Annotated in this window: 117 protein-coding genes, 3 tRNA genes and 1 riboswitch (1 of these 121 running past the window's edge); of the genes, 73 read left to right on the top strand and 47 right to left on the bottom strand. The window is 60.3% G+C overall.

The genetic code is table 11. From position 1 onward, the window contains the following. The 4 genes from BSG20_RS35455 to BSG20_RS02450 all read left to right on the top strand — a co-directional run. A protein-coding gene (locus BSG20_RS35455; RefSeq protein ID WP_143147459.1) for a hypothetical protein crosses the window boundary here: on the top strand, window positions 1-137 show its 3' portion. 55 nt of this gene lie to the left of the window's left edge; only the last 137 of its 192 coding nucleotides appear in the window; the start codon falls outside the window, past its left edge; the stop codon is at window positions 135-137. 160 nt (window positions 138-297) lie between these two features. Next, the gene (locus tag BSG20_RS02460) at window positions 298-2,298 is read left to right on the top strand and encodes a methyl-accepting chemotaxis protein (protein ID WP_177309800.1); all 2,001 of its coding nucleotides are present in this window, start codon (window positions 298-300) and stop codon (window positions 2,296-2,298) included. 154 nt (window positions 2,299-2,452) lie between these two features. After that, the gene (locus BSG20_RS02455; RefSeq protein WP_072371381.1) at window positions 2,453-3,976 is read left to right on the top strand and encodes an ATP-binding protein; all 1,524 of its coding nucleotides are present in this window, start codon (window positions 2,453-2,455) and stop codon (window positions 3,974-3,976) included. A gap of 123 nt (window positions 3,977-4,099) precedes the next feature. Further along, window positions 4,100-4,176, top strand: a tRNA-Arg gene (locus tag BSG20_RS02450). Window positions 4,177-4,658: 482 nt separating this feature from the next. Here the strand turns inward: BSG20_RS02450 and BSG20_RS02440 are convergent. The 3 genes from BSG20_RS02440 to BSG20_RS02430 all read right to left on the bottom strand — a co-directional run bounded on the left by BSG20_RS02440 (window position 4,659) and on the right by BSG20_RS02430 (window position 7,381). Next, entirely contained in the window at window positions 4,659-5,852 is a 1,194-nt protein-coding gene (locus BSG20_RS02440; RefSeq protein WP_072371959.1) for a M14 family metallopeptidase, read from the bottom strand. 295 nt (window positions 5,853-6,147) lie between these two features. After that, a complete protein-coding gene (locus BSG20_RS02435; protein WP_024316738.1) occupies window positions 6,148-6,618 on the bottom strand; it encodes an aminoacyl-tRNA deacylase in 471 nt (156 codons plus the stop codon). A gap of 190 nt (window positions 6,619-6,808) precedes the next feature. Beyond that, on the bottom strand, window positions 6,809-7,381 hold the full coding sequence (locus tag BSG20_RS02430; protein ID WP_072371957.1) for a cysteine hydrolase family protein: 573 nt from the start codon (window positions 7,379-7,381) through the stop codon (window positions 6,809-6,811). Window positions 7,382-7,498: 117 nt separating this feature from the next. Here BSG20_RS02430 and BSG20_RS02425 point away from each other — a divergent pair, with 117 nt between their 5' ends. From BSG20_RS02425 to BSG20_RS02410, 4 genes are all read left to right on the top strand, one after another. Further along, window positions 7,499-8,488, top strand: coding sequence for a GlxA family transcriptional regulator (locus tag BSG20_RS02425; protein ID WP_072371378.1), 990 nt, complete (start codon window positions 7,499-7,501; stop codon window positions 8,486-8,488). Between the two features lie 115 nt (window positions 8,489-8,603). Continuing rightward, the gene (locus BSG20_RS02420; protein ID WP_072371375.1) at window positions 8,604-8,927 is read left to right on the top strand and encodes a hypothetical protein; all 324 of its coding nucleotides are present in this window, start codon (window positions 8,604-8,606) and stop codon (window positions 8,925-8,927) included. A gap of 203 nt (window positions 8,928-9,130) precedes the next feature. After that, window positions 9,131-9,502 (top strand): surface protein, encoded by a 372-nt coding sequence (locus BSG20_RS02415; protein WP_072371372.1) that lies wholly within the window; start codon window positions 9,131-9,133, stop codon window positions 9,500-9,502. A 750-nt stretch (window positions 9,503-10,252) separates the two neighbouring features. Beyond that, window positions 10,253-11,290: a 4-hydroxyproline epimerase gene (locus tag BSG20_RS02410; RefSeq protein ID WP_072371369.1), complete on the top strand. Its 1,038-nt coding sequence runs from the start codon at window positions 10,253-10,255 to the stop codon at window positions 11,288-11,290. A 3-nt stretch (window positions 11,291-11,293) separates the two neighbouring features. Here BSG20_RS02410 and BSG20_RS02405 read toward each other — a convergent pair whose 3' ends face one another. Further along, window positions 11,294-11,776: an RbsD/FucU family protein gene (locus tag BSG20_RS02405; RefSeq protein ID WP_072371955.1), complete on the bottom strand. Its 483-nt coding sequence runs from the start codon at window positions 11,774-11,776 to the stop codon at window positions 11,294-11,296. Then, on the bottom strand, window positions 11,760-13,007 hold the full coding sequence (locus tag BSG20_RS02400; protein ID WP_024316731.1) for an ROK family transcriptional regulator: 1,248 nt from the start codon (window positions 13,005-13,007) through the stop codon (window positions 11,760-11,762). Before BSG20_RS02400 ends, BSG20_RS02405 begins: the two co-directional genes overlap by 17 nt. Window positions 13,008-13,237: 230 nt before the next feature. Here BSG20_RS02400 and BSG20_RS02395 point away from each other — a divergent pair, with 230 nt between their 5' ends. From BSG20_RS02395 to BSG20_RS02360, 8 genes are all read left to right on the top strand, one after another. After that, window positions 13,238-14,263 carry a sugar ABC transporter substrate-binding protein gene (locus BSG20_RS02395; protein ID WP_072371366.1) on the top strand — a complete coding sequence of 342 codons (1,026 nt, stop codon included), beginning with the start codon at window positions 13,238-13,240 and terminating at the stop codon, window positions 14,261-14,263. A gap of 153 nt (window positions 14,264-14,416) precedes the next feature. Further along, complete coding sequence (locus BSG20_RS02390; RefSeq protein ID WP_072371363.1) at window positions 14,417-15,481, top strand: ABC transporter permease; 1,065 nt, start codon at window positions 14,417-14,419, stop codon at window positions 15,479-15,481. Between the two features lies 1 nt (window position 15,482). Continuing rightward, complete coding sequence (locus BSG20_RS02385) at window positions 15,483-16,265, top strand: ATP-binding cassette domain-containing protein (protein WP_072371360.1); 783 nt, start codon at window positions 15,483-15,485, stop codon at window positions 16,263-16,265. Further along, on the top strand, window positions 16,262-16,888 hold the full coding sequence (locus tag BSG20_RS02380) for a nucleoside triphosphate hydrolase (protein ID WP_072371358.1): 627 nt from the start codon (window positions 16,262-16,264) through the stop codon (window positions 16,886-16,888). Before BSG20_RS02385 ends, BSG20_RS02380 begins: the two co-directional genes overlap by 4 nt. Window positions 16,889-17,003: 115 nt before the next feature. Then, window positions 17,004-17,351 (top strand): DUF805 domain-containing protein, encoded by a 348-nt coding sequence (locus BSG20_RS02375; RefSeq protein ID WP_072371355.1) that lies wholly within the window; start codon window positions 17,004-17,006, stop codon window positions 17,349-17,351. Window positions 17,352-17,442: 91 nt separating this feature from the next. Then, window positions 17,443-18,483, top strand: a complete 1,041-nt coding sequence (gene pyrC / locus BSG20_RS02370) for a dihydroorotase (RefSeq protein WP_072371352.1) — start codon at window positions 17,443-17,445, stop codon at window positions 18,481-18,483. A 185-nt stretch (window positions 18,484-18,668) separates the two neighbouring features. Then, window positions 18,669-19,847, top strand: a complete 1,179-nt coding sequence (locus tag BSG20_RS02365; protein WP_072371349.1) for a GGDEF domain-containing protein — start codon at window positions 18,669-18,671, stop codon at window positions 19,845-19,847. 189 nt (window positions 19,848-20,036) lie between these two features. Beyond that, window positions 20,037-20,573 (top strand): glyoxalase superfamily protein, encoded by a 537-nt coding sequence (locus tag BSG20_RS02360; protein ID WP_072371346.1) that lies wholly within the window; start codon window positions 20,037-20,039, stop codon window positions 20,571-20,573. A 36-nt stretch (window positions 20,574-20,609) separates the two neighbouring features. Here BSG20_RS02360 and BSG20_RS02355 read toward each other — a convergent pair whose 3' ends face one another. Both BSG20_RS02355 and BSG20_RS02350 read right to left on the bottom strand, forming a co-directional pair. Beyond that, window positions 20,610-21,092: an anthrone oxygenase family protein gene (locus BSG20_RS02355; RefSeq protein WP_072371343.1), complete on the bottom strand. Its 483-nt coding sequence runs from the start codon at window positions 21,090-21,092 to the stop codon at window positions 20,610-20,612. A gap of 2 nt (window positions 21,093-21,094) precedes the next feature. After that, the gene (locus tag BSG20_RS02350) at window positions 21,095-21,919 is read right to left on the bottom strand and encodes an NmrA family NAD(P)-binding protein (protein ID WP_072371340.1); all 825 of its coding nucleotides are present in this window, start codon (window positions 21,917-21,919) and stop codon (window positions 21,095-21,097) included. Window positions 21,920-22,016: 97 nt separating this feature from the next. On the opposite strand from BSG20_RS02350, the gene BSG20_RS02345 reads away from it, so the two are divergent. Continuing rightward, window positions 22,017-22,667, top strand: a complete 651-nt coding sequence (locus BSG20_RS02345; protein WP_072371337.1) for a TetR/AcrR family transcriptional regulator — start codon at window positions 22,017-22,019, stop codon at window positions 22,665-22,667. 52 nt (window positions 22,668-22,719) lie between these two features. Here BSG20_RS02345 and BSG20_RS02340 read toward each other — a convergent pair whose 3' ends face one another. Beyond that, entirely contained in the window at window positions 22,720-23,991 is a 1,272-nt protein-coding gene (locus tag BSG20_RS02340; protein WP_072371334.1) for an MgtC/SapB family protein, read from the bottom strand. Window positions 23,992-24,229: 238 nt separating this feature from the next. Between BSG20_RS02340 and BSG20_RS02335 the strand changes: the two genes are divergently transcribed. Next, complete coding sequence (locus tag BSG20_RS02335; protein WP_072371332.1) at window positions 24,230-24,919, top strand: orotate phosphoribosyltransferase; 690 nt, start codon at window positions 24,230-24,232, stop codon at window positions 24,917-24,919. Between the two features lie 90 nt (window positions 24,920-25,009). Beyond that, on the top strand, window positions 25,010-25,936 hold the full coding sequence (locus BSG20_RS02330) for a carbohydrate kinase family protein (protein ID WP_072371330.1): 927 nt from the start codon (window positions 25,010-25,012) through the stop codon (window positions 25,934-25,936). Window positions 25,937-25,942: 6 nt separating this feature from the next. Here the strand turns inward: BSG20_RS02330 and BSG20_RS02325 are convergent, their stop codons facing one another. Beyond that, window positions 25,943-26,743, bottom strand: coding sequence for an alpha/beta fold hydrolase (locus BSG20_RS02325; protein ID WP_072371327.1), 801 nt, complete (start codon window positions 26,741-26,743; stop codon window positions 25,943-25,945). A 260-nt stretch (window positions 26,744-27,003) separates the two neighbouring features. Here BSG20_RS02325 and BSG20_RS02320 point away from each other — a divergent pair, with 260 nt between their 5' ends. After that, on the top strand, window positions 27,004-27,288 hold the full coding sequence (locus BSG20_RS02320) for a BON domain-containing protein (protein ID WP_072371324.1): 285 nt from the start codon (window positions 27,004-27,006) through the stop codon (window positions 27,286-27,288). Window positions 27,289-27,470: 182 nt separating this feature from the next. Here BSG20_RS02320 and pgi read toward each other — a convergent pair whose 3' ends face one another. Both pgi and BSG20_RS02310 read right to left on the bottom strand, forming a co-directional pair. Further along, on the bottom strand, window positions 27,471-29,096 hold the full coding sequence (gene pgi / locus BSG20_RS02315) for a glucose-6-phosphate isomerase (RefSeq protein WP_072371321.1): 1,626 nt from the start codon (window positions 29,094-29,096) through the stop codon (window positions 27,471-27,473). 138 nt (window positions 29,097-29,234) lie between these two features. After that, window positions 29,235-30,935 carry a long-chain fatty acid--CoA ligase gene (locus BSG20_RS02310; protein ID WP_072371318.1) on the bottom strand — a complete coding sequence of 567 codons (1,701 nt, stop codon included), beginning with the start codon at window positions 30,933-30,935 and terminating at the stop codon, window positions 29,235-29,237. 241 nt (window positions 30,936-31,176) lie between these two features. Here BSG20_RS02310 and BSG20_RS02305 point away from each other — a divergent pair, with 241 nt between their 5' ends. Then, entirely contained in the window at window positions 31,177-31,569 is a 393-nt protein-coding gene (locus BSG20_RS02305; protein ID WP_072371315.1) for a PRC-barrel domain-containing protein, read from the top strand. Window positions 31,570-31,686: 117 nt separating this feature from the next. Here BSG20_RS02305 and BSG20_RS02300 read toward each other — a convergent pair whose 3' ends face one another. From BSG20_RS02300 to osmF, 6 genes are all read right to left on the bottom strand, one after another. Further along, entirely contained in the window at window positions 31,687-34,137 is a 2,451-nt protein-coding gene (locus BSG20_RS02300) for a glycoside hydrolase family 2 protein (protein ID WP_072371312.1), read from the bottom strand. 9 nt (window positions 34,138-34,146) lie between these two features. Further along, complete coding sequence (locus BSG20_RS02295) at window positions 34,147-34,542, bottom strand: VOC family protein (protein WP_072371310.1); 396 nt, start codon at window positions 34,540-34,542, stop codon at window positions 34,147-34,149. Between the two features lie 47 nt (window positions 34,543-34,589). Next, the gene (locus BSG20_RS02290) at window positions 34,590-35,339 is read right to left on the bottom strand and encodes an ABC transporter permease (protein WP_072371307.1); all 750 of its coding nucleotides are present in this window, start codon (window positions 35,337-35,339) and stop codon (window positions 34,590-34,592) included. Then, a complete protein-coding gene (locus BSG20_RS02285; protein WP_072371304.1) occupies window positions 35,336-36,280 on the bottom strand; it encodes an ABC transporter ATP-binding protein in 945 nt (314 codons plus the stop codon). The genes BSG20_RS02290 and BSG20_RS02285 overlap by 4 nt, the downstream gene beginning before the upstream one ends. After that, entirely contained in the window at window positions 36,277-37,443 is a 1,167-nt protein-coding gene (locus BSG20_RS02280; RefSeq protein ID WP_072371301.1) for an ABC transporter permease, read from the bottom strand. Before BSG20_RS02280 ends, BSG20_RS02285 begins: the two co-directional genes overlap by 4 nt. A 68-nt stretch (window positions 37,444-37,511) precedes the next feature. Then, the gene (gene osmF / locus BSG20_RS02275) at window positions 37,512-38,420 is read right to left on the bottom strand and encodes a glycine betaine ABC transporter substrate-binding protein OsmF (RefSeq protein WP_072371298.1); all 909 of its coding nucleotides are present in this window, start codon (window positions 38,418-38,420) and stop codon (window positions 37,512-37,514) included. A 420-nt stretch (window positions 38,421-38,840) separates the two neighbouring features. Between osmF and BSG20_RS02265 the strand changes: the two genes are divergently transcribed. Both BSG20_RS02265 and BSG20_RS02260 read left to right on the top strand, forming a co-directional pair. Next, window positions 38,841-40,034 carry a LysR family transcriptional regulator gene (locus tag BSG20_RS02265; protein WP_072371295.1) on the top strand — a complete coding sequence of 398 codons (1,194 nt, stop codon included), beginning with the start codon at window positions 38,841-38,843 and terminating at the stop codon, window positions 40,032-40,034. Window positions 40,035-40,064: 30 nt separating this feature from the next. Continuing rightward, window positions 40,065-40,787: a copper homeostasis protein CutC gene (locus BSG20_RS02260; RefSeq protein WP_072371293.1), complete on the top strand. Its 723-nt coding sequence runs from the start codon at window positions 40,065-40,067 to the stop codon at window positions 40,785-40,787. Here BSG20_RS02260 and BSG20_RS02255 read toward each other — a convergent pair. The 7 genes from BSG20_RS02255 to BSG20_RS02225 form a co-directional block, all read right to left on the bottom strand. Then, window positions 40,784-41,803: a zinc-binding alcohol dehydrogenase family protein gene (locus BSG20_RS02255; protein WP_072371291.1), complete on the bottom strand. Its 1,020-nt coding sequence runs from the start codon at window positions 41,801-41,803 to the stop codon at window positions 40,784-40,786. The two genes, BSG20_RS02260 and BSG20_RS02255, sit on opposite strands and share 4 nt — an antisense overlap. A 66-nt stretch (window positions 41,804-41,869) precedes the next feature. Beyond that, a complete protein-coding gene (locus tag BSG20_RS02250) occupies window positions 41,870-42,844 on the bottom strand; it encodes an ABC transporter permease (RefSeq protein WP_072371289.1) in 975 nt (324 codons plus the stop codon). 24 nt (window positions 42,845-42,868) lie between these two features. Next, window positions 42,869-44,419: a sugar ABC transporter ATP-binding protein gene (locus BSG20_RS02245; protein WP_072371288.1), complete on the bottom strand. Its 1,551-nt coding sequence runs from the start codon at window positions 44,417-44,419 to the stop codon at window positions 42,869-42,871. A gap of 124 nt (window positions 44,420-44,543) precedes the next feature. After that, the gene (locus tag BSG20_RS02240) at window positions 44,544-45,530 is read right to left on the bottom strand and encodes an ABC transporter substrate-binding protein (RefSeq protein ID WP_072371286.1); all 987 of its coding nucleotides are present in this window, start codon (window positions 45,528-45,530) and stop codon (window positions 44,544-44,546) included. 206 nt (window positions 45,531-45,736) lie between these two features. Further along, window positions 45,737-46,183 (bottom strand): RbsD/FucU family protein, encoded by a 447-nt coding sequence (locus BSG20_RS02235; protein WP_072371285.1) that lies wholly within the window; start codon window positions 46,181-46,183, stop codon window positions 45,737-45,739. A 9-nt stretch (window positions 46,184-46,192) separates the two neighbouring features. Next, a complete protein-coding gene (locus BSG20_RS02230; protein WP_072371284.1) occupies window positions 46,193-47,212 on the bottom strand; it encodes an aldo/keto reductase in 1,020 nt (339 codons plus the stop codon). A gap of 34 nt (window positions 47,213-47,246) precedes the next feature. Next, window positions 47,247-48,749 (bottom strand): UxaA family hydrolase, encoded by a 1,503-nt coding sequence (locus BSG20_RS02225; protein ID WP_072371954.1) that lies wholly within the window; start codon window positions 48,747-48,749, stop codon window positions 47,247-47,249. Between the two features lie 237 nt (window positions 48,750-48,986). Between BSG20_RS02225 and BSG20_RS02220 the strand changes: the two genes are divergently transcribed. Then, window positions 48,987-49,898 carry a GntR family transcriptional regulator gene (locus BSG20_RS02220; RefSeq protein WP_072371282.1) on the top strand — a complete coding sequence of 304 codons (912 nt, stop codon included), beginning with the start codon at window positions 48,987-48,989 and terminating at the stop codon, window positions 49,896-49,898. Window positions 49,899-49,921: 23 nt separating this feature from the next. Here the strand turns inward: BSG20_RS02220 and BSG20_RS02215 are convergent, their stop codons facing one another. From BSG20_RS02215 to BSG20_RS02205, 3 genes are all read right to left on the bottom strand, one after another. Continuing rightward, window positions 49,922-50,140, bottom strand: a complete 219-nt coding sequence (locus BSG20_RS02215; protein WP_072371280.1) for a hypothetical protein — start codon at window positions 50,138-50,140, stop codon at window positions 49,922-49,924. Window positions 50,141-50,374: 234 nt separating this feature from the next. Beyond that, window positions 50,375-50,581 carry a hypothetical protein gene (locus BSG20_RS38600; RefSeq protein WP_072371278.1) on the bottom strand — a complete coding sequence of 69 codons (207 nt, stop codon included), beginning with the start codon at window positions 50,579-50,581 and terminating at the stop codon, window positions 50,375-50,377. Next, window positions 50,582-52,075 (bottom strand): MDR family MFS transporter, encoded by a 1,494-nt coding sequence (locus BSG20_RS02205; RefSeq protein WP_072371276.1) that lies wholly within the window; start codon window positions 52,073-52,075, stop codon window positions 50,582-50,584. It lies immediately after the preceding gene. Window positions 52,076-53,098: 1,023 nt separating this feature from the next. Here BSG20_RS02205 and BSG20_RS02200 point away from each other — a divergent pair. After that, window positions 53,099-54,223: a helix-turn-helix transcriptional regulator gene (locus BSG20_RS02200; RefSeq protein ID WP_072371274.1), complete on the top strand. Its 1,125-nt coding sequence runs from the start codon at window positions 53,099-53,101 to the stop codon at window positions 54,221-54,223. An 8-nt stretch (window positions 54,224-54,231) separates the two neighbouring features. On the opposite strand, the gene BSG20_RS02195 is transcribed toward BSG20_RS02200, so the two are convergent. The 5 genes from BSG20_RS02195 to BSG20_RS02175 form a co-directional block, all read right to left on the bottom strand. Continuing rightward, a complete protein-coding gene (locus BSG20_RS02195; protein ID WP_072371272.1) occupies window positions 54,232-55,548 on the bottom strand; it encodes a hypothetical protein in 1,317 nt (438 codons plus the stop codon). Window positions 55,549-55,682: 134 nt separating this feature from the next. Further along, a complete protein-coding gene (gene csgH / locus BSG20_RS02190) occupies window positions 55,683-55,988 on the bottom strand; it encodes a curli-like amyloid fiber formation chaperone CsgH (RefSeq protein ID WP_072371271.1) in 306 nt (101 codons plus the stop codon). Window positions 55,989-56,048: 60 nt separating this feature from the next. Continuing rightward, entirely contained in the window at window positions 56,049-56,411 is a 363-nt protein-coding gene (locus tag BSG20_RS02185; RefSeq protein ID WP_072371269.1) for a hypothetical protein, read from the bottom strand. A 282-nt stretch (window positions 56,412-56,693) separates the two neighbouring features. Then, window positions 56,694-56,769 (bottom strand) — tRNA-Thr (locus tag BSG20_RS02180). Window positions 56,770-56,898: 129 nt separating this feature from the next. After that, a complete protein-coding gene (locus tag BSG20_RS02175; RefSeq protein WP_072371267.1) occupies window positions 56,899-57,858 on the bottom strand; it encodes an NAD(P)H-dependent flavin oxidoreductase in 960 nt (319 codons plus the stop codon). 254 nt (window positions 57,859-58,112) lie between these two features. Here BSG20_RS02175 and BSG20_RS02170 point away from each other — a divergent pair, with 254 nt between their 5' ends. Then, window positions 58,113-59,300 carry a hypothetical protein gene (locus tag BSG20_RS02170; RefSeq protein WP_072371265.1) on the top strand — a complete coding sequence of 396 codons (1,188 nt, stop codon included), beginning with the start codon at window positions 58,113-58,115 and terminating at the stop codon, window positions 59,298-59,300. A 1-nt stretch (window position 59,301) separates the two neighbouring features. Here the strand turns inward: BSG20_RS02170 and ppk2 are convergent, their stop codons facing one another. Beyond that, entirely contained in the window at window positions 59,302-60,183 is an 882-nt protein-coding gene (gene ppk2 / locus BSG20_RS02165) for a polyphosphate kinase 2 (protein ID WP_072371263.1), read from the bottom strand. Between the two features lie 236 nt (window positions 60,184-60,419). On the opposite strand from ppk2, the gene phoR reads away from it, so the two are divergent. The 7 genes from phoR (at window position 60,420) to phoB (ending at window position 68,134) form a co-directional block, all read left to right on the top strand. Beyond that, window positions 60,420-61,643 carry a phosphate regulon sensor histidine kinase PhoR gene (phoR, locus tag BSG20_RS02160; protein WP_072371952.1) on the top strand — a complete coding sequence of 408 codons (1,224 nt, stop codon included), beginning with the start codon at window positions 60,420-60,422 and terminating at the stop codon, window positions 61,641-61,643. 199 nt (window positions 61,644-61,842) lie between these two features. After that, window positions 61,843-62,877, top strand: coding sequence for a substrate-binding domain-containing protein (locus BSG20_RS02155; protein ID WP_072371261.1), 1,035 nt, complete (start codon window positions 61,843-61,845; stop codon window positions 62,875-62,877). Window positions 62,878-63,026: 149 nt separating this feature from the next. Beyond that, complete coding sequence (gene pstC / locus BSG20_RS02150) at window positions 63,027-64,508, top strand: phosphate ABC transporter permease subunit PstC (protein ID WP_093041012.1); 1,482 nt, start codon at window positions 63,027-63,029, stop codon at window positions 64,506-64,508. Further along, window positions 64,505-65,827: a phosphate ABC transporter permease PstA gene (gene pstA / locus BSG20_RS02145; protein ID WP_072371259.1), complete on the top strand. Its 1,323-nt coding sequence runs from the start codon at window positions 64,505-64,507 to the stop codon at window positions 65,825-65,827. The genes pstC and pstA overlap by 4 nt, the downstream gene beginning before the upstream one ends. Before the next feature lie 14 nt (window positions 65,828-65,841). Further along, window positions 65,842-66,657, top strand: a complete 816-nt coding sequence (gene pstB, locus BSG20_RS02140) for a phosphate ABC transporter ATP-binding protein PstB (protein ID WP_024318299.1) — start codon at window positions 65,842-65,844, stop codon at window positions 66,655-66,657. A gap of 43 nt (window positions 66,658-66,700) precedes the next feature. Next, complete coding sequence (gene phoU / locus BSG20_RS02135; protein ID WP_007796220.1) at window positions 66,701-67,414, top strand: phosphate signaling complex protein PhoU; 714 nt, start codon at window positions 66,701-66,703, stop codon at window positions 67,412-67,414. A gap of 36 nt (window positions 67,415-67,450) precedes the next feature. Then, window positions 67,451-68,134 carry a phosphate regulon transcriptional regulator PhoB gene (gene phoB / locus BSG20_RS02130; protein ID WP_007529789.1) on the top strand — a complete coding sequence of 228 codons (684 nt, stop codon included), beginning with the start codon at window positions 67,451-67,453 and terminating at the stop codon, window positions 68,132-68,134. A gap of 91 nt (window positions 68,135-68,225) precedes the next feature. On the opposite strand, the gene BSG20_RS02125 is transcribed toward phoB, so the two are convergent. Further along, on the bottom strand, window positions 68,226-68,759 hold the full coding sequence (locus BSG20_RS02125) for a GcrA family cell cycle regulator (protein ID WP_072371257.1): 534 nt from the start codon (window positions 68,757-68,759) through the stop codon (window positions 68,226-68,228). A gap of 427 nt (window positions 68,760-69,186) precedes the next feature. On the opposite strand from BSG20_RS02125, the gene BSG20_RS02120 reads away from it, so the two are divergent. From BSG20_RS02120 to BSG20_RS02110, 3 genes are all read left to right on the top strand, one after another. Beyond that, entirely contained in the window at window positions 69,187-70,383 is a 1,197-nt protein-coding gene (locus BSG20_RS02120) for an aspartate aminotransferase family protein (protein ID WP_072371256.1), read from the top strand. Window positions 70,384-70,425: 42 nt separating this feature from the next. Next, window positions 70,426-71,343 carry an ornithine carbamoyltransferase gene (argF, locus tag BSG20_RS02115; protein WP_072371254.1) on the top strand — a complete coding sequence of 306 codons (918 nt, stop codon included), beginning with the start codon at window positions 70,426-70,428 and terminating at the stop codon, window positions 71,341-71,343. 92 nt (window positions 71,344-71,435) lie between these two features. Beyond that, window positions 71,436-72,431, top strand: coding sequence for an Hsp33 family molecular chaperone (locus BSG20_RS02110; RefSeq protein WP_072371252.1), 996 nt, complete (start codon window positions 71,436-71,438; stop codon window positions 72,429-72,431). Here BSG20_RS02110 and apaG read toward each other — a convergent pair whose 3' ends face one another. Together apaG and BSG20_RS02100 are read right to left on the bottom strand one after the other, a co-directional pair. Beyond that, window positions 72,432-72,824: a Co2+/Mg2+ efflux protein ApaG gene (apaG, locus tag BSG20_RS02105; RefSeq protein WP_072371251.1), complete on the bottom strand. Its 393-nt coding sequence runs from the start codon at window positions 72,822-72,824 to the stop codon at window positions 72,432-72,434. 198 nt (window positions 72,825-73,022) lie between these two features. Then, window positions 73,023-74,207: an O-succinylhomoserine sulfhydrylase gene (locus tag BSG20_RS02100; RefSeq protein ID WP_072371249.1), complete on the bottom strand. Its 1,185-nt coding sequence runs from the start codon at window positions 74,205-74,207 to the stop codon at window positions 73,023-73,025. Between the two features lie 44 nt (window positions 74,208-74,251). After that, a riboswitch (SAM riboswitch) is annotated at window positions 74,252-74,330 on the bottom strand. Window positions 74,331-74,402: 72 nt separating this feature from the next. Here BSG20_RS02100 and BSG20_RS02095 point away from each other — a divergent pair. Both BSG20_RS02095 and BSG20_RS02090 read left to right on the top strand, forming a co-directional pair. Next, window positions 74,403-75,497 (top strand): 2'-deoxycytidine 5'-triphosphate deaminase, encoded by a 1,095-nt coding sequence (locus BSG20_RS02095; RefSeq protein ID WP_072371247.1) that lies wholly within the window; start codon window positions 74,403-74,405, stop codon window positions 75,495-75,497. Between the two features lie 483 nt (window positions 75,498-75,980). After that, a tRNA-Gly gene (locus tag BSG20_RS02090) sits at window positions 75,981-76,054 on the top strand. Window positions 76,055-76,119: 65 nt separating this feature from the next. Here BSG20_RS02090 and BSG20_RS02085 read toward each other — a convergent pair. Beyond that, window positions 76,120-77,181, bottom strand: a complete 1,062-nt coding sequence (locus tag BSG20_RS02085) for a tyrosine-type recombinase/integrase (RefSeq protein WP_072371245.1) — start codon at window positions 77,179-77,181, stop codon at window positions 76,120-76,122. Continuing rightward, the gene (locus tag BSG20_RS35450) at window positions 77,162-77,368 is read right to left on the bottom strand and encodes a hypothetical protein (RefSeq protein WP_143147458.1); all 207 of its coding nucleotides are present in this window, start codon (window positions 77,366-77,368) and stop codon (window positions 77,162-77,164) included. Before BSG20_RS35450 ends, BSG20_RS02085 begins: the two co-directional genes overlap by 20 nt. A 131-nt stretch (window positions 77,369-77,499) precedes the next feature. Here BSG20_RS35450 and BSG20_RS02080 point away from each other — a divergent pair, with 131 nt between their 5' ends. Continuing rightward, a complete protein-coding gene (locus tag BSG20_RS02080; protein ID WP_143147457.1) occupies window positions 77,500-77,925 on the top strand; it encodes a hypothetical protein in 426 nt (141 codons plus the stop codon). A 46-nt stretch (window positions 77,926-77,971) separates the two neighbouring features. Here the strand turns inward: BSG20_RS02080 and BSG20_RS02075 are convergent, their stop codons facing one another. The 8 genes from BSG20_RS02075 to BSG20_RS02045 form a co-directional block, all read right to left on the bottom strand. Then, complete coding sequence (locus BSG20_RS02075) at window positions 77,972-78,412, bottom strand: hypothetical protein (protein ID WP_072371240.1); 441 nt, start codon at window positions 78,410-78,412, stop codon at window positions 77,972-77,974. Next, a complete protein-coding gene (locus BSG20_RS02070; RefSeq protein WP_072371237.1) occupies window positions 78,409-78,936 on the bottom strand; it encodes a hypothetical protein in 528 nt (175 codons plus the stop codon). Before BSG20_RS02070 ends, BSG20_RS02075 begins: the two co-directional genes overlap by 4 nt. Continuing rightward, entirely contained in the window at window positions 78,926-79,135 is a 210-nt protein-coding gene (locus BSG20_RS02065) for a hypothetical protein (RefSeq protein WP_072371234.1), read from the bottom strand. The genes BSG20_RS02070 and BSG20_RS02065 overlap by 11 nt, the downstream gene beginning before the upstream one ends. After that, window positions 79,125-79,460, bottom strand: a complete 336-nt coding sequence (locus BSG20_RS02060; RefSeq protein ID WP_072371231.1) for a hypothetical protein — start codon at window positions 79,458-79,460, stop codon at window positions 79,125-79,127. Before BSG20_RS02060 ends, BSG20_RS02065 begins: the two co-directional genes overlap by 11 nt. Beyond that, on the bottom strand, window positions 79,460-79,642 hold the full coding sequence (locus tag BSG20_RS02055; RefSeq protein ID WP_072371228.1) for a hypothetical protein: 183 nt from the start codon (window positions 79,640-79,642) through the stop codon (window positions 79,460-79,462). The genes BSG20_RS02060 and BSG20_RS02055 overlap by 1 nt, the downstream gene beginning before the upstream one ends. Continuing rightward, window positions 79,639-79,812: a hypothetical protein gene (locus tag BSG20_RS36270; protein ID WP_167371540.1), complete on the bottom strand. Its 174-nt coding sequence runs from the start codon at window positions 79,810-79,812 to the stop codon at window positions 79,639-79,641. Before BSG20_RS36270 ends, BSG20_RS02055 begins: the two co-directional genes overlap by 4 nt. 71 nt (window positions 79,813-79,883) lie before the next feature. Then, the gene (locus tag BSG20_RS02050) at window positions 79,884-80,081 is read right to left on the bottom strand and encodes a hypothetical protein (protein ID WP_072371225.1); all 198 of its coding nucleotides are present in this window, start codon (window positions 80,079-80,081) and stop codon (window positions 79,884-79,886) included. A gap of 264 nt (window positions 80,082-80,345) precedes the next feature. Then, complete coding sequence (locus BSG20_RS02045; protein ID WP_083539865.1) at window positions 80,346-81,032, bottom strand: XRE family transcriptional regulator; 687 nt, start codon at window positions 81,030-81,032, stop codon at window positions 80,346-80,348. 97 nt (window positions 81,033-81,129) lie between these two features. Here BSG20_RS02045 and BSG20_RS02040 point away from each other — a divergent pair, with 97 nt between their 5' ends. The 32 genes from BSG20_RS02040 (at window position 81,130) to BSG20_RS01885 (ending at window position 110,000) form a co-directional block, all read left to right on the top strand. Beyond that, entirely contained in the window at window positions 81,130-81,381 is a 252-nt protein-coding gene (locus tag BSG20_RS02040; protein WP_072371219.1) for a hypothetical protein, read from the top strand. A 226-nt stretch (window positions 81,382-81,607) separates the two neighbouring features. Then, window positions 81,608-82,093 carry a hypothetical protein gene (locus BSG20_RS02035; RefSeq protein ID WP_072371216.1) on the top strand — a complete coding sequence of 162 codons (486 nt, stop codon included), beginning with the start codon at window positions 81,608-81,610 and terminating at the stop codon, window positions 82,091-82,093. After that, window positions 82,090-82,323 (top strand): hypothetical protein, encoded by a 234-nt coding sequence (locus tag BSG20_RS02030; RefSeq protein WP_072371213.1) that lies wholly within the window; start codon window positions 82,090-82,092, stop codon window positions 82,321-82,323. The genes BSG20_RS02035 and BSG20_RS02030 overlap by 4 nt, the downstream gene beginning before the upstream one ends. Then, entirely contained in the window at window positions 82,323-83,735 is a 1,413-nt protein-coding gene (locus BSG20_RS02025; RefSeq protein ID WP_244541259.1) for a TRM11 family methyltransferase, read from the top strand. Before BSG20_RS02030 ends, BSG20_RS02025 begins: the two co-directional genes overlap by 1 nt. Continuing rightward, window positions 83,732-84,031: a hypothetical protein gene (locus tag BSG20_RS02020; RefSeq protein ID WP_072371210.1), complete on the top strand. Its 300-nt coding sequence runs from the start codon at window positions 83,732-83,734 to the stop codon at window positions 84,029-84,031. The genes BSG20_RS02025 and BSG20_RS02020 overlap by 4 nt, the downstream gene beginning before the upstream one ends. Beyond that, complete coding sequence (locus BSG20_RS02015; protein WP_072371207.1) at window positions 84,028-84,690, top strand: hypothetical protein; 663 nt, start codon at window positions 84,028-84,030, stop codon at window positions 84,688-84,690. The genes BSG20_RS02020 and BSG20_RS02015 overlap by 4 nt, the downstream gene beginning before the upstream one ends. Continuing rightward, on the top strand, window positions 84,687-85,964 hold the full coding sequence (locus tag BSG20_RS02010; protein WP_072371204.1) for a helix-turn-helix domain-containing protein: 1,278 nt from the start codon (window positions 84,687-84,689) through the stop codon (window positions 85,962-85,964). The genes BSG20_RS02015 and BSG20_RS02010 overlap by 4 nt, the downstream gene beginning before the upstream one ends. A 7-nt stretch (window positions 85,965-85,971) precedes the next feature. Beyond that, complete coding sequence (gene nusG / locus BSG20_RS02005; RefSeq protein ID WP_167371539.1) at window positions 85,972-86,616, top strand: transcription termination/antitermination protein NusG; 645 nt, start codon at window positions 85,972-85,974, stop codon at window positions 86,614-86,616. A 113-nt stretch (window positions 86,617-86,729) separates the two neighbouring features. Further along, the gene (locus BSG20_RS02000; protein WP_072371201.1) at window positions 86,730-87,617 is read left to right on the top strand and encodes a hypothetical protein; all 888 of its coding nucleotides are present in this window, start codon (window positions 86,730-86,732) and stop codon (window positions 87,615-87,617) included. Window positions 87,618-87,773: 156 nt separating this feature from the next. Then, window positions 87,774-88,430, top strand: a complete 657-nt coding sequence (locus BSG20_RS01995; protein ID WP_072371197.1) for a DUF1441 family protein — start codon at window positions 87,774-87,776, stop codon at window positions 88,428-88,430. Then, window positions 88,423-90,534 carry a terminase gpA endonuclease subunit gene (locus BSG20_RS01990; protein ID WP_072371194.1) on the top strand — a complete coding sequence of 704 codons (2,112 nt, stop codon included), beginning with the start codon at window positions 88,423-88,425 and terminating at the stop codon, window positions 90,532-90,534. Before BSG20_RS01995 ends, BSG20_RS01990 begins: the two co-directional genes overlap by 8 nt. Further along, a complete protein-coding gene (locus tag BSG20_RS01985) occupies window positions 90,535-90,759 on the top strand; it encodes a DUF6148 family protein (protein WP_072371191.1) in 225 nt (74 codons plus the stop codon). Beyond that, the gene (locus BSG20_RS01980; RefSeq protein WP_083539861.1) at window positions 90,756-92,327 is read left to right on the top strand and encodes a phage portal protein; all 1,572 of its coding nucleotides are present in this window, start codon (window positions 90,756-90,758) and stop codon (window positions 92,325-92,327) included. Before BSG20_RS01985 ends, BSG20_RS01980 begins: the two co-directional genes overlap by 4 nt. A gap of 1 nt (window position 92,328) precedes the next feature. After that, a complete protein-coding gene (locus BSG20_RS01975; RefSeq protein ID WP_072371189.1) occupies window positions 92,329-93,690 on the top strand; it encodes a S49 family peptidase in 1,362 nt (453 codons plus the stop codon). Window positions 93,691-93,756: 66 nt separating this feature from the next. Continuing rightward, window positions 93,757-94,320: a hypothetical protein gene (locus tag BSG20_RS01970; RefSeq protein ID WP_208610987.1), complete on the top strand. Its 564-nt coding sequence runs from the start codon at window positions 93,757-93,759 to the stop codon at window positions 94,318-94,320. 77 nt (window positions 94,321-94,397) lie between these two features. Next, window positions 94,398-95,330 (top strand): Mu-like prophage major head subunit gpT family protein, encoded by a 933-nt coding sequence (locus BSG20_RS01965; RefSeq protein WP_072371186.1) that lies wholly within the window; start codon window positions 94,398-94,400, stop codon window positions 95,328-95,330. A 72-nt stretch (window positions 95,331-95,402) separates the two neighbouring features. After that, window positions 95,403-95,894, top strand: a complete 492-nt coding sequence (locus tag BSG20_RS01960) for a hypothetical protein (RefSeq protein ID WP_072371184.1) — start codon at window positions 95,403-95,405, stop codon at window positions 95,892-95,894. After that, complete coding sequence (locus BSG20_RS01955; protein WP_072371182.1) at window positions 95,894-96,229, top strand: head-tail joining protein; 336 nt, start codon at window positions 95,894-95,896, stop codon at window positions 96,227-96,229. The genes BSG20_RS01960 and BSG20_RS01955 overlap by 1 nt, the downstream gene beginning before the upstream one ends. Then, window positions 96,229-96,672, top strand: coding sequence for a hypothetical protein (locus BSG20_RS01950; RefSeq protein WP_072371180.1), 444 nt, complete (start codon window positions 96,229-96,231; stop codon window positions 96,670-96,672). The genes BSG20_RS01955 and BSG20_RS01950 overlap by 1 nt, the downstream gene beginning before the upstream one ends. A gap of 11 nt (window positions 96,673-96,683) precedes the next feature. Continuing rightward, a complete protein-coding gene (locus tag BSG20_RS01945) occupies window positions 96,684-97,079 on the top strand; it encodes a phage tail tube protein (protein WP_072371177.1) in 396 nt (131 codons plus the stop codon). After that, the gene (locus tag BSG20_RS01940) at window positions 97,076-97,447 is read left to right on the top strand and encodes a hypothetical protein (RefSeq protein WP_072371174.1); all 372 of its coding nucleotides are present in this window, start codon (window positions 97,076-97,078) and stop codon (window positions 97,445-97,447) included. Before BSG20_RS01945 ends, BSG20_RS01940 begins: the two co-directional genes overlap by 4 nt. Before the next feature lie 144 nt (window positions 97,448-97,591). Continuing rightward, window positions 97,592-99,406, top strand: a complete 1,815-nt coding sequence (locus BSG20_RS01935) for a phage tail length tape measure family protein (protein ID WP_143147456.1) — start codon at window positions 97,592-97,594, stop codon at window positions 99,404-99,406. After that, a complete protein-coding gene (locus tag BSG20_RS01930) occupies window positions 99,407-100,060 on the top strand; it encodes a hypothetical protein (RefSeq protein ID WP_072371168.1) in 654 nt (217 codons plus the stop codon). Then, window positions 100,057-100,683, top strand: coding sequence for a hypothetical protein (locus tag BSG20_RS01925; RefSeq protein WP_072371165.1), 627 nt, complete (start codon window positions 100,057-100,059; stop codon window positions 100,681-100,683). The genes BSG20_RS01930 and BSG20_RS01925 overlap by 4 nt, the downstream gene beginning before the upstream one ends. Next, window positions 100,680-101,108 carry a DUF6950 family protein gene (locus BSG20_RS01920; protein ID WP_072371938.1) on the top strand — a complete coding sequence of 143 codons (429 nt, stop codon included), beginning with the start codon at window positions 100,680-100,682 and terminating at the stop codon, window positions 101,106-101,108. Before BSG20_RS01925 ends, BSG20_RS01920 begins: the two co-directional genes overlap by 4 nt. Further along, on the top strand, window positions 101,108-103,654 hold the full coding sequence (locus BSG20_RS01915; RefSeq protein ID WP_072371162.1) for a phage tail protein: 2,547 nt from the start codon (window positions 101,108-101,110) through the stop codon (window positions 103,652-103,654). The genes BSG20_RS01920 and BSG20_RS01915 overlap by 1 nt, the downstream gene beginning before the upstream one ends. After that, window positions 103,654-105,186 (top strand): hypothetical protein, encoded by a 1,533-nt coding sequence (locus BSG20_RS01910; protein ID WP_072371159.1) that lies wholly within the window; start codon window positions 103,654-103,656, stop codon window positions 105,184-105,186. Before BSG20_RS01915 ends, BSG20_RS01910 begins: the two co-directional genes overlap by 1 nt. A 13-nt stretch (window positions 105,187-105,199) precedes the next feature. Further along, window positions 105,200-107,683: a LamG domain-containing protein gene (locus BSG20_RS01905; RefSeq protein WP_072371156.1), complete on the top strand. Its 2,484-nt coding sequence runs from the start codon at window positions 105,200-105,202 to the stop codon at window positions 107,681-107,683. A 13-nt stretch (window positions 107,684-107,696) separates the two neighbouring features. Then, window positions 107,697-108,128 (top strand): hypothetical protein, encoded by a 432-nt coding sequence (locus BSG20_RS01900; protein WP_244541258.1) that lies wholly within the window; start codon window positions 107,697-107,699, stop codon window positions 108,126-108,128. 129 nt (window positions 108,129-108,257) lie between these two features. Further along, the gene (locus tag BSG20_RS01895) at window positions 108,258-109,223 is read left to right on the top strand and encodes a peptidoglycan-binding protein (RefSeq protein ID WP_072371153.1); all 966 of its coding nucleotides are present in this window, start codon (window positions 108,258-108,260) and stop codon (window positions 109,221-109,223) included. 40 nt (window positions 109,224-109,263) lie between these two features. Further along, the gene (locus BSG20_RS01890) at window positions 109,264-109,506 is read left to right on the top strand and encodes a hypothetical protein (RefSeq protein WP_083539859.1); all 243 of its coding nucleotides are present in this window, start codon (window positions 109,264-109,266) and stop codon (window positions 109,504-109,506) included. Window positions 109,507-109,649: 143 nt separating this feature from the next. Then, complete coding sequence (locus BSG20_RS01885; protein WP_072371147.1) at window positions 109,650-110,000, top strand: DUF1515 family protein; 351 nt, start codon at window positions 109,650-109,652, stop codon at window positions 109,998-110,000. 394 nt (window positions 110,001-110,394) lie between these two features. Here the strand turns inward: BSG20_RS01885 and BSG20_RS01880 are convergent, their stop codons facing one another. Beyond that, complete coding sequence (locus tag BSG20_RS01880; protein ID WP_072371144.1) at window positions 110,395-110,655, bottom strand: hypothetical protein; 261 nt, start codon at window positions 110,653-110,655, stop codon at window positions 110,395-110,397. A gap of 247 nt (window positions 110,656-110,902) precedes the next feature. Between BSG20_RS01880 and BSG20_RS35445 the strand changes: the two genes are divergently transcribed. Together BSG20_RS35445 and BSG20_RS01870 are read left to right on the top strand one after the other, a co-directional pair. Continuing rightward, a complete protein-coding gene (locus BSG20_RS35445) occupies window positions 110,903-111,139 on the top strand; it encodes a hypothetical protein (protein WP_072371141.1) in 237 nt (78 codons plus the stop codon). Between the two features lie 241 nt (window positions 111,140-111,380). Beyond that, on the top strand, window positions 111,381-111,647 hold a 267-nt coding region (locus tag BSG20_RS01870; protein WP_143147455.1), incomplete at its 3' end, for a transposase.

Below are 111,647 nucleotides of genomic sequence, written 5' to 3'. Positions count from 1 at the left end.
CCGGAATTTCCGAATTCGCGGCTGCGATACAAGATTTAGCGAGGCTCATTAATGTTTGTGATGACGTGTTAACGCGCCGCGTGCGTAATATTTTTTCTTCGATCGCAACCGCTGCGCGCATTCTTGCGGCACTCTAGCGTTTCCGGCGCAAAAAAAGAAGCGGTGACGACTAAGTACAGGTAATTTTTTGTAGTGATGCGGCCAAGCATCCGAAAGCTGACGTTAATTTATTTCGGCCAAATTTAACTATCGGCCGGAATGCTTTCCCGGCTTGTGATTAGTCTTGGGGGGCTTCCTTTGAAAATTCGAGGTAAGATCAATCTGCTTGTCTCCGCCATGTGCGGCGTCGCACTGCTGATCGGGGCAACGGCACTTTGGGCCGTGCATCAATACGATGAGAATCTGTCGGCATACGGAGATGCGTCCGATCGCGCTTATGCCGGTGAGCGCCTTAACCGCTTCGTGACGGCAACAGTGATGGAGGCGCGCGGAATCTATAACGCGCAGTCGACAAAGGAGGCCGCAAACTTTGCCAAGGGACTGCTGGCCGACCTCGACCAGATCGACAAGGTCATTGTTTCCTGGGCTCCGCTCGTTCCGGAAAGCCAGAAAGATACCTTCGTGAAAATGACCGAACGCGCGAAGGAATTCCGGACATTCCGCGCCGAAACAGCGCGTCTCGGCACTGAAGTGAGCCCCCAGGCTGCGAACGAGCAGGGTAACAACGACGCCAACCGCGCCAACCGCAAGGCTTTCCAGGCGGAGATCGATGCGATTGTCGCCACTGACAAGGCGACGCTGGACGCCGTCAATGCGCAGGTCGAAAGCTCGCGCACCTCCGTTTTGTGGCTGGTGGTTGCGATCACCGGCGTTGGCATCATGGCCGGCGTCGGCATGGGCTTCTACATCGGCACCATCCAGCTCAGCCGCCCGGTCAAGAAGGTCACGGACGCGATCAAGGAAGTCGCCGATGGCAACTTTGACGCTGAAGTGCCTTTCGCCGGCCGCCAGGATGAAATCGGCGAAATGGCTGCTGCCGTTGCCGTCTTCAAGGAAAATGGGCTCGCAGTACGCCGCATGAATGCGCAGGAAGCCGCCATGCGCGCCAAGAGCGACGATCTGCAGTCCAGCATGTCCGTTGTCGTTGCATCGGCAGCTGCGGGTGATTTCAGCCGCCGCATCGAAAAGGACTATGGCGACGACAACCTCAATCAGTTCGCCAGCAACATCAACCATCTCCTCTCCAGCATCGATGCCGGCGTCGGCGAAACGCGCCGCGTGATTGCAAGCCTGGCGGAAGGCGACCTCACGCAGACGATGCGCGGCAGCTTCCAGGGCGCCTTCGCCGAACTGCAGCAGAACGTCAACAGTACCTTCGCGACGCTGCAGACGACCATGCGCGAAGTGCGCGAGACGGCAGAAGGTTTCCACGGCAACACCAACGAGTTGCGTTCAGCAAGCGACGATCTCTCCAAGCGCACCGAGCAGCAGGCCGCTGCTCTCGAGCAGACCTCGGCCGCCCTCGATGAGATCACGGCGGTGGTCAACAATTCGACCGAGCGCGCTCAGGAAGCCAGCGTCATGGTATCCGAGGCCAAGGACGACGCCGGCAAGTCTGGCGTGGTTGTCCGCAATGCCGTCGACGCCATGGGCCGGATCGAGCAGGCCTCGCGCGAAATCAGCCAGATCATCAACGTCATTGATGAGATTGCCTTCCAAACGAACCTGCTTGCTCTCAATGCCGGTGTCGAGGCCGCGCGTGCCGGCGAGGCAGGCAAGGGCTTCGCCGTCGTCGCCCAAGAGGTTCGCGAACTCGCACAGCGCTCGGCAACGGCCGCCAAGGACATCAAGGGCCTGATCACCAAGTCCGGCGACGAGGTCCAGGTCGGCGTCAAGCTGGTGCAGGCGACCGGCGAGGCGCTGTCCCAGATCGAACGACGTGTCAACGCGATCAACGACCACATTCACTCGATCGCGACCGCCGCGAAGGAGCAGTCGACCGGCCTTAAGGAGGTCAACACGGCGGTCAACCAGATGGACCAGGTGACGCAGCAGAACGCCGCCATGGTCGAGGAGACTTCGGCTGCAACGCACAAGCTCTCCGGCGAAGCCGACGGCCTCGTCCGTCTCATCTCACGCTTCAAGGTCTCGAACGTGGCGGCTGCGGCCCCGGTTGCCGTTGCCCGCCATCAGGAACATCGTCCCGTCGCCTCTCCGGCCCGTCGTGCCATGGGCACCGTCGCCCGGGCGTTCAGCGGCAATGCCGCCGTCGCCGAGCAGAATTGGGAAGAGTTCTGATCCTTCTTCATCTTTTCGATCGATTGGAATCGCCGCCCTCGGGCGGCGTTTCCTTTTGTCGCAAATGGCTTTGCTCGCAAAGATTTGAAAGCGGACCGTCATGGTCTAATATAGAAGGCGCAATGGGCGCCCGGCGCCGAGCGGACGAAAGACGATGCAAGCCCACGATCAAGGCGACAATCTTCCCCCAGGCGGTGCTGCCGGGACCGAGGCCGACAAGGCGGAACAGCGGCCGTCCGGGAAGTTCGGCGGGCTTACCGGCAAGCTGCTGTGGCTGACGGTTGTCTGCATCATGCTCGCCGAGGTGCTGATCTTCTTTCCCTCGGTGGCCGCTATGCGCCTGCGATGGCTGGACGAGAGGTTGAACGCCGCGGCTGCGGCTGCGATCGTCATCGACGGACTGCAGCCGGTGGAGCTACCGCGCGCGTTGCAGAAGGAGACGCTGGAGGCGACCGGCACCAAGGCGATCGTGCTGCGCAAAGAGGGCACCTCGCGTCTGCTGGCAACGACCGACATGCCGACCTCCGTCGACGAGCAATACGACCTGACCAATGTTCCGGCCCTGACGGCGATCAGCGATGCGCTCGATACGCTGATCTTCGGCGGCAACCGCATGATCCGCGTTTATGGCCCGGTGCAGGACACCAACACCGGCGTCGAAGTGGTGATGAAGGACAAGCACCTTCGCAATGCGATGCTTGTTTACTCCCGCAACGTTTTTCTGTTGTCGATTTTGATTTCGCTGTTCACCGCGACACTGGTGTTCTTCGCGATCAACCGCATTCTAATCCGGCCGATTCGCAAGCTGACCGGCAGCATGCAGCAATTCTCCTCCGATCCGGAAAATCCGCAGAACGTCTTTGTCGGTGATGGCGGGCGCGATGAACTCGCGGTCGCCGGCCGACACCTGACCTCGATGCAGATGGAACTGCAAAAGACGTTGAAGCAGCAGAAGAACCTGGCAGCGCTCGGTCTTGCTGTCTCGAAGATCAATCACGACATGCGCAACATCCTGGCCTCGGCACAGTTGATGTCGGACCGTCTCGTGGATGTCGATGATCCGATGGTGAAGGCCTTTGCGCCAAAACTGTTGCGCACTATCGACCGCGCCGTCGGTTATACGACCGAGGTGTTGTCCTATGGTCAGGCAAGCGAAGCCGCGCCTCGCCGGCGCCGCATTCGGCTTTTTGACCTGACCCAGGACGTGAAGGACATGCTGGCGATCGATGCTCAGAGCGGCATTGAGTTCATTGAACAGATGGGGCCTGAGCTCGAGGTCGATGCAGACAGCGAGCAATTGTTCCGCGTCATCCACAATCTCTGTCGCAACGCCGTGCAGGCGCTGAATGGGCAGGGTGCGATACGCGGGCCAGATGGCGGCAAGCGTATCACGGTTTCGGCCCAGCGCGTCGGCAGCGTCGTCAGCATCATCGTCGACGACACCGGCCCCGGCATGCCGCAGAAGGCCAGACAGAATCTCTTCGCTGCCTTCCGCGGCTCAGCCCGCTCTGGCGGCACGGGCCTCGGGCTGGCGATCGCCCGCGAACTGGTGCTGGCCCACGGCGGCACGATCGCGCTTGTGGAAAAGCCCTCGGTCGGAACGCAGTTTCGCATCGAGATTCCGGACCGCCCGGTATCCCTTGACGATTACCGCAGCCGCGCGCTCCAGGAAAAGTGATGCATTTCTGCCCATTTCGGCTCTGCACCACCAAAGTCGCGATTTTTTCAGAAAGCCTATTGCAATCCCCCAAAGGACCCTTTAGAGAACCGCCCACGCAAGCGGTTCGGCCGCTTCCGGCACGCACCCGTAGCTCAGCTGGATAGAGCACCAGACTACGAATCTGGGGGTCAGGAGTTCGAATCTCTTCGGGTGCGCCATTTTCTCTATAGCTACTGTGGGTGGCAAATAAGAGCCGGTATGAGGCACTCATAGTGACGCTCATGCCTTCATGGACCACAGTCCTCAAGAAATAATCCAGTCATCGTGACGTTTGGCACTCTTGCGCTCTTCTGGTGTCTGTCAGCGCCTGAGTGGCAATCTCCGCGTCTTGACCCATCACTTTCTCGGCGACCCGGGGTCGATGTCTGCGACAATCCAGCGGGCATGCTAAAGGATGATCTAGCTCGCGGACCATGCAGCCTTGACTGCATCGAACGCCCTGCAATGGGCGGCATGTACTGGGAAATTCATTCTGCCGAAAACGTATAGAAACTGGACGCAGCGATGAGACTGCGTGCCGCTGATGGCGCTGCGCGTGGCGCATATCATAGAGCGCCAGCAATAAGATATTGGTTTCCAGTTTCATCCTCTGCAGTGCGCCGTTTCATGTCATTCCAGACGAAGAATCGCTCATACGGGGTCACTCGGGATAGGACTCAACGCCCTCCGGCGCCGCCTTGTGGAAGAGGATGAATACCAGGGGGTTGCCGGGCTCGGACATTGCATCGCTGCGCTGGCCCGTTATCTCTCCGGCCACGCCGCTCGTATATTCCGCGACCACTTCGCCGAAGCTATTGCGCTGGATGGCCACCTTCTGTCCGGGTTCGACCTTGTCGTTGAGCTTGACCAAATGCTCGACGATCCCGCCATGGGTTGCCAGGATCGGGAACGCACTGTTGCCGACGAAGACATTCACGTCCTTGCCTGTCCTGCCCATCGGCCCGGCAACGATGCCGTGATGCTTGAGGACGTTCATCGTACCTTCCACGAACAGCGAGATCATCTCGATGTCCAGAACGCGAGCAGCGCCAATCTCCGGCGTAAAGGACGGTATGCCCGCGTCCATAAACGCGTTGTGCAAGACACCGGGATAGACATGGTTGTCGAAGATCTGGCCGACGGGATAGAGCTCCACCATTGCCTTGACCTCGGGCACATCCATGCCGCCAATATTAAATGCGGTGACTTCGAATCCGGTTGTTCCGGTGTGGAAGTCGATCGCGAAGTCGGCGTTCGGCCGCAGCAGCCGGTTGAACAGCAGCCCGGCGTGTCGGCTGGGCGCGGCGGCACCGTTCTCGTTCCCGGGCCATTCCCGATTCATATCGATCAGATCTGGGCCTCTGCCCTGATTGGGCCACCTGCGCTGCATGCTTTCAATGGCCGGGCGTGCCACGTCGGTCACCGCCATGACCGTGCCCGACATCTGCGCCGGATCGAGCTGGTTCATCACGGTCTGGACCGTGTGAATGTTACTCATTTCGTCGCCATGCACACCACTGGTCAGGACGCCGCGCTTACCCGGCCTTACCCCCTTGGCGACCGTGACAGACACATACCAGTGCTGACCCGTGGGCATCTGCGCACCCTGAAAATACAAAAAGTGCTTCTGCCCCGGCTCCAGGTCGTTGACGTCGAGCGTGCTGACGACTTTTTTCCCCTGGATAACATCGCCGGTATAGGCCGTTCCTGATGCTGGATGGCCAGCGGGTGTCGCTGCGTCCTGGGCATCCGCAGCACCAGCGTTGACGGCGAGGGCAGCCGACGCGCCGACCGTGGCAATGGATGCAATCAACAGATCGCGGCGATCGATGCCTTTCTTGGATTTGTCCGACATGATGGAGGCCCTTTGTGATTTGAAAAGCTGCGTTAGAACAACGGCATGCACATCGGTCGCGAAAATCCCGCGCGACTTCAAACTAGGGTATGCTGCTGACCTGGCAAGGTTGCGTAATTTCTGCGATGCTATGCCGGGGCTGGATCTTGCGGTGTCGTTCGGCAAGATCCGGAGATAGCGCGAAGTAGGCCTGCCGCTTCAAAATCGACAGCGATAACAATTATATACGAGTTCGCAGTTTCATCTCGTCCGGCCGTTATCGAGTCCAGCGTCGGTAGCCCCTGGAAACACAACATCACGGCCGGTGACTGAAGCGGGCGATTTGCGCATTCTTCATGAGGTTGCGAAAGTTGGGTCCGCTGACATGCACCAGCGTCGTGTGGTCGCCGCCTTCGAAATAGACATCGCTGGCGTTGCCGAGGCTTTCGTCGAGGATGACAGGCACGTTGTAGGCCGATCCGATCGGCGGAACTGCGCCAATGTCGCAATCGGCGAAAAGTGAGCTGACCTCATCTTCCGAGGCGAGGCCGAGACGCTTGTTCATCAGATCCTGCAAAGTACTGAGCTCGATCCGGTGTGTGCTCGGAACAACGGCCAGGACGTATCCCATTTCATGATGTACAACGACGGACTTAGCCAGCCGGCTGCCCGGAACATGGGCGGCTTGTGCCGATTGGCTGGTTGTCGCTGTGCGATGATGAGGGACGGTGTCGTAGGCGATACCTTCACCGTCGATATAATCCTGAAGTTTCCTTGCGATAGTCATCTTGGGCACCCCTTTATATTGCGCGGGGAGGCATAGAAGGCATTCTCCTCTCATCGCCTGTGAAGTCAACGGCGAATGGCCGCAGATGCCTGCGGCGGGTTCCCTTGGCCGATGATCGCACGGGGCAAGGGCCGTCACCTGGTCACCCCAGTGCTCCGCATGCAGTTGACCCGCGTCAGTTATCGCGGGCTTAAGCCGAGGCTCTCAGCTCGCCGCGCATGGCCAGCGCCTCGTTCGTCGAGAGTACAGAGGCGTAGGCAAAGGCGAGCCCCGCCATGAATGCCGCATGCGCCTGAGCGGCAGGGACCAGTGTGCCGTTGAATTCGAGGTCGCGCGTTGCGCAGGCATCATGGATGACGGTTACCCGATAGCCGAAATCGCTGGCCGCCCGCGTCACGGCATCGATGCACATGTGGCTCATGCTGCCGACAACCGTGACATCCTCGATGCCATTGCGGTCGAGTGTCGCCTTCAGATCCGTTTCACGGAACGAGTTGACATGGTTCTTGACAATGACCGTCTCGCCAGGCCGGTTCAGCACTTTCGGGTGGATCTGCGCGCCCGTTGAACCGGCCAGGAAAAAGGCGGCATTCTCGCCCACGGATTCATGTCTGATGTGGATGACAAGTTCGCCTGCATCGCGGGCTGCCGCGATGATCCGGGCAGCATTGTCGGCGGCTGTTTCGGCGCCGCTCAACGGCCACTTGCCGTTCGGAAAATAATCGTTCTGAATGTCGACGACGATGAGGGCTCGCTTGTGCATGTCCTTGTATCCTTTCATTCCTCCGGGGACGATCCCCGTCCGTTGATGGACAAACTATGTCTGAAGCGGCATGGTGTGGATTGGCGAAATTGACATTATCAAGGTCAAAACTGACAAATGAGCCAGACCGGCCTGCCGGCCGAGATCGGCATCCTGCTTTATCCGAACGTCCAGCTCGCAGCCGTCTACGGCCTGACCGATCTCTTCAACCTGGCCAATCGGTTCGCAACGGCCCGGCAATCGTCGGGAAGCCCCGTCCTGCGTGTAAGTCATTGGCGAGGGGAGGAAGTCTCGGCGGCTGTCGAGCGCGTATTCGATACCGCGCCGGGTACCCCGCCAGGATCGCCGACCGTACTCATCCTGCCTCCAAGCTTCGGCGAGCCGATGACATCGGAGGAAGCCGCTCCGTTGGCGCGTTGGCTTTGTGAGCGGCATGCGGAGGGAACGACGCTTAGTTCCGTCTGCATCGGCGCCTTCCTGCTTGCCGAAACGGGTCTCCTGGCGCACCGCATGGCGACGACCCACTGGGCCTGTGCGGAATTGCTGGCGCAACGTTTTCCTGAGGTGCGGGTCGACACCGACAAGCTCATCATCGATGACGGCGATGTCATAACGGCCGGCGGCCTGATGGCCTGGACCGATCTCGGCCTCAAACTCGTCGACAGATTGTTGGGATCGACCATCATGCTTGAGACCGCGCGTTACCTTCTCGCCGATCCGCCGGGCAGGCAACAGCGCTGCTACAGCAGTTTCTCGCCGCGCCTGCACCATGGCGACGAGCAGATCCTCAAGGTGCAGCACTGGCTGCATGCGAGCGGCGCGCGCGAGGTGACGCTTGCGGCGATGGCGGAGCGCGCCCGCCTGGAGGAGCGCACTTTCCTGCGTCGTTTCCGCAAGGCGACCGGCCTTCGACCGACTGAATATTGCCAGCACCTGCGGGTCGCAAAGGCGCGCGAAATGCTGGAGTTCTCGAACCGCACGGTTGAGCAGACAGCCGTTGCAGCCGGTTACGAGGACACGGGGGCTTTTCGGAAGGTGTTCCAGAAGATCACCGGGCTGTCGCCGGGAGATTACCGCAGCCGCTTCGGATTGAGCGGGCGAACATAGTCTGAGGTCCGGCACCAGGGCCGGCTGGCTAGCTTGGCGCAATATTGCGAAGCGATGGTGAGGTCGGCGCTGCGCGCGTGCAGCGATTCATGGCGCATGGCCGGCCGGAGGGAATATGCTGAGGAGTATGGTGCAAGCGTTGGCGTGGTGCGCGGTTGTTGCGGCGCTTGCCGGCTGCGTCGATGCCAATGCGCCGACCCTGGTGCCCGTCGCCGCGCCCTTTGACCCACCGCTCAACCTGCCGGGCATCGCGCATCACATCTGCACCGCCGATGGCAATTTCATGTACCGCGAGGCGAAGAAGCAATACGAACTGCGCGCCGGCATGACTGGCTATCCGATCGATCCGACCGAGGAGGAAGCGAACGCGACCGCTGCCGCACACCGGCAGTATGTCACATGCCTGTCGAGCCAGGGATACCGCAACTACGAAAGATAGGTTCAGCTCGGTGAGTTTACCTTCGAGGGGCACTGGATCGCTCGATGCGCCATCTGCGTGGAGTACGCAGCTGCGTGCGACCCAGGACCTGCACATCACGCGCAGTCGCTGTCGATCACGAGAGCAGGAGGCTGCGTGTGATCGCGGAACTTTACTACGACAGAACGCATTTTTCTCAGGTAAATCCGAAAGGAGGGTTTATCATGAAAATGTCCAGATTCGCTTCCGCCCTGTCGGCTGGAACTCTTCTCGCGCTGGCATCAATCACTCCCGTTCAGGCGGCACCTGTGCAGCAGGTTCCTCTCCCAAGCGCCTCGAATGTGGAAATGGTGCAATACACTCAGCAGCGGGCAGGCTATCTGAACGGCTATCGTGGCTCGCGCACTGAGCGTGCCGGCACCCGCCGCGGTCCGGATGGCTATTGGTATCCGCTGGCAGCCTTCGGTGTCGAGGGCGGCACCACAGGTTCGATCGGCAATCAGCCGGTGCGGCCGATGCAACGGCAAACCTACTGCCAAAACTCGTTCGGCGGCACCAATGGCGATGGCAGCATGCCATGCGATAACGGCTATTGATTGCGTTGTGCCAAAGGGAAGGCGGGACGATCTCCCGCCTCTCCCATCATCGATTTCCTTCAATTTTCGGTGATATTTTTCGCGGCGGCATGGGCGCGCCGCAGCCCGGGCACCATCTGATGGACTGTGAGCGCCCCCTGAGCAGACTTGGCCTGCTTCGCCTAAGAAATTGACTAACTGATCAAAAATGCCGCAAAAAGAGGCTGCATGGTCAGTAGAGCTATGCGTAAATTGCATTGCTGCATTGCGGTAATTTCCCTATACCTGATCGAAACAATGGGCTATCTATTATCTCGAAGGCAGCGCACTCCTCCTCCCAGCGCTCCTTCATCGGACTGACAACACTCCTCCTCCCAGTTGTCAGTCAGGATCAAGAGCCCGGTGCACCTCCTCCCGCGCCGGGCTCTTTTCTATTTCAGCCCCCATAAATCCGCTTTGTCGGTGAAGCTCCGACGCTTGCTGCGAGCCGATCTGCTGAGGTCTTCCGCAGACTGCCCGGATGCCGCGAGGCATGGCGGCGTCGGGGCGTTTGTGCTCCCGTCAAAAATTCCCGTAGGCAATCGCCAGCGATCTGATATATCAGGCTCAAATCGAGCTGTATCGACAATCGACGCCGGAAACGGCAGACAAGAACAGGATGAAGCACGTCGGCAAAATGACCGCGCGGTGCTGTCGGAGGCCTCGATACATCGCCGGACAGATTTCGCGTTGATGGCGCCATCACGCGGCACGCTTGAGAGGAGTTGACTGATGAGATGGAAGCGCACGATCCAGCTTCTGGACGTTCACGCCGAGGGTGAAATTGGCAAGGTGGCGATCGGCGGTGTGCCGAAGATTCCCGGCAATACGGTCGCCGAGCAGCTGAACTGGCTGAACACCGATCCGAAGGGCCAGGAACTGCGCCGCTTCCTCTGCCTCGAGCCGCGCGGCGCGCCGATCGGCTCTGTCAATCTGCTGCTGCCGCCGAAGCATCCGGATGCCGACGCGGCCTTCATCATCCTGCAGCCGGACCAGGCGCATGCAAGCTCGGGCTCGAACTCGATCTGCGTCACCACCGCATTGCTGGAATCCGGTATCGTCGAGATGAAGGAGCCGGAAACCGTCATCACGCTGGAGACGGCCGCCGGCCTCGTCAAGGCGACGGCATCCTGCCGCGACGGGCGCTGCGAGAAGGTGAAGCTCACCATGGTCCCGTCTTTCGTGCACGAGCTGGATGTGGAGGTCGACACACCGCACTGGGGCAAGATTAAGGTCGATCTCTGCTACGGCGGGATCTTCTACGCGCTGGTCGATGTGGGGCAGATCAACCTGACAATCGAGAAGGGCAATGCCGCTGCCCTGGTGCAGGCAGGCATGGTGTTGAAGGAGCTGATCAATCGCAGCATCGAGGTTGTCCATCCGGAAATCCCCGCAATCTCTGGCGTTGCCTATGTCATGTTCCGCGACCTCGAGGCGGACGGTACCGTTCGTACATGCACCACCATGTGGCCGGGCCGCGCCGATCGTTCGCCTTGCGGCACCGGCAACTCTGCCAATCTCGCGGCGCGGCATGCGCGCGGCAAGGCAAAGGTCGGCGATGTCTTCAAGTCGCGCTCGATCATCGGCTCGGAGTTCGAAGTTGGACTGTTGGCGGAAACCGTGGTCGCCGGTCGTCCCGCGATCGTTCCCACCATCACAGGCCGTGGTTTCACCTTCGGCCTTTCGCAGGTCGCGCTCGATCCCTTCGATCCGCATCCGGGCGGCTTTGCCCTGACAGACGTGTGGGGGCCATTGGCCGGCGAGATCTAACGCTTAGTAGGTGAACGGGTCGACCTCTGCCTTCTCGACGGCATGATCGGCCGCCTGCTCTGGGTAGATGACGCCCTTGCGCAGAATGATATTGGCATAAAGCCGGGGTTCGCTGGTCTGGATCACGGCATGAGCGGCCCGCACACGATTGTAAAAATCAGCACCGACGAGGGGCACGACCTGCCGATGCGGCTCGTGGCGAGTACAGCAGTCGATCATTTCCTCATGAACCGGGTCGAGCTTGTCGCGCTCGGCCTTGACGGTTGACCGGAAGATCGCGTCCGGGACGAAGTCGTCAATCGGCAGGACGCTCAGAACGGCATCGAGAACGGGCACGATGCCGTGGCCATCGAGGCGGATTAATCGGCGGGCATGTTCGACGCCGGGATAATTGCCGTCGACGATGGCGATCTCGTCACCATGCCCCATGGCACGCAGCGTCGAAAGCAATTCCGGGCTCAGAAGCGGGTTAAGTCCCTTCAGCATTTTCGACCTCCTTGAATAGAACGTTCTGGTCGGTGAGATAGCGCGCGAAGATCGGCAGGCTGGCGCCACCGATGGCGCGTGCATGGGCGCCGACCGCGCCTTCGATGATGTCGGGCATGACGACGCCCTGAAGATCGAGCATGGCTGCCTCGTGGATCGTTGCCTGCACAATCCGTTCTCGCACCCATCCGGGAAAGCCGCCGTCAATCACGGCAGCACTGAAGTCAATGATCGAGGCGGCTGCGACGATTGCCTGCGCGAGCGCTCGAGCCGTGTCCTGGATCCACATCTCCAGAGGTTCGCCGAAGTCGATCCAGTCGTCGGCTGAATACCAGAGCGGCTGCGGGTCGAGGCCGCGCTCGCGCAGCATGTTTTCCAGAACAAAGATTGACGCGACTTCGAGCAATTGCAGCGTTTCGCCGTTCTTGCCGCGGACGGGGAGCGGGCCGATGGCACCGGCGGTACCCGTGCGCCCGGAAAAGATAGCGGAATTGAGGACAATGCCGCCGCCGATGAAGGAGCCGATGAAGAAATAGACGAAATCGGGATAGGAAGGGCCGATACCGAACACGAGTTCTGCGCCGCAGGCACTTGTCGCGTCGTTCTGTAGGTAGACGGGGTAGGGCACGCGGGCAGCAATCTCGGCGTGGAGATCGAAATCGCGCCACACATCCATCGCGCCCTTGGGCGAACCCACTTCCTCTTCCCAGTTCCAAAGCTCGAAAGGTGCTGCAATGCCGATGCCGGCAATGCGGCTACGCTGCTTCTCGTCGAGCCGGCTTTCAAGTTCGCGGATGCCTGATGTGATGAAATCCAGGAAAACGTCGGGCAGCGGATAGGCATAGGTCTGGTGAAGCTGCAGGCGGATCTTGCCCAGGAAATCCATCAGCACCAGGTCCGCGCTGCGTCGGCCCATCTTCACGCCGAACGAGTAAACCGCGTCGGGATTGAGTCGCATCGGGATAGACGGTTGGCCAACCCGGCCACGCACCGGCTCTCCGCGCGAGAGCAGCCCTTCCTTCTCCAATGCGCGCATGATGACGGAGACCGTCTGCGCCGAAAGCCCGGTTCGGCGGGCGATATCGGCCTTCGACTGGGAGCTGTAGAGGCGCACCAGCGACAGCACAAGCCGCTCGTTATAGGCGCGCACCCTGATCTGGTTCGCGCCTCCTGCCGGACTCAAAATAGGCAGTTGAGCCGGCGTATGTACCGGACCGTCCAAAGACGACATTGGCCATCCTCCCGTCTCGGGGCCTATGCCCTATTTTCATCAAGCATGCCATATCGAATTAATAATTCAATTGGATTTATTTATTGACAAGGCAATTTCTTTCGCTCTTAATTGCCATCGTCAACGGCGCGGAACGGCTTGGAGGAGGCCGCCGGCGAGACTGCAGCGTTTCTCGCGCCTGTCAATCCGGCACCGCCAAGGGGTGGGCCGGCTAATCTCGGGAGGACTAAATGAAGAAATCAGTGCTTTCTGCCGCGCTTGGCGCGCTCGCCCTCGGTGTCGCCTTTTCGGCGCCGGCAATGGCCGCGGATGTTTCCGCCTGCCTCATCACCAAGACCGACACCAATCCCTTTTTCGTCAAGATGAAGGAAGGCGCGACGGCCAAGGCCAAGGAACTGGGTGTGACGCTCAAGTCCTACGCCGGCAAGATCGACGGTGACAGCGAAAGCCAGGTTGCCGCGATCGAAAGCTGCATTGCCGACGGCGCGAAGGGCATCCTGATCACAGCGTCGGACACGAAGGGCATCGTCCCCTCGGTCAAGAAGGCCCGCGATGCAGGTCTCCTGGTGATCGCCCTCGACACGCCGCTCGATCCGGCTGACGCTGCCGACGCAACCTTCGCAACCGATAACCTGCTCGCCGGCAAGCTGATCGGCCAATGGGCCAAGGAAACGCTCGGCGACAAGGCAAAGGATGCCAAGGTTGCCTTCCTCGACCTGACGCCGTCGCAGCCGACCGTCGACGTTCTGCGTGACCAGGGCTTCATGATGGGCTTCGGCATCGACACCAAGGACCCGAACAAGATCGGCGACGAGGACGATGCGCGCATCGTCGGTCATGACGTGACGAACGGCAACGAAGAAGGCGGCCGCAAGGCGATGGAGAACCTTCTGCAGAAGGATCCGAGCATCAACGTCATTCACACGATCAACGAGCCGGCCGCCGTCGGCGCTTACCAGGCCCTCAAGGCTGTCGGAATGGAAAAGAACGTTCTGATCGTCTCGGTTGACGGCGGTTGCCCAGGCGTCAAGTCCGTCAAGGAAGGCGTCATCGGCGCCACCTCCCAGCAGTATCCGCTGCTGATGGCTTCGCTCGGTATCGAGGCGATCAAGAAGTTCGCCGACAGCGGCGAAAAGCCGAAGCCGACCGAAGGCAAGTCCTTCTTCGATACGGGTGTTTCGCTCGTCACCGACAAGCCGGTCTCTGGCCTTGAGTCGATCGACACCAAGGTCGGCACCGACAAGTGCTGGGGCTAAGTCTCACGATATGAATCTAGCGCCGGCCGGGGCTTGATCCTCGGCCGGTTTCGACCGACCATAGCTGCTGTCTCAGGAACCGGCGAACAAAGACCGGTGTCATATGGGGCACGGCTTCCGCGCGCGGTTTGGCGCGAAAGCGGAGGAGGAACAATGACCGGAGCACAGGACTTCGAACGGGTGCTTGACGGCAGCGACAAGAATGTCGCGTCGTTCGAACATCAAGCCGTACCATTTGTGAAGCGTGCGCAGCATTTTCTGCACTCGACGCCGGCCGCCGTGCCGCTGATTGTGCTGGTGCTGGCGATCATCATCTTCGGCATTGCGCTCGGCGGGCGGTTCTTCTCGTCCTACACGCTGACGCTCATCCTGCAGCAGATCGCCATCGTCGGTATTCTCGGCGCCGCGCAGACGCTGGTCATCCTGACCGCGGGCATCGATCTGTCGATCGGCGTCATCATGGTTATATCAGCTGTCATCATGGGCAATTGCGCCATCACCTATGGCATCCCGACGCCGATCGCCGTGCTTGCCGGCATGCTTGTCGGCGGTCTCTGCGGCCTCCTCAACGGTTTCCTCGTTGCTTACATGAAGCTGCCGCCGTTCATCGTCACGCTCGGCACGTGGAACATCGTGATGGCCACGAACTTCATCTACTCGGCCAACGAGACGATCCGCGACACCGACGTCGACGCGCAGGCGCCGCTGTTGCACTTCTTCGCGCTCAGCTTCAGGCTCGGCAATGCGGTGTTGACGCTTGGCGTTATTGCCATGGTCTTGCTGGTGCTCGTGCTCTGGTACATCCTCAATCACACCGCCTGGGGCCGCCACGTCTATGCCGTCGGCGACGATCCGGAAGCGGCAAAGCTCTCTGGCATCCAGACCAAAAGCGTCCTGCTCACGGTCTACGCCGTCTCCGGCGTCATCGCCGCCTTCGCGGCCTGGGTATCGATTGGCCGCAACGGCTCCATCTCGCCGTCGTCTGCTGTCACCGACTATAATCTTCAGGCCATCACCGCGACTGTGATCGGCGGCATCTCGCTCTTTGGCGGTCGCGGCTCGATCCTCGGCACCCTATTCGGCGCGATGATCGTCGGCGTGGTGTCGATGGGTCTCAACATGCTCGGCGCGGATCCGCAGTGGAAGGTGCTGCTCACCGGCGTACTCATCATCGCCGCCGTCGCAATCGACCAGTGGATCAGAAAGGTGTCGGTGTAACATGGCAAATGAACCCATTCTTTCGGCTCGCGGCCTCGTCAAGCGCTATGGACGCGTCACCGCGCTCGACAACGCCGACTTCGACCTCTACCCCGGCGAAATCCTTGCGGTGATCGGCGACAACGGTGCCGGCAAGTCGTCGCTGATCAAGGCGATCTCAGGCGCGGTCACCCCCGATGAGGGCGCGATCACGCTGGAGGGAAAGCAGGTCCACTTCAAGTCTCCGATGGAGGCGCGCGAAGCGGGCATCGAGACGGTCTATCAGAACCTCGCGCTTTCCCCGGCGCTGTCGATTGCCGACAACATGTTCCTTGGTCGCGAGATCAGGAAGCCGGGCGTGCTCGGCAAATGGTTCCGCATGCTCGACCGTCCGGCGATGGAAAAGCGGGCCCGCGACAAGCTCACCGAACTCGGCCTGATGACCATCCAAAACATCAACCAGGCCGTCGAAACGCTTTCGGGCGGCCAGCGCCAGGGCGTGGCGGTGGCGCGTGCCGCTGCCTTCGGCTCCAAGGTCGTCATCATGGACGAGCCGACGGCTGCGCTCGGCGTCAAGGAAAGCCGCAAGGTCCTGGAACTGATCCTCGACGTGCGGTCGCGCGGCCTGCCGATCGTGCTGATCTCACACAACATGCCGCATGTTTTCGAGGTCGCCGACCGCATCCATATTCATCGGCTTGGCCGCCGTCTGACGGTGATCAATCCGAAGGAATACACGATGTCCGATGCCGTGGCCTTCATGACCGGCGCCAAGTCCGTACCGACCGAGCCGGTCGCCGCATGAGCATCACCATCGAAGACATCGCCGGCGAGGTCATCGGCCGCGCCGGCGACACCAAGCGTTTCCTGATCGCCATTGCCGGTCCGCCCGGCGCCGGCAAATCCACCATGGCGGACAATCTCGCCGAGGCGCTGAGAGCGAAGGGCCAAACCGCGGAAGTCCTGCCGATGGATGGCTTCCATATGGACAATGCCATCCTCATCGAACGCGGCCTGCTGGCCCGCAAGGGTATTCCGGAAACTTTCGATGTCCGCGGCTTTCTCGATATTATCCGGGCCGTGCGTCCGGCCGACCAGGAAGTATTGATCCCTGTCTTCGACCGGTCCCGCGAGATTGCCATCGCCTCGGCGCGCGTCGTCTCGCCGGAGCATCGCTTTATCATCGTCGAGGGAAACTACCTGCTTTTCAGCCAGGGCAAGTGGGCCGAACTCGAAGACATCTTCGACTACTCGGTCATGCTGGCGCCGCCGATCGAGGTGCTCGAGGAACGGCTATGGGCGCGCTGGCGCGGCTACAAGCTGAGTGAGGAAGAAGCAAACGCCAAGGTCTACGGCAATGATCTGCCCAATGGCCGGCTAATTCTCGGCAATCGCCGCCGCGCGGATGTGACGCTCGACATGGCCTGATCAGCCCGCCTTCGGGCTGAGCGCAGGACTTGCGGCTCCCGGTGGAATCGTTGCAGGTTCACCTTCATGCAACTTTTGCTCTAAAGCAAACGTGTGCGGTATGGAGGGAGAGCGCATGAGCTTTACGGAAGCCGTCTTGTCAGTCTTCTCGAAATACGCCGTCTTTAGCGGCCGCGCCGGCCGACCGGAATTCTGGTGGTTTGCACTCTTCAACGTCATCGCCTCCCTGATCCTGGCCGTCCTCGACAAGTTCCTCTTCGGCTACGAAATACTTGGCGCCATCTACGGCCTTGCCGTGCTGCTTCCCGGCCTCGGCGTGGCAGTGCGCCGCCTCCACGATATCGGCCGTTCTGGTTGGTGGCTTCTGGTCGGCATCATTCCGCTGGTGGGCTGGATCGTCCTACTCGTCTGGTATCTCAGCCGCGGCACGCCCGGCTCCAACGAATACGGCGCGCCTGCCTGAAAAACCGCCGGCAAAATGTTTGCCATGCAGCGCGTCGGGGTGATAATGCGCAGGGCTGAACCTTATAGGCCAGCCCGCGGAGTTTCAGCGCATGCAATCGATCACCATCCGTCGCCCCGATGATTGGCACCTGCACCTGCGTGACGGGGCCATGTTGGAGGGCGTGATCGGCGATACAAGCCGCGACTTCGCCCGCGCGATCATCATGCCGAACCTGGTGCCGCCGGTGGTTACAACGGCCGATGCGGAGGCCTATCGCGGCCGCATCATGGCGGCGCTGCCGAAGGGCGACAAGTTCCAGCCGCTGCTGACGCTCTACCTGACGGAGCATACGAATCCCGATGACGTCGAGGCGGGCAAGACGAGCGGGCTGATCACGGCGGTCAAGCTCTACCCGGCCGGCGCCACCACCAACTCCCACGGCGGCGTGCGCGATATCGAAAAGGCGATGCCGGTGCTGGAGCGTATGGCAAAGATCGGCCTGCCGCTTTGCGTCCATGGCGAGGTGACTGCGCCAGAGGTCGACATTTTCGACCGCGAGGCCGTCTTCATCGAAACCGTGCTCGATCCGCTCCGCAAGCGTCTGCCTGAACTCAAGGTCACGATGGAGCACGTCACCACCAAGGACGGCATCGACTACATCAAGTCCGCGAAGAGCAATCTCGCAGGCTCGATCACGACGCACCATCTGATCATCAATCGCAACGCCATCCTCGTTGGCGGCATCCGCCCGCACTACTACTGCCTGCCGGTCGCCAAGCGCGAGAACCACCGCCTCGCCCTGCGTGCCGCCGCAACGAGCGGCGATCCGCGCTTCTTTCTCGGCACGGATTCAGCCCCGCACGTCGACCCATTGAAGGAATGCGCCTGCGGCTGCGCCGGCATCTACACCTCGATCAATACGATGAGCTGCCTTGCGCATGTCTTCGAACAGGAAAATGGCCTCGACAGGCTCGAGGCCTTCGCATCGCTGAACGGACCTGCTTGGTATGGCCTGCCGGTCAACGAAGAAAGAATAACGCTGTTCAAGCGCGACGAACCCGTCAGGTTTCCGGCGAAAGTCGAAACCGGCGCCGGCCTCGTTACCGTTTTCGATCCAATGTTCCCGCTTTACTGGGACGTTGATCGCTAAGGATCGTCTGCCATTCACGCAATTTTTACTCGCCTCTTCTTCGAGGGCGGCGCAGCTATGCTATTCGCGCAATGATACTGATTTAAATGCATGATTTTTTAACGAAATAAGTAAGACATTCGTCATAGCAAACCCGTAGGCTTCGCACGAATGAGGGACGCGGCAGCCGTCGCGATTTTTGAAGCATGACGCTTGATTACAATTCCCTTTTGATGGCGCTTGCAGTCTCGGCCACGTGCCTTGCCGTGACGCTGCTGGGCAGCTGGTTTGCGCGCCGCTCCGAGACTTTCCTATTGAGCTGCACGCTGGGGCTCGTCCTTATCGTCAGCGGCATCGTTGCCTATGGTCTGTATGTCGACAATCCGGTTGTGGCGTTTGCCGTTGTCTCGTTCGTACTTTTCCATGCGGGCTTTCCAATCGTCTGGGGGGCCGGCTATCAGTTCCGTGCCGGCAGGCTGCCGCGTGTTGCCGTCGTCGCCTGCGCCCTCGCGGCAATGCTCGTTTCCATACCGCCGCTGCTGATCGGTTATGACGGGCTCGCATTTATCGCCGACAACGCGGCGATCGCTGCCATGCTCGTTTCTACCGCCTATCAGTATTGGCGGGCGCGGTCAGAGGCGCCGGCGCCTCTGACCGGAATTACCGCCCTGTATTGCCTGACGGCGATCTCCTTCGTCCTGTGTGCCGCCGTCCTGATCGCCGATGGAAAAATGGTGCTGGGCGTTGCTCCGAGCAATTGGGCCGAGGATCTCAGCCTTGCAATCTGTATCGCCAGCATGACCGGCATCGGCGCCCTGTCGCTGGCGCTTCACCAGTGGCGGCTCGCCGCACGGCACCGCTTGGATGCCATGACGGATCCGCTGACCGGGCTCGTGAACCGTCGCGCGCTTTTCGATCGCTACGGACAGGGGCTGATGGGACCGGCCACCGCGGTGCTGATCTTCGATCTCGACCACTTCAAGTCCATCAACGACACCTTCGGGCATGCTGGAGGCGACCGTGTGCTGAAGGTTTTCGCCGCCGAGCTCGCGGCGAACTGCCGAACCGGCGATACCGCCGCGCGCCTTGGCGGCGAGGAGTTTGCGCTGGTTCTCAAAGAGATCATGCCGGGCCGCGCCGAAATGGTGGCCGAGCGCATTCGCAAGGCCTTTGCCGGCCGCGAGATCTACCTCGACGACGAAACCCTCGCATGCACGGTCAGTGTCGGTGTCGCGCCGGGGCGCTCCACACCGATGGATTTCGACGCCATGCTGAGTGCGGCCGACAAGGCGCTCTACGCGGCCAAGCGCGCGGGCCGGAACCGGATAGAACTCGCAAGCCATCTCCATGCCGTGCCGGCGGGTGCGGCTCGCACCTGCTCTTGATCGAAAACCTCAGCTCGCCTATCGTCGCCGTCGGCCGGATGCGGCCAGCCGCCCCGCGGCGCGAAAGCGCGATGGTGAATGCATCCAGATACATCCTTCACATCCCTTGCCGTTTGGTGATTGATGGCGAACGGGTCAGCAGACGCGGGCACTGATCATCCTGTTTGCCGCCAACGGAAAGAATGAACTATGCGCGATTTTCGTGACGCCAAGCTGATGGCGAAAGCTCTGCGGCAGGCTCTGGCTGCCCGCGACATAGACTTCACCCATAGCGAAACCCTGGAGATCGTTGCCCGCCAGTTCGGGTTCGACCAGTGGAATATCCTCTCGGCCAAGCTTGAACGGCAGGAAGCGGCAACGCCCGCGATTGCCATTCAGCCGCCGATCCCGATTTTCCGCATCTTCGACGTCGCCAAAGCGAAGGAGTTCTATTGCGGCTTTCTCGGCTTCGCGCTGGATTGGGAGCACCGCTTCGGCGATGACTTCCCACTCTATTGCCAGGTGTCGAGAAGCGGCATGATCCTGCATCTCAGCGAACATTCCGGCGATGCCAGCCCCGGCGCTCGCGCCTTCGTGCCCGTCACGGGCGTTCGTGCCTTGCAGTCCGAGCTCGCGGCCAAGCAATATCGCTACATGAAGCCCGGCCTGCAGGAGGCGCCTTGGGGCCTCGAAATGGAGGTCATCGACCCCTTCAATAACCGGCTCACCTTCTGCGAACGGATGTGATGCCGTCAGGCGGGAGGTATCCCCTCCCGCCTTATTTCACACGAGCATCAAGGCGCGCACGAAGGCGATTGAGGCGAGCAGCGAGGCGATCGTCCTCACATGGTTCCACCATGTCCAATCCTTGAGATAGGCCGTCCAGAGCGCGGTGGCCTCGGCGCCGCTGCCGCTGACTTTCACCAGCGCGTCGTTCATCGGCACGTTGAAGACGATCGTCGAGAGGAACGATGCAAACACGTAAAGCACTGCTCCGGCCAGCATCCAGACGCTGAGGCCACCGCGCCAGTTGAAGAATGCGAAGGCAGCGATCACGAGGCACAGGATCACGGTCGGCACGAAAAGCAGCATGAAGGGCGAGCGCACGATCGTGACATTGATGGAGTTCATCGCCGCTATGCCTTGCTCGGTGGGAATGCGGGCGAACGACGTCATGATAAAGGTCGAGAAGGCAAAGAAGATGCCAGCAACAAGGCCGCTGCCGATCGCAGCGGCCGCCAAAGCGATACTGAGTACAAGCGTCATTATCATACCCTCCATGTTCCATTGGCAGCAGCTTCGCGTGCATAGTCGCCGAAATCCTTGGCGGGGCGGCCGAGAATTTCTGCGATCCCATTCGCAACCCCCGAATTTCTGCCATCAAGCACCTGCGTGAAGAGCTCTTCGAGCAGGTCGATCATGCCTTTCGGCAGCCCGGCGGCAGCAAGTCCCTCTTTGAACTCTGCCATCGATATCTGCCGATAGGTGATATCCCTGCCGCATGCTTCAGCGATCTCGGCGACCGCTTCGCAAAAGCTCAGCGCGCGCGGGCCGGTCAGTTCGTAGGTCTTGTCAACATGGCTGGCATCGGTCAACGCCGCAACGGCCGCATCGGCGATGTCGTCGGTATGGATGAACGGCTCCTTCACAACACCTGTGGGAAGAGCCAGTTCGCCTGCAGCGACCTGCTCGGCAAAGGCGCCTTCGCTGAAATTCTGGCAGAACCATGATGCCCGCAGGAGGGTGTAGCCGATCCCGGACGCCTTGAGCGCTTCCTCGGCACGTTGCGCGCCGTCCTCGCCGCGGCCCGATAACAGGACGATATGGGTGAGACCGCAGTCGATGGCCGTGCGGGCGAGCGCACCGATCGCATCAGCGGCCCAGGCGACGGCAAGGTCGGGCTGGAAGCTCACATAGGCGCTCTTTGCGCCGGTAAGCGTTGCTGCCCAGTCCGCCCGCTTCTCCCAATCGAATGGGCGAGCACTGGAGCGCGAGGCAACGCGGAAGCCAAGACCTCTCTTCGCCAGCCGGTCTGCGATGCGGCCGCCTGTCTTGCCTTTGCCGCCGATGAGGATGATTTCGGAATTCTGCATGGGACCACTCCTCTGATTGAAATACGAGAAAGTCTCTCATTTGCAAAATGAGATAAACTCTCTTATTTTGCTCGTCAAGAGAAAAACGGAGGATGGAATGGGCGAAGAGGTTGCCGTCAGGCGTAGAAGGCAGCTGGAACCGACCGGCCAGCCGCGCCGGATTCCGCAGCAGAAACGCGGCCGGGAGCGCTTCGAGAAGATCCTGTCGGTGGCGCTGGAGCTGATCGAGAAGAATGGCAGCGATGCGCTGAAAATGAGCGAGATCGTTGAAAAGGCTGAGCTATCCTTCGGTGCGCTCTACCAGTATTTCCCGGACAAAAGCTCGATCATCCGCACGCTTGCCGAACGCTTCAACGAGCAGGGCAGGGCTTGCGTCAAGGCCGAGCTTGCAACGGTCACGGATGCCGCAACGCTACGGCAGGCGCTTTGCAACATTGCCGACCAATATTACGACTTCTTCCGTCAGGAGCCCGTGATGCGTGACATATGGGTCGCCACCCAGGCCGATCGGCTGCTGCAGGAGATCGATGCCGAGGACATGGAGTTTCACGCTCAGGCGTTGTTTTCCGTTCTCGCAAAGCTGGAGCCGGAGCGAGGCAAGGGTGAGCTGCTAGCCATCGCCAGGCTGACTATGCAGCTTCTTGCAGCGGCCGTTCGTTACGCGATTTCGCTGGATGATGTGGACGGACGGGCCGCGATTGCGCTTTATCAGCGGATGCTGCCCACCGCTATCGCCCGGCTGTCGTAGTCGCTACAGCGATTCATTTCCTTGTGAATTTGGTCGCGTTGGCACAATCGGCTCAGGCCGACAGAAAGCTGCGCATCGCAAAATAGCCGACGGCTCCGAGCACGACTGCCGCCGCCGATGCCTCACCAAGTGCCATCGCGTACTCCCGCCGCCCCGCGGTGAAGGCAAGCACCACCTTCGTCACCGTATTGACCGCGACGGCGATCAGGATGACATCGGCTGCCGTCGTCACGTCGATCGTCGAGCCGACGAGGCGTGCGGTGGAAAGCGTGATGGCATCGACGTCGACGAGGCCGGAGATCGCCGCCACGACGAAGAGCGCGGATGGCCCGACATAGTCGATCGTCATCTTCGAGACGAGGCTGATGAGGCCGAGCAGCAACGCAAAGGAGATGACGGTCCTGAGCTCGAAGGGGTTTTTTACATCGATCTCCGGTGCCTCAGTCGCCGTCTTGGAACGCCACACCGAAAACAGGCCTGCCGCCAGGAAACCGATGATCGCCGGGACGAGCGCGGCAGCGAGCGGCATCAGCATGGCGAAGGAGAGCGCGCTGGCGATGACGAGAACACGCGCGAAGGAGAGGGCGCCGGCAATGCCTGCCCCGGCTGCAAGGTGTCGTGCGCCCTCGGGCGCTTCCGCCGAATAGCGGGCGAAGGAAAGTGTCAAGGCGGTCGACGAGACAAGTCCGCCCGCAGCCCCCGCCAGCAGAACGCCACGGCCCGTGCCCATCAATCGAATCGCGGCATAGCCGGCGAAGGACAAAGCTGCGATGGTGATCGTCAGCAGCCAGAGCGAGTGGGGGTTGAGCGCGCCCCAGGGATCGAGCGCCTCGTCTGGCAGCAGTGGCAGCGCGATCACGGTCATTGCAAGCAGCATAAGGGCAGAGCGGAGTTCAACCCAGGTCAACCCTCTAAGAAAGCCATGCAGGCTGTGGCGGGCTGCAAGAATTGCCGTCGTTGCGACGCCGCCGGCGGCCGCAGTGACGATGTCGCCGACAGCAGCCAGAACGCCGAGCCCGAACACCACAAGGGCGGCCACGACCGATGTGATGCTGTAGTCTTCGTTCTCCTTCGTCTCCTGCCACTTGCCGGCAATGTAGACGAGACCCAGAAGCACAGCGATTGTCGCCGGCAGAAAGGGACCGGTCATGGACTGAAGTGTTCCGGCTATTCCGCCGAGAAAGCCGGTCAGGCCGAAAGTGCGGATACCAGCCGTCCTGCCTCCCGCGCGAATATCACGCTCCTGCCAACCTCGCTCGACGCCGACGAGCAGGCCGATGGCAAGTGCGACGCCGAGGCGCTGGAAAACTTCGATATGGTCCATCGCATGACGATATCGCCGCCGCGCGGGTGCGCAAGCGCAAATATCTGAAAGAATTGATGCATTGCAGACCTGCGTGCCGCGAACATGGCTTTCGTCAGCGTTTCTTGAGCGGGCGCACTCTATCTTCCTCGATCATCAAGGCGTTTTTGCCGTCATTGTCGGCATGGAACCACTCGCCGTTCTGGAAACTTGCCGCACTTGCTGCTATTGGCCCATAAATTTGACAAAGGAGAGAGCGATGATCCAGACGACATTCACCGACCGCGCAGTCATGGCGCAACTCGTGGCGAAGATGCTCTGGGAGATCAAGGCGGTCCACTTCAACGCGGCGCAGCCCTACAAGTTCGCCTCCGGTATGGCGAGCCCCGTCTACATCGATTGCCGCAAGCTGCTGTCCTTCCCGCGCGTCCGCTCGACCGTCATGGATTTTGCCGCGAGCGTCGTGTTGCGCGAGGCCGGTTTCGAGCAGTTCGATTGCGTGGCCGGCGGCGAGACAGCAGGCATTCCCTTTGCCGCATTGCTCGCCGATCGCCTCAGCCTGCCGATGATCTATGTCCGCAAGCAGCCGAAGGGTCACGGCCGCAACGCGCAGATTGAAGGCAATATGCCGGAAGGCTCGCGCGTGCTCGTCATCGAGGACCTGACGACCGCCGGCGGCAGCATGTTCAAGTTCATCGATGCCGTTCGCGCTGCCGGCGGCGTGGTCGATCACGGCATAGCGCTCTTTTACTACGGCATTTTCGACGAAGGTGCGCTGCGCTTTGCCGATGGCAAGGTGAAGCTGCACTACATCGCGACTTGGCGCGATGTGCTGGCGGTCGCAAAAGCTCTAAGGCTGTTCGACGAGAAGACGTTGAGCGAAGTGGAAGCCTTCCTTGATGCGCCGCTTGCCTGGTCGGGACGCAACGGGGGCATTTCATCACTTTGAATGAAGAATTGCGTCGCGGCGCTTTGCTTTTGCCACGAAATTATCTAATCGATTTGAGTATCGACGGATCGTAATGCATGGGAGGCCGGAATGATTTTGTGCTGTGGCGAAGCGCTGATTGACATGTTGCCGCGCGAGACGACTCTCGGCGAGAAGGGCTTTGCCCCTTATGCCGGCGGTGCAATCTTCAACACGGCGATCGCGCTCGGCCGCCTCGGAATTCCGACGGCTTTCTTCACCGGCCTCGCTGATGACATGATGGGCGAGATTCTGCGCGATACACTGAAGGCGAGCAACGTCGATTTCGGCCTCTGCGCCATCACGCCGCGCCCGTCCACCGTCGCTTTCGTCAAGCTGGTCAACGGCCAGGCTACCTACGCCTTTTACGACGAAGGTACGGCCGGCCGCATGATCACCACCGACGATCTGCCTGTCCTCGGCGACGATTGCGAAGCGCTGCATTTCGGCGCGATCAGCCTCATCCCGAGCCCTTGCGGCGAAACCTACGAGGCGCTGCTCGACCGCGAATGCGATAAGCGCGTCATTTCGCTGGACCCAAACATTCGCCCGGGCTTCATCAAGAACAAGGAAGCCCACATGGCGCGTATAAAGCGCATGGCGTCCAAGTCGGATATCCTGAAGTTCTCAGATGAGGATCTGGATTGGTTTGGCCTCGAAGGCAGCCACGACGATCTGGCCGCCTACTGGCTGCACCAGGGCGCCAAGCTCGTCGTCGTCACCAAGGGTGCTGAAGGCGCTTCCGGTTACACCAAGGAGCGCAAGGTCACGGTGCCGAGCCAGCGCGTCACCGTCGTCGATACGGTCGGCGCGGGCGACACCTTCGATGCCGGCGTACTTGCTTCTCTGAAGATCGACGATCTGCTGACCAAGGCGAAGGTCGCCTCGCTCAGCGAGAAAGCCTTGCGCAACGCCCTCTCGCTCGGCGCGAAGGCCGCTGCCGTTACGGTCTCGCGCGCCGGCGCCAATCCTCCTTGGGCGAAAGAAATCGGCCTCTGAGACAGGCTATAGCCGGTCGAGAAAGCTGAGCACTTCGCGGTTGAAGTGCTCGGGCCGCTGCAGCGGCGCGAAATGGCTTACGTCTGGAATAAGGATCAGTTCGGCATCGGGAATGTTGCGCGCAAGATAGTCGGCGTGCTCACGCTTGATGAATTCGTCATTCTCTCCGAGAACGACCGCCACCGGCACCTTGATGCCGGCAAGGTCAGCAGCCGTGTAGTTCGGCTCGGTCTGCATCATCTGCGACACATCCGTCACGAAGCTATCGAAGGCGTCGGGTGTGGCCGACAGTGCCTGATAGTCTTTCCTGTGGCGGCTGAAGCAACGATCGATGACCGGCGTCGGCCGGAACTCCAGCGTGCCGCTGGGATCCATGTTGCAGGCAAAGAAGAAGACACCGCAGACACGGTCCGGCCGCCTGTCGGCAAGTATCAGCGCCGTGCAGGCGCCGTCGCTCCAGCCGACGAGGGCGGTCCTTGCGAGGTCCAAATGGTCCATGACGGCGAGCACGTCTTCGGCCATCTGAGCATAGTGGAACGGCCGGTCGTCGCGCGTGCTGCGGCCGTGTCCGCGGCTGTCGATGACGACCGCCTGCCGGCCCGAAGCGACCAATGCCGGCACCTGATAACCCCAGTTCCCGGCATTGCCGAGCCCGCCATGCAGCAGCATGACGGCGGGGCCGGAACCGTAGGTCGCATACCAGATACGAGCCCCGTCGTTCTCGACGAAGCCTTCATCCTCGGGTTTCGCTAACGGCGCTGCGCCATGTGCGTCGAAATCTACAAGTTCGTCGTCCGTCACGTGCATTCAAACCTCTCCTGAAGCGTATACTAAGAACGCGTTGTGAGGTCGAATTTCGACATTGCCCATTAAAATATTGGTCGCAATTATCGGCGCTGCTGCTTTTGGGCTGAGCAGCCTCCTGATCTCCGGCATTAGCCCGCCCCCAACCGAAGAGATTCTATCCCCGCATTAGGCTGTGGCCAGGAAGACACTCGGGCATGTCATACTTAATAGACTGCTAATATGCATATCTGTAGCTTCGACGTTTAACATTGGAGGAGAAAATGATTCTACGGTTGGACGGTCAAGGCTGGTCACTCGGCAGCGTCGAAGCGGGACATTGCTCGGCGGCAACCAAGGCTGCCGTCAAATGTGCGCTGGAGGTGGCATCGGAGTTCGATAGCACGCAGATCGTTGTTTCAATGCTTGGCGACGTCGTCGTGCTTGAAGGGTCCGTCCGATGTCGCGGCGATGACGAACTTGCGGTGGATGTTGCCGCTTCAATCGTCGGGTGGGAACATATTCACAATCGGCTGATATGCCGCGGCTTCCCGAAGCGGCCGAGCTAGAAGGCGGTCGAGACTGCGTTCGTTGCTTCGGCCTCGAGGCCGATAGCTGTCGGGGCCGTTGTGGGCGCGAAGCGGCAGGCGCCTCTTCCATAGCCACGATCGAGGTTGGCCGCAGCGGCTCTCATGCGCAGAAAAGTTGCTCCCGCTGCGCGAGCCGCGGGAGCACTTGATTTCGGTCGCGGTTACTTGGTGAGCTTCGCCAGCGCGGCAACGAGCCCCTGCGTCGAGGAATCGTGGCCCGAAGCGCTTTCCTTACCTTCCACGACGGGCAGCAGGCCGGTCGCCAGTTCCTTGCCGAGCTCGACGCCCCATTGGTCGAAAGAGTTGATGCGGAAGAGCACGCCTTCAACAAAGACGCGGTGTTCGTAAAGAGCGATCAGGCGGCCAAGCGCATAGGGCGTCAGCTTGTCGTAAACGAAGGTGATCGACGGACGGTTGCCTGTGAAGACGCGGTGCGGCGCGATGAAGTCCGCCTTCTTGTCGTCCATGCCCTTGTCGGTCAGCTGCTTCTTCGCTTCCTCGAAGGTGCGGCCCTTCATAAGCGCCTCGGACTGGGCGAGCACATTTGCCATCAGAAGCTGGTGCTGGTGGCGCAGATTTGGCTCGAAAGCGTTTGCCGCGATCATGAACTCGGCCGGGATGACGCTCGTGCCCTGGTGGATCAGCTGGTAGAAGGCGTGCTGGCCGTTGGTGCCTGGCTCGCCCCAGACGACCGGGCCGGAATTGCCCTCGACCGACGTACCGTCGACCGTCACGCCCTTGCCGTTCGATTCCATGTCGAGCTGCTGCAGGTAAGCCGGGAAGCGCGACAGGCGCTGGTCGTAGGGCAGGATCGCGCGGGTCGGATAGCCGAGCACATTGCGATGATAGAAGCCGATGAGACCGAGCAGCATGGGCAGGTTCTTGGCAATCGGCGCCTGACGGAAGTGATTGTCGACAGCATGCGCGCCGTCGAGGAACTTGCCGAAATTTTCAGGCCCGACAGCGATCATCAGCGGCAGGCCGATCGCCGACCAGATCGAGTAGCGGCCGCCGACCCAATCCCAGAAGCCGAAGACGCGTTCGCTTCCGATGCCGAAGGCGGCGACCTTGTCGAGTGCCGTCGAAACCGCAGCGAAATGATGCTGGATGGCCGCCTCGCCGAGCGCGTCGGCAATGAACTTGCGCGCCGTCTGCGCGTTCGTCATCGTTTCCACGGTCGTGAAAGTCTTGGAGGCGACGATGAAAAGCGTCGTTTCAGGCTGAACGAGCTTCAGCGTGTCGGCGATATGGGCGCCGTCGATGTTGGAAACGAAGTGCGCGCGGGGGCCATCATGGAAAGGCGCCAGCGCCAGCGTCGCCATGACGGGGCCGAGGTCGGAGCCGCCGATGCCAATGTTGATGACGTCGGTGATCGCCTTGCCGGTCGCCCCCTTCAGGCTGCCCGAACGGATGCCGTCTGCAAACTTGCCCATGGCGGCAAGCACGGCATTGACGTCAGGCATGACATCCTTGCCATCGACGATAACAGGCGTATTGGAGCGGTTGCGCAGCGCGGTGTGCAGGACGGCGCGGCTTTCCGTGAAGTTGATCGCCTTGCCGGAGAACATCTCGTCGCGCTTGGCTTCGACGCCGCCCGTTTCGGCGAGCTTGACCAGCAGGGCCAGGATATCATCGTTCACGGCCGTCTTGGAATAGTCCATCAGCAGGTCGTCGAGTGACACGCTGAAGCGCGAGAAACGCTGCGGGTCGGCGACGAAGGCGGCGCGCAGATCCGTTGCCTTGGAGGCGGTCGCCGTGCTCTTCAATTGTTCGACGATGGCATTCATGGGAGGCTCCTTTGCAGGGCGAGAGGGTCGCGGAAACTATTCGCTTTGTAGGGCGCAAATCAAGTTCGGCGACCTGTCGAAGCGCAAAAAAGCCACCCGCGGCGGCGGATGGCCCGTAATTTCACGCAACCGTCAAAATCAGCCGCGCAGATCCTTGCGCAGGATCTTGCCGACCGGCGTCTTCGGCAGTTCGGTGCGGAATTCCACGAAGCGCGGCCGCTTGTAGTTGGTGAGGTTTGCTGCGCAATGGGCCTTCACGTCCGCCTCCGTCAATGCCGGATCCTTGCGCACCACGAAGAGCTTGACCGCCTCGCCGGAATGGCCGTCGGCAATGCCGACGGCTGCCGCCTCGAGAATGCCTGGATGCATTGCCGCCACTTCCTCGATCTCGTTCGGATAGACGTTGAAGCCCGACACGAGGATCATGTCCTTCTTGCGGTCGACGATCTTGGTGTAGCCGCGCGCATCCATGAAGCCCATGTCGCCGGTGCGGAAATAGCCGTCCGGCGTCATCACCCGCGCCGTCTCCTCCGGCTTGTTCCAGTAGCCGGCCATCACCTGCGGACCGCGGATGCAGATCTCTCCTATGTCGCCAAGCGGCAGCGAGTTGCCGTCCTCGTCGCGAATATCAAGTTCGGTGGACGGGATCGGCAGCCCGATCGAGCCGGTGAACTCCGCCGAATCGAAGCGGTTTGCCGTTGCCACCGGCGATGTCTCAGAAAGACCATAGCCTTCGGTAATATGCGAGCCGGTGATCTTCAGCCAGCGCTCTGCAACCGGCCGCTGTACCGCCATACCGCCGCCAAGCGACATCACCATGGAGGAGAAATCGACCTTGGCGAAATCGGCATTGTTCATCAGCGCGTTGAAGAGCGTATTGAGGCCGGGGAATATGTGGACCTTGACCTTGCCGAACTCCTTGACGAGCGCCGGAATATCGCGCGGGTTGGCGACGAGGATGTTGTGGGCGCCGAGCGACATGCCCATCAGCGAATTCACCGTCAGCGCGAAGATATGGTAGAGCGGTAACGCGCAGAGGAAATTCAGCACCTCCGGGCGCGGCTTTCCGTCAAAGGCCGATTGCAGCCAGAGTTCGAGCTGCAGCTTGTTGGACAGCAGATTCTTGTGCGTGAGCACCGCGCCCTTGGCGATGCCCGTCGTGCCACCGGTGTATTGCAGGAAGGCGATATCGTCACCCTTGAGGCTTGCGGGCTTCAGGGCCTTACTCGCGCCTTCGCCCAGCACCTGCTTGAAGGTCTTATGCTGCGGGATGGACCAGGAGGGAACGAGCTTCTTCACCTTGCGCACGAGCAGATTGACGATCAGACCCTTGGCGCCCAGCATTTCGCCGAGTGAGGTGACGACGACATGGCGCACGTCGGTCTTGACCAGCACCTGCTCCACCGTGCGCGCGAAATTCTCCAGCACGAAGATCGCCTTGGCGCCGGAGTCCCGCAACTGATGTTCGAGTTCGCGCGGTGTGTAGAGCGGATTGACGTTCACCGCGACAAAGCCGGCGCGCAGGATGCCGTAGACGGCGACGGGGTTCTGCAGCACGTTCGGCATCATGACGGCGACACGGTCGCCTTTCTCGAGGCCGAGGCCCTGAAGCCATGCCGCGATCTTGCGCGTTTGGTGTTCGAGCTCGCCGTAGGTCAGCGTCTTGCCCATGCTGGAGAAGGCGGTGCGATTGGCATAGCGCGCGCAGGATTTCTCAAGCAGTTCCGCCAATGATTCGTATTCGAGCGGGGGAAGCTCCGCCGGCACGCTGTCAGGATAGGTGGCAAGCCAGGGTTTTTCGGGCTTCGCACCGCCTGGATGGACGGAAATGCTGTTCATCGTGTCTCTCTCCCTCTGGCTGCCGGCCGGTCCCACCGGCAAGCCGATTGGACGATCCTCCATCTTCCAACACGGCAGCTTATGTCATCGCCTGAATGGTTCAAGCTGAGATTAGAGTTACACTAACCTTGACGTAAACGTCAATATTGTCGTGTCGATGATGAGGTTCATTAAATCGGGAACCTTGAGTTCAGGGCGACGTTGTCAAACCATGGACCACGAAACAAGAAGGAGGTGCACGATGCTGCACCAGGACGCCGACAATACCCGCCGTGACCCGAATGTGAAGGATACGCCGACGCTGATTGCCAGCGACCGCGTGGAAGGCACCCGCGTATATGGCGCCGACGGCAAGCATATCGGCTCGATTGAACGATTGATCCTCGGCAAGCAGGATGGCCGCGTTGCCTACGCCGTGCTCGAGTTCGGCGGCTTCATGGGCATCGGCCACGATCACTATCCGCTGCCGTGGGAAAAGCTGACTTACGATACCCAGCTTGACGGCTACCGCATCGACCTGACCAAGGAGCAGATCGAAGGCGCGCCGAGCTATGCGGATGATGACGACACCTGGTACAACGATAATGGCCGCCGCGTTTATGACTACTATGGCGTGCCGCCCTACTGGATGTAACGTCGTCCGCATATGCGCGGTCGTTGATCGCGCGGACATGCGCTGCGCCACAAGAGTTCTTTGGACGCAGAGCGCAGTAAAACGACTTGGATGGGCCCCGTCGCAGACGGGGCCTTTTCAGTTTGCGTTGACGAGATCGTTGGCCGACCGCAGTACGGTGCCGATGGTGATATCGCCCGCCGACAGCGGTTTTGCTGTCTGCAGCTGGAATAGGTGGCTTTCGCCGGGCAGCAGCGTCACCAGCATTGAATCGACGACAGCGGTCGGGTCGAGACGATCCGCCATCAGGCAGAGATCCTTCAGGAACGTTTCGGCCGTTACCTTCACCGCATAGCCATCCACGCTGGGGCTCATCTCGACCGAGAGCTTCGCCTGCGGAAGCTTGAGGTCGACATCCTCCACGAAATAATGGAACGCGCGCCGGTCGAGCATCTGCACGACGATGACCTCGCTGTCGGCCGTGCCCGGCGTTGCGATATCAGCCGGTAGCGGAAATTCCTTTGCCTCGAAGCGGTCGCAGAGCAGCCGCCAGAACTCGAATTCGGCAAGCACCGTTCCGTCCAGCAGCAGGCGATTGCCTGATATCTTCGCCCGCCAGAACAGCGTCCGCTCGTTAACGGCTACGGCCGCCAGTCCGCCGGCGTGTGGCTGGATCGTGAGGAGCCGCGGGTCGAAAGCCTGCTGCATGGCGTACCAGAGCGGCTTGCGGCGTCCGGCCGAATCGAGTGCCGCCCAGGAGGTCACCGGCCAGCAATCATTGAACTGCCAGACGACGGCGCCCTTGCAGACGGCGCGGTGCGAGCGCATGTGCTCGATCGCGAAACGGATAGCGCGCGCCTGGTTGAGTTGCGTGGCGAAGTGCCAGTCATCCATGGTCTGTGGGACCGGAAGATGCCCGGCAAGGCCGCGCATCAGCTTGTCGTTGCCCTGGGTCGCCTTCTGATGGTGGAAGACGCCATTCGAGGTCGGCGTGAGCGGCGCGTCATGCACGCTTTCCTCGATCGTCGCCCAGTTTGGCGGCGCCTGCCAGCCGAACTCCGAGCAGAAGCGCGGTATGTAGTTGCGATAAACCTCGTAGCCGACATCGTTCCACACGTCCCAGATGTGCTTGCACCCATGTTCGTCGGCATTGGGCTCGATCTCCATCGTGCCGGAAAAGGGGCTGCCGGGATAGTACGGCCGATCGGGGTCGAGCTCTGCGCAAAGCTTCGGCAGAATGCCGAGATAGTAGCCGAGCCCCCAGCTCTCGCCCTCCTTGATGATCGGTCGCCAGCCCCACTCGTCGAAGCCCCAGATATTCTCGTTGTTGCCGTTCCAGACGATCAGCGACGCGTGCGGCATCAGGCGCACGACGTTGTCGCGCACCTCCGCCTCGACCTCGCTGCGCAGCGGCTCGTCTTCGGGGTAGGAGGCGCAGGCGAAAAGGAAATCCTGCCACACGAGCATGCCGGCGCGGTCGCATGCCTCGTAGAACTCGTCGCGTTCGAAGATGCCGCCGCCCCAGACGCGCAGCAGATTGACGTTGGCCCTCTTGGCTTCCTCGATCCGGGAAACATAGCGCTCCGCCATGACGCGAGAGGGAAAGCAGTCGTCCGGAATCCAATTGGCGCCGCAGAGGAAGAGCGGAACATCGTTGATAACGAACGTGAAGGCGGAGCCGTGCTCGTCGGGTGCGGTATCGAGCCTGACGGAGCGGAAGCCGATCTCCTTGACGTAGGCGTCGAGTAAGTTATCGCTTACGCTGTCACGCAATTCGATCCGCAGCGCATAGAGCGGTTGCGCACCAAGATGATGCGGCCACCAGATCTGCGGTGCAGGAACGGTCAGCTGGAACTCGATTTCGTCCGATCCCTCCGCGAGCTCGGCAACATGGCTGATGCCGGCAATGCTTGCGACGAGCCTTGCACCCACGCCGTCTTGCCGCTCGATGCGCGCGCGAACCGTCACACGCCCGTCGCCGCCGGCCAGCGTTGCCGAAACCCGCGTCTCGGCGAGCCTCGCTCGGTCCCAGCTTTCCAGCCGCACAGGCTTCCAGACACCCGCTGTCACCAGCGTTGGCCCCCAGTCCCAGCCGAAGTTGCAGGCCATCTTGCGCATCAGATTGCCGGGGCCGGGATAGTTGTTCGGCCGGTAGCCGTAATGCGCTTCCATCTCCGCGCCATAGGCATAGGCGGAGCGGAAGGTCACAACGAGCTCGTTCGAGCCTCGTTTCAGCCGCTCCGAGACATCGAAGCGATAGGTGCGGTGCATATTGGAAGTGCGGCCGAGTTCCTCGCCGTTCAGCGCGATGGTCGCGACCGTATCAAGACCGTCGAACACCAGCTCGCGGACTTTTCCGGCGTCCGGCGATGCATTGAAGACGCAGCGGTAACTCCAGTCTTGCTTGCCGACCCAGTCGTTGGTGATCTCGTTGACGTCGAGATAAGGATCCGGGATCAGCCGGTTGGCCAGAAGGTCGAGATGCACGCAGCCCGGCACCTTGGCCGGAATTTCGGTTGGCAGGTCGTGTCGGCCTGCAACGTTGCAGGTAAGAATCCAGCCCCGGTTCAGTTCGATCTTTTCGATCATGGGGAACTCTTAGAGGTAGCGGCCGTGGCGCTGCAGGACCTCGATCTTGTAGCCGTCAGGATCGGTGATGAAGAAGAACAGCGCCAAGAGCCTGCCGTCGCGATTGAGCTCGACGATCTTGCCGGGGTTCAATCCCGCTTCCGTCAGACGCCTGTGCTCGACCTCGACTTCCTGGACGGAGAGAGCAAGATGCCCATAGCCGTTGCCGAGATCGTAGGGCTCGGTGCGCCCCTTGTTGACCGTCAGCTCCAGCTCGAAGCCGGTCTCGTCATTGCTCATGTAGATCAGCGTGAAGGTGTCGAAGTCGATGCGATCGGCGACTTTGAGGCCGAAGACCTTGCCGTAGAACTCGACGGAGCGCGCCTCGTCGAGAACGCGGATCATGGAGTGAATCATCTTGGCCAAGGCTGCCTCCCATTGCCGATATCAAGGCGGTCTTGGTAGCCGCCGCCTCATGCCGGGCGCAAGCCAATTCTTTGCGTGATCGCGTTTTCGATAAGCCCCAGCGCGTCATGGATCAGCACCGCCATCAGGCCGACGATCAGACCGCCTTGCAGGATGAAGGCGGTGTTGTCTGAGATCAGTCCGGCAATGATGACTTCGCCAAGCCCCTTGGCCGCCACCGTCGAGCCGATCGTCGCGGTGCCGATGTTGATGACCGTCGCAACCTTTAGGCCCTCCAGAATCAGCGGCAGGGCGAGCGGCAGTTCCACCCGAAAGAGCCGCTGCGTGCCATTCATGCCCATGCCATCGGCGGCATCCAGCACGGAAGGAGAGACTTGTTTCAGGCCGGAGACGGTATTCTCGAAGATCGGCAGCAGGCCATAGAGAAAGAGGGCGATCAATGTCGGTCCGGCACCGAATCCGGTCGCCGGCACGGCCAAGGCGAGCACTGCGACTGGCGGGAAGGTCTGGCCTGCATTGGCGATCGCCCGCGACAACGGCAGGAAGTCTTCGCCGCTCTTGCGGGTAACGAAAATGCCGCCGAGGATCGCGAGGACCGCGCTGCCCGCGATCGAGATCGCCACAAGGAAGAGATGCGAAGCGGCAAGCTGCGGAAGGCTGTTTTGCGTGTAGACGGCCGGCGCATTGTTGCTCGTCAACGGCACCAGCAGAAAGGACAGCCACTCTGTCCTGAACAGCAGGATCAGGAGCAATAACAGTGCGGCAACACGGAATAGGTTCGCAAGGACGAGCTTCATGCCTTGCGGCCCAGCTCGAGCAGCCGTGTCATCGAGATCGAGCCGACCGGTGCCTTTTCGGCGTCCTGAACGGCGGCTTCGCCGACCCCTTGCCAGATCATCTCGGCCAGAGCATCGCGCAGGCTGAGCGATTGCGGCAATGCGTAGGCCAGACCCGACTTTGCCGGCTCCATGCTTTCCTTCAGCGGCAGCAGCGACATCAGTTTCAGCGCCCGGTCGGAGGTGCCGGTCAGTTGCTGCACGAAGGGGTCGGCCGGTTCGGTCAGGATTTTCTCCGGTGTCGAGCATTGCAGCAGCTTGCCGGCGCTCATGACGGCGATCTGGTTGCCGAGGTGGAAGGCCTCGTCCATATCGTGCGTAACAAGGACCACCGTCGTGCCGAATTGTCTCTGGATCGCGAGGAGATCGTCTTGCGCCTTGCCGCGGATGACAGGATCGAGCGCGCCGAACGGCTCGTCCATCAGCAGCAGTTCCGGCTCTGCCGCCAGCGCTCGCGCAACGCCGACGCGCTGCTGCTGGCCGCCGGAAAGCTGATGCGGATACTTTTCGGCAAAGGTCGCCGGATCGAGGTTGAAGAGGCCAAGCAGTTCTTCGACACGGCTGTTGATCTTTGTCGTGTCCCAGCCGAGAAGCTGCGGCACCGTGGCGATATTCTGTGCGACTGTCCGATGCGGAAAGAGACCGTGGCCCTGGATGGCGTAGCCGATCTTGCGGCGAAGTTCCGTCACCGGCACGTCCATGATGTTCTGGCCGCCAACAAAAATCTCACCCGCGGTGATCGGCACGAGACGGTTGATCATCCGCATCAGCGTCGATTTACCCGAGCCCGAGGTGCCGACAATGACGGTGATCGAGCCTTTCTCGACATCCATCGAGACATTGTCGACGACGGTTGCCGCGCCGTAGCGCTTGGTAACGTTCCTGATCTCGATCATGCTCATGCGGCGGATCCCCGTATGCTGTCGATTACCGCATCGAGGATGACGGCCGAAGAGAAGGCGAAGAAAACGGTCGGCACGGCGCCGAGCAGAACGAGGTCCATGGCCGTCTGACCAAGCCCCTGGAAGATGAAGATACCGAAGCCGCCGCCACCGATCAGTGCCGCCACCGTTACCAGGCCGATCGCCTGCACAAGGACGATGCGGATGCCCGTGAGAATGACGGGAAAGGCAAGCGGCAGGTCGATGCCGGTGAGGACCTGTCGGCGCGTCAATCCCATCCCCGCGGCGGCATCGCGGACTGAGGGATCGACACCCTGAAGACCGACGACCGTGTTGGCAACGATCGGCAGCAGCGAATAGAGGATGAGCGCGATCAGCGCCGGCGCAGCACCGATGCCGCGAATGCCAATGGAGGCTGCAGCAGGAACGTGGGTCGCGAGATAGCCGAGCGGCAGCATCAGGATACCGAAAAGCGCAAGGCTCGGGATCGTCTGGATCAGGCTCAGTGCCTGCAAGACGGCAGCGCGCAGTTTTGGTACCCAGAAACAGATGATGCCGAGCGGCAGGGCGATGACGACGGCGATCGCCAGCGAGCCGAGTGCCAGAAGCAGATGGGACACCGCCTCGGTCCAGAATTGCGCGGACCGGGTCGCGAATTCCTTCATGATCGAGAGATTATCGAGCAGACCCGAGGTGAGGAAGATGCCGAGCAGGCCGGTGTAGGCAGCAAGGGCTGCGATCCGCATCCACGGGGTAAGCCTGATCTTTACGAGCGCGTCCGAGATGATGAGCCCGATGACCGCGAACAGTACCCAGAATCCGCCGCCAGGCGTCATGCGTGCGGCATTGCTGTTCGGCGGTGTGAATGCTGCAGCAGCGAGCCCGATCGTCGCAAGCAGTGCCGCAAAGCAGAGGGTCGCAATCACCAGCCGCAGCAGCGGGTTTTGCAGAAATAGAACGGACAGAGCGGTGACGATGAGGAGGATTGTCAGGATGACGGCGGACGGCTGGTCCAGAAGCTGCGTTAGCAGCATGGGCTTTCCGGCGGCGATGCGGTTTGCCTTCACATAGATGAAAGGCAGGAGCGCAGTTGCGACGACACCGGCCGTCACAAGCACCACGCCGAGCCGGTCCAGCTTGCGGACCGCTAAGGTTTCTTCCATCGATCCATCCCTGTCCGGTCAGAAAGGCTGCTCCGCCCGCGGGCAGGGCGGAGCATCGGGCGACGAGATTACTTCAGGAAGCCTTTTTCCTTCAGGTAGCCCTCAGCAACGGACTTCGCCGGTTCGCCATCCACCTGGATCTTGCCGTTCAGCTTGCGCAGTTCATCGGCGCTCAGGCTCTTGAAGATTGGTGCAAGGACTTCCTCGATCTTCGGGTTTGCCTTCAGCACTTCCTCGCGAATGATCGCGGTCGGCGCATAGACCTGCTGCACGTTCTTGTCGTCTTCGAGAACCGTCAGCTCGGCGGCCTGAATTGCGCCGTCGGTGCCATAGACCATGGCGGTGTTGGCACCGTTCGTCTGGTCGGCTGCGGCCTTGATGGTAGCGGCCGTGTCACCGCCCGACAGAACGATTTCCTGATCCGGCTTCAGCGCGAAACCATAGGTCGTCTGGAACGCCGGGAGCGCGCCAGCCGAGTTGACGAACTCGGCGGAAGCCACAAGCTTGGCAGCGCCGCCACCGGCGACCCACTTGCCGAAATCGGACATGGTCTTCAGATTGTTCGGACCGGCGACGTCGTTGCGTACGGCGAGCGCCCAGGTGTTGTTGGCCGGAGATGGAGTCAGCCAGACGATCTTATTGGCGTCGTAGTCGAGCTTCTTGGCAAGCTCGTAGCCCTTTTCGAGGTTCTTCCAGGCTGCGTCATCAGCCTTGTTGAAGAAGAAGCCGGCATTGCCGGTATATTCCGGATAGATGTCGATCTCACCGGCAGTGATCGCCTTGCGAAGAACCGGCGTCGTGCCGAGCGCAACGCGGTCCTGCGTCTTGATGCCGTTTGCATTGAGCGCCAGCACGATCACGTTGCCGAGCAGCGTGCCCTCAGTATCGATCTTCGATGAAACGACGACGTCTGCAGCGTGGGCCGCGCCTGCCGCAAAAGCGGAGAGCGAAACGGCAAGAGCGAATTTCTTCAGCATGGATTGTCCCCTTGATTTACACCGTTTGACTGCGTGGAAAGCCCCGGCGGAAGGCTCCCACGTATAAAATCACCGGCGAAAGCAGCCCCGCTGCGATCATGCCGGAAATACGTGCGTGATGGAAATAGCGTTCGCGTTCAAAAAATCGATGCAAGCCTCTCCAGTTTTGCGCTCGCGGGGTGATTATGGCGGTGAATGCAAACGCTTGCGCGAAAATGCATTTCCTTTTCCATCACCGCCGCGATTTGTTTTTGTTCCCTTGGGCGTTTCCGCAGATGTCCGGTGCTCTTCAGTGGTTCTACTGCCACGCCCGGTTTTGTTCTTGGCAAGAACGATAGCCTTCTGATTTCGCGACAGGGATATCTTTTTTGGCGAACACATCATATCGTTCGATTTTTCATATCGTTACGGAGAAAGCGGTTGCAGCTCGGCACGTTGTTTGTTGCTAGTCACGTGCTCTCGTCCGGCTCGGTCAGGGAGACGGCACGAAACCTTTCACTCGCGGCATCGACCGTCTCGACAGCAGTCCGCAACCTTGAGATCGAATTGGCGCTCAAACTGACCGAGCGCAGTTCCGGCGAGCTTGCAACGTTGCTTGCCAGCGACGACGTGCGTGAAAAGCTCCGGCCGATTGTGCACTCGGCCGAGGCGCTGGCGGGATGGATGGGAACGGACAGGCCATCGCGCCTGCCGTTCAAGATCGCCACCATGGAGCGTTTTCTCGAGGTCGCCGACCAGGGCAGCATCAACCGTGCGGCGCGGCGGCTGAAGCTGGGTCAGCCGCAGCTTTCGCTTCAGATCGCGACTTTGGAGAAGGCGCTGGGTCATCGCCTGTTCGAGCGGCAGGCTCAAGGCTCTGCGCTGACCGAGCAGGGCAACCAGGTCTATGCCATCTTCCAGGCAATCGCTCAGGGATGGAATGAACTGAAGGCATCCGCCGACGAGCGCTATCAGCGCACGGCGCGGGCGCTGCGCATCGGTTCGATCATTCCAACTGGATCGGAAAGTTGGGTTGCGCGATGCCTTGGCGCGCTCGTCGCCGAATGGAATGCCGGCCGCAATAAGAACGCGATCTCGCTGGTGCTGATGACCGCGGATGATTTGCGGGAAGCCCTCAAAGCCGGCCGTATCGATGTTGCAATTCTCGATTCCGTCTTCGGCCTTGAGCGTTTCCAGCACCGCGAACTGCTGCAGACGAACATGGTTCTTATCGCGCCGCCGCAGAGCCGCGAGCGGACGGTGGCCGAACTTGTCGAAAGTCACGCGATCTGCACGCCGAGTTCGCGCACCGGTCTCGGACACGCCACGATGGCGCTGAGCCATGAGCGCACCAACAATCGCCGATACCGAAACCAGGATATCACGGCCGCCGACTCGCTACCTGTCATCGTCGACCTTGTCGCCAACCACGGCTACATCTCGTTTCTCGGTCGCGTCAGCGCCATGCCTATTGCCGGCAAAGTTCGGATCGTCGAGCTCGACGAGTATATTCCGATGTCCTATCACATCGCCTTCAACCATCGGAAAGCCTCAGCGGATGCAAGCGCCATGATCATCGACGCCGTCGCCAAAATAATTGCCGAGCCCGTCGCGCAAGTGACTGCCTTCGCTTAAAGAGACAGTGGCGGAGAAGGAGATTCGGGCGTGGCCGTTTTGCTGGAAGTATGCGTGGACAGCCCACAGGGCCTTGCGGCTGCAATCTTGGGCGGCGCCGGTCGTATCGAACTCTGCTCGGCTCTGGAGCTTGGTGGACTGACGCCGCTTGCAGGCCTCATGAAGGCTGCTGCCGCAGCACCTATTCCCGTCTATGCGATGATCAGGCCGCATCCCGGGCCCTTCGTATTCGATGTGGCTGACGAAGAGGCGATGACGGCCGATATCGATGCCGTGCGCGCCTTTGGCCTCGCCGGGGTTGTCATCGGCGCCAATCGCGTGGACGGCACATTGGATATGCCTCTGATCAGCCGGCTAAAGGCTCGCGCCGAGGGACTTGGATCGACCCTCCACCGGGCCTTCGACCTTGTCCCGGACACCGATGCGGCGCTGGAACAGGCGATCGAGCTTGGCTGCGAGCGCATCCTGACATCAGGTTGCGTGCCAAAGGCGATCGACGGCCTCGAGACGTTGAGCCGTCTTTCCAGCAAGGCGGCTGGCCGTATCTCGATCATGCCGGGCAGTGGCGTGAGACCGGGCAACGTCGCTGATATACTGCGAGCCACCGGGGCGAGCGAGGTTCACGCCTCTTGCAGCTCACGGGTCGACAGCATCGATCCACGGGCCGTTGCCTTCGGTTTCGAAGCAGCGACGACGAGCCGGACGGATGCTGACGTCGTCCGTCAGATGCGGGCGGCGATCGAGGCCATTTAGGCGCTGACCTTGATAACAGCTTTGATCAGACCACTTTTTTCGTGCGCCCAGCGTGCCAAGTCGCGCGGTGCATCCGCCAGGGTCGTTCGGTGAGTGATCAACTGTTCGACGGGCACTAGGCCCTTGGCGATCGAATCCGCGACATGTTCGAAATCGACGCGGGTAGCGTTGCGGCTGCCGACCACCATCATTTCGCGCTTATGAAACTCCGGATCGGAAAACCGGATGTCGTCCTTCACGACGCTGACCAGAACCAGCGCGCCGCCATGGGCGACGAAGCCGAAGGCCTTCTCCATCGAGGGGCCATAGCCGGTGGCATCGAAGACGACGTCGAAACCATCGCCACCGGTTTTGACCTTGACTGCCTCGGCAGTATTTTCGTCGGCAACGATGCCCGAAGAAAAGCCAAACCGATCGGCAGCCATCTGCAGCCGCTCGCAGCTGGTGTCGAGCAGTGTCACGTGATGCCCGGCAATCCGCGAGAAGATCGCGGCCCCGAGCCCGATCGGACCTGCACCGATGACGAGTGAGCGTGATCCGGTCGGCGCCATCGAACGGCGAACGGCATGGGCGCCGATTGCCAGGAACTCGGTCGTGGCTGCGGCCTCCAGGCTCACGCCCTTTGCAGCGTAGAGATTGCCAGCCGGCACCGTGATCTCATCACAAAAAGCTCCATCGGTGTGCACGCCGAGTACCTTGATGTCTGTGCAGCAATTCGGCTTGCCCTGGCGGCAGGCGACACAGTTGCCGCACGAAAGATAGGGGTTGACGATGACAGGCGTGCCGACTGCCATGGCGACGCCGTCACCGGCTTCCAGAACCGTCGCCGAGATCTCGTGCCCCATCACGCGCGGATATTCGAGGAACGGATGCTTGCCCTCGAAGATGTGGTAGTCGGTGCCACAGATGCCGACATGGCTGACCGCAAGGCGGACCCAGCCGGCTGACGGCGTGCCGGGGGAAAGGCGCTCCACAAGTTCGAGGACGCCGGGTTCTTGGCAGAGCACTGCTTTCATGATGGTCTCGCGTTCCTGAAGTTGAAGAAGCCGGCCTCTGGGCCGGCTTCGTGTCCCCACGCCGGCTTACGGGTTGCGGCGGCGGCGCAGCTGATCGAAGTAGACGATCACGATGATCAGCAGACCGGTGATGATGCGCTGCCAGAACGAATTGACGTTGAGCAGGTTTGCACCGTTGTTGATGGTTGCCAGGATAAAGGCGCCGATGAGCGGCCCGTGAACCGAACCGACAGCGCCGAACAGGCTGGTGCCGCCGATCACCGAGGAGGCGATCGCCTGCAGCTCCCATCCGTCCGCCTGCGTCGCATTACCGATCGCAATGCGCGAGGCAAGCAGGACGCCGACGAACGCAGCGAACGTCGCCGAGAGAATGTAGGCGAGATAGATGATGCCGTTCACCCGGACGCCCGACAGGCGGGCGGCTTCGCGGTTCGAGCCGACGGCAAAGAGATAGCGTCCCCAACGGCTCAGATGCAGGAAGACGTAGGAGGGGACTGCGACCAGAATGACCATCCAGAACAGGCTGGGCACGCCGAGAAAATCGGCGCGAGCAAAGTTGGTGAAGGGCTCGTTGACAATATTGATCGTGGAACCGTTGGTGATCAAAAGCCCGATGCCGCGCAGCGATGTGAGCGTCGCCAGCGTGATGATAAACGGCGGCAGTCCCATCTTGACGATGCCGAAGCCATGGAACGCGCCGATAGCGACGCCGATCAGCAGTGTTATCAGGATGGCCGCCCAGACCGGCACGCCCGCCTGCAGCAGCCAGGCGAGGATCACGCTGGTGAAGCCGACGATCGCGCCGACCGAAAGGTCGATGCCTGCGGTGATGATCACGAAGGTCTGGCCGAGCGCCAGGATCGCCGTCATTGCGCCTTGGCGCAACAGGTTGGAGATGTTCAGCGGCGTCCAAAAGCTGGCGGTCACGAAACCGAGTAGAATCCAGAGGAAGGCCAGCAGACCGATAAGGGTCAGGCCGAAGAGGATGTTCACTTTCCGGCGCGGCGGCGGCGCGGCGATTTCGGTCGGGGCTACGGTCATTTGTTCTCTCTCCCTCTTGTTCTTTTAGACGCCGATCGCTTCGCTGAGCACTTCTTCGTGCGTTGCCGCGTGGAAGTCGTGACTGGCGACAAGCTGGCCACGACGGAAAACGTGCAACCTGTCGGCAAGTTCGTAAACCTCCGGCAGATAGGACGAGATCAGGATGATCCCGGCCCCCTGCTGCAGAAGCTTGGCAAACAGCCGGTAGATTTCCGCCTTCGTGCCAACGTCGACGCCCACGGTCGGTTCATCGAAGATGAAGAGGCGTGCCCCGTAGCTCAGCCACTTGCCGATGACGACTTTCTGCTGATTGCCGCCCGACATCGCGGAAACGAGGACGCGCCGGCTTGGCGTCTTGATCGAAAGGTCTCGGATCTGCTGGTCGGCGTTCTGCGATTCCTCCCTGTGGCTGATAACCGGGCCCTTACTCATCCGCTTGAAGACGGGAAGATTGATGTTCAGCCCGATCGGCAGGTTGAGGCAAAGACCCTGGTCGCGGCGGCTCTCCGGCGCCAGTGCAATCCCGAGCTCCATCGCCGCGCGCTCGTTGTTGATATCGACCTTCCTGCCCATCCAGTGGATCTCACCGGCCGTTGTCTTTTCCCGGCCAAAAAGGCCCAGCGCGAATTCGCTTCGTCCCGCACCGATCAGGCCGTAAAGGCCGACGATCTGCCCGGCCTTTACCGAGAGCGAGACGTTCTCGAAGCCAGGCCCGGAAAGGCCGCGCACGTCAAGGATCGTTTCTCCGATCGGGATCTCTTCCTTGTGATAGATCTGCTCGATCGAGCGGTTGATCATCAGGGCGATCAGCTCGGCCTCGTTCGTCTCGCCGATGGCGCGGGTGCCGACATGCGTGCCGTCGCGCAGCACTGAGACACGATCCGCGAGCTCGAACACTTCCTCCATGCGGTGGCTGATGTAGACGATCGTCACGCCTTCGCCCTGCAGGCGACGGATCAGCTTGAAAAGTTGCGCCGATTCCTGACGCGTGAGGTAAGCGGTCGGTTCGTCGAAGATCAGAAACTGGGTGCCGCGCATGGCCGCACGCGCCGTCGCGACGAGCTGCTGCTGGCCGATCGTCAGATCGGCGAGCGGGACGCCGGCCGGTAGCCCGAAGCCGAGATCGTCGAGCACGGCTTGCGCCATCTTCTCCATCTCTCTCTTGCGCATCAGGCCATACTGATTGACCTCGTCGCCAAGGAAGAGGTTGGCCGCGACGGTCAGATGCGGGCAGAGGACCACTTCCTGGTGGACGGCGTTGATGCCGCGCACGATCGCCTCATTTGGCGTCGCCAGGGCGACGGGATGACCGCACCATAAAATCTCGCCTGCCGTTCTGGTGATAACGCCGGTCAGCAGCTTGATCAGCGTCGACTTGCCAGCGCCGTTCTCACCGACGATCGCATGAATCTCGCCGGCCAGGAACGTCACCGTCGCCGGTTTCAGCGCCTGCACGTAGCCGTAATTCTTCTGCAATCCCTTGAGTTCGAGGATCGGGGCGCCCGCGGGAATGCGGTTTGCCTCCGTCAGTGTGGCGCTGTCATCGTGGCGATGACTGACCTCTTCCAGGCTCATTGGCGCGTCTCCTCCTCGCGAATTGCCGTCTTTCCACCGGCCGTCCGCGCTCCTGATGCGGACGATAACACAGGTGAAGGGAAGGCCGCGCGGGATTTGTCTCGCGCGGCCACCGTCACATGACTTACTTGATCTTCGGGTTCAGCAGAGCGTCGATCTTCGGGTCGCTCATGTTCGCCTTCGTGACCAGGTTGGCGCCCGTATCGACCTTCTCTTCGACCTTCTCGCCCTTGGATACGGCGAGTGCCGTCTTCACGCCGTCATAGCCCATGCGGTAGGGATCTTGAACAACAAGACCGGCAAGCGAGCCGTCCTTGAGGAAGCCAACCGTCTTGTCGTCGCTGTCAAAGGCGATGACCTTGATCTTCTCGCCGAGCTTGTTTTCCGCGATCGCTTGGCCGACACCCTGTCCCAAGATGAGGTTCGAGGCGAAAACACCCACAAGGTTAGGATTGGCCGTGATCAGGTCGGTCATCATGTTGAGGCCGGTTGTCGCCTGACCATCACCGTATTTGTCGGCAATGACCTTAAGGCCGGGATGCTTCGTCTTCACTTGATCCAGGAAACCTTCGCGGCGCTGCTCGAGCGAGCCGACGCCAGGAAGGTTGGTGAGGATGACAACTTCGCCCTCTTCCTTGCCGGTCATTTCCTTGATGGCCGCGGCAAGGCCGTCGGCTGCGATGCGCCCGCCCTGAACGTTGTCGGTCGTGAGGAACGACTTAAACGCCTTGGAGTCTGCACCCGAGTCGATGCCGATGATCGGAACGGACTTGGCGGCTTCATCGATCGGCTTGCCGAGCGCCTTGAACTCCGTCGGCGAGATCACGATTGCAGCCGGCTTGCCGGCAACCGCGTTCTCAAGAATGCTGATCTGGCCGTTAATGTCGGATTCGGCTTGTGCACCGAGTTCCGGCACGTTGACGCCGAGATCCTTGCCGGCAGCGCGGGCGCCGGCCAAAACGATCTGCCAGTAGAAGGACGTCGTGTCCTTGACGATGATCGGGATCGTCACGTCAGCCGCGAACGACGTCACCGGCATTGCGGTGGCGATGACGGCGGCGCCCGCGAGAGCCGTGAAGGCTCGGCGGGAGAGAATGGATTTCATGCGCATGTAGTTCTCCTCCAAGATGCGTTCTCCTCCTGACAAACCGTACCGCTGAACGCATGCGGACGATTTTTATCGATAAAAAACATTTACCACGAGAAGCTAGCCGAGCGAAAGTCAAATTGCAAGTAGCTCGGCAGGCACAATTTTCGTTTCTTCGTTCGCCGCAAGTGGTTGTTTTTACGTTTATTCAACCGCAGTCTGAAGTTCTATCAGCCGCGATATACTTCATACGGGTGAACAACGCCTTTCTTCAAAATCAAGTTGCCGTAGAGCCGGAATTCGGTCGTCGCCACGATATAGGCAGCCGTGCGAGCGCGCTCATAAAAGGCAAAGCGTTCGAGGGCGGCGATCCTGAAGTCGCCAGCCCGCCTCGACACGATTTCCTGAAATTCGGCACAAACTTCGGGCACGGCCTTCGGATCGCCGACCACCTCCATGCGCCACGCCGTTTCCGGCACGAACGTATCGAGCGGAAAATGTGTCAGGACGGCCTCGGCCATGTCGGTCGCGCTGACGCCGTCGGCGCGAATGACCTCCGGTCCCATCGTGCTCGACGGGAAATTGGCGTCGGCAATGACGATGTCGTCGCCGTGCCCCATGCGGGCGATCGCGCGCAGCAGGTCGGGATTGAGGATGGGATGGATACCTTTGAGCATGGTCTGTCCTTAAACACGCACGGCGTCTTCGCCGAGCGGCGGCGCGACGAGCGTCAGAGCTTCGAATTCCGGGAAGATGGCGTCCGGCAAGGCCGGCTGAAACAGCTCCATGTTGCGCTGCAGGCTCGATGCCTTGGCCGTGCCGATCAGCACGGACGCGACGAGCGGATCGCGGAGCGGAAATTGCAGGGCAGGGGCGGCCAAAGGCACACCGTGCCTAACGGCAATCTTTTCCATGCCCGCGACCTTGGCGAGCACTTCATCTGTCGCGGGCATGTAGTCGAAATGCGAGCCGGGCACGGGTCCGGTTGCAAGGATGCCCGAATTGAAGACGCCGCCGACCACGAGCGATGTGCCCTTCTTCCTGCACAGCGGCAGCAGCTCAGCAACCGCCGACCGATCGAGTAGGGTGTAGCGACCGGCCATCAGGATGCAGTCGATGTCGGCATTGCGCATCACGTCGAGGCAGACCGGCACCTCGTTGACACCAAGCCCGAAGGCCTTGATCGCACCTGAGGATTTCAGCTCCTCCAACGCCTTGATGCCGCTATCCAGGAATTGCTTCTGAAGGACGGCGTTCTTCGCCCCGCCATGCGTATACCCACCGATATCATGCACATAGAGGATATCGATCCGGTTCAGTCCAAGACGGGCGTAGCTGAACTCCACCGAACGCATGATGCCATCGTAGGAATAGTCGTAGTCGGCATCGAAGGAGAGCGGATCGACATAGCTATAGTCTGGAACCGTCCCGGTCGGCACTGGGCGCAGCAGCCGGCCGACTTTGGTCGAGAGCACCCACTCCTTCTCCGGCTTGTCGCGCAGGAAGTCGCCGACGCGACGCTCGGCAAGGCCGAGGCCATACCACGGCGCGACATCGAAGTAGCGAATGCCGCTGTCCCAAGCAGCCTCCAGCGTCCCCATGGCCTGCTCGCGCGGGCAGGCGCGGTACAGGCCGCCGAGAGCGGCGCCACCGAAGCTCACTTCGGTCACCTCCAGCTCAGTCCTGCCGATCTTCCTCGTCCTCATCATTCCTCCTCTGAAGACTTGATATCCGTCTGATTTAGAGCGTTGCTCCCAGATGCCACGGCACGAACTCATTGTCGCCGTAGCCGAACTCTTCGCTCTTCGTCTTCTTGCCCGATGCCGTGTCGATGATCAGGTCGAAGATCTCGCGGCCCTTGGCGCTGATCGTCGCATCGCCCGTCGCGATCGTGCCGCAGTCGATATCCATGTCCTCTTCCATCGAGGCATAGAGAGCCGAATTGCTGGAAAGCTTGATCGAAGGCGCCGGACGACAGCCGAAGCAGCTGCCGCGACCGGTGGTGAAGGCGATCATGTTCGCGCCGCCGGCCACCTGGCCGGTCGCGGAGACCGGATCGTAGCCTGGGGTGTCCATGAAGACGAGACCCGGCGCGCTGACGCGCTCGGCATAGCCATAGACGGCCGTCAACGGCGAACGACCGCCCTTGGCGACGGCGCCGAGCGATTTTTCCAGGATGGTCGTCAGGCCGCCGCGCTTGTTGCCCGGCGAGGGATTGTTGTCGAGCGATGCCCCGTGCAACGCCACGTACTTCTCCCACCACGCGATCTTGTCGTCGAGCTTCCTGGCAACGTCCTCGTTGACGGCACGGCTGCGCAGCAGGTGCTCCGCACCGTAGATCTCGGAGGTTTCGGAAAGGATTGCCGTGCCGCCGGCAGCCGCCAGCAAGTCGGCGGCAACTCCAAGCGCAGGGTTGGCGGTGATGCCGGAAAAGCCGTCAGAACCGCCGCACTGCAGACCGATGATGATGTCGCTGATCGGCAGCGGCACCCGCTTTTCCTTGCCGACATCCTGTGCGATCTCGCCAAGCATGCCCATGGCGCGCTCGACCGCGCGGCGCGAGCCGCCAGCATCCTGGATGTTGAAATGGCGCTTGGAATTGCCGGCACCGCTTTGGCCGTAGAGCGTGAGCTGGTTGACTTCGCAGCCGAGGCCGATCATCAGCACGCCGCCGAAGTTCACATGCCTGGTATAGCCGGCAAGGGTGCGGTGCAGCACCGCCATGCCGTCGCCGGTGGAACTCATGCCGCAGCCCTGGTCATGTACGATCGGCACGAAACCGTCGATGCCATCGAAATGCGGAAGTATCGTCCGGTTGGCCGCCTCGGCGATCGCGCGACAGACCGTGGTGGAACAGTTCACACTGGCAATGATACCGATGTAGTTGCGTGTCGCCGAGCGACCGTCGGCACGACGATAGCCCATGAAACTGCGCGCCCGGTCGGCTGCACTTGCTTCCTCGGGCGCCGAGTTGGCGGTTGCAGCGAGGCGATCGTTTTCGAAATGGAGATTGTGGCTGTGAATATGGTCGCCGGCCTTCACATCGGCCGTCGTCCGCCCGATCGCCTGCCCGTATTTGACGACGGGCTGGCCGAGCGGAATATCGGCCAGTGCGATCTTGTGGCCGGGGTCGATCTTGTCGCGTGTCTGGACGCCGGCGACCGTCGTGCCGGAGGGGATTGTCGCCGTCGCGACCGCAACGTTATCGCCAGCAGACAAGATGATCCAGGGGTCTTTGGTCAACATTCTTCTCCCTAGGGAAACACTCGCTGCGTCGGCGAATGCTCATTGATTTTGTTTTTTATCTACAATAAACATTTTCAAGTCAACGGGATTATTGATCCTGTGGACGAGGGAGGCAAACAGCCGCATGCGATCCAAAATAAGATAAGGATTGCTGAGAGATAAGCTTCTGCCACGCTTCGCGCCGCGCCCTGCAGCCGGCCGATCCGTGTTGCCGAGGCAAGAGGGCGGGCGCGTATGGCAAGGCAGAATACAGTCTTCAAGGAAGCATACAACCGCTATGCTGCGGCCCTGCATACGGATGCGGCATTGCCGTCCGAGCCGGAAATTGCAGCCCAGCTCGGCATCAGCCGGAGCACCGCGCGAGCCATCCTGACACGGCTCAGCGATGCCGGCATCATTCGCTGGAACAAGCGTCAGAAGGTCGTTTTGCGGCAGCCGACCGAGGCCGATTTCTTTCCATCGGAAGAGACGAACTCGCTGCACGACATCATCGAGCGCAGCTTCATGCGCCGCATTCTGTCGGACGATGCTGCTCCTGGCATGCAGATCAATGAACTTGAACTTGCGCGCGAAATCGGCACCGGGACCACGAGCGTTCGCGAGTTCCTGATCCGCTTCTCGCGGTTCGGCCTGATCGAGAAGCGCCCGAACAGCCACTGGATCCTCAAGGGGTTCACACGCGATTTTGCGCTGGAGTTGGCCGACGTGCGCGAGATGTTCGAGCTGCATTCGGCGGCTGAATTCGGCAAGCTTCCACCTGAGAGCGACGCATGGCGCGCGCTGGCGGACATCAAGGCCGAACACCAGTCGATGCTGCACGATCTCGACTCGCGCTACAAGGAGTTCTCCACCCTCGACGAACGCTTCCATCTGCTCATCCACGGGGCCTCGAAGAATCGCTTCATCGCCGATTTCTACGATGCGATCGCGATCATCTTCCACTATCACTACCAGTGGAACAAAGCTTTCGCGCGCGAGCGCAACGAACGCGCCATTCACGAGCACTTGGATTATATCGCCGCACTGGAATCGCGCGATCAAGGGGCGATCGATTTCTCCTGTCGCCTGCATTTGCGCTCGGCGCGGCAGACGTTGCTGCAATCGATTCCGCAGGTGCCTTCCGACGAGTGTCTGGCAGAGAGTTAATCTATAACCCGGCCGAGGCCGGGTTATCGGCACGCCTGCTGCGTGTCAGGCGAAGTCATCGTAGTGCTTAGCGTTGGGTTGGATGTGCCGTTGGAGTCGCCGCGCTGACAGTCGTTCAGGTCGCCGCCCGAGGTGCCCGACTGCCCGTTCGGGCTCGTCAAGCTTTTGGTAGCGCTCGGATCCAGCGGCATGCCGGTGCTATTGCCGTTATTGTTGATGCCAGGCGTGTTGTTGTTATTCATACCTATCGTCGTTGCAGAGCCACCACCGGTGCCACCGCAAGATTACGCCATGGCGCTGGTTGCAAGTCCGATTGCACGAATGGGCGCTCCTATCGCTTTTAGGAGCATGGAAGGTTCTCCTTTGGCTTCGTAGGCTTCGTGACCGACAATAGTCCTCTCCCCTTCGGTCGAGGGGCTTCATCGCGTCGCAATTCGGGATTGGGAGCTTTGCGCGAGGCCGGCCATCATTCGCGGTTATCGGCAGCGGCGTACCGTCTTGGTGACCTCGTCGCCATCATCGGTCATTGTTCTGACCGTCTTGGTGTAGCAGCGATCGCGATAATAGCGGTCACGATCTCGGAGGGCGCCAACTCTGATGCCGTGCTCGTTGATGGTAATTCCGGGACGCACACGATCATAATCGTCGTCGCTGCGTTCGCGCGTCGGAGCGGCGGCGAGGATCTAGTGCGACGATTCGCTGGCCGCTGAGGCCACCGGCGTGCGGCCGTGTTCACGTCCCACCGGAATGAGCCACGCCGACAGGAACGTCAGTACGGCAACCACGGCCACACCCCAGAACGTCCAGTGAAGCGAGGCATCGAAGACCGCACGGATCGTGGGATCGGCGGCCAATTCGGAAAGCCCGGTTGGCTGGTTCAGTACATCATGCAGTGAGCTTGCCGCATCGCCGGCGGCATAATGGCTGATGCCGGCATTGAGAATGGCGCCGAGCACGGTTGCGCCGAGCGTATTGCCGAGGCTGCGGGCGAAGATGATCGAGGCAGTGGCGCTGCCGCGCATCGACCATTCGACGCTGTCCTGCACGAGTGCGATGCTGGTGAGGCTGATCAGCCCCATGCCGAAGCCCATGAAGAAGGAGCCTGCTCCGGCAAGCGCCGGATGGCTGTCGGGCGTCAGAAAAAGCAGGAAACTTGCGCCGAAGGGAAACATCACGCTGCCGACCCGCAGCGTCCGGCGGATGCCGAACGCCTTGAAGAAGCGGCTGGAGAGCATTACCGCCAGCGGCCAGCCGACGACCAGCATGGTCAAGGTAAAGCCGGCCACGATCGACGATCGCCCGAGGACGCCCTGGACGTACATGGGCAATACCGTCGATAGACCGATCAGCGCCATTCCGGCCAACAGCGTGGCGGCGTTGCTGGTCGCAACCAGCCGGCGGCTCCACAGCGCGATGGAAATGATCGGCTCTGCCGCCCGCTTCTCCTGCCGCAGGAAAAGAACGGCGGCAACGACGAACACCAGGGCGAGCAATGCCAATACCCACGCCTTGGCATCCGCGGCTTCCGTGAGGATGATGAGCAATGCGATGACGGCGATCGAAAACAGGATGGCGCCGAGATAATCGATCTTTGCCTGCTTGTGCGCGACCGATTCTTTGAGGAAGAAGGCGAAGGCGGCGATCGACACGATGCCGATCGGCAGGTTGATCCAGAAGATCCAGGCCCAGGAAATGGTGTCAACGATCACACCACCGGCGAGCGGCCCGACGACCGCCGATGTGGCCCATACCGTTGCCATGATCCCTTGGACGCGACCCCGCTCCTCCAGTGTGAAGAGGTCGCCGATGATCGTCATCGTTACCGGCTGGATCGCCCCGGCGCCGAGCCCCTGCAGCAGACGGAAGACGATCAGCGACGCCATCGACCATGCGAGGCCGCACAACAGGGAGCCGACAAGAAAGATCAGAATGCCGGCGATCAGCACCGGCTTGCGCCCGAAGATGTCCGAAAGCTTGCCATAGATGACGGTTGTCGTCGACTGCGCCAGAAGAAACGCCGAGAAGACCCAGCTATAGTAGGTAAAGCCGCCCAACTGCCCGACGATCTTCGGCATTGCCGTCGCGACGATCGTTGCCTCGATGGCGACCATGAAGGTCGCGAGCATGATGATGGCGACGACGAGCGCACGGTTCGAGCGCTGAGCTGTAGTGGACATGACATCTTCTCCGGGTACTCCGCGAAGGGCCGGAAATGCTCGGCAGGACGGCAGGCGGGAAACGCGCCGGCGCGAAGTGTTGCACCGTTCTATGCCGCCAACGAAAACCCGTCAATTATTATCCGTTTGGTTACGAGTGCAGTTTCCTGCGTCGCGGCGAAGGTTGCCAGGGCGCGGCATCTGGACCGGACCTCGACGACACCGTCGAGGTCGCCGCCGCCGTAACCACCCTCGACCCGCGCCACCGGCCAGCTCTTCTACCTCCCGTCGCTCACTGACAAAACCCTCATCAAGGACAACAAGCTCATCCTCGGAATGCCCGTCGAAGTCGTGTCCAACCGCCGAGCGAACCGCCCTCGCATAGTTCATCAAACCAGTCGCCGACAAACGATGAAGGCATTAGAGAGGAATGAGGCACGTAGAAGGGGAGTGGCCCGCGCATCGCGCGACACCTGTTTCAGGCGCCGCAAACCTCAGCTGGATGATGGACCAGGGTTAAAATTCAATTACCGGCTGTCGGCGGCTTCTACTGGATTGCAACAATATATACCCCTATTGTCGTAAGAAGTGGATAGATGTTAGGCATTTTACAACAGGAAGGCGCATGCTATTCTTAGAAAGCTCTAGGTTTTTAGAGATGATGTTGGGATTATTCTCGACATGGTAGCTGCTTCTTGGCTCGGTTTGGTCTTTGGCCAAATGAGCGCGTTGCTTGTTGTCGGCTTGGCCGTACGACTTGAAGATAAAAAAACAATCTGGAGGAGACATCCGATGTTTCATATAGAGACTTTGCTTCCCTTCGGCCTTTCCTAAAGGCCGCCGAGGCATTGAGCCATCAGGCAAGTGGCTGGGAACCACCTTCGACCGCACGGTCGGACCGGGATGAAGGTAGCCTGAAACATTCATAGAGGTGAAATCGCGGCAATTGTGCTGCTGTATACAGTATCGGGCGCACGGCGTTATGAAACGACGCGGGCCGTACGTGAAATTCTGGAAATTCGCCACAGCATTGGAGTGGGTCCGATGATCAATAGCTTTGGTGAAGACATCTGCTTGCCCCTGGTACAGTTGATTTACGAAACCGTTGTGAGCCCGCCCGAATGGGAAAAGGTCATAGCGGAGCTGATCGACATCACCAAGGCTGCCGCAGGGGCAGTTGTGGGCTTCAAAGGGGCGGAGGATCGGCGCGCGAGCGTGTTTGCAAAGGGCGTTCCGAAAGCCTCCCTCTGCAATCCGCAGATGATCGCCGCATTGCATGCAGCGACGCTCACCCTGGGGCAAGGGGCGTTCCTGACGATCGATTTGAAGGCCAAGCTCAATCCGCAATGGGACGTGCCCGTGCACGAATGTTTTGGTGCCGAGGGCAGCCTTCTAATGCTCGTCCTCGTCAAGGAAGGCGGGCGCCGCATCGCACTCGTGCTTCATTTCGATCGGGGAAGTCGAAGCGATACGGACAGAGCGGCCGAAACGCTGATGAAATTGCTGCCGCACTTTCAGACGGCCTTTGCAATACAGAAAACGACACTTCTGGAGCGGGAGAAATCCGCGCATATGGAGAGTGCCTTCTTCAGTTCCTCGGCACCCTCTGCAATCATCACGGAAGACTATCAGGTGCGCCTGGCGAATGGGAGTTTCGAGAAATTTGTCGAGGCGTCGCATCTGCTCGTCGAATACAGCGACTCGGTGATCGATTTTGTCGAGACCACTCTTCAGGATGAGGTTGCTCGACTGATCGGCATGGCGGCGTCGCATGGACGCGTTCGCCATGTCGCCTGGGTCGAGGACAAAGTGAAGAACATCAAATGGCTCGTCAGCGTCGATGCGCTGTCGGGACGCGTTGGCCTAGGATCGCAATTCAAGAACGTCTTTGCCACCAACGAGCGTGTTTACATGCTCACGATACGCGAACTTGGTGGAAACAGCCTGTTGGCGCCAGACACCATCAAGTCCATCTTTGGCCTGACACCGACAGAGGCCGATCTCGCGTATTGCCTTTTGAGGGGAGAAACGGCATCGGAGATCGCGCGGCAACGCGGGGTCTCAAAGAACACGGTCCACAACCAGCTTGCCTCCGCGATGGCACGCGTCGGGGTGAACCGGCAGACGCAATTTCTCCACTGCCTGTCGATGCTTTCCGCGATGTGCTGACGCGTTGCTCAGAACCGCCAGGAAATGCTGACGGAAACGTTGTAGTCGATCGCGTGGCTCATGCCGATTGTGGGCGATACACCACCACCGGCATCCGCGACATAGTTGATCGTCGGTACTTTGTTGACGAAGTTCACGCCGGCGTCCAAGCCGACCACCAGGTTCTCGCTTGGCGCGTAGCGCAGCCCGGCGCCCACGCCGGCAAGCAGGCTGGCGTCATCGCGCGTTTCGGAGATGAAGTCGAACGGGCCTGTCGTGATCGTTGGTAGAATCGCCGAATAGTGGCTTCGATAACGGGAGTGCAGGTAGGCGCCGCCAAACCTCGCATCGAACGAAACGCTGAGATCCGGCTGCAAGGCTTTTGTTGCAGCCAGTTCGGCAATGGCGCCGACGTAGCGGGCATCGAGTTCGTCGGTTTGCGCGAAACCGACTTCAGGCACGACCACGCCCGGTTGATTCGCAGTAATCTGGAGCGTCCTGCGAAAATCCACGTCGCGATCGATGGAGCGATACATCGGGCCGAATTTGGGCGTAATCGTCCAGCCGCCCTGAAGATCGATCGGAGCACCAAGCAGCAGTTCCTGATCGATCACAATGGCATCTTCGCTGCGCTCATCGACGATTGCGCTGCTGCTGAGATCGCCGGTCGCGGCCAGGGTAAAGCCGGTGTTGTCGCCATAGGCCGCATAGGCCGCGGCGCTCTGGGTGCCGCCGTTTGTCAGCGTAGCGGCGAACGCGCCGCCGGTCACCCCCGTATTGGAGGCAAAGTGCGTCACACGTCCGCCCGCGAGCGACGAGTCCGAGATAACAGTAACACCCGTCGCGCCTGCACTGTCGGCAAACGTTACACCTGCTGTCGCGGTCGCCGGCAGCGCGCCCACGGGTGACGCTGTCAGCGTAGTGATGCTGCCGTTCGCCGAATTGCCGAAGCTCAGGTCCAGTGAACTTTGGCCGGCAAGGCTCGTTCGGTCGGTCGAACTGGACGACAGGTCGGCGAAACCACCGTTCCACTCAAGCACGAAGTGCTGCGAACCGATTTGCCCGAGCGGCAGATCGAGGCTGATGCCAAAGCCAAGGCCATCGTCAACGACCCTGCTGTCTCCGGTTCCAAGGAAATCGGGTCCGCGCGGACCCCAGCTTGGCAAGCTGAACCAGTTGATCCCGGTCCCGATCTGCAAGCTTGGCGCCGATTCCTCGTTCGGCGCTGTCGATGCTAGCTTGGTGTCGTCCGCAACTGCAATGGAGGTGGTGCTTGCAAGGCTTGCCACGGCCGCAACAATGATCGCAGCCAGTTTGTGCGACTGAACGGCAAGGCAGATCCGCATCCTCTCGTCACCCCAATATGGCCGCCGAAGCACGCGGCACGACACACCGAGGTCCATTACTATTATAATTTAGTATACAATCAATTAGCAGCGGTTTCCTCCGCCGGGAAGATCATGCGAACGGTGCATAAATGTCACGGCACCGACACCACGCAGAGCTTCTCGCCGTTCGGACCATAGACCGTGAGCCGGGCGCTCCATCCGTTCGGCGACACGGAGACGGTCGATCGCGAAAGCGCCAGCCGTCCTGGGTCATCCTTCTGGAAATCACCGCCTTGAACATTGCTTGAGGTGTTGCCACTGGAATTCGAGAAGATCTCGAACTGGTAGCTTCCTTCACCGCGACCATCGCTTTCGATCGTCGGGACCAGGGTCATGGTGCCGCCTGTCTCCTTATGGTGCTCGATGATGCAATGTACGGGTGGGAGGGCCGCAATCATTTTAGGACTCCGTAGACAAAGAGGTCAGCGGCATCGCCGCTGACCTTCAACTGAACTCGACTAGTGTTGAATGGTGATAGATTTGTTGCCGACGCCGGACTGATAGGTCTGAGAGTCGTTGCCAACGCCAAACTGACCGGTGAAAGACATGTTTCCTCTGCCCGTTTGTTCGGTATACGATTCGTTACCCAAACCTCTTTGTAGGGTTACGGATTCGTTGTATCTGCCACGTTGAACCGTTGATGCGTCATTCCAGCCGCCGCGCTGGCCAGTGAAGCTGAAGTTGCCCCGGCCACTCTGGGCCGTGCCAGCGAAGTTGCCCCAGCCGCTCTGATCCGTGATGGACTGATTATCCGCAGCGAATACGCCGGAGATCGACGAAAGCGCAAATACGGTTGCAATTACTAGGCCCTTGATTTTCATTGTATCTCTCCTCTTCCCCCGTCGGAATTGACGGTTGAGAGACACTACCGCATCGCCACTCGCGCGCGGGTTTCAAAGCTTACCTAATGGAATGGATGAATTCCCCGTTTGCGGCAAGGAATGTGGTGTCGCTTAGTGAGGAGGGGGGCTGCGATCGTCTCCGTGACTATGCCTTTAGTGACATTTGCCAGACAAGTAGGCTGGAGCTCTACAGTTGCTGAAGGTCGCTTCAACGACACATTGGGCGACCGCGATACGCTTCCACACGATTTTGAAAGGAGATGGTGCCGCTTACGTGACTCGAACACGTGACCCCATCATTACGAATGATGTGCTCTACCGACTGAGCTAAAGCGGCAATCCCTGCGTCCGAACGATGCGGCCCGCGATTTGCATGGGGCTGATACAGGCATTGTTTGAAGATTTCAAGCGCCCTGTCATCTCTTCGGCAAAAAAGAACGACGCTGTGGAAATCCGTTGCCGGTCTCTAGAGCGACAGTCGCGTCCGGGCAGCCGCGTATTCAGCTTCGAGCCGATCAACAAGCGTGTTGACGGGTTCGATCGCCTTGATGGCGGCGATGCCTTGGCCGCTGCCCCAAATGTCCTTCCATGCCTTGGCGCCGCCGACGGCCTGTTCGAAATCCATTTTCGAGGGATCGGCGACCGGCAGGTTGTCGGGGTCGAGGCCGACGGCCCTGACCGACGGTTTGAGGTAATTGCCGTGCACGCCGGTGAAGTAGTTGGAGTAGACGATGTCGTTGGCCATGCCATCGACGATGGCCTGCTTGTAGGCTTCAGAGGCGCGTGCCTCTTCGGTCGCGATGAAGGGCGTGCCGATATAGGCCATGTCGGCTCCCATGGCCTGCGCCGCGAGGATCGCGCCGCCATTGGCGATCGCGCCGGCAAGCAGCAGCGGCCCGTCGAACCATTCGCGGATTTCCTGGACGAGGGCAAAGGGCGATAGCGTGCCGGCGTGGCCGCCGGCACCGGCCGCGACGGCGATCAGCCCGTCCGCGCCCTTGCGAATGGCCGAGTTTGCATGCCGGTTGTTGATGACGTCGTGGAGCACGATGCCGCCGTAGGAATGCACCGCGGCATTCACCTCCGGCACGGCGCCGAGCGACGAGATGACGATAGGCACCTTATATTTGACGCAGAGCCTGAGATCGTGCTCCAGCCGCTTGTTCGACATATGGACGATCTGGTTGACGGCAAACGGAGCCGCCGGCCGTTCGGGGTTTGCAGCGTTGTACGCGGCCAGGTCCTCGGTGATCATGGCAAGCCATTCGTCGAGCTGGCTCTCCGGCCGTGCGTTCAGCGCCGGAAAGGCGCCAACGACCCCAGCCTTGCACTGCGCCAGCGTCAGCGCCGGATGCGAAATGATGAAAAGCGGGGAGGCGACGATCGGCAATCTGAGATTCTGGGTTAGGATCGGAGGCAGGGCCATGAGACACCGTGAGAATTGACGTTTACGAAAACGTCAATGTGATACCAGAGACTTTGGCGAAGGAAAAGCTCGCTCTATCGATTCCACAAATATCGGCTATTCTTGCAGGGACATAAGAGGTGTGCGCCAACCGTGCGTTATCCCCTGCCGATGCGATCCGAAGGCCGGGTGAGGCTTGCGATTTGCTGTGGCAGTGGTTACCGCATTTACGAAGTGTTAGCGATAAGGCCCAGTCTCAGAGTAAAGGACCGGATGTGAGCGGATTAGAAACGGCTATCAGAACGGCGCTCAGCAATGCCGATCGCGACAATCCCGAAGTCCGTGCAAAAATCTATCAGTCCGCGCGTCAGGCGCTCGAAGCCGGTCTTCGCAAACAGGACATCACCGACGCGGAAGCGGTTGCCTATCACCGCCACAGGCTCGAAACGACGATTCATATGATCGAAGCGGAGGAGCGCGAGCGCCTTCATCCGCGCCAGGGACCGCCTGAAATTCCTGTTCCACCAGTCGTGGAAATGCCGAAGTCCGCTGCCCACGTGGCAGAGGAAGGGGTAGCGAACGTCTCGATCGGCGGCGAGACTCGCGCGCATTCCGTCACGGATCCGCGCTTCGACGACGAATCCAGCCTCGCCGGCGTACATGCCGGTAGCGGTGATCATCTCGGCGTCGCGCCGGTTGCTGAGACGCCGGCTGCGGATCGAAAGCCGGCTCAGATGGACTTCCGGCCGGAGCGCGCGGCGGTCCGGCGCAAGCCGCGCAAGTTCTTTTCCCGGCTGCTCGTCGCCTGCGTGCTTCTTGCCTTCATCGGCATGGGCGCCTGGTGGGTATATTCATCGGGTTTGCTGATGACCGCCGCAGAACGAGATACAAGCGTTGCCAATCCACCGGCGAGCACGCAACCGGAAGACTTCGACGGCGCCGACAGCGGCAGCGATAACGCTGCTGCAGGCGATAACGCGGCGCCCGTCGCGATCGACCCGCAGAATTCGTTCTCTGCCGATTGGATCGAGGTTTTCAAGCCGTCCGATGCCGACAAGATCAAAACCGGCGCACAATCTCAAACCCAAAATGTCGCGGAAAATGATGGCCCGGCTGTGCGCCTGATTTCGCAGAGCAATGGCAGTGACGGCAATGTCAGCATCAGCGTTCCGGCCGATGTGCTGCAGCAGCTGGCCGGCAAGTCCTCGACGATTGCGATCACGCTGCAATCGACGTCCGACGAACCGACGCAGATTACGGTGGAATGCGATTTCCAGTCGCTCGGCGACTGCGCCCGCCATCGCTTCTCCGTCACCCGGCAGAAGTCGGATGTGCTGCTCCAGGTCCGCTTCGATCGATCGCTGGCGCCGAACGCTGCGGGAAGCCTCATGATCAACAGCGACGTCGACGGCAAGGCGCGGGGCATCAACCTCTACGCCGTGCGAATCCTTCCTGGGCAATAGGCTATTTCAGGAAATGGGGACCCGCGCCGATGATTTTATCGTCGAGCTTGCCGATGGCGTCCTTCTCCTTGCCGTCGTAATCCATCGTCTTCAGCATGTGACGGATCAGGTTCAATCGAGCGCGACGCTTGTCGTTGGCATGAATGACCGTCCATGGCGCGAATTCCGTATGCGTCTCCTTCAGCATGCGGTCGCGTTTCTCGCTGTAGTCGCCCCATTTCGTCAGGGCAGCTATATCCATCGACGACAGTTTCCAGACCTTGAGAGGATCGTGGCGCCGATCATGGAAGCGCTTCAGTTGCATCTCGCGGCCGATATCGAGATAGAATTTGAAGAAGAAGATGCCCTCATGGGCGATGATCTTCTCGAGCTGAGGCGCCTGGTTCAGGAAATCTTCATATTGTTTCGGCGTGCAGAAACCCATGACGGGCTCGACACCGGCACGGTTGTACCAGGACCGGTCGAAGAGCACGAACTCGCCGGCAGTCGGGAATTGCGCAATGTAGCGCTGGAAATACCATTGCCCGGCTTCGCGTTCGGTGGGTTTCGTCAAGGCGACAACCCGGGCGAGGCGAGGATTCATGTGGGCCGATGAGGCGGAAATCGCGCCACCCTTGCCCGCCGCATCTCGCCCCTCGAAAAGGGCCAATACGCGCTTGCCAGTGGCCTGCAGCCAGAACTGCACCTTGACCAGCTCGATCTGCAGCTTCTCCAGTTCCTCAAGGTATTCCTCTTCCTGGAGCTTTTTGTTGTAGGGATAGTCGCCGGATTGCAGGGCCGCCTCGTCAACCCAGTCCGGCAGCACGGGATCGTCGACGTCGAAGACACGCTTCTTTCCGCGGATGTCCAGTTCGACGGCTCTACGTTCGACATCATCGGCCATGGCTTCTCCCCCACTGTGAGCTTCGAAAGCAGGCGACCATATTTCGCGTTGAAAATCAAATGTCTTGCAGTTTGCGGAAATTCCTGTGCGTTCCCGTCACGGCTTTTCCGTCTGCTGGTTGCAGCCGAAAACTTCTGTCATGATTCACGGCTATCAGGCAGAGTTTGAAGATAGAAAGTACGAGTCGAGATCGCGAGGGGCAGTTGGAAAACGAGACGCCATGGACACGAAGCCTGATTTTGCGCATTCGGCAGGAGCGCCCCGTCCTGCTCGTGGCGCTGCTGATCGCACTGATCGCGCTTGCCGCAGGCGCGAACAAGTGGGTTGTGCTCGGCCTTCTGCTACTGATGATCATTACGGCCTTGTGGCACGCGGTTCCGATCATCCCGGAAATGCCGCTGGAACCCATTCCCGAGACTGTCGAAACTGCCGGCAACCGCTTGGCCGAGGTTACCGCGACGCTGGAGGCGCTCGATGTGCCGGTCATGGTGCTCTCCGGCGACGCCTCGGTGCTTTACCAGAATCGCGCCGCCGAAAAGGCTTTTGGCGAGGTCACCACTGGTGCACATATTTCCGCTCGCCTGCGCTCGCCTGGCGTCCTCGACATGATTAGTGAAACCATTGCGACCAACGCACCGAACCAGATCGAGCATTCCGAACGTCTGCCATCTGAGCGCGTTTATATCGTCCGCAGCGCACCCGTGATCCTTGATGGGCAGCAGCCTGCCGATGAGCGGTTCTTTGTGGTTTCTTTTCGGGATATTTCCGAAGTCCGTCGCATCGACCGCATGCGCTCCGATTTTGTCGCCAATGCCAGCCATGAATTGCGCACGCCGCTTGCGTCCCTGCGCGGTTTCATCGAGACCATCCAGGGACCGGCAAAGAATGATGCGAAAGCGCAGGAGCGCTTTCTCGGCATCATGCTGGATCAGACCACCCGCATGAGCCGTCTTGTCGACGACCTGCTGTCCCTTTCGCGCCTCGAGCTCAAGTCCCACATCGCCCCGGATCATAAGGTTGACCTCGTTCCCCTTCTCGGCCACGTGAGGGACTCGCTGGTACCATTGGCAAATGACGTCGGCGTTGAGATCGCCCTGCATCTTCCGCAAGGCAAAGCAGAGGTGCTCGGCGACCGCGACGAGCTGGTGCAGGTCTTTGAAAACCTGATAGAAAATGCCTGCAAATACGGGCAGGAGGGAAAGGCGGTCGATGTGTTCTTGAAGAACGGTCGGGGCGAGCCGGTGGAGGTCGCCGTCGTCGACAAGGGGCCGGGTATTCCGGCCGAGCACGTGCCGCGTCTGACGGAGCGATTCTACCGCGTGAGCATCGAGGATAGCCGCTCGAAGAAGGGCACGGGGTTGGGCCTTGCCATCGTCAAGCACATCCTGACGCGGCACCGGGCGCGCCTGATCGTCAAGTCTGAAGTCGGCAAGGGAACGAGTTTCACCGTGCGCTTTTGACATAAAACCGCAGGCGGTTGTCTGCGCGCAGGAATTTTATCAAATATATTCAATAGTATAACCCGTCACAAATGTTTCATCAAAATGACATAAAAGCTCTGGTCATCAGGGGCTAAAGAGAGCGGGCCGCTGATGAAGACGGCACCGCCAAGGGCCACTCAAGGCCGCACTCAGACCGCTATATGCCCGGGAGATTGTTATGAACGCCTTTAAATTTACGGTCGCTGCACTCGCCGCTTCCGCCGCTTTTGCTGGCGCGGCTGTTGCTCGCGACCAGGTTCAGGTTGCTGGTTCGTCCACCGTCCTGCCTTACGCCAAGATCGTTGCCGAAACCTTCGGCGAAACCTTCAAGGACTTCAAGACGCCGGTCGTTGAATCCGGCGGCACGGGCGCTGGCCTCAAGGAATTCTGCAAGGGCGTCGGCCCGGACACCATCGACGTTGCCAACGCTTCGCGTCCGATCAACGCCAAGGAACTGGATGCCTGCAAGGCTGCCGGCGTAACCGACATCCAGGAAGTGAAGATCGGCTATGACGGCATTGTCTTCGCAACCGACTCGTCCAACCCGGACGTTGCCTACGTTCCGGCCGACATCTACAAGGCTCTGGCTGCTCAGGTCGTCGTTGACGGCAAGCTCGTCAACAACCCGTACAAGAAGTGGTCGGAAGTTAATCCGAAGCTCCCGGCCGTTGACATCGCGGCCTACATCCCAGGCGAAAAGCACGGCACCCGCGAAGTCTTCGAACAGAACGTTCTCGCAGCTGGCTGCAAGGCCTCCGGCGCTCTGGATGTCATCAAGGCTGCGATTTCCGAGGCTGCTGCTCAGACCAAGGCTTGCGTCGCAGTCCGCAAGGACGGCGCTGCTGTCGACATCGACGGCGACTATCCGGAAACGCTGGCACGCATCGCTGCCAACAAGACCGGCGTTGGCGTCTTCGGCCTTTCCTTCTATGAAAACAACGCCGACAAGCTGAAGGTTGCAACCGTCAACGGTATCGTTCCGTCGACCGAAACCATCTCCGACGGCACGTACCCGGTTTCCCGCCCGCTGTTCTTCTATGTCAAGAAGGCACACCTCGGCGTTATCCCGGGCCTGAAGGAATACGTCAACTTCTTCGTTTCGGAGCCGATGATCGGCCCGGATAGCCCGCTCGTCGAGTACGGCCTCGTTGCTGCTCCGGACGCAGAGCGCGACGCGATCCGCAAGTCGGTCGAAGATGGCAAGACCATGTAATGACCTTGCCGGCGCGATCACCAAGATCGCGCCGGCATTGCCTTGTCCCGCCAGTTGTGACGGGGTTTGAACTTCTCCAAGTTTGAGAGCCGGATCGGTCCGCCTGCCGTTTCCGCTTTTTGGGGTCAAAGGGCCTGGGGACCTTACGAATGAGTACATCCGTCATACTCCTGTGCCTCATGGTGCTGGGCGCCGTTGCCTTTCTGGCAGCCAGCAGCCGCGCTACGGCACTTGCGGGAGGCAAGTCCTCCGCGCTGCATTCGCGACCGGGCTATTATGGCGCCTATGCCGCCATCTGGACGATACTTCCGGCACTGATCGTGCTGTGCGCTTGGCTGGCAATCAGCCCTTCAATCATTGAATCTTCCGTGCGTGGCGCCTTCCCGGATGACGTCAAGGCGCAGCCTGCTGCGCAGCAGAACCTGAACTACGGGATGGTCAGCGCGATCGCGCGCGGCCTGCCGCTGCTCACCCCGGAGGCGATCAGCGGTGCTGCCGGCGATCCGGCGGGCCTGCAGGCAAAGCTTGCTGCGAAGGGTGTTCCCCTTGCCGGTCAGCCGCAGCCCTACATGATCGACGCCGCGCAGAAGCTGAATGCTGAATCCGGTTCCAGCCGTCTCGTCATGACGGCGTTCGTTCTCGTCCTTGCCGTTGCCGGCGCGTTTTATGCGCTTCGCGAAGTCGCTCCGCGGTTCCGTGCACGAAACCGCGTCGAACGCGTCATGCTCTGGGGCCTGCTCCTGGCGTCGTCGATCGCCATCCTGACGACGATCGGTATCGTTCTGTCGATGCTGACGGAAGCCGCACATTTCTTCGCGGCCGTTCCTGCCGCAGACTTCTTCTTTGGTACTGTCTGGGATCCGCGCTTTGCCGGTGCCGGCAGCTCGTCCTTCGGGCAATTCGGCTTGATCCCGCTGTTGCTCGGCACGCTCTATATCGGTTTCGTTGCAATGCTGGTGGCAGTGCCTGTCGGTCTCTTCGCGGCGATCTACATGGCTGAGTATGCTGCCCCCAGGGTCCGGTCTATTGCAAAGCCGCTGCTCGAGGTCCTCGCCGGTATTCCGACGATCGTTTACGGCTTCTTCGCCCTCGTCACCGTCGGCCCCTTCCTGCGCGACCTGTCTTCGCAGGTGAGCGGCCTCCTGTCTGGCAATTATACGAACTTCATTCAGGCGCAGAGCGTTTTGACGGCGGGTATCGTCATGGGCATCATGCTGATCCCGTACGTTTCGTCGCTGTCGGACGATATCATCACCGCGGTGCCGCGTGCGCTGCGCGACGGTTCCCTCGGGCTCGGCGCGACTCGCTCGGAGACGATCAAGAAGGTCGTGCTTCCCGCCGCGCTGCCCGGCATCGTCGGCGCGCTTCTGATGACAGCCTCGCGGGCCATCGGCGAAACCATGATCGTGGTGCTGGCGGCGGGCGTCGCAGCGCGCATCCAGCTCAATCCTTTCGAGCCGATGACGACAGTGACGGTCAAGATCGTCAACCAGCTGACTGGCGACCTAGAGTTTACCTCGCCGCAGACGCTGGTCGCCTTCGCCCTCGGCATCACGCTGTTCTTCATCACGCTTTGCCTCAACATCTACGCGCTCTACATCGTGCGCAAATACCGGGAGCAGTACGAATGACGGATATTGTTTCTCCGGTTCAAGGCGTTGTCGTTTCGAAGGCGCCTGAACGTCGCGACATCGGTCTGAAGAGCCGCTATGCCGCCGAACGCCGGTTCCGTGCCTATGGCATAGCCGCGATCTCCTTTGGCTTGATCTTCCTGGCAATCCTTTTGACAAGCGTCATCAGCAAGGGCTACACGGCCTTTCAGCAGACGGCGATCATGTTGCCGATCGAATTCAGCGAGAAAACGATCGACCCGAACAACAAGCGGGCGACCGATCCGTCCGTGCTGATTGCCGCGAACTACCCGGTTCTCATCCGCGACGCGATGATCAAGACGCTGAACCTGAATGCATCGAGCCGTCCTGATGTGCGTGATGCGACAGCGATGATCTCCAAGGGTGCGCCGATCCAGTTGCGCGACATGGTCGTTGCCGATCCGTCGCTCATCGGCAAGACGGTCAATGTGACGCTGCTTGCCGACGCGAACATCGACTCCGCCAACAAGGGTCAGATCGACCTCAAGGTGGACGAAAAGAACCGCAAGGTGAATGACAAGCAGGTTGGCTGGATGCACCAGCTGGCTGCCAGCGGTACCCTGCACAAGCAGTTCAACACCGGCCTCTTCGTCAACGGCAACTCCAGCCGTCCGGAAGCCGCGGGCCTTGGCGTTGCGCTGATCGGCTCGCTCTACCTGATGCTGATCGTGCTTGTTCTCGCGCTGCCGATCGGCGTTGCCGCTTCGATCTACCTCGAAGAGTTCGCGCCGAAAAACAAGCTGACGGACCTGATCGAGGTGAACATCAATAACCTCGCAGCCGTTCCTTCGATCGTCTATGGTCTGCTCGGTCTTGCCGTCTTCATCAACTTCGCTGGCCTGCCGCGCTCGGCGTCGCTGGTCGGCGGTCTGGTGTTGACGCTGATGACCTTGCCGACGATCATCATCGCGACCCGCGCAGCACTTCGCGCCGTGCCGCCGTCGATCCGGGCGGCTGCTCTCGGCCTCGGCGCTTCCAAGATGCAGATGGTCTTTCACCACGTATTGCCGCTTGCGATGCCCGGCATCCTGACCGGCACCATCATCGGCCTGGCGCACGCGCTCGGCGAGACCGCACCGCTCCTCCTGATCGGCATGGTCGCGTTCGTCGCCAACGCTCCGGCAACGCCCATGGATCCTTCGACGGCCCTGCCGGTGCAGGTCTATATGTGGGCCAACGAAGCCGAACGGGCGTTCGTCGAACGCACGTCGGGTGCCATCATCGTCCTGCTCCTGTTCCTGATCGTCATGAACTTCGGAGCCATCCTCTTGCGTCGTCGCTTTGAGCGCCGCTGGTAAACGGAGTAGACATTATGAACATGTTGACGGAAGCAGCAGTTGAGAAGGCGCTGGATCAGAAGATGAATACCGTTCCCTATAAGATGATCGGCCAGGACGTCTCGGTTTACTACGGCGAGAAGCGCGCGCTCTTCGACGTCAAGCTGAACATTCGCGAAAACACCGTGACGGCCCTCATCGGCCCTTCGGGCTGCGGCAAATCCACCTTCCTGCGCAGCCTGAACCGTATGAACGACACGATCGACGGTTGCCGCGTCACCGGCAAGATCACGCTCGACGGCGAAGATATCTACGATCCGGATATCGACGTCGTGGAACTGCGGGCCCGCGTCGGCATGGTGTTCCAGAAGCCGAACCCGTTCCCGAAGACGATCTACGAAAACGTCGCCTACGGCCCGCGCATCCACGGTCTCGCCAAGTCGAAGGCCGACATGGATCAGATCGTCGAGCTCAGCCTGCAGCGCGCCGGCCTGTGGAACGAAGTGAAGGATCGCGTTCATGAAGCCGGCACCGGCCTTTCCGGTGGCCAGCAGCAGCGCCTCTGCATCGCCCGCGCCGTTGCCGTGAGCCCTGAAGTGATCCTGATGGACGAGCCGTGCTCTGCGCTCGATCCGATTGCGACGGCAAAGGTCGAGGAGCTGATCCACGAGCTTCGCGAGAACTACACGATCGTCATCGTGACGCACTCGATGCAGCAGGCTGCCCGTGTCTCGCAGCGCACCGCCATGTTCCACCTCGGCAACCTCGTCGAGGAGAACGATACCGACAAGATGTTCACCAACCCGGACGATCCGCGCACCCAGGACTACATCATGGGGCGCTTCGGCTGATCGCCGGCGTCGGTAACACTCACGATATTCAAGGATGATCCCTATGGCATCGACACATATCTTTTCTGCCTACGACGATGATTTGAAGTTCCTGTCCCGCCGTATCTCGGAGATGGGCGGCCTGGCCGAGCAGATGGTCTCGGATGCCGTTCGCGCCCTTGTAAACGGCGATACGGCCCTGGCCCAGAAGGTCATTTCTGACGACGTGATCCTCGACCACGCTGAACGCGAGATCGGTGACAAGGCAATCGTTACGATCGCCCGTCGCCAGCCGATGGCGGCCGACCTGCGCGAGATCATGGGTTCGATCCGCATTGCGGCCGATCTTGAGCGCGTCGGCGATCTCGGCAAGAACACCGCCAAGCGCGTCATTGCTGTCCAGAGTGCCGGCGTGCCGCGCAAGCTCGCCCGCGGCCTCGAGCACCTTTCCGAACTGGCGCTCGTCCAGCTCAAGGAAGTCCTCGACGTCTATACGAGCCGTGCTGCCGACAAGGCAAAGTCGATCCGCGAGCGCGACGAGGAAATCGACGCGATGTACACCTCGCTGTTTCGCGAGATGCTCACCTACATGATGGAAGATCCGCGCAATATCACCAGCTGCACGCATCTTCTGTTCTGCGCCAAGAACATCGAGCGCATCGGCGACCACGCCACCAACATTGCCGAGACCATCTATTACATGGCCACCGGTGCTCAGCCGGAAGGCGAACGTCCGAAGGACGATACCGCCAACACCGTCGGCGCTGTCACGGAATAGTCGTTCTGCGATCGCGCCCCCAGGAGACCGAAACGAATGATCCCTAAAGTAGCTGTCGTTGAAGACGAAGAAGCACTGAGTGTGCTTCTTCGCTATAACCTTGAAGCTGAAGGTTTTGAGGTCGATACCATCCTGCGTGGCGACGAGGCCGAGATCCGGCTGCAGGAACGCACGCCAGACCTTTTGATCCTGGATTGGATGCTGCCGGGTGTGTCCGGCATCGAGCTCTGCCGGCGTCTGCGTATGCGGCCGGAAACCGAGCGCCTTCCCATCATCATGCTGACGGCTCGCGGCGAGGAAAGCGAACGCGTTCGCGGTCTCTCCACCGGCGCCGACGACTACGTCGTCAAGCCGTTTTCGACGCCGGAGCTTGTCGCGCGCGTTAAGGCAATGCTTCGTCGCGCCAAGCCGGAGGTGCTCTCCACGCTGCTGAAGTGCGGCGACATCGAGCTCGACCGCGAGACGCATCGCGTTCATCGCAAGAGCCGTGAAGTCCGCCTCGGCCCAACCGAGTTCCGGCTCCTCGAGTTCCTGATGGCGTCCCCCGGACGCGTCTTCTCGCGTTCGCAGCTCCTCGACGGCGTCTGGGGTCACGATATCTATGTGGACGAACGCACCGTCGACGTCCATGTCGGTCGCCTGCGCAAGGCGCTGAACTTCTCCAACATGCAGGATGTCATCCGCACCGTGCGCGGCGCCGGATATTCCATGGAAGCATAAGGCGTCGATGGGGACTGAGCGGCTTTCATCTCCGAAACATGAAAACGGGCCCGCAAGGGCCCGTTTTTTTATTCCTTATCCGGCTTGCGCATCAGGCAACCCGGTTGGCGGCCTTGCGGCGCTCATTGACCGGCTGGTAGGCCATGCGCTGATGGTACGTGCAATACGGGGAGGAATCCGGGGACTCGCAGCCGCAGAAGTGGAAGTCGTCCTTCAGCGGATCGCCGACCGGCCACTTGCAGGTGCGCTCGGTCAGTTCCGTCAGGCCGAGGCGACGCGAAATCGGGACGACCACATTTGCGGCCGGGCGGAAGCGGACTTCCTCGACCGTGTCGATCTCGATCTCTTCCTTGAGCATCGTTGCACCCTGCTGGCGGGTGACGGTACGCGTGGTGATCCGCGAAGCGTAGTTCGGTGCGCGCGGCGCCGATGTGGTGCGCTTGGGCGTTCTGACGGTGGTCGCCGAGCCGCCGGCCTTGGCGCGACCGGGCAAACTCAAACGGTGAACTTTGCCAATGACGGCGTTACGGCTTACACCGCCAAGTTGCGCTGCGATCTGGCTGGCGCTCAGGCCCTCGGACCACAGCTTCTTCAGTTTTTCAACGCGCTCGTCTGTCCAGTTCATGCCCCTGTCTCCGCCTTATTAGCGTTGGTGTAGGCAGAATCCCTCACCGTTGCCTCGGACGTATCCGAAGCAAGAAACGCTTGCTCGATTTTGGTGACTAGTTCCGCCGCATGCAGTCTAGTAATTGAGTTTTAACCTAGTGTGAGGCTGACTCCGTGACAAGAGTCGGTTGAATCTCGGCGAATCGATTCTCAGGTTTTCCCCAACTTGCTGGGCGCGAGAGTCATTTCTGCAACATTAATTGTTGATAGATCCGGAGCCTCCCGATCGCGGCTTGACGCATGCATCAAAACCTCAGTTTTGTTGACATTGCAGTGCGAAAAGTAAATAGTGCTGCTCGCCGCCGAAAGGCGGCATTTTTAATTTCCGGACCTGCATTCCTTAGCCGGAGTCCGGCTGCTGATGGTTATTGACAGGAGATCGCGCCATGGCTGAAGCCGCGCTTTACGACACCTACTCTCGTGCCCCGCTGCGGTTCGAGCGAGGAGAAGGCGTGTGGCTGATCACCGAAACGGGCGAGCGATATCTTGACTTCGGCGCAGGCGTTGCCGTTACCTCCGTCGGCCACAGCCATCCGCATGTGGTGGGTGCGCTGAAGGAGCAGGCCGACAAGGTCTGGCACCTGTCCAATATCTACGAAATCCCGGGTCAGGAAGCGCTCGCGAAGCGGCTGACCGAGGCCACATTCGCCGACAAGGTGTTCTTTACGAACTCCGGCGCGGAAGCCCTGGAATGCGCGATCAAGACGGCGCGCCGCTATCAGTTTTCCAAGGGCCATCCCGAGCGGTTTCATATCATCACGTTCGAAGGTGCCTTCCATGGCCGCACGCTGGCGACGATCGCTGCGGGTGGCCAGGAGAAGTACCTCGAAGGCTTCGGTCCGAAGGCGCCCGGCTTCGATCAGGTTCCTTTTGGCGATCTCGATGCCGTGCGCAGCGCCATCACAAACGAGACGGCCGCGATCCTCATCGAGCCTGTCCAGGGGGAGGGTGGCGTCCGTGCGGCGACCAACCAGTTCCTGAAGGCGCTTCGTGAGATCTGCGACGAGCACGGTCTGCTGCTGGTCTTCGACGAAGTGCAGACCGGCATGGGCCGCACGGGCAAGCTATTTGCGCATGAATGGTCCGGCGCCACCCCTGACATCATGGCGGTGGCCAAGGGCATCGGTGGCGGCTTCCCGCTCGGCGCCTGCCTTGCGACTGCGGAGGCAGCTTCCGGCATGAAGGCCGGCACGCATGGCTCCACTTATGGCGGCAATCCGCTTGCCATGGCTGTAGGCAGTGCCGTGCTCGACGTGATCCTCGCGGACGGCTTCCTGCAGCAGGTGCGCGACGTCTCGCTGGTCTTCCGCCAAGGGCTCGCCTCGCTCAAGGATCGCTATCCTGATATCATTGAGGACGTTCGCGGCGAGGGACTGCTGCTCGGCGTCAAGGCAGCCGTGCCGTCTTCCGAGCTGCTGCAGGCAATCCGTGACGCTCATCTGCTCGGCATTCCCGCTGGCGACAACGTCATCCGTCTTCTGCCGCCTCTGGTCGTCACACCGGACGAAGCCCGTGAGGGCCTCGCCCGCCTTGAGCGCGCCGCCGAAAGCGTGCGCGCTTCGAAGGTCAAGAAGACGGCTTAATGGATAATGCCTGCCACAAGGCGGGCCTGATAGGTAAAGACAATGGCTTCCACCAAACACTTCCTCGATCTCTCCGCCGTTGCGGCATCAGACCTGCGGCTCATCATGGATGACGCCATGTCCCGCAAGCAGGCCTTCAAGGCTGGGCAAGGCGACAAGCCGCTCGCCGGCAAGATGCTCGCGATGATCTTCGAGAAGCCTTCGACCCGTACCCGCGTCTCCTTCGACGTCGGCATGCGCCAGCTGGGCGGCGAGACGCTCTTCCTCTCGGGCACCGAAATGCAGCTTGGTCGCGCCGAGACCATTGGCGACACGGCGAAGGTGCTCTCACGTTACGTCGATGCGATCATGATCCGCACCACCGATCATGCCCGCATGCTGGAGCTGGCCGAGCACGCCACGGTTCCCGTCATCAACGCGCTGACGGACGATACCCATCCCTGCCAGATCATGGCCGATATCATGACCTTCGAGGAGCATCGTGGCCCCATCAAGGGCAAGACGATCGCCTGGACCGGCGACGGCAACAACGTGCTGCATTCGCTGGTCGAAGGGGCTGCCCGTTTCGGCTATCGTATGAATATGGCGGTCCCCCTTGGTTCCGAGCCGAAGGATCACTATTTGAACTGGGCCCGCGATGAGGGCGCCGAAATCATGCTCTGCCATGATGCCGACCGTGCGGTCGCAGGCGTCGATTGCGTGGTGACCGATACCTGGGTCTCCATGAATCAGGAACATCGGGCCCGGGGTCACAACGTCTTCCAGCCTTATCAGGTCAATTCGGCTTTGATGGCACAGGCCGACAAGGATGCATTGTTCATGCATTGCCTGCCCGCCCATCGTGGTGAGGAAGTCACGGACGAGGTGATCGACGGCCCGCAATCCGTCGTCTTCGATGAAGCGGAAAACCGTCTTCATGCGCAGAAGTCGATTCTTGCTTGGTGCCTGGGCGCGATCTGAACCATACTTGACGCCGCGTTTGGCCGGAAGGCCCGTTGGCCGCGCGAGCGGATGGACACTCTCGTCTGCCGCTCCCAGACTAGGAGAAGACCATGGCAGAACCTGCAGCCGCCCTCGGCGAATTCAATTTCGCCGGCGATGATCACGTCGTTCCGTTTCAGGTTGAAGGGCTGGATGTGCGCGGTCGCGCCGTCCAACTCGGCCCGATGCTGGACGCGATCCTCGAGCGTCATCGCTATCCTGCGCCTGTCGCGAGGCTTCTTGCCGAAGTCGTCGTGTTGACCGTGCTGCTCGGCACGTCGCTGAAATTTGACGGCAAGTTCACGGTGCAGACCAAAGGCGACGGCCCGGTGGACCTGCTTGTTTGCGATTTCTCGACGCCCGAGAACGTGCGTGCTTATGCGCGCTTCGACCAGGGCCTCCTCGACAGGGCCATCGCCGCTGGGCAAGTTGAGCCTGAACAGCTGCTCGGCAAGGGTATGCTGGCGTTTACGATCGATCAGGGGAAGTTTAGCCAACCCTATCAGGGCATCGTTGCGCTCGACGGAGCGACCCTCGAGGAAATCGCCGGCACCTATTTCCGCCAGTCGGAGCAAATTCCGACGCGAGTGCGTCTTGCCGCTGCCGAGCTCTTCGATCGCGACGACGCGGGCAAGCCGCGTCACCGCTGGCGGGCAGGGGGGCTCGTGGCCCAGTTCCTTCCGGAAGCGCCGGAGCGCATGCGCCAGCCGGATCTTCACGGGGGCGACGGTGACACGGCCGGCGGTTCCCACAAGGAAGACGATGCATGGATGGAAGCCCGCTCGCTCGTCGAAACGATCGACGCCGACGAGTTGACGGATCCGCAGGTGGGCACGGAGAGGCTTCTGTACCGCCTGTTCCACGAACGCGGCGTTCGCGTCTACGAACCGCGCGAGGTCTTCGATCGCTGCAGCTGTTCGCGCGAGAAGATCAAGGGCGTGCTGAAGGGTTTCTCTGCCGAGGAAATCGATGACAGCCAGGAAGACGGCGCGATCTCGGTCACCTGCGAGTTCTGCTCGACGACCTACCGCTTCGAAGTGGAGGAGGTGGCTCAGGCTGCCGAGTGATCAGTTCAGGACTCTGAGCAGCCCTGGCGAATCCAGCGAGAAGGCGGGTATTTCGACATCGAAAAGCTCGCCTTCATCCGTTTCCATCTGGTAGTGGCCGAACATCAGCCCTGATGGCGTATCCAGTGGGCAGCCCGAGGAATATTCATAGGTATCGCCCGGAGCAAGCCGCGGCTGTTCGCCGACAACGCCGGCGCCCGTGATCTCATCGACGATCCCGTTCTGGTCTGTGATGTTCCAGTAGCGGTTCACCAATCGTACGGTCGTGTCGGAATTGTTGCTGATGACGATCTTGTAGCCCCAGACATAACGATCGTCCTCCGGATCGGATTGCTCCTCCAGATAAAAGGGTTCGACGACGACTTCAATGTCTCGTGTAAGGGCGCGATACATGCCTACACCATAGTCAACATACGTTACCGGTATCTTATACGACGGCCGATCCGTCAATAAACCGATAGGCGATCACGTCCCGAATGCCTGCAATGGCAAGAGGTTTCGCGTGCTAAGCCTAATTTTAGCCCGCCTCGCGTGTGGCGGAAACGCATGGCGGTCGGCCGGATCGGAGGCAATCCGGCCGATATGGGCGGATCAGGCGTTCACCTTGGCGAGCGCCTGGGCAAAATCCTCGATCAGATCATCCGTGTCCTCGATGCCCGCGGAGAGACGAACGGTGCCGCCGGAGATGCCGAGCTCTGCGCGCGCCTCGTCGGTGAGGTTCTTGTGCGTCGTCGTCGCCGGGTGCGTGATCAGGCTCTTGGCGTCGCCCAGATTGTTGGAGATCTTGACGATATCAAGCGCGTTTTGAAGCGCGAAGGCTGCCTCCTTGCCACCCTTCAATTCGATGGCGACCAGCGTTGAGCCGCCCTTCATCTGCTTGGCGACGATGTCGGCCTGCGGATGATCCTTGCGGCCGGGATAGATTACCTTGGCGACCTTCGGCTGATCAGCCAGGAAGTCGGCAATCTTCGATGCATTTTCGGTCTGCTGTTTGACGCGCAGTGGCAGTGTCTCGAGGCCCTTCAGCAGCGTCCACGCCGTGAACGGCGACATCGCCGGGCCGGTGTGGCGGTAGTAGTCCTGCAGGTTCTCGTTGACCCATTCCGTGTCGGAGAGGATCACGCCCCCGAGGCTGCGGCCCTGACCGTCGATGTGCTTGGTGGCCGAATAGACGACGATATGGGCGCCGAGCTCGAGTGGCTTCTGGAAGATCGGGGTTGCAAAGACGTTGTCGACCACGACTTTGGCGCCGATCTGGTTGGCGAGCCTGGCAACACCGGCGATGTCGATCACTTCCAGCGTCGGGTTCGTCGGGCTTTCCAGGAAGAACACCTTCGTGTTCGGACGGATCGCCTTTTCCCAGTTCTCGAGATGGCGACCATCGACCAGCGTACATTCGATGCCATATTTCGGCGCAAGCGTCTCGATGACCCAGCGGCAGGAGCCGAAGAGGGCGCGGGCTGCGACGATGTGGTCGCCTGCCTTCACCTGGCAGAGGATCGCGGCGGTGACGGCTGCCATGCCCGAGGCCGTGGCACGGGCCTCCTCGGCACCTTCGAGCGCGCACATGCGCTTCTCGAACATGTCGTTGGTCGGGCTGCCGTAGCGAGCGTAAATATAGCCTTCGGTCTCGCCCTTGAAGCGTGCTTCGGCCGCTTCCGCGCTTTCATAGACGAAGCCCTGCGTGAGGTAGATTGCTTCGGAGGTCTCGCCATATTGCGAGCGCAGCGAACCGTCGTGGACGAGTTGGGTTGCCGGGCGCCAGGTCTTGCTCATGAATCACCACTTTCAAACAACAAAAAACCGGCCGCGAAAGCAGACCGGTTTTGCACCCGGTCCTTTTAGCCACTTGTTTAACGTGGCTGCAAGCCGACCGGCCAAATCACCACGGGATAAAGCTGCAATACTGCCGTTCTATGCTTGCGTCAATTCCTTGAGTTTGGTTTTGTCTGCGACAAAGATGGATGAGGCATGATGGCTCGCGTAACAGGAATTTTGGCAGATCGTGCGATTGCCGCGCTCTTTGAGGCCGGGCGTCTCACCTCTGAGCGCGATTTGGATCACGACCAGATCCAGCCGGCAAGCCTCGACCTCAGGCTTGGTGCCAAGGCGTTCCGCGTTCGCGCGAGTTTCATGCCGGGTCCATCCCATCTTGTGTCCGACAAGCTCGATCGCCTAAGCCTTCACGTCGTCGACCTCTCCGAAGGTGCCGTGCTGGAGACAGGCTGTGTCTATATCGTTCCGCTGATGGAGCGCCTCGACCTGCCTGCCGATATGTCGGCCTCGGCCAACCCGAAGAGCTCGACGGGGCGTTTGGATATCTTCACGCGCGTCATCACCGACTATGCGCAGGAGTTTGATAAGATCCCGGCCGGCTATTCCGGCCCTCTCTACCTCGAAATTAGCCCGCGCACTTTCCCGATTGTCGTGCGCCGGGGCTCGCGCCTGTCGCAGATCCGCTTCCGTGTCGGGCATTCCCTGCTCGGCGAGCCCGAACTTCTGGCGCTGCACGATGCCGAAACGCTGGTTGCCAGCAAGCAGCCGAACGTCTCGGGCGGCGGTATTGCGCTGTCGATCGATCTTGCGGGCGACGAGGACGGCCTGATCGGCTACCGCGGCAAGCATCACACCGCCGTCGTCGATGTCGACAAGAAGGCGCAGCACGACATCTATGATTTCTGGGAGCCTCTCTATAGTCGCGGCCGCAACGAACTGATCCTGGATCCTGACGAGTTCTACATCCTCGTCTCCCGCGAGGCCATCCATGTGCCGCCGCACTACGCGGCCGAGATGACCCCCTTCGATCCGCTGGTCGGCGAATTCCGCGTGCACTATGCCGGCTTCTTCGACCCAGGCTTCGGCCACGCACCCGCTGGCGGCCGCGGCAGCCGCGCCGTGCTCGAGGTCCGCAGCCACGAGGTTCCCTTCATCCTCGAAGACGGCCAGATCGTCGGCCGCCTCGTCTACGAACATATGCGGGAGCACCCGGAAAGCCTCTACGGCTCCGGCCTCGGCTCGAACTATCAGGCCCAGGGCCTGAAGCTTTCCAAGCACTTCCGCATTTGAGCGTCCTGGTGTGGTCGGTTGCTGGTTGCCGCTTTCTCGTCGGTAGCCAGAGGGCGCGGTTCGCCATCATTCGGTCAGAGGTGGGGCAATGTTTCTGCCGTCGATTTGAAGGAGCGGCGTTCGGCGCGTGATAAGGTCCGGCCGGTAGAATCTTATTGAGCCTTGTGGTGTCCGTGCTGTGACGATTGCGGTGAACAAGACTGACAGTGGCGTTCTTCAATTTCCTCAATCCTGACATCGTCATGATTCAGATGAATTGAAGGGCGGTTCCAGAGTGCTTTTGTTTTGTTTGTGAGAGCGCTTACAACGTTCGGGTTATTTGCCACAAACGGTATTTTATTATGAAAAGCACGTATTGATCCGCAGTTGTGACCCACCCACCAAAAACCGCGCGGAGGCTGCAATATCAGAGGTGCCTTGTTATGATTGTCGGTGTTTGGCCGCTTGACAGCGGCGATCATCTGTAGAAAGTCTCGCTCTAGTGCGGGTGTAGCTCAATGGTAGAGCAGCAGCTTCCCAAGCTGAATACGAGGGTTCGATTCCCTTCACCCGCTCCATCAATGTTTTCAGTTACTTAGATACCAACTCCGACCACGGAACAACCGTGGTTTTACAGGCAGTTTTACAGCGCCTGTTCGTCGTTCGTGCTTTTCGAAGCCGCGGTTTTCTTCTCTCGCGCTTCGTTGAGTTGGCGAATCGCCTCCCTCGTCGCAGCACCTCGGCTGACATATCGACGAATAATCTTCTCCACCTGATCTTCTTCCCAGCCCATAATTTCAGCAATCACCCGGATCGACAGACCGGCAGTGTAGAAGTTTGTCGCGGCGGTGCCTCGCAGATCGTGAAAGTGTAGGTCGCGTTCCTGCATGTGCGCTTCGACCTTTGCGGTCCAGAACGAGCTAGCGAGGCCGTCTTGCGTCCAAGGTCGCTTGCGGCTGTTGGTGAGGATTATCGGCGAGTTCTTCGGGATGCGGTCGAGCAGCTCGTTCAAAGCGTCGTATCGAGGGATCACCGCTTCTTTCCTGTGTTTGCTCTTGCCGGTGGAAATCACAATTGCGTCCCTCCCGATGTGGGACCATGCTAGGCGAACAAGATCGCCAACCCGCAATCCGGTATGGGCTGCGAGATCGACGGCAAGTGCAACTTCCTTGGACGCCTCCGTTTTCAGCTGAGCGATGTCGTCAGCAGTCCAGATGATCTCAGCGCGAGATTGGCTGTAGAGGTGCCGTATGCCTTCGCAAGGGTTTGACGCTATTTTTCCCATGGGATCGACAGCGTGCGACAATAGTCGCGATAGCACCTGCAGCGCGAGATCCGCTGTGCGAGGGGTCTCGGAATACTCGCTGCGCCAACGGATGATGCTTGGCCGAATTTTCTCAGGTCTATTGAACTGCGCAATGCTCAGATCGCCGAACCGTTTCCCGATCTTATCGAGCCAAGGCGACCAAACGCGCCTGGTAGATGAGGCCAGCTTGCCGAATTCATGAGTTTTGTAGTGGGCGATGACCGACTTAAACTTTCCGTCCTCGGGCGCACGCCGCTCGGCGATTGCCTCGTTGTAGGACTTCATGAATTCGAACGAGCCGGGAAGGCCTTTGAGCGCCGGCCCGCCGCGCCAAGCGTAATAATAAATCTTGCCCTTGGCTTTGACGGTGTGGATGCCTTTAAGCTCTATTTCGACCATTGCGCTCTTCAAAGTCCCTTAGCTCGCGATCGAGCTCGTCCTCATCCGGCTTTCCCGGCGGCGTAAAATGCCATCGCATGCCACCATCTGGCAATGTATCCATTGCCAATGGCGTGATACCCGCTGCTTTCAGGGCCGCAAGCGTAGTGGTGATGTCCGTCGATCGGATGACTGCGCGGCGTCCCATCACTCTTCCTCCGGTCGATTTTCTGCAGGTTCCCTCTCTAAGGGTGGTGGGGATGTCCGGTAACCCCGGCCAAGATCTAGCGCGGCTGGGCGCGCTCTGGTAGCCTGCCGCTCGTCATTAGAGGTGCTTTCGTGATCCGGCCACTTGTTAAGCTTGCATTGATCTTGTCTGTTTTCGTGCCGTCCGCTGCACACGCGATATTCGTTACCAACTATGCGAGTTGGAAAAAATTCCAACCAGCGATGCAAGAGGCCTATTTGGTCGGCGTAATGGATGGCTGGACACGAACATCCACCCCCGGAGAGCCGCCGTGGATGAAAGCCCAACGCACAGGGATTAACAAGTGCCTTAAGGAGCAAGAAATCAACTCCACGATGCTCGTGGACCTTGTGGATTCGCATTACAGAACCTACACGGCCGACTGGCGGCTTTCCCCAGCACTCGTCGTAAAAGACGTAGTGATGCGGACATGTCTGGCTGACGTTAACAGCGAACGCGAGAAAGCCGGTTTCAGCCCGTGGGAGCGAAAGGCCGGCCAGATTTCCCGCGACAACTAACCCCGTAGCCCCTTTCGATTGGGGCGGCGCTAGCATATGAAGCTGCTTAGCTTCCATGTGCGGAGCCCTCCGAAGCGGTGGCAAGGGCGGGCCGGGCAGCCTCATCCAACGTCTTGCCGAAGCCAAGCCTGTCACCGGTCTGGTGACGGACAATGCCGAGCCGGTCCCCGTAGGGCTTCATGTCGATCGAGCCTTTGCCCGCTAGCCGTACAAGCCAAGGGCTAGGGCAATTGGGGTTGTGCTGAACGGCAAACGCCAGCTTGCAGAGTTCTTCCCATACCGGATCGGACGCCACCACATGTGGAACGGGTGGGGGGGTGGCAGTGATGTGCTCTAACAGCTCGTGCCGGTGGCCATTGAAGATTGCCACGTCCCTTTGAAGCAGCTGGATCTCGTTGGCTGCTTCGTCGCAGATGGTATGGTGCACAGCTGGGCCCCACTCGTCGGTCGGGCGGTATGGGCACAGGCGATCCACTAGGTCGGTCATGCGGCGTTCCTCTTCCAAGCTTCGAACTCGGCGCGCAGATCGAACCATCGATTGCGGGCGCCGGCGTCGGTGTTCAATTCGTTTCGGCTGTCGATTTTCAGGAGGTAGCGAATGTGCGAATCCACTCGGACGGCGTCGCTGACTTCGGTCGCGCCCTTCTCTTCAAGCATGAAGCGGCGGAAGATCTGATCATTCGATCTCATCGCGCATTCCGCCGCGTAGTTGGCGTTCTTGTGCGCGTGCTCTGCCTGTTGCTGCTGGCGAGGCTTCCAGCGTCGGATCTCGGCGAATGCTTCCTGGAGTAGCCCCAGGATGAAACGCAGATCGTCGTGGGCATGAAGCAGGAAGTCGCGATCGATGTAGCCGCACTCGACAGTCAGCTGTGCGACGGACACTGGCTGTGTGTTGGGTACGATAATTGCGAGCAGCTCTGTCCCGGTGCTGCCGAGCTGCCAGTTGGTGCTGGCCTCGGCATGGCGGGCGCGGATCGCTGAAAGACGTTCGCCGTCTGCCTTAGAAGCCACGGGCTCCTCCTTGGCGATCGGCCTCACGGGCGGCTGCGTGCATGGAGACCCAAGGCAATGTGAAATCCACGTAGGCAATGCCACCGTGGTCACCGGCGACGACGCGGCGGTTTATCGTGATCGTCTTAATCACAAGCGGACGATCGAGCGTCTGTCGGCGAAGCTCTTTGCCGGTCAGCTTCTTCAGCTTAGCCTGCATACGCGCGCTCCATCCTCTCGATTGCCTCGTTCAGGGTGCGGCGAAGCGGCAGATCGGCGTTGCGGCAGCCAAGGGCGTCGATGACATCGATCATCGCGTGTACGAGACCGATCATGGTGTCGTCGGTCAATCCCTCGAAACCGGACTTGCGGCAGAGATTTGCGACTACGAGATCGATGTTCGCGCTCGCGACATGTTCGAACGCCTGCGCAACGTGGCGACGGCGGGCTTCGGCCATCTGGATTTCGATCTCTTCCTCAATGCTGGGGCTGAATCGGTCTGAGACGACGCGAAACTTCGGAGGGAATGTGAGGATCTCGGCCATTACATGTCCCTCCAAGGAGAGTTTTCCCAAGTGTCGTCGACGCGAAGCGAGCGCAGGCGGCGCCACTCGACCAAGCGTCGAATGGCCTTAGGCAGCTTACCGATTAGCAGCGCCGTGCCGAATAGCATGCCAGCGCAGAAAGCTGCGCCGACGCCCGCAAGGATGGCGGTTGGTGCTGTCATGCCGGCACCTGGAGGAGAATCGCGATCGGGAGGACGATCGAGAGGATGAACAACAATGCGAACTCGACACGACGCTGATCCTCAACAGGCATCCGCGTGACGCGCAGAATAAGCGAACCCGCTTCCGGCAGCGCGATTGCTGTCGGGCGAACTGTCCGGACCGTTTGCATGAGAGGAGCCCTTTCGCTTCCGTTTCGGAACCCGCTCCGTTCCTGGTCGGAGCGGTGACCGAAACCGGATCTCAGGCGACCCGGCGCATCGCGCGGCGGGCGTAGATGGCGGCGGCTTCGTCGCTGTAGCGGATGATCTGGGCGTCGGTGAAGCCGAGGCGCTTGTAGTCCTTGAAAGTCAGGCCCTCGCCGCGCTCCCGCGCGTGCTCTGCCATTTCATTGGCGATGTTGCGGCCGATCGCGGCTGGGTAGGGGGTCTGTGTCTGCATTTTAGCTCTCCTTCGCCTCCCGGTTTCGCCGCTGCTCCGGGAGGAGGAGAGAGCAGCGGCGCGCCCCCGATAGGCGATCCGGCTTGGGAGGAGGAGTTTAGACCGGATGCTGCGGACAATAATGCGGATAAATGACCGCTGTCAACAATGTGTGCGGCTATTTAACCGCATACCAGCCGATGTCTTTGAAAATGTGAGGCAAAAACTAAGTGATCGGCGAATCGCTTCGCCGCTCTTTTTGCGCGTCAATACGGATGGGTGAGGCTATACGCCGTAGATTTCGTTCATCGACAGCACCTTGTGAATCGCGACGATGGTCGATCGCGGGATCTCGATTTCGGCGGTCGGGTTATGCTTCCGGATGGTGACGGTTTCGGGCGCGCGCTTGCTGAGGATGCCGATCGTCGCTTCCATCGAGCCATGCGCGTTAAACTGGCACTGGATGACGACGGCGTCTCCGAATCGGGGCGGCTTATCGGGATGCACATAGATCAGGTCGCCTGGCTGGAACTGCGGTTCCATCGAGGTGCCTTCGACGTAAAGCGAGTATACATTTCGAGCATTCATCAGGGTATGCGGACGCCTCACATAGTCTACGGGCTCGGTCGAAAGCTGGAAGGCGCCTTTCAAATGCGATCCGGCGGCCGTGCCCATCACGGGGACATCTTTCACCATTTCCATCGGCAGTGGCAAGGAGGCAGATGCGGTGCGGACATCATTTGTGGGTACGGTCGGTTGTGTCGAGCTCGACATGTCGATGGATTCGCCTAGCAGCGTCGCCAGCGGAACGCCAAGGCCATCGGATATCTTTTTGAGCGTTTGACCGCGTGGCGATGCGCCTCCGCGCTCGAAGAGCTTGCGAAAATAGCTCCGCTCCAAGCCGCTCTTCAAAGCCGCCGCTTCCCACGTAAGCCCTTGCTCGGCAATGAGTTCTTTGAGGATGTCGGTCACAGATTTCTCCATGTGCGGATTATCAGCCGCATTGAGATGGTTGGAAAGCGGTTATTTGATCTTGACATATGCGGCCATTTGACCGCATTTTGCCGCCATGACGCTACGAGAACAAATTATCACTATTGCCGATACCTACGCCGAGGCCTCCGGCATTGGGCGTAAACGTATGTCGACGATCGTCTTCAATCGCGGCGCCAAGCTCGACGACATTGTCGACGGCGGCGATCTGGCGACCGGCACCTTTGAACGTGCTCTGCAATGGTTCTCGGACAATTGGCCTGATGGTGTCGCTTGGCCGGATGTAGGTCCTCTGCCTCGTCCAGAGTGCACGAAGGAGGCCGCATGACTTCCCGTGGTTCCCTGCGCGGTTTTTACCGCCGCGCCACCTCGCGCCGGACTGCCCGACTTCCGCGTTCCGGCGCGCTTTCTCTTCCATGTTTCGTCCAGGCATGCGGACCTCCGTGATCTGCTGACGGACTGAACATCGCATTTCTGAACCGTTCCCAACACGGGAAAGCCCGCCGGAAATTCCCGGATCGGGAAAGCCTTTTCTTTGCCTTTCGGAGACCGACATGGATGCCTTTCTCTTCCGCGTAAAAGCGGCCCAACGAGATCTTATCGAGCGCTGCGGCGGCATCATGCGCGTCGTCGACAAGTCCGGCTATTCCAAGAGCGAGGTCGGACGCTGGAACAATGGTGCGGAGCCGGATCTGATGTCGGTTGGCGCGATCGCGGTGCTTGAACGTGATTGTGGCCAAGCGCTGGTGACAGCCGTTCTCGCCGAAACCAACGGACGACGACTGACTGATCCGGATGAAACCCGCAAGGCGGAGGTCAATGTGCTGACCTCGCATGCTGAACTGATGCGGCAAACGGCGGAACTGGCCAATGCCATCGCCATCGCCATCTCGGATGGGCAGGTTACTCCTTCGGAGGCAACGACCGTCGATCGCGTAGCTGGTGGCTTGGAGCGTGCAGCCTCTGATCTTCGTGCCTCGCTGGCCGTCATCAAGGCGAGGGGCGGTGCAGCTGCGGGCTTGAAGGTGGTCGGAGAATGATGGTGACCGATCCCGGCCTCAACAGTGCTGGATGCCGCCTCCTGTATCGCGTACGGCTCCACGCCCGGCAGAACCGCCGGGCGTATCCGCTTTCGCTGGATGCTGACTTGCGCGGCGTCGGCGCTGCGATTGAGGGTGGCTATCTCGTGCGGCTCGACGACGATCCGCATCTCGTGTCCATGACCGCGAAGGGTGAGGCTTATCTTCTCCGCCTCATGAGGTGCGAGTGATGGCCGACTATCCAAAGCTCGGCCCGACGCAGGCGAGCCTCATGCAGCGCGCGCTCGATCCTGCCAACGACTTCAGTGTCGTCACTGGTGCGGAACGCGAGTCGAAAGCCGCGCGCGCGCTCAACAGCAAGGGCTTCCTCTCCCGCGACAAGGTCAAGGCTGATCTCTGGTATTCGACCGAGAAGGCGAGGGCGGTATTCAACGGCTGGGCTTACGATCCCGAGAACGCCGAGGCCGGCGACGATGTCAGCGTGACCATTTCGTCTGGCGGCGCATCCGTCGAGACGACGGTTGGAGAACTGAAGGCGCTTGCCGATGTCTCGACCTACGATGCGTCAGGGCTCGTGCAGGTCGTCGAGCGTGCAAGGGCCCTCCTCGACGAGGGCGATGCGATGGCGGCGCGGCTTTTGGCGTCCGGCGCATATGACCAGGCGAAGGCCGGAGCGCAATTTGCGGCGCGCGTTGGCGCTAAGGATCGGCTGGTGCAGAAGGCGCGACGCCTGCAGGGCGAGGCGCTGTTGATCGAGGCGCGGGCAACGATCCTGATCGCGGACGAATGGGACCGCGCGGTTTCCGACGGCAAAACCCTGAAGGGCAGGCCGAAAAAAAGCGTTCCAGACGAGAACGCTTTTACGGCTGAGGAGGCGGGGCTTTCACGCAAGGAAATTCATGAAGCGCGAAAGCTTGCGGCCGCCGAACGCCGCGAGCCTGGCCTCGTCGAGCGGGCGATACGTGCGCGCATCGAGGCGGGGCTTGAACCCTCTCGCGCCAATCTGCGCGTTGCGGTCGGCACGTCCACCGCGACGAAGGAAGAGCGCGGCCACAATCTCTACGAAACCGGGCCCGAGGCCATGCACACGCTGCTGGCGCTGCAGAAGTTCTCGTCGAAGGTGAGTGACCCGTCCTGCGGGCGCGGCGCGATCTCGAAGATGATGGAAGCGGCCGGCTATACGGTCATCATTGCCGACCTCGTCGACTACGGCACGGCCGACCGGTTCGGCGAGCTGCAAGGAGTGGCGGACTTCCTCGAAAGCGAGGGAGATCCCGACCAGCCCGATATCGTCACCAATCCGCCCTATGGCGAATTGCTCAACCGTTATGTGGCGCATGCACTCCGCGTCCATCGCCCTCGCAAGATGGCGCTGTTGCTCAACCTCAACTTCGTCTGCGGCTTCGACGATTCGGAACGCAACTTTGCGATGGACGACAACCCGCCAGCGCGCGTGCTCGTCTTCAAACGCCGTCTGCCGATGATGCATCGCGACGGGTGGGACGGCCCGGAAGCGCAAAGCCGGATGAATACAGCCTGGTTCGTCTGGGAGCTGCAGGACGACGGCAGCTACGGCGACACGACAATCATGCGGCGCGTCGACTGGAAGGACTACATGCCGGCTGAAGGCGAGGAGGCATGAGCGACATGCTGCCCATCGTCGACATTCTGGCGGATGCGACCACGCATGACGAGCGCGCGAAATGGCTGTTTGCGTGCCCTTACTGGGTGATCAACCGCGAGCATATGAACATTCGCCGCATCCTCCAGCAGTCGGGGCTGATTGCGGGTGTCGGCTATCTCGAAGCGGTCCAATCGCTGACCAATGCGCGGCGACTGCCGGACGGCTCTCTTCCACACACAATCGTCCTGTCTGCGGAAATCGCGGCGCAGGATCTCAGAGCGGCGGCGCGTGCGAGCGTCGAGGGGGCGGAATGAGTATGAAACCGATGAGAGTTCTTATCGGCTGCGAGACGTCGGGACGCGTGCGGCGCGCCTTCGCCGATCGCGGCCATGATGCGTGGTCCTGTGACCTGCTTCCTGCCGACGACGGCAGCAATCGGCATATCGTCTGCGATGTGCGCGACCTATTGGGCGACGGCTGGGATCTGCTGGCGGTATTGCATCCGCCATGCACGCGGCTCTGCAATTCCGGTGTGCGGTGGCTGACAACGCCACCGCCGGGGCGCACGAAACTCGAAATGTGGAATGATCTGGAAGACGGCGCGTCGCTGTTCTCCGATTGCTGGAATGCGCCGATCGAGCGCGTCTGCGTCGAAAACCCGATCATGCACAAGTATGCCAAGGAGCTGATCCGAAATTACGAGCCACCGGCGCAAACGGTGCAGCCGTGGTGGTTCGGAGATCCCGCCTTCAAGGCGACGTCACTCTATCTTCGCGGGCTCCCGCTGCTCATCCCGACGAACCGATTGACGCCGCCGGCAAAGGGCACTGACGAGCACAAGCGCTGGTCAAAGGTGCATCGGGCCTCGCCGGGGCCGGATCGTTGGAAGAAGCGTTCCGAGACGTTTCAAGGGATCGCCGATGCGTTCGGTGCCCAGTGGGGCGGCGTCGCGTCCGAGCAGGTGGCTGCATGACAGCAGCCCCTCATTACCGCCTCTCAATCATTCCCGGCTGGATCGTCACCGACGCACGGTTGAAGGGCAAGGATCTGCAGGTGCTTTGCCTCCTCGGCCGGCATACCAGCAACAAGGATGGCTGGTGCCGGCGCAGTCAGGTGAAGATGGCCGGTGAGCTTACCTGCTCGCGTTCGACGATTCAGGCATCGCTCGATCGCCTTGTTGACATGGGCGTCATCGAGAAACGCATCGTCACCTCGCCGGATGGTCGCGACAGCGCGCACCGCTATCGCGTGATCTATGATCGCGAGCCGGAAAGCTTTGCAAATTCTGCATGGGACGACGAAGACGGCGAGGAAAATGATCCTACCGGCACGCGGGATTCGGCCACCCCCCCTGCCGGTATATCGGCAGGGGGTGCCGACTCTGGGCAGGCACCCCCTGCCGGCTCTGGACCGGCACCTATTAACTACTCCAACCTAACCACTCCCCCTAACCCGGAAGAGAGAGAGCGCGAGCGTGACGGGGAAGAGGAAGAAAGTCCCAAGGCGCTGGAGAAGCGATTGCGGAAGTGGTGGGCCGGCTGGCCGACATACACCAGCGACAGCGAAGCGAACGTCCGCCGGGAATGGCTGGGACTGACGTCAGCGCAGCGGAAGGCCTGCGAGGAGCGGACGCCGGACTACATCGCTGCGGTGAAGGCATCGGCGCGGACGATCTTCAAGGCTGGCGCCACATACCTCGCGGAACGGGCATGGGAGCGCTTGCCGACAGAAGCTCCGGCTGATGCCGGCAGGGCAGCTTATGCCGCACCCTTCACCAAACCGTGGTGCGGACTTCGCTTGGCTGAGCAGCTGCAGCCGATGGCGCCTTTGCCGCTCATGTCGAGGCTTAGCCAGATGGTGGCTGATCAGGTCGACGAGGGAGGCAGTCCGACGAAAGCGGCGTTGCAGGAACTGGCGTCTCACCGGCTGCGGCATGGCTGGCGGCGGGTGTACGAGATGTACGAAAACGCGAGAGCCGGCCGTGGAACAAAGATCTCGCCGGCGATTGTCGCGAAGGCCGACGACTTCCGGAGCGTCAAGATCGATAGCCCCCTCGGCGACGCGTGGCGCCGTATGCACGAGCGTCGCGGCTGGGCATGGCCGGAATTCAAGCTTGAATATCTCTGCTTCCCGCCATCGGAGATCGTGAGCGGCGAGTGGGTTGAATTGGATGATGCGGTCGAGCAGGCGCTCGCCCGTTTTGCAGCGAAACTCGGAATGGAGCGGGACAATGATCATGCAGCGTAAAATCACGATGGCCGACAAGGTCGACATGGACCGCCTGATGCCGGCGCTGGAGCGCAGCGCCAACTTGCGGCGAATCAAATCGACGATGCTTTCCATGGCGAGTGCGAATCAGCCTGGGATTCGCGAGTGGTTCGTCCTTCACACGATGACGGGAGGTGAGAAGACTGTGGAAAGCGCGCTGAAGGCTCAGCACGTGCACACCTACCTACCGACGGTCGAGGGTGGCAAAATGGTCATCCGTCATCGTGTGGTAAACCGTGGAAGCAGACCTGCATTGCCCGGATACATTCTCGTCTCGGTCGTTCCGTCGTCTGCTGCGTTTTCGGGATTGAGATGTGTCGACGGCGTTATCGGCCTCGTCGGTGGCTCTGAGAAGCCGCACAAGATAAACGATGCGGACGTTATAAGATTCAAAGCCTTGCTAGGCCAACTTGAAGGCTCGTCAGTTCATTCGGAGAAATTTGCGAAGGGCGATATGGTCCGCTTTGAAGAGGGGCCATTCATCGGTTATTCGGGACGAATTGCGAAGATCCGCAAGCTTAGTTTGAGGCGTGGTGAGGCGCCGGTCGGGGTCGAAGCTATCGTCGAACTGCGGCTTGCGGACGTTGAACATTCGATTACGACGCCCCTTGCGTTGCTTGAGAAGTTGTGACTTCAATCTGCCTCGGATGATCTGCTGATCCTGAGCAAGCGTTTGACCCGCCCAACGAGAATGGGCCGGGAGTGAGGGAAACCTCCACGCGGGTATGCCGGGCAGACCCCGCCTTGAAAGCCTCTTCTGAGGTGCTGATTCAGGGTCATTGCTACAGCTATGAGATTGCGAACTTGAGCGAGGCGGCCTTCGGGGTCGCCTTTTTCGTATCAAGAGATATGAGCTTCTCGTTTCAGACCAGCATCGAGCAATGGACAGCCGATCTTGAGGATATCTACAAGCGGCAGATCCCATTCGCGACGGCTAAGGCGTTGAACGACACGGTCGACGACATCAGGGACTATCATCAGATGATCATCCCGATCGTCTTCGACAGGCCCACCCGATACACGCTGAATAGCCTTCGTGTCTTGAAGGCAAGTAGCCGCGGCGACCTTGAGGCTGGTGTCTATTTCAAGGATCAGAACCGCCGTCGACAGCATTATCTCATGCCTCAGGTGGACGGCGGCAATCGCCCGCATAAGGCGTTCGAGACCTGGCTGATACGCCGTGGCGTGATGAGGTCGAATGAGTACGCTGTGCCTGCATCGCGTCTAACGCTGGATGCCTATGGCAACGTCTCGCCGGGCATGATTACTTCGATCCTCTCTCAGCTGGCGGCAGGTCCGGACGCGATGCAATGGGAGACGAAGCGCTCCCGCAAGCGGGCAGGATCCGCGCGCAATCGTTACTTCGTACCCCAACCGGGCAGCACCTTGCGGCGCGGTATCTGGCGGCGAAAGGGCAGGAAATCGATCGAGCCCGTCTTCATCTTCGTGTCCGGTGTGACCTATCAGAAGCGGTATGACTTCTTCGGCATCAGTATGGATCGTGCCCTTGCCTTCTTCCCGTTGAACTTCGAACTGCGGTTGATGAAGGGCATCGAAGATCAGCGCGGGTATAGGTCGAGGCAGGGCATGGACGCCCCGCTGAGCACATGGACCATGCCCTCAGACAGCTGAATCCGCGATTGAGAGCCGAGAGGCCCGGTCGCCAGGGGCGGTGGGTCCTTCCAGCGATCTGAGGCCCCGCGAGGCAGTTCGAACCCCGATCTTTGTGACTATGCAGCGCGCGCACCCGCCTGCTTTTGCCATTGTTGTTGTTGTCGCCCTACAGGTATGACCGAAAACACCTCGCAACTCACCGAAAACCAGATCGAAAGCCTCGTAGCGAAATATCCGCTGCCGGTGGGTGCGATCGACTGCGTCATGACGCGGGAAGAGCTTGCTGAATCACTTGCTGTTTCACTTCCGACCATCACGGAATGGATCGGCAAGGGTATGCCGGTCAAAGAGCGCGGTGGGCAGGGCAAGGCCTATGAATTGCAGCTCTCCCATTGCTGGGCATGGCGGCAGGCTTGGAAGGCCAACGAAGATCTTCGCTCCGATCAGGTCAAGCGGGCGCAGGCGGCGATGCGCCTGGCGCTGGTCGGCGGCTCTAGTGGTGACAGCCTAGAATCCCTCGACCCGAAGACGCGCCGCGAGATCCTCGCGGTGCAGATCGAGCAGGAACGGTTTCAGCGCGAGCGCAACGAGCTGCTGAAGCGCGACGACGTAGCCGAAGCTTTAGACAACCTGTTTGGGATGATCCGCGACACGCTGGAAAGCGCACCCGACCGCATCGAGCGCAAGGAAGCACTGTCGCCAAAGGCGACGTCTGCTCTCGTCGACATCTGCGATGAACTGGTCAACGAAATGGCGCGGCGCATTGCCGAGTTCTGGACTGCGCGTCCGGTCAAGGCCGTGGTGGCAAAGGAAGGCCTGTTCGATGCCTAGTGCGCCTGCATGGGTTCGGTTCCTTCCGCAGGCGGTGGCACCTCGATTTGCCGATGCCGGCGATATCATTCTCGACCGCCTCCCGACCTTGCGGCCGGCGCGACGTATCGACGTTCCGACCTGGGCGGAACAATCGCGGCGCCTGGCGACGACGGGGTATCAGGGGCTCTGGCGCAACGACTTTGCGCCATACATGACCGAGCCGTCCCGCATGGTGACGTCCCGCAAGTATGGTGCCGTGGTGTTTGTTGGGCCAGCCCGTACAGCCAAGTCGGAGAGCCTGGTGCTCAATGTCATCGGCCACCGGATTGATTGCGCTCCATCCGACATGCTGGTCGTCTGCCAGACGCAGGACAGTGCCAAGCAGTTCTCCGAACGCAAATTGGCGCCGATGCTGCGCGCAAACCGAGAGCTTGCTGCAAAGCAAATGACCGGGCGCGGAGCCGATAACATTCATGAGAAGCGTTTCGCGGGAAACATGAACCTGCAGATCCGCTGGCCGGTCATCGGCTATTTCTCGCAGAACGAATATCCGATTGTCATCCTGACGGATCGCGATCGCATGCCGGATGACATCGACGGTGAAGGCGATCCCTTCACGTTGGGACGCAAGCGTACACAACATGCCGGTTCGCTGGGGATGCTGGTTGAGGAAAGCTCACCTGGCCGACCAATCCTTTCGGATGACTGGAAGCCGGAAACCCCTCACGAGGCCCCGCCATGCGGCGGCAGCCTCGGCGATTACAACCTCGGCACGCGTGGCGCGTTCTATTGGTTCTGCCCTTCTTGCGGCGATCCGTTCCGGCCGGAATTCGACATGCTGCAATGGGAGACCAAGGCGACACCGGGCGAAAGCGCCAGAACCGTTGAAATGGTCTGCCCGCATGGTTGCTGCATTCCGCCCGATCAGAAGTACGCCTGCAACCAGGCTGGTATCTGGCTTCACGAGATGAGCGACGGCAAGGAGGTCTGTGAGATCGACGATCCCCGGATTCGGGAAACGGATATCGCTTCCTATCGGTGTGAAGGGCCGGTCGCGGCAATGCAGAACTGGGAGCAGCTCGTGCTCCGCCAGTTACAGGCCAAGGCGACGTTCGATGCGACTGGCGACGATCAGGCACTCAAGGCAACCATCACGCTCGATCAGGGAAAGGCCTACCTGCCGCTCGTCCGCAATATCGGCGAGTCCGTTTCGGAAGATACGTTGCGGGCATTGGCGGAGCGCTACCCGCTTAAGATCGTTCCGGCAGAGGCCCGCTTCCTGACGGTTCAGATCGACATTCAGGGCAACCGCTTTGTCGTTCACGTCGACGCCTGGGGCGAAGGCCTAGAGCGCTGGTTGATTGACCGCTTCGATATCGCGCAGCCACCGGAATCTGCACCTGGTGGCCAGCGTGACGAGAAGGGCAACGCGCGCCGCGCTATCGATCCGGCGCGGTATTTCGAAGACTGGAAAGAGTTGCCGGAAATTCTGCATAAGGCTTACCCGGTCGCTGACAGCGCTTTTTCGCTGATGCCGGTTGCCATGATTATCGACTCTGCGGGCCGTCCCGGCGTGACGCCAAACGCATATCGGTTCTTGCGCAAGATGCAAAAGGAAGGTCTCGGCCAGCGCGTCTATCTGGCGAAGGGTAGCTCCCGGCTCGATGATCGCGCCCGCTATGTCGAACCGGAAAAGATCCTTCAGCAGAAGGGGCGGCGCATCGCCGATATCAAGCTCGTTTTCGTCGGGACCGACAAGGTGAAGGACGAAATCATACTGGCCGTGACCCGCAAGGAACCCGGTCCCGGCAAGTATCACCTCAGCGAGCATCTGCCGGCGCAGGTTTTCGCTGAGATGACCGCCGAAGTGAAAACAGAGTCCGGATGGGAGCGACGGAAGAGCGGCCTGCCGAACGAAGCTTTCGACTTGTCCGTCTACGGCAAGGCGCTGGTCATCGTCCTGAAGGGCGAAAAGATCGATTGGGCAAACCCGCCGCATTGGGCGCGTCCCGCCAATGAAAATTCCTTTGCGGTTCGCCAGCAAGGCGAGGCCGCAAAGGCAGAACTTGTCCATCCAGCGCCAGTCCGTGGCCGGCGCGTCCGCTCGCAAGGTATCCGATAAATGGCAGGTATCACCCTCGATCAGGCGCAACGCCAGCTGGACGCCTACCTGGCGGCCTCCGAAGCTGTGGCGCGCAAGCAGTCCTATTCGATCGCCGGCCGCTCGCTGACGCTGGCGGACGCGGCCGACATCCAGAAGAGCATCGAATACTGGAACGCTCTCGTTCAGAAGCTCAGCGCCGCTGCCTCCGGCCGTGGCCGTCTCCGATACGGAGTTGCCGAATGAAACCGCCGCGCATGCCTCTGTCCTTTATTGACCGCGCGATTTCTGTTTTCGATCCTGCGCGCGCCCTGCGCCGCCATCAGGCGCGCACGATGCTGGCGCTGACGACGGGCGGTTACAAGGGTGGCAAGAAAAACCGTCGGCAGACCGCGAACTGGAATGTCGATGGCGGCAGTGCCAATCAGGACAGCGTGCCTGATCTGCCGACCCTGCGCGCGCGCTCCCGTGATCTGCGACGCAACGTGCCGATTGCAACCGGCGCCATTGCGACCCGCATCACCAACATTATCGGCGAGGGCCTGAAGGTTTATCCCAAGATTGATCGCGCGGCGCTCGGTTTGAGCGTCGAAGAAGCGCGTGAATGGAACCGGAAGGCAAAGGCTGAGTTTGAGCTGGCGGCTTGGACGGCGGATTTCACAGGCGCGCAGAGCTTCGACGAGCTGCAGGCGCTGGTCTTTGGGTCGGCGGACGAATCCGGCGATGTCTTTGCAATCCGCCGCTACAGGAAAGACCCCGGCGACACCTACGGCTCCAAGTTGCAGATCATCGAAGCCGATCGCATTTCCAATCCGAATAATGGCATGGACACCGACACGCAGGTGGCCGGAATTGAAACCACCTTGGATGGCGTCGTTCGCGCCTACCATGTGAGCGATCGGCACCCCGGCGACGTATTCCGCAAGGCCATGACATGGCGGCGTGTGCCTGCGTTCTACAACGACGGCCGGCCCATCGTATTGCACCTCTTCAAGCGCCTTCGTCCGGATCAGGCGCGAGGTATCCCGTATCTGGCTCCCGTCATCGAGATCCTGAAGCAGTTCGGCGAATACACGGATGCCGAAGTTCAGGCGGCAGTGATCTCGGCCTTCTTTACCGTCTTCATCAAGAAGGCTCCGGATGCGACCTCCGGCCCGCTGCCATCAAGTGCGACTGATGGGGCATCTGGCAAGGATGAGGTCAATCTCGGTGCTGGTGCGATCGTCGATCTCGCGGAAGGCGAAGATATCACGATTGCCGACCCCAACAGGCCGAACCCGAACTTCGATGCGTTCGCTCTCGCGCTGTTGCGACAGATTGGCGTTGCCTTGGAAATGCCGGTGGAACTGCTGATCAAACACTTCATGGCGAGTTATTCGGCCAGCCGTGCCGCGCTCGAAATTGCATGGCAGACCTTCCGCCGCGAGCGTGCTTGGCTCGTGAAGAACTTCTGTCAGCCCTATTATGAGTGGGTGATTGAGGAAGCGGTGCTAACCGGCCGGCTGCAGGCAAAAGGGTTCTTCGACGATCCTGCCATCCGTGCCGCCTGGCTGAAATCTGACTGGTATGGCCAGACGAAAATCTCGCTCGACCCGAAGAAAGATGCCGAGGCCGACACGATCGACATCGGCAACCGGACGAAGACGCGCCAGCAGATCATTCAGGAGCGCACCGGCGGCGACCTTGAGAGCAAGTTCGAACAGCTCGGCATCGAGGAGCAGCTCGCGCAGGAAAACGGGCTGGCGACAGCGCCTACCGCCGCTGCGCCTGGCGCTGCCGCCCAGCCCGCCGACACAACCGACGAGGAGCAATAACATGGATCCTGCTTTGCTAGCGGCAGTTCAGGGCTTTATGCAGCAGATGGGCGGACGCAACGCTGGCGGTCTGTCGCCCTGGGCTATTCGTCCCGATGCTATTGCGGGGTCGCTGCAGACCGTTCGCGCCATTCGTTCCCGCGATGCAACGGCGCCTGCCGCTGCGTCCAATGTCGTGTCGATTAATCGGCGTGGCACCCCGATCGCGAACGGAAGCTTCGCCACGCGCGTCGGCAATGTTGCCATCGTTCCGGTGATCGGTCCGCTCGTTTCGCGCTTCAGTTGGCAATACTGGTCATATGACGAAATCGTTCGCGATCTGCGTCTCATCGGCTCCATGCCCGATATCGAGGCCTGTATTCTCGACATGGATACACCGGGCGGCATGGTCGACAACGTCGACTCCGTGCCCACCGAAATTGCCCGCCTGCGGGAAAAGATGCCGGTCTATGCGCATGCCAATTTTTGTTGCAGCGCTGGCTACTGGATCGCCTCCGCAGCGGAAAAGATCATCGCCAACAGGACGGGTCTTGTCGGTTCGGTCGGAGCGCTCATCCGCTATGTCGAGATGGAGGGCATTCTGACGCGCCTTGGCGCCAATGTCGTCGAGGTGGTTGCCGAGCAAAGCCCGAACAAACGCCTCACGCGCGACAGTGAAGAGGGCAAGGCCGAGCTGCAAGCAATCGTCGATGATGGCGCGGAGCTGTTCATTCAGGGCATCGTCGCCAATCGCGGCGTCACGCGGGATACCGTTCTCGAAAATTACGGGCAGGGTCTGGTCTTTCCCGCGGCCGAAGCGCTCAAGCGCGGCCTCGTCGATCAAATCGGATCGCTTGAAGAAGTTTTGACGGACCTGGCGGGCCGTCGGGAGAATTCACTCATCGCGGCTTCCGCCACCGCGAAAGCCGGAACCGAAAAGGAATCCACAATGCTGACACTTGAAACTCTGAAGGCGGAGCATCCGGATCTCGCTTCCGCCCTTCGCGCGGAAGGCGCCATCGATGGCGCGAAGGCCGAACGTAATCGGTTGATCGGGATCGAGGAACAGGCGGCCGGCCTTACCGGCCACGACGAGCTGGTCAAGGCCATGAAGGCCGATGGCAAGACCACGCCTGCTGAAGCGGCGACCAAGATTCTCGCTGCCGAGAAGGCAAAGAATGCTGAACGGCTTGCCGGTCTGCAGCAGCTCGACAATGCAGCCGCCGGCGTGACCAGCACGCTTTCTGGCGGCGACGGCGGCGAGAAGAAATTCCCGCAGAATGCCGAGGGCTGGAAGGCCGAATGGGAAGCGACGCCCAAGCTGCAGGACGAATTCCCGACTGCGGAATCCTATGTCGCGACGATGAAGCGCAAGGCCGCCTGAACGGCGACCTGATCCCTTTCCAATCAGCGGGCGGCGTGCCGCCATTTTCTCAGAGAAAGAACAGCCATGAAAAAGACCCTGCTTATTGCGGCGGGCCTCGCCGCCGTTTGCATGCTTGCAGCCTTCGTTGTCGTCGGACTTCCGGCGGACGCGGGCCATGTCGTCGCGTCCCTGATGCCTCACGACGTCGTTGGAACAATGGCGATGACGACGCTCGCGGCGTCCAAGACGCGCGACTATCAGCTGGGCGACAAGGAGGAATATCCGGTCATCGCCAGCGACATCATCTACCAGGGTGCGGCGGTTGGCGAGAACGGCGCTGGCTACGCCCGTCCCCTGGTCGCTGCCGATCCTTTCATCGGCTTTGCCATGGAAACGATCGACAACTCGGGGGGTGCTGCTGGCGCCAAAGGTGTGAATCTCCGCAAGAAGGGCAACATCGTCCTGCCGATTGCGGGCCTTGCCATCACCGCGAACGATCGCCCGGCCGTCTATGCCAGCGATGACGATACGTTCACGCTGACGGCGGCCGGGAATAGCCTGATCGGCTACGTCTCTCGCTGGGTATCGACCGGCGTCGGCGTCGTCGAATTCGATGCGGCTCTGGCACGCGCTGCGCTGCAGGCCTGATCCGAGCTTCATTCATCCTGACAACCTGAACTTCAATCTTCGACGGGGCGCGGCTCCGGCTTCGAAAGGGCAAAACCATGCTTCCACAGCAGTATCAGAAAATCACCACGCGGGGCGTGCTCGGAATGGTCCTAGCGCGCCTCGATACCGGGACCGCCGCCTGGGTCAATGACATCGCCATGCGTATCACCTCCGATCAGGCGATCGAGAATTACGCCTGGCTTGGTTCGGCGCCGGCGCTGCGCGAATTCATCGGCGGCCGTCAGCCGGCCGAACTGGCGGAAGTGAGCTTCACGATCTCTAACAAGGATTATGAAGGCTCCATCAAAATCCAGTCCAAGGATATGCGCCGCGATAAGCTCGGCATGATCGCGATCCGCGTCAATCAGCTCGCCGATCGTGCGAACGACCATCCGGCGCGGTTGCTTTCGGCGCTCATCATCGCCGGCGAGTCCACGCTTTGCTATGATGGCCAGTATTTCTTCGACACCGACCATGCCGAGGGCGCCAGCGGTACGCAGTCAAATAAGATCACATCGACTGCAGCGGCGCCGGCTGATCCGACTGTTGCCGAGTTCAGCAAGGCCGTCGTCAAGGCGATCCAGCAGATTATGTCGGTCAAAGATGACAAGGGCGAACCGACCAATCAGAGTGCGAGCGAATTCCAGCTTCAGGTTCCCATCACAATGCTGGGAACGGCATTGGAAGCCGTCACCGCCCTACTCGGCGTAGGCGGCGCGAATAACACGCTTCCAGTGCTGAAGGGCAAGTTCACGATTGATGTCGTTCCCAACGCACGACTGAACTGGACGACGAAAATCGCGCTCTTCCGTACCGACGAGGCAGCAAAACCATTCATCCTCCAGGAAGAGGGCGTGCCTGATGTCGTCGCCCTCGGCGATGGCTCCGAATACGAGCAGCTGAACAAAGAACAACTGTTCGGCATCGATTGGTCCGGAAACGTTGGCTACGGCTACTGGCAGCTCGCCTGCCTTGTAACCTTCCAGTAACAGCGCGGTTTCACGCGTGATCTGCGCGCGCTCCACCGCGAGCGCGCCTCCTTCCATGAAGAGGATATCTCGATGAAGTACACGGTCACCGGCCGGTTCGCTGAGTTCGGCGTCGGTCAGCAATTGAGGCTCGCTGCACAGCAGATCGACGCCCGCCGCCACGCCCTCGAAATTATTGACAAGGCAAAGGGCTCCGTCAGCGCCATCGCCCTTCTCTACTTCAAGCAGGGTGAGGAAGTCGACCTTGCGGTTAAGCCGGAAGATCTGCCGCGTCACCTCGCGACCAATCTAACGCCTAGCTCCAAAGTCCCGGCCGAGCAGAAGCAACAAAGGACGGCGGCGAGAAAACCAGAGGTCGCATCGGCCAATGATGCCGCCGTGGACGATCTGGATGCCCTCGAAGCAAGGCTTGACGGCGCTGAAAAGGCGTACGCCGAGGCGTTGCAAAAGCAGGGCCTTCCTGACGATCGCGATCTGACGGATGAAGAGCGCGGGCACGTCGTCTCCGAGGCCGACGAGCTGGCTGCCGCAAAGGCCGCCTATGACGAAGCGGTTGGCGCCTGATGCCAGTCGAAACGGATGACGACCGGCTGATTTTCGTCAATCCCGACGAGTTCGGCTCGGTCGCTGTCTGGACGAGCCTGTCCGGACAGAAGCCTCCGGTCGCGTGCGTCTTCGACGACACCTTTCTCGGTTTGTCCGCCGGCGACCTCGACTTTGAGGCAGAAGGCGCTCGCATCCAGATCACGATCCGATCAAGCGACATTCCCGCCGACGCCGCGCACAAGGACCTCGTGAAGGTCACCAGCCAGATCGGCGGCGAGAAAAACTACAGCGTCCTCGAATTCCAGCCGGACGGCACGGGCATGACCGTGGTGCGGCTGCAGGAGCCAGATTGATGTCTCACATCCGCAAGCAGCTCCGCGCCTTCGCTGCCGACATGCTGAAGGGCAGCTCCTTCTGCGGTAGCAAGGTATTTGCTTCGCGTGCCAGACCTCTGGCGCGCGAGGAGGTAGCCGCGGCGTTTGTCTATACGTCCGATGAGGCGTCCGAAGACGTCACGACCGATGGCGTCCAGCAGCGCTCCATAAGATTGCGCATCGATGTGGTTGCCAAAGGCGACGAGGTCACCAAGGCCGATGCGCTTGACGATGAGTTTGCGGTCTATGCCGAGCGGCAATTTGCGGCAGATCCGCAGCTCGGAGGCCTCGCGAACGCCAGCGAATATCGCGGCGCAACCTTTGCAATGACGGTGGACGGCGAAAAGACGTTCCACGTCATGTCCATGACCTATCAGGTCACGGTTTTCACCCGCAACAGCGATCCCGAAACAGCCCTCTAAGGAGAAACGCCATGGCTGTGCATCATGGAAAGAACGGCAAGGTCAAGATCGGCGCGAATGCCGTTGCGGCCGTGCAAAAATGGTCGATCAATCAGAATGTCGAGGTCGCGGACACCACCGTCATGGGCGACGCCTGGCAGACGCATCTCGTCGGTATTCCCGGCTGGTCTGGTTCGGTCGAAGCCCTCTACGACCCCGCCGACGCAACGGGTCAAGTTGCGCTGGTGGTCGGGGCATCGGTTTCGCTCGGCCTCTATTCGGATGGTGACGTCGCTACCAAGAAGTATTTCAACGGCACGGCGACCGTCACCAGCGTGCCCGTCGAAACCGATATGAAGGGTCCGGTAAAGATCACCTTCAACTTTCAGGGCAACGGCGCGCTCGACATCGACACGGTGTCCGCATGAGTGCGCTGGCTCAGGCAAAGGCGCACTTCACAGGCCATACCAGGCAGTCCGTCGACGTGCCGGAATGGGGAGCGGAAGGCAAGCCGCTCCGCGTCTTCTATGGCGCCATGACCGTTGCCCAGCGCCGCAAGGTCTGGCGCGACGAGGAGGGCAAGGTTGTCGATGGGAATACCGCCTGCGTGCGCGCCATCCTGTTTCAGGCCTTCGACAAGGACGGCAAGCGCCTGTTCGACGACATGGACGAGCACGCCTTGACCCACGAGGTAGACAGCGAAGTTGTCTCGCGCGTGGGAGCCGTCATTCTCGGCTTCGTCAAAGGCGAACCGGTCAAAGCCGACAAGCAGGTAGACGACGCAAAAAACGGCTGAAGGGCGATAGCGAGTTGATGGTGATCTACTCGCTCGCGGCCCGGCTCAATCAATCCATCCAGTCAGTGATGTCCATGCCGGAGGAGGAATTCTACGGCTGGATTGCCTTTTTCGAACTCACCAAGCCAGCGTAGAGGAATTGCCGTGTCGACAGCGCAGATGTCCGATCTGATGTTCCGTATCGTCGGCAACGACAATTCGCGCGCGGCGTTCGATTCGGCGGGCAGAAATGCTGACGGTTTCAGTCGCAAGGCAGGCGCGGCTGGCCGGGAGGCGGCCAAGAGTATCGATGTCGCAAAGGGCAGCGTTTCGAACTTGGCGGCACAGTTCAATGATATCGGCGTTCAGCTGTCTGGCGGCCAAAGCCCGTTCCTCATCGCGCTTCAGCAAGGGTCGCAAATCGGGCAGGTTCTTGGCCCGTTGGGTGCAGGTGGAGCGGTACGGTCTCTGAGCGCCGCCTTTCTCAGTCTGCTTTCACCGGTCAACCTAGCAACCATCGGCCTGATCGCCGTTGGCGGCGCGGCGGTGCAGTATTTCAGCGGCCTCCTCAGTGACGGCGAGGATGCCGCCACGGTTCTGGAAAAGCAAAGCGAACTCATTTCATCTGTTGCGGCAAGCTGGGGCGATGCTGTTCCGGCTCTCAAGGACTATGTCGATCAGCTGGAGCGCGCAAAAGAACAATCCGACCTCGTCAAGGCCACGGATGCCCTCGCTGGTCAGCAATGGGATGTAGCGCGGCGCGATGTATCTGCCTTGAATGATGAACTTGCCGTATTGGTTGGAGATCTTCGCCAGGCTGGCGCCGAGGATACAACGATCCTGGCGCTCCAGAGTGCATGGAACGAACTGTCGGCCAGTGTGAAGGCAGGCGAAGAAAATACAGCCGCAATGAAGGAAGTTCAGGACGCGCTCGCAAGCGCGTTGAACGAGACCGGCATACCGGCAGTCTCCGATTTCTCGACGGCATTTTCCGGACTGACAGATACGATAGCAGGCGCGGTTCGCCAGGCGCAAGCATTCAGGACAGAAGCGCTGAACGCGCTCACCACGGGCAAGAATGGACCGGCGCTCGGCACGTTGTCTCCGCTGTTTTCCGACAACGGACAGATTTACTCGTCCGGCAACTTTATACCGGGAACTGTGCCGGTTCCCGGAACCAATCCTCTCAGAAACCAGAGCCTCAACAACGAGGACATCTACGGCGGGCCGAAACGAACTAGAACTGGAAAGTCCGAGGAGGAGCGCCAGGCGGAGAACATCCAAAAAGTGATTCAGTCGCTGGAGGATGAAGTTTCGATGGTCGGCAAGAGCAAAGCCGAGCAGCGGGCGCTTCAATTGCAACGCCGCGCCAACGTCGACGCCGCATCCGTGGAGGGGCAGACGATTGCCAACCTTGTCGCGCAGATCGACAAGGAACAACAGGCTTACCGCGAGGCCAAGGCTGCTGGCGATTTCATGCGCGACAACCTCAAACAGTCGTTCGCTGACGTCATTCCAGAGATCGAAACCGGCAACAAGGCTCTGGATGGTTTTATCAATCGCCTCATACAGGCCAGCGCGGAAGCGCTATTCTTCGGCGATGGCCCGCTGAGCGGAATGTTTGGAACATCGAAGTCTGGTGGTCTGCTTGGATCGATATTTGGTGGCGGCCGAGCAGTCGGCGGTGGCGTTGATCCCTGGCATGATTATCTGGTCGGGGAGAACGGGCCTGAGATCGTTCGCATCGGCGCTCGTGGCGGGGTTGTGGGTCAGGGCGCGAGCCGCGACGCCGGTAAGGGTGGCGGTGCGTCTCATATAACCGTTGGGGTGTCGGTCGACGATGAGGGCAATCTTAAAGCCTACATCAAAAGCGTGGCTCAGAGCGAAGGCTCCTCTGCCGCAACTGCTGCAGTCTCCAACTATGACAAGCAGATGCCGGCGAGGGTCCAGCAGATCAACAAAAATCCAAGGCGCCGCTAAATGCCTGTATCCTATCCCTATGGTGTCACTGACTTCGCAGACAAGCTGAATGTGCTGTCGGTGGTATGGGACATCCAGCGCAATGACGAGCTTTCAGGTTCGGGCGACGGTCGGGTCTGGCAGGCTGAGCTTGCTCCACCTCTCTGGATCGGGACGGTGGCCTTGCAGCGCGGCGGAAACGACGCGATGAAGCAGGTCGCCGCCCTGATGCGAAAGCTCCACGGATCGCAAGAGGCGCTGTTTCTCTACGATCCATTGTCAAAGTATCCGCAATCAGATCCGGCTGGCGCGCTTCTTGGCGCCTCGAATGTGCAGGTCAACTCGGTCGCGGCAGACCGAGCAAATCTCAGTCTTAAAGGTCTGCCGGCAGGCTACGTGCTTACCCTTGGGGACAAGATGCAGATCACGTATGGCAGCAGCCCGACGCGGTACGCATTCCTTGAGGTCTCCGAGACGGTGACGGCAAGCGAGGCAGGTGTCGCCCCGCTATTCGGCGTCTTTCCGCACGTCCCAGCCGGCGTTGGCATCAATGCCAACGTTGGGCTGCTCAAGCCGGCTTGCAAGTGCATCATCATGCCGGGGAGTCATAATCCCGGCACAGGTGGCGCAATGGGAACGGAAGGCGCAACCTTCCGTGTGGTGCAGAAGAAATGAAGAACCTCAATTCTGGGTTTTCCGCGGCGCTCGGGGCTGCCCGCAACGGCGGGATCGTTCCGCGTGTCTTTGTCTTCATCACAGCCAAAGTCCGCGCGACCGGTGCGCCTGTTTCAATCGGATTTTGGACAGGTGACGAGGATATCAATGCTACCGTGATAAGCGGCATCACCGGCCTTCCTGAAGCGCGCTCGTACGTTGGCGCCGTCAATCTGGCAGTTAGCGCCATTTCGCGTGTCTCGGATCTAACGACGCAGACGGTCACCGTTGAAATGAGCCAAATTGCAGATGCCGCGCAGCAGCTCGTGCGAACCTACGACATCCGCCTCGCAAAGGTCGAAATCCACGAGATGACTTTGGATGTCGCCAGTCGACAATTGTCCTCTAATCCGGAGATCGCATTTCTCGGCCAGGTGGACGGCGCTCCGGTGGAGACGCCGATGGTCGGTCAAGACGGACGCCTGACGATCAGCGTAATTTCCGACGCGATCAACATGCTTGAACGCACCAATCCGCGCAAATCTTCCTACGAGGGGCAAAAGCGACGCGGCGGCGACGAATGGGGACTTTATTCCTCGACGATTGCCACGTGGCAAATTCCATGGGGGCAGAAAGCGTCATGATCGAACTAAGACGGCTTCCCGACTGGCGGCGACGGTTCTCCAACGAGATCGACCGGGTTCGCCTCACCCCGTTCTCATGGGGCGCTCACGATTGCGGGCCGGGTTTGGCGGGTAACATCGTAAGGGCAATAACCGGTATTGATGTCGCTGCTCCTTATCGCAACCGATATACCACCCTTGCCGGAGCACTGCGCGTCATGCGCAATGATGGCTTCAACAGCCTTGCTGATCTAGCGGCCTCGATCGTGCCTGAGCACGACCACGTCTCGCAGGCGCGAGTTGGCGATATCGCCGCTGTTCCTATGCCGACTTCGTTCGGCTTCGCGCTAGGCGCCGTAAACGGCGAGCGCATCTTCGTACTGATGCCCGACGGCATCGGGACCGTCGACCTCCTCGACGCAACACGGGCTTTCAAGGTCGGCTGATGAAGTTCTCGAAATGGTTGTTGGCATCGACCGCGTTCTTCGCGGCCGCTACACCTGTGCATGCCGAGCCCGTCACGATCGCTCTCTTCGGCGCCGCTTTCGCTGCGACCATTCCGGGGCAAATCGTTTCGCTCGCGCTCTTTGGCGCGGTCAACTACGGGCTATCGCTTGTCAGTAAAGCGCTGAAGAAGAACGGCGACGATGCCACGCGCGATCCCGGCACCTCGCTCACGGTCCAGATGGGAGACGATCAGCCCGTTAGTTTCACGGGAGGTTCGACCGCGACCGCTGGAAAGCGCAAATATAGCGGCACATGGGGAAACGACGGGAAGACACCGAATGCCTACCTCGTCGATGTCATCGAGCTTGGCAATATGCCGACGAGCGGCACACCTGGCGTATGGGTGAATGACGATAGGGTGACCGTGCTTTGGGCCGAACCGGAGCCAGGTGGTCTCGGCTTCCCGGTTCTGGAGTATCGCCGCGGTGGAACCGATTACCTTTGGATCAGGTTTGCGGACGGCACACAAACGGTTGCCGATCCCTATCTGCGAGACAAGTTCGGCCTCCATCCGGAGCGCCCCTTCACGAGCACGATGATCGGGCGGGGTTGCCCCTATGCGGTGATGACCGCGCGCTATAACCGCGACATCTATATCAATGGCGCGCCGTCGTTTCTCTTCGAGACGGGGTCCGTCCGGTTCTACGACGTGCGTAAAGACTCGACCAATGGTGGATCTGGCGCGCATCGCTGGGCTGATCCAGCGACTTGGGAGCCAAGCAATAACAATGCGGTCCTGATCTATAACATCATCCGTGGCGTCTACTATGGCGATGAATGGGTCTATGGAGGACAGGATCTTCCTGCCTTCCGGCTTCCCTCCTCCAACTGGATCGCGGCTGCGAACGAATGCGATGCCCTCGTCAATCTCAGTGCCGGCGGCACCGAGAAGGCTTACCGTGCCGGGTACGAGTTTCGCGGCAATGAACGACCGATCGAGGCAATCGACAAGCTTCGAAAAGGTTGCAACGGTCGCCTTGCCGAAGTCGGCGGCATATTCAAGTTGCTGGTTGGAGCGCCAGGCGCTGCCGTCTACAGCTTCACCGACGACGATATCCTTGTCACGGAGGGACAGACATTCACGCCATTTCCGACCCTCGTCGATACCGTGAATGCTGTCGAGGCGACTTATCCGGAACCCGCTGCAAAGTGGGCTACGAAGGACGCACCGGCCCGTTACTCCGATGTGATGGAGATCGAAGACGACGACAACCGGCTTCCTGCCGGCATCGCCTTCGAGACGTCACCCTACGCCAACCAGGTGCAGCGGCTGATGTTGGCGGCGGTCCAGGATGCGCGCCGATTTAGAACGCACCAGTTCCATCTACCGCCAGACGCCTACGCGCTGGAGCCGAACGATGTTGTTGCCTGGACATCGGATCGAAACGGCTACGAGAACAAGAAATTCCTCGTTACCTCGATTGTAGGGGCGCGGACGTTCAATCAGCTTGTGACCTTCAAGGAAATCGATCCTTCCGATTATGATTGGGACACCGATTTCGAATTGCCGACATCGGATGGCTGGATCGGAACGATCACGCCTCCTCCGCAACCGATGTACGGGTGGCAGGTTGAGCCGGATGTTCTGAAGGATGCTGCAGGCGATCCATGGCGGCCAACAATCCGGGTTAGCGCTTCGCCGGATCAGGATGATGTCGAATTTGTCTGGGTTCAGGTCCGTCTCGCCGCAGATCTGTCGATCGTCTTCGACAGTTCTTCGACGCGGTACGGTTCGCCATTCAGTTGGCTGCTGAACGCCAATTTCAAGGGAAACACCGACTACCAGGCGCGTGGAAAGTTTATTCCCTTCTCAAACCGCGAAACGGAGTGGTCGGAGTGGCTTCCCGTCACGACGCCCTATGTTGCTGCGTCCGAATTGATTGCCGATCTCGCGCATATCGGCCAGGACGTGAAGGAGGTTTTCAAAGACCTGTACGATACGATGAGCAGAACCGAGTCGCTGCTCGTCCAGATCCAGCAGAACTATCAGATCACCAGCAGCGTCTCACAATCGATCGGACGCAAGCTTGAAGTGTCCGGCGCCTCCTTCAGCGAGCAGGTTCTCGTTCTCAGCTCTGACGTTGTCAATATTGCCGAGCAGACGACCGAGCTGAGCGCGCAGCTTGGCGAAAACTTCGCCAATGGTCTGATAAAGTTTGAAGCGTCGGCTGACCCTGAGGGCGCTCTTGCTCAAGTCGCGATACTTGTTCGCGCTGGGGACGGAGACTCGTTTCTGAATTCCGGTCTGTACATCCGGGTCGTCAATGATGCCGGTACATTGACCTCGGAGATCGCATTGGACGCGCAACGCGTCGTTTTCATCGACGGCAGTGATCCTAGCAACAAGACGCCAGCAATTGTCTTTGAAGGCGGCACGGCGAAGCTCGCGGTCGCCGATATCGGCTCTGTCAGGACCGCTGATATCAGCCTCGGTAACGGCAAGGTCCAAATTAATGCAACTGGCATTACGGTAAAGAGCGGCTAATGGCGATCAGCTGGCATGTGGGTGTCGATTATCAGGATGCGGGCTGCGTCAAGATCATGAAGGACGCGGCCTATGATCCTGTCAATACGCCGGATTCGGAACGGTACAAGTTCCTGTACAACAGCAAGTACCAGACGATGCGGCCGGCTGGCCGCGATACGCAGCCCTATTTGGGGGCTGCAGAGGTGTTCACTCCTGGTGGCAGCAACGTCAATACCTTCGCGAAATACCACCGCTCGTTCGTCGGCAACAATGGTCAGCTGTTCTATCGATCATCGTTCTTCACTAGCTTGGAATACAGCGTCCCGCTCTACGAGGTGAAGCAGAAGGACCAGGCGAATACCCTCTACTACGCCGCACGTGTGACGCGGGCGTTTATCGGCTTCAACAATCGATCCGCCTACTGGACTACACCAGCTTACATGGAAGTTGGCTGGCTAAGCGAGTTCACGAGCACGTCCTTCGCCACCAACTTCAGCATGACGCAGGGTCTGGCTTCTCTCTTTGACACCTCACTCTTCGCTCAATCGTGCAAGGAGGTTGTCGTCTGGAACCTTCCCGGCAACAGCGTGGCAATTGCCAATCCGCCGTTGGCTCCTGTCGCCGGGCAGGTTCAGGTGCAGATCACCAGCGACTTTTGCCGCGCCTCAAAACCCGGTTACGACGCTCGCACGGCCACGCCATCGCAGCTCTATTTCGACAGTTCGGCGCGATCCGCGAAGGTCATCGCAGCGGCCGACATCGCCTTGCCATCTGGAACGACAGTCTATCCGCTTGGCAATTTGGGTGCCGGCGCGGTTGGCAACCTCTTTGCGGATGTCATCGTCTATCAGGGCTCGACAGTCTACTACCCGACCAACCCGCTTTCATCGGAAACGGAGTATGGGGCCGATTACTATTTCAGCGGCGCGAACCTGGTGCTGTCAAATCCCTATGGAGCGGCGCGGGCGCGCTTCATCGTTTATGCGCAAGACGACTCTTCGCCAGTAGGTGGCGGCAACTATGTGTGGCGCGAATTCAACGATGGCACTCGTGATGTTGTGCAGTTCCTCCGCCCTGGGGCATCCAATCCGCCGCGTCTCGCGGACGTCATGGTCGATAGCCGCTGGCCGATGGTGCAGCTCATCGCTGAAGGCTACATCAACGTCACCGCGCAGGCAGACGGCGCGCGCGAATGGGCTATTCCGATCGACACGACCGGCCTCTTTCCGTTCGTCAAGTATATGACGGTCCATGGCGGCGGAGGTGGGGTCAACCTCGGTGGCTTCACCGGCAATCTCTCGTCGCGTGTGCGGCCGCCTTACACGCTGTTCGGCTACGTCGATCCGACGGAAACCGGCAAGCAATATTATACGGGAGGCGGCTCAACATACTGCCGACTCACGGCAGGCGAGGCGCGCTTCTACACGTTCAGGGGACTTCCAGCGAGGCGATACCTGTCGGGCGGAAGCTCGATCAGCAATCTCGTCAATGAGGGTGATTCTACCCCGATCATCGGCATCCGCTACTACATCCTCGGCATCCCAGCTTAAGGAACTTCACAACATGACGACTGCATACACGACGGGGCAAATCACCCTGACGAACGGCTCTGCCGTGGTCACCGGCGCCGGCACGGCATGGGCAATTTCGCTCGTCGCCGGCGGCATCGTCGCACCTCAGGCCTCGGGCAACATGCTGCCGATTGCGTCGGTGAACAGCGATACGCAAATCACGGCCGCGACGGAATGGGTCGGCGCATCTGGCACCTACGACTACGCCATCATTCGCGACACGGCGTATCTGCAGCAACTGACAACCAACAGCAACACGCTGGCGCAGCTGATTGCGGAACTTGCGACAGGTACCGTCTTCAAGTTTGACGCCAGCGGCGATCTCGCCGGCCGCGCATCTTACAATGACCGCGCGAAAGGCTTCTCCTACCTGGTCGTCATCGGTGTGACGCAGCCGCAACTCTACGTGAAGGCATCGGCAACGTCTGCTGATTGGGCTGGTCCGTTCTCCTACGGCACAGGCCCGAAGGGCGATAAGGGCGATGTTGGTGACACGGGGCTGGTCAATTGGCGTGGTGTGTACAGTGGCGCGACAGTGTACGCCAAGAATGACGGTGTCTATGACACTGGCAGCGCCTGGATTGCCCTTCAGGCAACCACCGGCCATGCACCGCCGTCGTTGCCGACCACGTCCAACGCCTACTGGTCGCTGATGGCCATCAAGGGAACGGATGGCACCGGAACCGGCGATGTCGTCGGCCCGAATGGTGGCGTCACTGACGGCTATCTGGTCGCCTTCAATGGCGGCACGGGCAAGCTCGTCAAGCAGCTGACGCCGGCGATGGTCAAAACGCTGCTGGCTTACAGCGCGCTCGATGTCTCCTTCGACAACAGCGTTGCAAACCTTGCTGGCGCGCCCGCGACCGTTCAAGCTGCGATCAATGCGTTGGCGGGCGCGGGCGGCAAAAACGACGCGGTATTTGCAATCGAGATTGCCGACCTGAAAGGCCAGCGCATGGGCATGGTTGGCGGCGTGGCGGATTCGTTTGACGATACGACGGGCATCACGGATGGAACGGCGGGCGGTCTTGACCCTGCCGCTTATACACTTCTTCATTTCGACGGCGCTAATAATTCCATATCGTTTCCAGATTCCGGCGCTATCCCTAGAAGCTGGTATAACTTCGGAGGAGCCAAACTAAGCACGGCTCAATCTAAGTTTGGCGGCGCTTCGCTCGTTTTGGACGCTACCGCAAACACATATCTTGCAACAATCGAAGGTCTTTCTGATTTCACGTTCGGAACGGGGGACTTTACCGTCGATTTTTGGATTCGTCCTACTACGCTCGGCGCTAGTGGTATGTTGTTTGAAAGTCGACAGACGTCTGCGGCAAATAATGTAGTCATCTACGTTAATGCATCTTCAAAGTTGCAGTATTACGTCGGCGGTGCGGGGCGCATAGCGTCAACAACGACACTTGTTGTCAATACATGGTACCATGTAGCCGTCTGCCGATCCTCCGGGACCACCAGGCTATTTATAAACGGTGTACAAGAGGGTGGTGACTACGCGGACTCGACGAACCTGTTATCCCCGCCTACAGCGATTTGGATTGGTTGCGACTATACGGGCGCGGGGCTTTTTGTTGGCTACATCGACGAATATCGAGTGTCTAAGACGGCAAGGTACACCGCCAATTTCACGCCGCTATCTGTGGCATACGCGAATGATCCAAACGGTTCATTCAATTACGTGTACGACAGTGCTAACGACCGTTTTTCACCATACTCCCCGTCGCAAATCTCCTCACCGGCAACAACAACGTCGGGGGCGGTAACATATACATTCATAAATCGCGCGTTCACACTGACTCAGGGTTACACTCTTACGCATGTCGGGCTGTACTCGGCATTGGCGGGTAGCAAAACGATAAAGATTACTAGGCGTGTGTCTCCGGGCGTTTATGACGTCATCGCATCGTACACATTCACCCATCCGGGCGGCGGGTGGTATGACTACCAACTTCCGACTCCTTACGTTGTTCCTCTCGACGGGAAGCAAATATATCTGGGTGCCGTGTTCGCCGGGACCGGTGCAACAACTGATGTCATTACGGTGTCGCGAGCGTATCAAACGACTGACGTTGCTGTCGGAAACAACATTTCTGGCTGGACAGAAGACACGGCAGCGGCGCATCCGTTGCGTACAACATATCAGCCAAACAACATGACGCTCGTATCCGTCAACTATACCGCCACATCGACCCCTGCTAACGCGCGTGTTGCGCTTCAACTTGCCGACTTCCTATCGTTGACGCCCGGAACGGATTTCATAATGGAAGTCTCGCGCGACGGCGGCGCGACATGGACGGCGGTAACGATGACGCTGACAATGCCGTCATTCGGTGGCGTGAAGATGTACGAAGGTTCGGCGTCGATAAGCGGACAACCTTCGGGCACGTCGATGAAATGGCGACTGAAGTCTCTCACGAATAAGGCGATCATCGCTTCCGGTGTCGTCCTGCAATACTCATAAGAGGAAACCGGATATGGCTCCGAAGGTTTGGGGAAAAATTGCCGACAGCTCGGCGGAACCGGCTCCACTCGCCGACGTAAAGGCGCGTCTGAAAGCTGTGATAGATATAGCAGCGGAGGAAGAGCGCCTGAAGTACATCACCGGCGGCGCTGGGCAGGCCATGACCTACCAGCAGAAGTCAGACGAGGCGAAGCGCTACTTTGCAGCGCTCGAAGCTGGGGGAACGCCAGAGCCATCGGACTTTCCGCTGTTGTCGGCGGAGGTCGGGATTACCGCGCCGACGCTCGGGGAGGTCGCCGCTATCGTTAGCGGCGCTTTCCTGCAATGGCAGGTCATCGGCAGCGCGATCGAGGCTGCCCGCCTCGGCACAAAGGCCTCGATCGAAGCCGCAGCGACGGCTTCGGACGCTGAGGCAGCGGCTAATGCGGTCGTCTGGCCTGGCTGAGGTGACGCCGGATCGCCGTCCCGCCCGGTGATCCGTTTTCAATAACTGCACGTCAGCGCAATTGTGGCACGCCTAACGCCGAGCGCACTGTCGGCGACGGCATTTTTCATCAAAACTTGGAGCTTTCAAATGAACGTACTCGTTACGGCTCAGCACATCCGCGTGGCCGCTCTCACGCCTATCAACGAAACCAACATGAATTCTGTCCTCGTGTCGCTCGATCGGTATCGCGACGACTTCGGCATGGATCGGGTGCACCGCGTCGTGCAGTACCTGGCGCAGCTGATGCATGAAAGTGGGGACTTCCGATATGATCGCGAGATCTGGGGACCGACGCCAGTGCAGGCCCGCTACGACACGCGCACGGATCTCGGCAATACGCCGGCGATTGACGGCGACGGCAAGAAGTACATGGGCCGCACCGGCATGCAGCTCACCGGTAAGGCGAACTACCAGGCGTTTTACGATTGGTGCGTAGAAAAGGGCCTTAACCCGCCTAACTTCGTCGCCAATCCGGATCTGGTCAATACAGACCCATGGGAAGGCCTGGTGCCGCTCTGGTATTGGGACAGCCGCAACCTCAATCGCCTCGCTGATCAGGGCGACATCGAGATGATCACCAAGAAGATCAACGGTGGCATGAACGGCTTTGACGATCGTGTCCTGCACCTTGCGCGTCTGACGTTGGTGATGCTCGGGCTGAAGCCGACGGCGATCCGGGAGTTTCAGGCGTCCAAGGGTCTGGTCGCAGACGGTGATGTCGGGCCGAAGACGCGTGCTGCGCTCCACTCGGAGCTGCTGGCGATGTCCGGAGCGACGACGGCGCAGGGCTTTGTCTCAGCGCCGGTTGTGGCTGACAAGCCGGTCGTGCCGGCCGCCGTCGAAACGCAAGTGAAAAAGAAGTTCAACCTGCTCGGCTGGATCGGCGGACTTGGTACCGGCTTGAGCACGGGCCTTGGCTTCCTCGGTGGCATGGACTGGCGGACCATCCTCGCGATCGGCGGCTTCGCATTGGTCGCGTTCTTGCTGGCGCTGTTGCTGCGGCACTCGATCATCGCGGCCGTGAAGGACATCCGCACGGCCGTCGAGGGCTAGGCCGGTGTTCGCGTGGCTCCCGGACAGTCTGAAACTGCCAGTGGCCGCGATCGGCGGCGCTGCCGTCGCCGGCGCGGCACTGATCATCATCAATGCGGTGTGGTGGCTGCCGGCCGCCAAGCAAGAGGGTAGGGTCGCGGAGCGTTCTGCGGCCTTGCAGCGATCGATGGATCTGATCAAGAAACGGGGCGTGACAAATGAAGCGGTGGGCAGGTTTAGTGATGGAGATTTGTGCCGTAAGCTTCGTGGTCAATGGGTGCGTGACACGGGCACCTGCGAATGACGGCGCCGGCTTCGAGCGCCTGACGCCATCGTCGGAAACGCGAAAGTTCATCATTGCCAACGATCGACCGTTCGCTGAACAGGTCGCTGCGCACAATGAAACCTGCGATCAGCAGCCCGCGTGCCGGAAGTGAGGACTCAACGTTGACGTCAACTGATTTTGATCCCCGGCTACACCAGCAGATGGGCGAAGTTCTGGCAGAAGTGCGCAACCTCCGAGACGCCTTCCGTGCATCAGAAGTGAAGTCAGACGCTAGCCGAGCAAGTATGCACCAGCGCATGGATCAACTCGTCGATCGCGTAGGCAAGGTGGAAGGGAATGTGGCCGCTGTTCAGGAGGACATTTCCGAAATGCGTCCGGTCACCGATGACGTCAAGCGTTGGAAACTGATGGGTCTAGGTGCGATCGGGGTTGTTGGCATCGGGAGCATGGCGCTGGGTGTCACATTTGCCGACGTCATCCGTCGCATAGCGGTCGCTGTCATCGCCCGATAGGAGGGAACAAACTTGGCCACAATCAAGCAAGAGCCAATGAGGCTTGGCCGAAGTCAACTAAAGGGAAGCCCTCGCGGGTTTGGATGGAGCAACGGCTTCCCTTTTCTTGTCCTACTCGTCCGAGACCAGGACAGGCACAGGTTACGCCAATCTGCCGGGATCGCTAGTCGGACCAAGGTCCACCTTGAAAAAGCGAGGGGAAGGCTCAGCAGCTAGGTGTACGCAGGGGATCGCTGTCGAGAACCTGACCCCTCAACGCATCCTATCCCGGTGGACAGGACGCCAGTGGGACCTCAGGCGGAGGGTGCCCGATGTCGTTCCATGAATGCCAAGATGAGCGTCATTGGCATAACAACCATTATACGCGCATGGCGGTGGATTGGGTAGCGAACTGTCACGGCAAGTCGTGGCCGGAGGCGCCAAAATAGGATTGCATCTCCTCCTCAAGCTCGATGCAGATTTGCTCGTATTCCTCCAGGAGCGCCTTGTTGTCACCCTCGGCACGCAACCTGTCGCGGAACCTGACGGCGTCACCATATTCCTCGATATCTTCCGTCCACCAGTGTGCAATATGGGCATAGGGACGAAGATGTGGGCAGCGCAGAAGAAGGGCCGCCAGTCCATAGCGAAAGCCGTCGAAGTGCTGCTCTTCCATGTTTCAATGCCGTCAAGAAAGAGGCTCTGCGAACGGAAGAACGCAGAGCCCAGGCAGTTGAGCTTTGATGCCGGAGGGACACCGACATCAGGCGTTAAACGCCGCTCTCCGGCATTAGTTCCACATCAGGCGAACCCATTGTGTTTCCGTGCTGATACGCTAAAATAAAGCCATCGGCCCCCAGTTTCTACGGCGGAGGTCGCTTGAGAGACATTCTTGCTCTTGCCGCACCACGGAGGAGCAGAACATGTCTCTTCTCAATCTTCTTTCCCTAGACGACGATGGCATCGACTGCGTTACCAGCGTGGTTCGCAAATGGTGCGAGCAGCATGGTGTTGAGTTGGATAGCCAGCGCGGTCACGAAGCGATGGCTACGGCAATCCAACTTGTGACCGCAGGCGAGAAGTCGCCGGAGATTGTAGCCGATGCACTCAGCCGTCATCTTGCAGCAGTGCAAGACACCGATCTAAGAACTCTCAACTGATTGCCGGGAAGAAGTTCGATATCCTTCTGGTGTGTCAGATCGATGAGTACATCTAGGATCTCGGTTTCCGTGAAACCCTGAGCGACCAATGGCTGCCCTATGTCGTATAGATTGAGGACGGCGTTCACCCTGGGGAGGAGCGCCATCAAGGCGGTTCGAGTGTGAGCGCGACGAACAGCCCACCTTTTCTTTGTTGGTAGAGACCGCGAGATAAGCTCCTTCATCGACAGGAGCGGAACGAATGGTTGGAGATCGCGCTGATGCCATGCTTGAAGTCATGGATGAAGGCATGCATGAAGCCAGGCATGAGGGAAAATATCGTCGGATCGAGGTGATCACCGGTCGTCGCCAGCGGCGGAATTGGACTGAAGAGGAGAAGGCGCGGATCCTTGCGGAAAGCGCAGAGCCCGACGTGAACATCTCGGCGATTGCCCGGCGCTGGGGCGTCAATCGCGGCTTGCTGAATGCCTGGCGTCGCGAAGCCGGACTGACCTCTCAACGATCCGCG

Source organism: Rhizobium tibeticum (assembly GCF_900110205.1).
GTDB classification, from domain to species: domain Bacteria; phylum Pseudomonadota; class Alphaproteobacteria; order Rhizobiales; family Rhizobiaceae; genus Rhizobium; species Rhizobium tibeticum.
Note: the sequence above shows the minus strand (reverse complement) of the source record. Positions and strands in the feature narration are given on the sequence as shown.

Excerpts from the sequence above, each read along its gene's own strand:
- BSG20_RS02455 (WP_072371381.1), top strand. The coding sequence starts at position 2,453 with ATGCAAGCCCACGATCAAGGCGACAATCTTCCCCCAGGCGGTGCTGCC.
- BSG20_RS02440 (WP_072371959.1), bottom strand. The coding sequence starts at position 5,852 with ATGTCGGACAAATCCAAGAAAGGCATCGATCGCCGCGATCTGTTGATT.
- BSG20_RS02435 (WP_024316738.1), bottom strand. The coding sequence starts at position 6,618 with ATGACTATCGCAAGGAAACTTCAGGATTATATCGACGGTGAAGGTATC.
- BSG20_RS02430 (WP_072371957.1), bottom strand. The coding sequence starts at position 7,381 with ATGCACAAGCGAGCCCTCATCGTCGTCGACATTCAGAACGATTATTTT.
- BSG20_RS02425 (WP_072371378.1), top strand. The coding sequence starts at position 7,499 with ATGAGCCAGACCGGCCTGCCGGCCGAGATCGGCATCCTGCTTTATCCG.
- BSG20_RS02420 (WP_072371375.1), top strand. The coding sequence starts at position 8,604 with ATGCTGAGGAGTATGGTGCAAGCGTTGGCGTGGTGCGCGGTTGTTGCG.
- BSG20_RS02415 (WP_072371372.1), top strand. The coding sequence starts at position 9,131 with ATGAAAATGTCCAGATTCGCTTCCGCCCTGTCGGCTGGAACTCTTCTC.
- BSG20_RS02410 (WP_072371369.1), top strand. The coding sequence starts at position 10,253 with ATGAGATGGAAGCGCACGATCCAGCTTCTGGACGTTCACGCCGAGGGT.
- BSG20_RS02405 (WP_072371955.1), bottom strand. The coding sequence starts at position 11,776 with ATGCTGAAGGGACTTAACCCGCTTCTGAGCCCGGAATTGCTTTCGACG.
- BSG20_RS02400 (WP_024316731.1), bottom strand. The coding sequence starts at position 13,007 with ATGTCGTCTTTGGACGGTCCGGTACATACGCCGGCTCAACTGCCTATT.
- BSG20_RS02395 (WP_072371366.1), top strand. The coding sequence starts at position 13,238 with ATGAAGAAATCAGTGCTTTCTGCCGCGCTTGGCGCGCTCGCCCTCGGT.
- BSG20_RS02390 (WP_072371363.1), top strand. The coding sequence starts at position 14,417 with ATGACCGGAGCACAGGACTTCGAACGGGTGCTTGACGGCAGCGACAAG.
- BSG20_RS02385 (WP_072371360.1), top strand. The coding sequence starts at position 15,483 with ATGGCAAATGAACCCATTCTTTCGGCTCGCGGCCTCGTCAAGCGCTAT.
- BSG20_RS02380 (WP_072371358.1), top strand. The coding sequence starts at position 16,262 with ATGAGCATCACCATCGAAGACATCGCCGGCGAGGTCATCGGCCGCGCC.
- BSG20_RS02375 (WP_072371355.1), top strand. The coding sequence starts at position 17,004 with ATGAGCTTTACGGAAGCCGTCTTGTCAGTCTTCTCGAAATACGCCGTC.
- pyrC (WP_072371352.1), top strand. The coding sequence starts at position 17,443 with ATGCAATCGATCACCATCCGTCGCCCCGATGATTGGCACCTGCACCTG.
- BSG20_RS02365 (WP_072371349.1), top strand. The coding sequence starts at position 18,669 with ATGACGCTTGATTACAATTCCCTTTTGATGGCGCTTGCAGTCTCGGCC.
- BSG20_RS02360 (WP_072371346.1), top strand. The coding sequence starts at position 20,037 with ATGCGCGATTTTCGTGACGCCAAGCTGATGGCGAAAGCTCTGCGGCAG.
- BSG20_RS02355 (WP_072371343.1), bottom strand. The coding sequence starts at position 21,092 with ATGACGCTTGTACTCAGTATCGCTTTGGCGGCCGCTGCGATCGGCAGC.
- BSG20_RS02350 (WP_072371340.1), bottom strand. The coding sequence starts at position 21,919 with ATGCAGAATTCCGAAATCATCCTCATCGGCGGCAAAGGCAAGACAGGC.
- BSG20_RS02345 (WP_072371337.1), top strand. The coding sequence starts at position 22,017 with ATGGGCGAAGAGGTTGCCGTCAGGCGTAGAAGGCAGCTGGAACCGACC.
- BSG20_RS02340 (WP_072371334.1), bottom strand. The coding sequence starts at position 23,991 with ATGGACCATATCGAAGTTTTCCAGCGCCTCGGCGTCGCACTTGCCATC.
- BSG20_RS02335 (WP_072371332.1), top strand. The coding sequence starts at position 24,230 with ATGATCCAGACGACATTCACCGACCGCGCAGTCATGGCGCAACTCGTG.
- BSG20_RS02330 (WP_072371330.1), top strand. The coding sequence starts at position 25,010 with ATGATTTTGTGCTGTGGCGAAGCGCTGATTGACATGTTGCCGCGCGAG.
- BSG20_RS02325 (WP_072371327.1), bottom strand. The coding sequence starts at position 26,743 with ATGCACGTGACGGACGACGAACTTGTAGATTTCGACGCACATGGCGCA.
- BSG20_RS02320 (WP_072371324.1), top strand. The coding sequence starts at position 27,004 with ATGATTCTACGGTTGGACGGTCAAGGCTGGTCACTCGGCAGCGTCGAA.
- pgi (WP_072371321.1), bottom strand. The coding sequence starts at position 29,096 with ATGAATGCCATCGTCGAACAATTGAAGAGCACGGCGACCGCCTCCAAG.
- BSG20_RS02310 (WP_072371318.1), bottom strand. The coding sequence starts at position 30,935 with ATGAACAGCATTTCCGTCCATCCAGGCGGTGCGAAGCCCGAAAAACCC.
- BSG20_RS02305 (WP_072371315.1), top strand. The coding sequence starts at position 31,177 with ATGCTGCACCAGGACGCCGACAATACCCGCCGTGACCCGAATGTGAAG.
- BSG20_RS02300 (WP_072371312.1), bottom strand. The coding sequence starts at position 34,137 with ATGATCGAAAAGATCGAACTGAACCGGGGCTGGATTCTTACCTGCAAC.
- BSG20_RS02290 (WP_072371307.1), bottom strand. The coding sequence starts at position 35,339 with ATGAAGCTCGTCCTTGCGAACCTATTCCGTGTTGCCGCACTGTTATTG.
- BSG20_RS02285 (WP_072371304.1), bottom strand. The coding sequence starts at position 36,280 with ATGAGCATGATCGAGATCAGGAACGTTACCAAGCGCTACGGCGCGGCA.
- BSG20_RS02280 (WP_072371301.1), bottom strand. The coding sequence starts at position 37,443 with ATGGAAGAAACCTTAGCGGTCCGCAAGCTGGACCGGCTCGGCGTGGTG.
- osmF (WP_072371298.1), bottom strand. The coding sequence starts at position 38,420 with ATGCTGAAGAAATTCGCTCTTGCCGTTTCGCTCTCCGCTTTTGCGGCA.
- BSG20_RS02255 (WP_072371291.1), bottom strand. The coding sequence starts at position 41,803 with ATGAAAGCAGTGCTCTGCCAAGAACCCGGCGTCCTCGAACTTGTGGAG.
- BSG20_RS02250 (WP_072371289.1), bottom strand. The coding sequence starts at position 42,844 with ATGACCGTAGCCCCGACCGAAATCGCCGCGCCGCCGCCGCGCCGGAAA.
- BSG20_RS02245 (WP_072371288.1), bottom strand. The coding sequence starts at position 44,419 with ATGAGCCTGGAAGAGGTCAGTCATCGCCACGATGACAGCGCCACACTG.
- BSG20_RS02240 (WP_072371286.1), bottom strand. The coding sequence starts at position 45,530 with ATGCGCATGAAATCCATTCTCTCCCGCCGAGCCTTCACGGCTCTCGCG.
- BSG20_RS02235 (WP_072371285.1), bottom strand. The coding sequence starts at position 46,183 with ATGCTCAAAGGTATCCATCCCATCCTCAATCCCGACCTGCTGCGCGCG.
- BSG20_RS02230 (WP_072371284.1), bottom strand. The coding sequence starts at position 47,212 with ATGAGGACGAGGAAGATCGGCAGGACTGAGCTGGAGGTGACCGAAGTG.
- BSG20_RS02220 (WP_072371282.1), top strand. The coding sequence starts at position 48,987 with ATGGCAAGGCAGAATACAGTCTTCAAGGAAGCATACAACCGCTATGCT.
- BSG20_RS02215 (WP_072371280.1), bottom strand. The coding sequence starts at position 50,140 with ATGAATAACAACAACACGCCTGGCATCAACAATAACGGCAATAGCACC.
- BSG20_RS02205 (WP_072371276.1), bottom strand. The coding sequence starts at position 52,075 with ATGTCCACTACAGCTCAGCGCTCGAACCGTGCGCTCGTCGTCGCCATC.
- BSG20_RS02200 (WP_072371274.1), top strand. The coding sequence starts at position 53,099 with ATGATCAATAGCTTTGGTGAAGACATCTGCTTGCCCCTGGTACAGTTG.
- BSG20_RS02195 (WP_072371272.1), bottom strand. The coding sequence starts at position 55,548 with ATGCGGATCTGCCTTGCCGTTCAGTCGCACAAACTGGCTGCGATCATT.
- csgH (WP_072371271.1), bottom strand. The coding sequence starts at position 55,988 with ATGATTGCGGCCCTCCCACCCGTACATTGCATCATCGAGCACCATAAG.
- BSG20_RS02185 (WP_072371269.1), bottom strand. The coding sequence starts at position 56,411 with ATGAAAATCAAGGGCCTAGTAATTGCAACCGTATTTGCGCTTTCGTCG.
- BSG20_RS02175 (WP_072371267.1), bottom strand. The coding sequence starts at position 57,858 with ATGGCCCTGCCTCCGATCCTAACCCAGAATCTCAGATTGCCGATCGTC.
- ppk2 (WP_072371263.1), bottom strand. The coding sequence starts at position 60,183 with ATGGCCGATGATGTCGAACGTAGAGCCGTCGAACTGGACATCCGCGGA.
- BSG20_RS02155 (WP_072371261.1), top strand. The coding sequence starts at position 61,843 with ATGAACGCCTTTAAATTTACGGTCGCTGCACTCGCCGCTTCCGCCGCT.
- pstC (WP_093041012.1), top strand. The coding sequence starts at position 63,027 with ATGAGTACATCCGTCATACTCCTGTGCCTCATGGTGCTGGGCGCCGTT.
- pstA (WP_072371259.1), top strand. The coding sequence starts at position 64,505 with ATGACGGATATTGTTTCTCCGGTTCAAGGCGTTGTCGTTTCGAAGGCG.
- pstB (WP_024318299.1), top strand. The coding sequence starts at position 65,842 with ATGAACATGTTGACGGAAGCAGCAGTTGAGAAGGCGCTGGATCAGAAG.
- phoU (WP_007796220.1), top strand. The coding sequence starts at position 66,701 with ATGGCATCGACACATATCTTTTCTGCCTACGACGATGATTTGAAGTTC.
- phoB (WP_007529789.1), top strand. The coding sequence starts at position 67,451 with ATGATCCCTAAAGTAGCTGTCGTTGAAGACGAAGAAGCACTGAGTGTG.
- BSG20_RS02125 (WP_072371257.1), bottom strand. The coding sequence starts at position 68,759 with ATGAACTGGACAGACGAGCGCGTTGAAAAACTGAAGAAGCTGTGGTCC.
- BSG20_RS02120 (WP_072371256.1), top strand. The coding sequence starts at position 69,187 with ATGGCTGAAGCCGCGCTTTACGACACCTACTCTCGTGCCCCGCTGCGG.
- argF (WP_072371254.1), top strand. The coding sequence starts at position 70,426 with ATGGCTTCCACCAAACACTTCCTCGATCTCTCCGCCGTTGCGGCATCA.
- BSG20_RS02110 (WP_072371252.1), top strand. The coding sequence starts at position 71,436 with ATGGCAGAACCTGCAGCCGCCCTCGGCGAATTCAATTTCGCCGGCGAT.
- apaG (WP_072371251.1), bottom strand. The coding sequence starts at position 72,824 with ATGTATCGCGCCCTTACACGAGACATTGAAGTCGTCGTCGAACCCTTT.
- BSG20_RS02100 (WP_072371249.1), bottom strand. The coding sequence starts at position 74,207 with ATGAGCAAGACCTGGCGCCCGGCAACCCAACTCGTCCACGACGGTTCG.
- BSG20_RS02095 (WP_072371247.1), top strand. The coding sequence starts at position 74,403 with ATGATGGCTCGCGTAACAGGAATTTTGGCAGATCGTGCGATTGCCGCG.
- BSG20_RS02085 (WP_072371245.1), bottom strand. The coding sequence starts at position 77,181 with ATGGTCGAAATAGAGCTTAAAGGCATCCACACCGTCAAAGCCAAGGGC.
- BSG20_RS35450 (WP_143147458.1), bottom strand. The coding sequence starts at position 77,368 with ATGGGACGCCGCGCAGTCATCCGATCGACGGACATCACCACTACGCTT.
- BSG20_RS02075 (WP_072371240.1), bottom strand. The coding sequence starts at position 78,412 with ATGACCGACCTAGTGGATCGCCTGTGCCCATACCGCCCGACCGACGAG.
- BSG20_RS02065 (WP_072371234.1), bottom strand. The coding sequence starts at position 79,135 with ATGCAGGCTAAGCTGAAGAAGCTGACCGGCAAAGAGCTTCGCCGACAG.
- BSG20_RS02060 (WP_072371231.1), bottom strand. The coding sequence starts at position 79,460 with ATGGCCGAGATCCTCACATTCCCTCCGAAGTTTCGCGTCGTCTCAGAC.
- BSG20_RS02055 (WP_072371228.1), bottom strand. The coding sequence starts at position 79,642 with ATGACAGCACCAACCGCCATCCTTGCGGGCGTCGGCGCAGCTTTCTGC.
- BSG20_RS36270 (WP_167371540.1), bottom strand. The coding sequence starts at position 79,812 with ATGCAAACGGTCCGGACAGTTCGCCCGACAGCAATCGCGCTGCCGGAA.
- BSG20_RS02050 (WP_072371225.1), bottom strand. The coding sequence starts at position 80,081 with ATGCAGACACAGACCCCCTACCCAGCCGCGATCGGCCGCAACATCGCC.
- BSG20_RS02040 (WP_072371219.1), top strand. The coding sequence starts at position 81,130 with ATGACGCTACGAGAACAAATTATCACTATTGCCGATACCTACGCCGAG.
- BSG20_RS02035 (WP_072371216.1), top strand. The coding sequence starts at position 81,608 with ATGGATGCCTTTCTCTTCCGCGTAAAAGCGGCCCAACGAGATCTTATC.
- BSG20_RS02030 (WP_072371213.1), top strand. The coding sequence starts at position 82,090 with ATGATGGTGACCGATCCCGGCCTCAACAGTGCTGGATGCCGCCTCCTG.
- BSG20_RS02025 (WP_244541259.1), top strand. The coding sequence starts at position 82,323 with ATGGCCGACTATCCAAAGCTCGGCCCGACGCAGGCGAGCCTCATGCAG.
- BSG20_RS02020 (WP_072371210.1), top strand. The coding sequence starts at position 83,732 with ATGAGCGACATGCTGCCCATCGTCGACATTCTGGCGGATGCGACCACG.
- BSG20_RS02015 (WP_072371207.1), top strand. The coding sequence starts at position 84,028 with ATGAGTATGAAACCGATGAGAGTTCTTATCGGCTGCGAGACGTCGGGA.
- BSG20_RS02010 (WP_072371204.1), top strand. The coding sequence starts at position 84,687 with ATGACAGCAGCCCCTCATTACCGCCTCTCAATCATTCCCGGCTGGATC.
- nusG (WP_167371539.1), top strand. The coding sequence starts at position 85,972 with ATGGCCGACAAGGTCGACATGGACCGCCTGATGCCGGCGCTGGAGCGC.
- BSG20_RS01995 (WP_072371197.1), top strand. The coding sequence starts at position 87,774 with ATGACCGAAAACACCTCGCAACTCACCGAAAACCAGATCGAAAGCCTC.
- BSG20_RS01990 (WP_072371194.1), top strand. The coding sequence starts at position 88,423 with ATGCCTAGTGCGCCTGCATGGGTTCGGTTCCTTCCGCAGGCGGTGGCA.
- BSG20_RS01985 (WP_072371191.1), top strand. The coding sequence starts at position 90,535 with ATGGCAGGTATCACCCTCGATCAGGCGCAACGCCAGCTGGACGCCTAC.
- BSG20_RS01980 (WP_083539861.1), top strand. The coding sequence starts at position 90,756 with ATGAAACCGCCGCGCATGCCTCTGTCCTTTATTGACCGCGCGATTTCT.
- BSG20_RS01975 (WP_072371189.1), top strand. The coding sequence starts at position 92,329 with ATGGATCCTGCTTTGCTAGCGGCAGTTCAGGGCTTTATGCAGCAGATG.
- BSG20_RS01970 (WP_208610987.1), top strand. The coding sequence starts at position 93,757 with ATGAAAAAGACCCTGCTTATTGCGGCGGGCCTCGCCGCCGTTTGCATG.
- BSG20_RS01965 (WP_072371186.1), top strand. The coding sequence starts at position 94,398 with ATGCTTCCACAGCAGTATCAGAAAATCACCACGCGGGGCGTGCTCGGA.
- BSG20_RS01960 (WP_072371184.1), top strand. The coding sequence starts at position 95,403 with ATGAAGTACACGGTCACCGGCCGGTTCGCTGAGTTCGGCGTCGGTCAG.
- BSG20_RS01955 (WP_072371182.1), top strand. The coding sequence starts at position 95,894 with ATGCCAGTCGAAACGGATGACGACCGGCTGATTTTCGTCAATCCCGAC.
- BSG20_RS01950 (WP_072371180.1), top strand. The coding sequence starts at position 96,229 with ATGTCTCACATCCGCAAGCAGCTCCGCGCCTTCGCTGCCGACATGCTG.
- BSG20_RS01945 (WP_072371177.1), top strand. The coding sequence starts at position 96,684 with ATGGCTGTGCATCATGGAAAGAACGGCAAGGTCAAGATCGGCGCGAAT.
- BSG20_RS01940 (WP_072371174.1), top strand. The coding sequence starts at position 97,076 with ATGAGTGCGCTGGCTCAGGCAAAGGCGCACTTCACAGGCCATACCAGG.
- BSG20_RS01930 (WP_072371168.1), top strand. The coding sequence starts at position 99,407 with ATGCCTGTATCCTATCCCTATGGTGTCACTGACTTCGCAGACAAGCTG.
- BSG20_RS01925 (WP_072371165.1), top strand. The coding sequence starts at position 100,057 with ATGAAGAACCTCAATTCTGGGTTTTCCGCGGCGCTCGGGGCTGCCCGC.
- BSG20_RS01920 (WP_072371938.1), top strand. The coding sequence starts at position 100,680 with ATGATCGAACTAAGACGGCTTCCCGACTGGCGGCGACGGTTCTCCAAC.
- BSG20_RS01915 (WP_072371162.1), top strand. The coding sequence starts at position 101,108 with ATGAAGTTCTCGAAATGGTTGTTGGCATCGACCGCGTTCTTCGCGGCC.
- BSG20_RS01910 (WP_072371159.1), top strand. The coding sequence starts at position 103,654 with ATGGCGATCAGCTGGCATGTGGGTGTCGATTATCAGGATGCGGGCTGC.
- BSG20_RS01905 (WP_072371156.1), top strand. The coding sequence starts at position 105,200 with ATGACGACTGCATACACGACGGGGCAAATCACCCTGACGAACGGCTCT.
- BSG20_RS01900 (WP_244541258.1), top strand. The coding sequence starts at position 107,697 with ATGGCTCCGAAGGTTTGGGGAAAAATTGCCGACAGCTCGGCGGAACCG.
- BSG20_RS01895 (WP_072371153.1), top strand. The coding sequence starts at position 108,258 with ATGAACGTACTCGTTACGGCTCAGCACATCCGCGTGGCCGCTCTCACG.
- BSG20_RS01880 (WP_072371144.1), bottom strand. The coding sequence starts at position 110,655 with ATGGAAGAGCAGCACTTCGACGGCTTTCGCTATGGACTGGCGGCCCTT.
- BSG20_RS35445 (WP_072371141.1), top strand. The coding sequence starts at position 110,903 with ATGTCTCTTCTCAATCTTCTTTCCCTAGACGACGATGGCATCGACTGC.